This window comes from Flavobacterium beibuense F44-8 (assembly GCF_000769915.1).
In the GTDB taxonomy this organism is placed as follows: domain Bacteria; phylum Bacteroidota; class Bacteroidia; order Flavobacteriales; family Flavobacteriaceae; genus Flavobacterium; species Flavobacterium beibuense.
Genome location: NZ_JRLV01000001.1, coordinates 287,436 through 399,459 on the forward strand (window position 1 = coordinate 287,436; position 112,024 = coordinate 399,459).

124 protein-coding genes and 1 other RNA gene (1 of these 125 running past the window's edge) are annotated in these 112,024 nt (G+C 37.5%); 50 read left to right on the forward strand and 75 right to left on the reverse strand.

What is annotated here, in order from left to right; all coding sequences use genetic code 11:
• The 18 genes in view from Q763_RS01380 to Q763_RS01465 are tightly spaced (at most 59 nt apart) and all read right to left on the reverse strand, a layout consistent with a single transcriptional unit that may run on beyond the window.
• On the reverse strand, positions 1 to 738 hold the start of the coding sequence (locus Q763_RS01380; protein WP_035130272.1) for a zincin-like metallopeptidase domain-containing protein. 1,551 nt of this gene lie to the left of the window's left edge; the window shows 738 of its 2,289 coding nt (coding positions 1-738); its start codon is at positions 736 to 738; its stop codon lies beyond the left edge, outside the window.
• 2 nt (positions 739 to 740) lie between these two features.
• Positions 741 to 1,199, reverse strand: a complete 459-nt coding sequence (locus Q763_RS01385) for a hypothetical protein (RefSeq protein ID WP_035130273.1) — start codon at positions 1,197 to 1,199, stop codon at positions 741 to 743.
• A 3-nt stretch (positions 1,200 to 1,202) separates the two neighbouring features.
• On the reverse strand, positions 1,203 to 1,682 hold the full coding sequence (locus Q763_RS01390) for a M23 family metallopeptidase (protein WP_052123180.1): 480 nt from the start codon (positions 1,680 to 1,682) through the stop codon (positions 1,203 to 1,205).
• On the reverse strand, positions 1,655 to 2,212 hold the full coding sequence (locus Q763_RS01395; RefSeq protein WP_035130274.1) for a hypothetical protein: 558 nt from the start codon (positions 2,210 to 2,212) through the stop codon (positions 1,655 to 1,657). The genes Q763_RS01390 and Q763_RS01395 overlap by 28 nt, the downstream gene beginning before the upstream one ends.
• Position 2,213: 1 nt before the next feature.
• Positions 2,214 to 2,465 carry a hypothetical protein gene (locus tag Q763_RS01400; protein ID WP_035130276.1) on the reverse strand — a complete coding sequence of 84 codons (252 nt, stop codon included), beginning with the start codon at positions 2,463 to 2,465 and terminating at the stop codon, positions 2,214 to 2,216.
• Entirely contained in the window at positions 2,465 to 3,844 is a 1,380-nt protein-coding gene (locus tag Q763_RS01405) for a hypothetical protein (protein ID WP_035130277.1), read from the reverse strand. Before Q763_RS01405 ends, Q763_RS01400 begins: the two co-directional genes overlap by 1 nt.
• 57 nt (positions 3,845 to 3,901) lie before the next feature.
• On the reverse strand, positions 3,902 to 4,375 hold the full coding sequence (locus tag Q763_RS01410; protein ID WP_052123181.1) for a hypothetical protein: 474 nt from the start codon (positions 4,373 to 4,375) through the stop codon (positions 3,902 to 3,904).
• Complete coding sequence (locus Q763_RS01415) at positions 4,375 to 4,830, reverse strand: hypothetical protein (RefSeq protein WP_035130278.1); 456 nt, start codon at positions 4,828 to 4,830, stop codon at positions 4,375 to 4,377. Before Q763_RS01415 ends, Q763_RS01410 begins: the two co-directional genes overlap by 1 nt.
• Before the next feature lie 11 nt (positions 4,831 to 4,841).
• Positions 4,842 to 5,267, reverse strand: coding sequence for a hypothetical protein (locus tag Q763_RS01420; protein ID WP_035130281.1), 426 nt, complete (start codon positions 5,265 to 5,267; stop codon positions 4,842 to 4,844).
• 3 nt (positions 5,268 to 5,270) lie between these two features.
• Entirely contained in the window at positions 5,271 to 5,759 is a 489-nt protein-coding gene (locus tag Q763_RS01425) for a hypothetical protein (RefSeq protein WP_035130284.1), read from the reverse strand.
• A gap of 15 nt (positions 5,760 to 5,774) precedes the next feature.
• Complete coding sequence (locus Q763_RS01430; protein ID WP_035130287.1) at positions 5,775 to 5,996, reverse strand: hypothetical protein; 222 nt, start codon at positions 5,994 to 5,996, stop codon at positions 5,775 to 5,777.
• A gap of 1 nt (position 5,997) precedes the next feature.
• Positions 5,998 to 6,795 (reverse strand): hypothetical protein, encoded by a 798-nt coding sequence (locus tag Q763_RS01435; protein WP_035130290.1) that lies wholly within the window; start codon positions 6,793 to 6,795, stop codon positions 5,998 to 6,000.
• A 3-nt stretch (positions 6,796 to 6,798) separates the two neighbouring features.
• Positions 6,799 to 7,086 carry a hypothetical protein gene (locus Q763_RS01440; protein WP_035130293.1) on the reverse strand — a complete coding sequence of 96 codons (288 nt, stop codon included), beginning with the start codon at positions 7,084 to 7,086 and terminating at the stop codon, positions 6,799 to 6,801.
• Between the two features lies 1 nt (position 7,087).
• Positions 7,088 to 7,477, reverse strand: coding sequence for a hypothetical protein (locus Q763_RS01445; RefSeq protein ID WP_157499262.1), 390 nt, complete (start codon positions 7,475 to 7,477; stop codon positions 7,088 to 7,090).
• 55 nt (positions 7,478 to 7,532) lie between these two features.
• On the reverse strand, positions 7,533 to 8,105 hold the full coding sequence (locus Q763_RS01450; RefSeq protein ID WP_035130312.1) for a hypothetical protein: 573 nt from the start codon (positions 8,103 to 8,105) through the stop codon (positions 7,533 to 7,535).
• Positions 8,106 to 8,164: 59 nt separating this feature from the next.
• On the reverse strand, positions 8,165 to 8,719 hold the full coding sequence (locus tag Q763_RS01455) for a hypothetical protein (protein ID WP_035130315.1): 555 nt from the start codon (positions 8,717 to 8,719) through the stop codon (positions 8,165 to 8,167).
• 23 nt (positions 8,720 to 8,742) lie between these two features.
• Positions 8,743 to 9,753 (reverse strand): hypothetical protein, encoded by a 1,011-nt coding sequence (locus tag Q763_RS01460; RefSeq protein ID WP_035130318.1) that lies wholly within the window; start codon positions 9,751 to 9,753, stop codon positions 8,743 to 8,745.
• Positions 9,753 to 11,228 carry a hypothetical protein gene (locus tag Q763_RS01465; protein WP_035130321.1) on the reverse strand — a complete coding sequence of 492 codons (1,476 nt, stop codon included), beginning with the start codon at positions 11,226 to 11,228 and terminating at the stop codon, positions 9,753 to 9,755. The genes Q763_RS01460 and Q763_RS01465 overlap by 1 nt, the downstream gene beginning before the upstream one ends.
• 281 nt (positions 11,229 to 11,509) lie before the next feature.
• Here Q763_RS01465 and Q763_RS01470 point away from each other — a divergent pair, with 281 nt between their 5' ends.
• Positions 11,510 to 12,442 carry a hypothetical protein gene (locus tag Q763_RS01470; protein WP_035130324.1) on the forward strand — a complete coding sequence of 311 codons (933 nt, stop codon included), beginning with the start codon at positions 11,510 to 11,512 and terminating at the stop codon, positions 12,440 to 12,442.
• A 229-nt stretch (positions 12,443 to 12,671) separates the two neighbouring features.
• Here Q763_RS01470 and Q763_RS01475 read toward each other — a convergent pair whose 3' ends face one another.
• The 8 genes from Q763_RS01475 to Q763_RS01510 all read right to left on the reverse strand — a co-directional run bounded on the left by Q763_RS01475 (position 12,672) and on the right by Q763_RS01510 (position 16,474).
• Positions 12,672 to 12,863 carry a hypothetical protein gene (locus tag Q763_RS01475; protein WP_035130327.1) on the reverse strand — a complete coding sequence of 64 codons (192 nt, stop codon included), beginning with the start codon at positions 12,861 to 12,863 and terminating at the stop codon, positions 12,672 to 12,674.
• 5 nt (positions 12,864 to 12,868) lie between these two features.
• Complete coding sequence (locus tag Q763_RS01480) at positions 12,869 to 13,108, reverse strand: hypothetical protein (protein WP_035130330.1); 240 nt, start codon at positions 13,106 to 13,108, stop codon at positions 12,869 to 12,871.
• A gap of 25 nt (positions 13,109 to 13,133) precedes the next feature.
• On the reverse strand, positions 13,134 to 13,475 hold the full coding sequence (locus Q763_RS01485; RefSeq protein WP_035130333.1) for a hypothetical protein: 342 nt from the start codon (positions 13,473 to 13,475) through the stop codon (positions 13,134 to 13,136).
• Positions 13,472 to 13,702 (reverse strand): hypothetical protein, encoded by a 231-nt coding sequence (locus Q763_RS01490; protein ID WP_035130336.1) that lies wholly within the window; start codon positions 13,700 to 13,702, stop codon positions 13,472 to 13,474. Before Q763_RS01490 ends, Q763_RS01485 begins: the two co-directional genes overlap by 4 nt.
• 3 nt (positions 13,703 to 13,705) lie before the next feature.
• A complete protein-coding gene (locus Q763_RS01495) occupies positions 13,706 to 15,415 on the reverse strand; it encodes a hypothetical protein (protein ID WP_035130339.1) in 1,710 nt (569 codons plus the stop codon).
• An 86-nt stretch (positions 15,416 to 15,501) separates the two neighbouring features.
• Positions 15,502 to 15,813 carry a hypothetical protein gene (locus Q763_RS01500; RefSeq protein ID WP_035130342.1) on the reverse strand — a complete coding sequence of 104 codons (312 nt, stop codon included), beginning with the start codon at positions 15,811 to 15,813 and terminating at the stop codon, positions 15,502 to 15,504.
• Between the two features lie 179 nt (positions 15,814 to 15,992).
• On the reverse strand, positions 15,993 to 16,205 hold the full coding sequence (locus Q763_RS01505; protein ID WP_035130345.1) for a hypothetical protein: 213 nt from the start codon (positions 16,203 to 16,205) through the stop codon (positions 15,993 to 15,995).
• Positions 16,206 to 16,276: 71 nt separating this feature from the next.
• Positions 16,277 to 16,474, reverse strand: a complete 198-nt coding sequence (locus Q763_RS01510) for a hypothetical protein (protein WP_035130348.1) — start codon at positions 16,472 to 16,474, stop codon at positions 16,277 to 16,279.
• A gap of 99 nt (positions 16,475 to 16,573) precedes the next feature.
• Between Q763_RS01510 and Q763_RS01515 the strand changes: the two genes are divergently transcribed.
• From Q763_RS01515 to Q763_RS01525, 3 genes are all read left to right on the forward strand, one after another.
• Positions 16,574 to 16,972: a helix-turn-helix transcriptional regulator gene (locus Q763_RS01515; RefSeq protein ID WP_035130351.1), complete on the forward strand. Its 399-nt coding sequence runs from the start codon at positions 16,574 to 16,576 to the stop codon at positions 16,970 to 16,972.
• Between the two features lie 57 nt (positions 16,973 to 17,029).
• Positions 17,030 to 17,416 carry a hypothetical protein gene (locus Q763_RS01520; RefSeq protein ID WP_035130353.1) on the forward strand — a complete coding sequence of 129 codons (387 nt, stop codon included), beginning with the start codon at positions 17,030 to 17,032 and terminating at the stop codon, positions 17,414 to 17,416.
• Positions 17,417 to 18,092: 676 nt separating this feature from the next.
• The gene (locus Q763_RS01525) at positions 18,093 to 21,161 is read left to right on the forward strand and encodes a T9SS type A sorting domain-containing protein (RefSeq protein WP_084595990.1); all 3,069 of its coding nucleotides are present in this window, start codon (positions 18,093 to 18,095) and stop codon (positions 21,159 to 21,161) included.
• Between the two features lie 109 nt (positions 21,162 to 21,270).
• Here Q763_RS01525 and Q763_RS01530 read toward each other — a convergent pair whose 3' ends face one another.
• On the reverse strand, positions 21,271 to 21,525 hold the full coding sequence (locus tag Q763_RS01530) for a hypothetical protein (RefSeq protein WP_157499264.1): 255 nt from the start codon (positions 21,523 to 21,525) through the stop codon (positions 21,271 to 21,273).
• 200 nt (positions 21,526 to 21,725) lie between these two features.
• Here Q763_RS01530 and Q763_RS01535 point away from each other — a divergent pair, with 200 nt between their 5' ends.
• Together Q763_RS01535 and Q763_RS01540 are read left to right on the forward strand one after the other, a co-directional pair.
• On the forward strand, positions 21,726 to 22,016 hold the full coding sequence (locus Q763_RS01535) for a hypothetical protein (RefSeq protein ID WP_157499266.1): 291 nt from the start codon (positions 21,726 to 21,728) through the stop codon (positions 22,014 to 22,016).
• Between the two features lie 52 nt (positions 22,017 to 22,068).
• On the forward strand, positions 22,069 to 22,716 hold the full coding sequence (locus Q763_RS01540; protein WP_035130362.1) for a hypothetical protein: 648 nt from the start codon (positions 22,069 to 22,071) through the stop codon (positions 22,714 to 22,716).
• Here the strand turns inward: Q763_RS01540 and Q763_RS01545 are convergent.
• Positions 22,677 to 23,621, reverse strand: coding sequence for a 1-phosphofructokinase family hexose kinase (locus Q763_RS01545; RefSeq protein WP_035130365.1), 945 nt, complete (start codon positions 23,619 to 23,621; stop codon positions 22,677 to 22,679). The two genes, Q763_RS01540 and Q763_RS01545, sit on opposite strands and share 40 nt — an antisense overlap.
• A 111-nt stretch (positions 23,622 to 23,732) precedes the next feature.
• Positions 23,733 to 24,032, reverse strand: coding sequence for a hypothetical protein (locus tag Q763_RS01550; protein ID WP_035130368.1), 300 nt, complete (start codon positions 24,030 to 24,032; stop codon positions 23,733 to 23,735).
• Between the two features lie 428 nt (positions 24,033 to 24,460).
• On the opposite strand from Q763_RS01550, the gene Q763_RS01555 reads away from it, so the two are divergent.
• The 6 genes from Q763_RS01555 (at position 24,461) to Q763_RS01580 (ending at position 28,301) form a co-directional block, all read left to right on the forward strand.
• Positions 24,461 to 24,760, forward strand: a complete 300-nt coding sequence (locus Q763_RS01555; RefSeq protein ID WP_035130371.1) for a hypothetical protein — start codon at positions 24,461 to 24,463, stop codon at positions 24,758 to 24,760.
• 220 nt (positions 24,761 to 24,980) lie between these two features.
• Positions 24,981 to 25,268 (forward strand): DUF493 family protein, encoded by a 288-nt coding sequence (locus Q763_RS01560; protein WP_035130375.1) that lies wholly within the window; start codon positions 24,981 to 24,983, stop codon positions 25,266 to 25,268.
• Between the two features lie 11 nt (positions 25,269 to 25,279).
• Positions 25,280 to 25,972, forward strand: coding sequence for a DUF4290 domain-containing protein (locus tag Q763_RS01565; protein ID WP_035130379.1), 693 nt, complete (start codon positions 25,280 to 25,282; stop codon positions 25,970 to 25,972).
• A 24-nt stretch (positions 25,973 to 25,996) separates the two neighbouring features.
• On the forward strand, positions 25,997 to 27,307 hold the full coding sequence (murA, locus tag Q763_RS01570) for a UDP-N-acetylglucosamine 1-carboxyvinyltransferase (protein WP_035130382.1): 1,311 nt from the start codon (positions 25,997 to 25,999) through the stop codon (positions 27,305 to 27,307).
• 77 nt (positions 27,308 to 27,384) lie between these two features.
• Positions 27,385 to 27,744 (forward strand): hypothetical protein, encoded by a 360-nt coding sequence (locus Q763_RS01575; protein WP_035130385.1) that lies wholly within the window; start codon positions 27,385 to 27,387, stop codon positions 27,742 to 27,744.
• Positions 27,745 to 27,830: 86 nt separating this feature from the next.
• The gene (locus Q763_RS01580; protein WP_052123183.1) at positions 27,831 to 28,301 is read left to right on the forward strand and encodes a hypothetical protein; all 471 of its coding nucleotides are present in this window, start codon (positions 27,831 to 27,833) and stop codon (positions 28,299 to 28,301) included.
• Positions 28,302 to 28,370: 69 nt separating this feature from the next.
• Here Q763_RS01580 and Q763_RS01585 read toward each other — a convergent pair whose 3' ends face one another.
• A complete protein-coding gene (locus Q763_RS01585; protein ID WP_035130388.1) occupies positions 28,371 to 30,848 on the reverse strand; it encodes a DUF5686 and carboxypeptidase regulatory-like domain-containing protein in 2,478 nt (825 codons plus the stop codon).
• Between the two features lie 200 nt (positions 30,849 to 31,048).
• Between Q763_RS01585 and Q763_RS01590 the strand changes: the two genes are divergently transcribed.
• Positions 31,049 to 31,312 carry a hypothetical protein gene (locus Q763_RS01590; RefSeq protein ID WP_157499268.1) on the forward strand — a complete coding sequence of 88 codons (264 nt, stop codon included), beginning with the start codon at positions 31,049 to 31,051 and terminating at the stop codon, positions 31,310 to 31,312.
• Here Q763_RS01590 and Q763_RS01595 read toward each other — a convergent pair whose 3' ends face one another.
• From Q763_RS01595 to Q763_RS01605, 3 genes are all read right to left on the reverse strand, one after another.
• Complete coding sequence (locus Q763_RS01595) at positions 31,313 to 33,790, reverse strand: DUF5686 and carboxypeptidase regulatory-like domain-containing protein (RefSeq protein WP_035130393.1); 2,478 nt, start codon at positions 33,788 to 33,790, stop codon at positions 31,313 to 31,315.
• Between the two features lie 3 nt (positions 33,791 to 33,793).
• Positions 33,794 to 34,210: a type II 3-dehydroquinate dehydratase gene (gene aroQ, locus Q763_RS01600; protein WP_035130673.1), complete on the reverse strand. Its 417-nt coding sequence runs from the start codon at positions 34,208 to 34,210 to the stop codon at positions 33,794 to 33,796.
• A gap of 130 nt (positions 34,211 to 34,340) precedes the next feature.
• Complete coding sequence (locus tag Q763_RS01605; protein WP_035130675.1) at positions 34,341 to 34,895, reverse strand: porin family protein; 555 nt, start codon at positions 34,893 to 34,895, stop codon at positions 34,341 to 34,343.
• A 291-nt stretch (positions 34,896 to 35,186) separates the two neighbouring features.
• Here Q763_RS01605 and Q763_RS01610 point away from each other — a divergent pair, with 291 nt between their 5' ends.
• A complete protein-coding gene (locus Q763_RS01610; protein WP_035130396.1) occupies positions 35,187 to 35,795 on the forward strand; it encodes a porin family protein in 609 nt (202 codons plus the stop codon).
• 207 nt (positions 35,796 to 36,002) lie between these two features.
• Positions 36,003 to 36,602 (forward strand): porin family protein, encoded by a 600-nt coding sequence (locus Q763_RS01615; protein WP_035130406.1) that lies wholly within the window; start codon positions 36,003 to 36,005, stop codon positions 36,600 to 36,602.
• 80 nt (positions 36,603 to 36,682) lie between these two features.
• Here the strand turns inward: Q763_RS01615 and Q763_RS01620 are convergent, their stop codons facing one another.
• Positions 36,683 to 37,297: a porin family protein gene (locus Q763_RS01620; protein ID WP_035130677.1), complete on the reverse strand. Its 615-nt coding sequence runs from the start codon at positions 37,295 to 37,297 to the stop codon at positions 36,683 to 36,685.
• A gap of 93 nt (positions 37,298 to 37,390) precedes the next feature.
• Between Q763_RS01620 and xerD the strand changes: the two genes are divergently transcribed.
• The 7 genes from xerD (at position 37,391) to Q763_RS01655 (ending at position 46,987) form a co-directional block, all read left to right on the forward strand.
• Positions 37,391 to 38,290, forward strand: coding sequence for a site-specific tyrosine recombinase XerD (xerD, locus tag Q763_RS01625; RefSeq protein WP_035130407.1), 900 nt, complete (start codon positions 37,391 to 37,393; stop codon positions 38,288 to 38,290).
• Between the two features lie 92 nt (positions 38,291 to 38,382).
• Complete coding sequence (locus Q763_RS01630) at positions 38,383 to 39,888, forward strand: sensor histidine kinase (protein ID WP_035130408.1); 1,506 nt, start codon at positions 38,383 to 38,385, stop codon at positions 39,886 to 39,888.
• On the forward strand, positions 39,878 to 40,270 hold the full coding sequence (locus Q763_RS01635) for a response regulator (protein ID WP_035130409.1): 393 nt from the start codon (positions 39,878 to 39,880) through the stop codon (positions 40,268 to 40,270). Before Q763_RS01630 ends, Q763_RS01635 begins: the two co-directional genes overlap by 11 nt.
• A 119-nt stretch (positions 40,271 to 40,389) precedes the next feature.
• Positions 40,390 to 40,986 (forward strand): TetR/AcrR family transcriptional regulator, encoded by a 597-nt coding sequence (locus Q763_RS01640; protein ID WP_035130410.1) that lies wholly within the window; start codon positions 40,390 to 40,392, stop codon positions 40,984 to 40,986.
• Positions 40,987 to 41,179: 193 nt separating this feature from the next.
• Positions 41,180 to 42,316 carry an efflux RND transporter periplasmic adaptor subunit gene (locus tag Q763_RS01645; protein ID WP_035130413.1) on the forward strand — a complete coding sequence of 379 codons (1,137 nt, stop codon included), beginning with the start codon at positions 41,180 to 41,182 and terminating at the stop codon, positions 42,314 to 42,316.
• A gap of 31 nt (positions 42,317 to 42,347) precedes the next feature.
• Positions 42,348 to 45,533 carry an efflux RND transporter permease subunit gene (locus Q763_RS01650; RefSeq protein ID WP_035130415.1) on the forward strand — a complete coding sequence of 1,062 codons (3,186 nt, stop codon included), beginning with the start codon at positions 42,348 to 42,350 and terminating at the stop codon, positions 45,531 to 45,533.
• 44 nt (positions 45,534 to 45,577) lie between these two features.
• Positions 45,578 to 46,987 carry a TolC family protein gene (locus tag Q763_RS01655; protein WP_035130416.1) on the forward strand — a complete coding sequence of 470 codons (1,410 nt, stop codon included), beginning with the start codon at positions 45,578 to 45,580 and terminating at the stop codon, positions 46,985 to 46,987.
• Between the two features lie 84 nt (positions 46,988 to 47,071).
• On the opposite strand, the gene rny is transcribed toward Q763_RS01655, so the two are convergent.
• The 4 genes from rny to Q763_RS01670 all read right to left on the reverse strand — a co-directional run bounded on the left by rny (position 47,072) and on the right by Q763_RS01670 (position 49,450).
• Positions 47,072 to 48,637, reverse strand: coding sequence for a ribonuclease Y (rny, locus tag Q763_RS01660; protein WP_035130419.1), 1,566 nt, complete (start codon positions 48,635 to 48,637; stop codon positions 47,072 to 47,074).
• 56 nt (positions 48,638 to 48,693) lie between these two features.
• A non-coding RNA gene (gene ssrS / locus Q763_RS17660) (6S RNA) lies at positions 48,694 to 48,800 on the reverse strand.
• A gap of 56 nt (positions 48,801 to 48,856) precedes the next feature.
• Positions 48,857 to 49,153, reverse strand: coding sequence for a cell division protein ZapA (locus tag Q763_RS01665; RefSeq protein ID WP_035130422.1), 297 nt, complete (start codon positions 49,151 to 49,153; stop codon positions 48,857 to 48,859).
• 6 nt (positions 49,154 to 49,159) lie between these two features.
• Positions 49,160 to 49,450, reverse strand: coding sequence for a hypothetical protein (locus Q763_RS01670; RefSeq protein WP_035130434.1), 291 nt, complete (start codon positions 49,448 to 49,450; stop codon positions 49,160 to 49,162).
• 181 nt (positions 49,451 to 49,631) lie between these two features.
• Here Q763_RS01670 and Q763_RS01675 point away from each other — a divergent pair, with 181 nt between their 5' ends.
• The 3 genes from Q763_RS01675 to Q763_RS01685 all read left to right on the forward strand — a co-directional run bounded on the left by Q763_RS01675 (position 49,632) and on the right by Q763_RS01685 (position 54,619).
• Positions 49,632 to 51,350, forward strand: a complete 1,719-nt coding sequence (locus Q763_RS01675) for a M23 family metallopeptidase (RefSeq protein WP_035130441.1) — start codon at positions 49,632 to 49,634, stop codon at positions 51,348 to 51,350.
• A 13-nt stretch (positions 51,351 to 51,363) separates the two neighbouring features.
• Complete coding sequence (locus Q763_RS01680; protein ID WP_035130678.1) at positions 51,364 to 53,823, forward strand: TonB-dependent receptor; 2,460 nt, start codon at positions 51,364 to 51,366, stop codon at positions 53,821 to 53,823.
• 67 nt (positions 53,824 to 53,890) lie between these two features.
• The gene (locus tag Q763_RS01685) at positions 53,891 to 54,619 is read left to right on the forward strand and encodes a hypothetical protein (protein WP_035130444.1); all 729 of its coding nucleotides are present in this window, start codon (positions 53,891 to 53,893) and stop codon (positions 54,617 to 54,619) included.
• Here Q763_RS01685 and Q763_RS01690 read toward each other — a convergent pair.
• The 6 genes from Q763_RS01690 to Q763_RS01715 form a co-directional block, all read right to left on the reverse strand.
• Positions 54,616 to 55,314 (reverse strand): DUF2971 domain-containing protein, encoded by a 699-nt coding sequence (locus Q763_RS01690; protein WP_035130446.1) that lies wholly within the window; start codon positions 55,312 to 55,314, stop codon positions 54,616 to 54,618. The genes Q763_RS01685 and Q763_RS01690 overlap by 4 nt on opposite strands.
• Before the next feature lie 71 nt (positions 55,315 to 55,385).
• Positions 55,386 to 56,009, reverse strand: coding sequence for an HAD family hydrolase (locus tag Q763_RS01695; RefSeq protein ID WP_035130448.1), 624 nt, complete (start codon positions 56,007 to 56,009; stop codon positions 55,386 to 55,388).
• Between the two features lie 90 nt (positions 56,010 to 56,099).
• Positions 56,100 to 57,929, reverse strand: coding sequence for an ABC transporter ATP-binding protein (locus tag Q763_RS01700; RefSeq protein ID WP_035130451.1), 1,830 nt, complete (start codon positions 57,927 to 57,929; stop codon positions 56,100 to 56,102).
• A gap of 3 nt (positions 57,930 to 57,932) precedes the next feature.
• Positions 57,933 to 59,660, reverse strand: a complete 1,728-nt coding sequence (locus Q763_RS01705) for a phospho-sugar mutase (RefSeq protein WP_035130453.1) — start codon at positions 59,658 to 59,660, stop codon at positions 57,933 to 57,935.
• Positions 59,661 to 59,705: 45 nt separating this feature from the next.
• A complete protein-coding gene (locus Q763_RS01710) occupies positions 59,706 to 60,656 on the reverse strand; it encodes a glycosyltransferase family 2 protein (RefSeq protein WP_035130455.1) in 951 nt (316 codons plus the stop codon).
• Between the two features lie 4 nt (positions 60,657 to 60,660).
• Entirely contained in the window at positions 60,661 to 61,191 is a 531-nt protein-coding gene (locus Q763_RS01715) for a DUF4199 domain-containing protein (protein WP_035130457.1), read from the reverse strand.
• 253 nt (positions 61,192 to 61,444) lie between these two features.
• Here Q763_RS01715 and Q763_RS01720 point away from each other — a divergent pair, with 253 nt between their 5' ends.
• The 3 genes from Q763_RS01720 (at position 61,445) to Q763_RS01730 (ending at position 63,604) form a co-directional block, all read left to right on the forward strand.
• Positions 61,445 to 61,696: a type B 50S ribosomal protein L31 gene (locus Q763_RS01720; RefSeq protein ID WP_035130459.1), complete on the forward strand. Its 252-nt coding sequence runs from the start codon at positions 61,445 to 61,447 to the stop codon at positions 61,694 to 61,696.
• A gap of 161 nt (positions 61,697 to 61,857) precedes the next feature.
• Positions 61,858 to 63,033, forward strand: coding sequence for a GlmU family protein (locus Q763_RS01725; protein WP_035130680.1), 1,176 nt, complete (start codon positions 61,858 to 61,860; stop codon positions 63,031 to 63,033).
• Between the two features lie 10 nt (positions 63,034 to 63,043).
• Positions 63,044 to 63,604 carry a thermonuclease family protein gene (locus Q763_RS01730; protein WP_198133426.1) on the forward strand — a complete coding sequence of 187 codons (561 nt, stop codon included), beginning with the start codon at positions 63,044 to 63,046 and terminating at the stop codon, positions 63,602 to 63,604.
• A 77-nt stretch (positions 63,605 to 63,681) separates the two neighbouring features.
• On the opposite strand, the gene Q763_RS01735 is transcribed toward Q763_RS01730, so the two are convergent.
• The 4 genes from Q763_RS01735 to Q763_RS01750 all read right to left on the reverse strand — a co-directional run bounded on the left by Q763_RS01735 (position 63,682) and on the right by Q763_RS01750 (position 67,840).
• Positions 63,682 to 64,119, reverse strand: coding sequence for a PepSY-like domain-containing protein (locus Q763_RS01735; protein WP_035130463.1), 438 nt, complete (start codon positions 64,117 to 64,119; stop codon positions 63,682 to 63,684).
• Between the two features lie 69 nt (positions 64,120 to 64,188).
• Positions 64,189 to 65,454, reverse strand: coding sequence for a sensor histidine kinase (locus Q763_RS01740; RefSeq protein ID WP_035130466.1), 1,266 nt, complete (start codon positions 65,452 to 65,454; stop codon positions 64,189 to 64,191).
• On the reverse strand, positions 65,455 to 66,126 hold the full coding sequence (locus tag Q763_RS01745) for a response regulator transcription factor (protein WP_035130468.1): 672 nt from the start codon (positions 66,124 to 66,126) through the stop codon (positions 65,455 to 65,457).
• 103 nt (positions 66,127 to 66,229) lie between these two features.
• Positions 66,230 to 67,840, reverse strand: a complete 1,611-nt coding sequence (locus tag Q763_RS01750; protein ID WP_035130470.1) for an ABC transporter substrate-binding protein — start codon at positions 67,838 to 67,840, stop codon at positions 66,230 to 66,232.
• Positions 67,841 to 67,927: 87 nt separating this feature from the next.
• Between Q763_RS01750 and mtaB the strand changes: the two genes are divergently transcribed.
• Positions 67,928 to 69,283 (forward strand): tRNA (N(6)-L-threonylcarbamoyladenosine(37)-C(2))-methylthiotransferase MtaB, encoded by a 1,356-nt coding sequence (gene mtaB, locus Q763_RS01755; protein WP_035130478.1) that lies wholly within the window; start codon positions 67,928 to 67,930, stop codon positions 69,281 to 69,283.
• Positions 69,284 to 69,334: 51 nt separating this feature from the next.
• Here the strand turns inward: mtaB and Q763_RS01760 are convergent, their stop codons facing one another.
• From Q763_RS01760 to Q763_RS01780, 5 genes are read right to left on the reverse strand one after another with little or no spacing between them, the layout of a single operon-like run.
• Entirely contained in the window at positions 69,335 to 69,868 is a 534-nt protein-coding gene (locus tag Q763_RS01760; protein ID WP_035130481.1) for a DMP19 family protein, read from the reverse strand.
• Positions 69,869 to 69,907: 39 nt separating this feature from the next.
• On the reverse strand, positions 69,908 to 70,543 hold the full coding sequence (locus tag Q763_RS01765; RefSeq protein WP_035130484.1) for a class I SAM-dependent methyltransferase: 636 nt from the start codon (positions 70,541 to 70,543) through the stop codon (positions 69,908 to 69,910).
• Between the two features lie 6 nt (positions 70,544 to 70,549).
• Complete coding sequence (locus Q763_RS01770) at positions 70,550 to 71,269, reverse strand: 3-ketoacyl-ACP reductase (RefSeq protein ID WP_035130487.1); 720 nt, start codon at positions 71,267 to 71,269, stop codon at positions 70,550 to 70,552.
• 16 nt (positions 71,270 to 71,285) lie between these two features.
• Entirely contained in the window at positions 71,286 to 71,573 is a 288-nt protein-coding gene (locus tag Q763_RS01775) for a GNAT family N-acetyltransferase (RefSeq protein WP_035130490.1), read from the reverse strand.
• Positions 71,574 to 71,578: 5 nt separating this feature from the next.
• Entirely contained in the window at positions 71,579 to 72,301 is a 723-nt protein-coding gene (locus tag Q763_RS01780) for a pirin family protein (protein WP_035130494.1), read from the reverse strand.
• A 118-nt stretch (positions 72,302 to 72,419) separates the two neighbouring features.
• Here Q763_RS01780 and Q763_RS01785 point away from each other — a divergent pair, with 118 nt between their 5' ends.
• A complete protein-coding gene (locus Q763_RS01785) occupies positions 72,420 to 73,088 on the forward strand; it encodes an alpha/beta hydrolase (RefSeq protein ID WP_035130498.1) in 669 nt (222 codons plus the stop codon).
• Between the two features lie 48 nt (positions 73,089 to 73,136).
• The gene (locus Q763_RS01790) at positions 73,137 to 74,042 is read left to right on the forward strand and encodes a lytic transglycosylase domain-containing protein (protein WP_157499270.1); all 906 of its coding nucleotides are present in this window, start codon (positions 73,137 to 73,139) and stop codon (positions 74,040 to 74,042) included.
• Positions 74,043 to 74,069: 27 nt separating this feature from the next.
• Here Q763_RS01790 and Q763_RS01795 read toward each other — a convergent pair whose 3' ends face one another.
• The 3 genes from Q763_RS01795 to Q763_RS01805 form a co-directional block, all read right to left on the reverse strand.
• Positions 74,070 to 74,768: a TlpA family protein disulfide reductase gene (locus Q763_RS01795; RefSeq protein WP_035130501.1), complete on the reverse strand. Its 699-nt coding sequence runs from the start codon at positions 74,766 to 74,768 to the stop codon at positions 74,070 to 74,072.
• 120 nt (positions 74,769 to 74,888) lie between these two features.
• On the reverse strand, positions 74,889 to 75,350 hold the full coding sequence (locus Q763_RS01800; RefSeq protein ID WP_035130504.1) for a GyrI-like domain-containing protein: 462 nt from the start codon (positions 75,348 to 75,350) through the stop codon (positions 74,889 to 74,891).
• Positions 75,351 to 75,442: 92 nt separating this feature from the next.
• Positions 75,443 to 75,982: a hypothetical protein gene (locus Q763_RS01805; protein WP_035130507.1), complete on the reverse strand. Its 540-nt coding sequence runs from the start codon at positions 75,980 to 75,982 to the stop codon at positions 75,443 to 75,445.
• A 169-nt stretch (positions 75,983 to 76,151) separates the two neighbouring features.
• On the opposite strand from Q763_RS01805, the gene rpmH reads away from it, so the two are divergent.
• The 3 genes from rpmH to Q763_RS01815 all read left to right on the forward strand — a co-directional run bounded on the left by rpmH (position 76,152) and on the right by Q763_RS01815 (position 81,542).
• A complete protein-coding gene (gene rpmH, locus Q763_RS17665) occupies positions 76,152 to 76,313 on the forward strand; it encodes a 50S ribosomal protein L34 (RefSeq protein ID WP_026979292.1) in 162 nt (53 codons plus the stop codon).
• A 172-nt stretch (positions 76,314 to 76,485) separates the two neighbouring features.
• Positions 76,486 to 79,338 (forward strand): carbamoyl-phosphate synthase large subunit, encoded by a 2,853-nt coding sequence (gene carB, locus Q763_RS01810; RefSeq protein ID WP_035130510.1) that lies wholly within the window; start codon positions 76,486 to 76,488, stop codon positions 79,336 to 79,338.
• Between the two features lie 161 nt (positions 79,339 to 79,499).
• Positions 79,500 to 81,542, forward strand: coding sequence for a CotH kinase family protein (locus Q763_RS01815; protein ID WP_035130512.1), 2,043 nt, complete (start codon positions 79,500 to 79,502; stop codon positions 81,540 to 81,542).
• A gap of 62 nt (positions 81,543 to 81,604) precedes the next feature.
• Here Q763_RS01815 and Q763_RS01820 read toward each other — a convergent pair whose 3' ends face one another.
• Positions 81,605 to 82,153 (reverse strand): hypothetical protein, encoded by a 549-nt coding sequence (locus Q763_RS01820; RefSeq protein ID WP_035130515.1) that lies wholly within the window; start codon positions 82,151 to 82,153, stop codon positions 81,605 to 81,607.
• Between the two features lie 153 nt (positions 82,154 to 82,306).
• Between Q763_RS01820 and Q763_RS01825 the strand changes: the two genes are divergently transcribed.
• Entirely contained in the window at positions 82,307 to 83,278 is a 972-nt protein-coding gene (locus Q763_RS01825) for an ion channel (RefSeq protein ID WP_052123185.1), read from the forward strand.
• Positions 83,279 to 83,424: 146 nt separating this feature from the next.
• The gene (locus tag Q763_RS17315; RefSeq protein WP_052123186.1) at positions 83,425 to 84,006 is read left to right on the forward strand and encodes a T9SS type A sorting domain-containing protein; all 582 of its coding nucleotides are present in this window, start codon (positions 83,425 to 83,427) and stop codon (positions 84,004 to 84,006) included.
• A 94-nt stretch (positions 84,007 to 84,100) separates the two neighbouring features.
• Here the strand turns inward: Q763_RS17315 and Q763_RS01835 are convergent, their stop codons facing one another.
• The 5 genes from Q763_RS01835 to rmuC all read right to left on the reverse strand — a co-directional run bounded on the left by Q763_RS01835 (position 84,101) and on the right by rmuC (position 90,482).
• Entirely contained in the window at positions 84,101 to 86,119 is a 2,019-nt protein-coding gene (locus Q763_RS01835; RefSeq protein WP_052123187.1) for an FG-GAP-like repeat-containing protein, read from the reverse strand.
• Positions 86,120 to 86,154: 35 nt separating this feature from the next.
• Positions 86,155 to 87,246: a hypothetical protein gene (locus Q763_RS01840; protein ID WP_035130518.1), complete on the reverse strand. Its 1,092-nt coding sequence runs from the start codon at positions 87,244 to 87,246 to the stop codon at positions 86,155 to 86,157.
• A gap of 110 nt (positions 87,247 to 87,356) precedes the next feature.
• On the reverse strand, positions 87,357 to 88,454 hold the full coding sequence (locus Q763_RS01845; protein WP_035130534.1) for a hypothetical protein: 1,098 nt from the start codon (positions 88,452 to 88,454) through the stop codon (positions 87,357 to 87,359).
• Between the two features lie 62 nt (positions 88,455 to 88,516).
• Positions 88,517 to 89,062 (reverse strand): acyl-CoA thioesterase, encoded by a 546-nt coding sequence (locus Q763_RS01850; RefSeq protein WP_035130536.1) that lies wholly within the window; start codon positions 89,060 to 89,062, stop codon positions 88,517 to 88,519.
• A 16-nt stretch (positions 89,063 to 89,078) separates the two neighbouring features.
• The gene (rmuC, locus tag Q763_RS01855) at positions 89,079 to 90,482 is read right to left on the reverse strand and encodes a DNA recombination protein RmuC (RefSeq protein WP_035130539.1); all 1,404 of its coding nucleotides are present in this window, start codon (positions 90,480 to 90,482) and stop codon (positions 89,079 to 89,081) included.
• Positions 90,483 to 90,577: 95 nt separating this feature from the next.
• Between rmuC and Q763_RS01860 the strand changes: the two genes are divergently transcribed.
• Complete coding sequence (locus tag Q763_RS01860; protein WP_035130541.1) at positions 90,578 to 91,231, forward strand: hypothetical protein; 654 nt, start codon at positions 90,578 to 90,580, stop codon at positions 91,229 to 91,231.
• 238 nt (positions 91,232 to 91,469) lie between these two features.
• A complete protein-coding gene (locus tag Q763_RS01865; protein ID WP_157499272.1) occupies positions 91,470 to 92,102 on the forward strand; it encodes a hypothetical protein in 633 nt (210 codons plus the stop codon).
• Here Q763_RS01865 and Q763_RS01870 read toward each other — a convergent pair.
• A complete protein-coding gene (locus tag Q763_RS01870) occupies positions 92,099 to 92,668 on the reverse strand; it encodes an anthranilate synthase component II (protein ID WP_035130545.1) in 570 nt (189 codons plus the stop codon). The genes Q763_RS01865 and Q763_RS01870 overlap by 4 nt on opposite strands.
• A 283-nt stretch (positions 92,669 to 92,951) precedes the next feature.
• On the opposite strand from Q763_RS01870, the gene epsC reads away from it, so the two are divergent.
• Together epsC and cysK are read left to right on the forward strand one after the other, a co-directional pair.
• Positions 92,952 to 93,767: a serine O-acetyltransferase EpsC gene (epsC, locus tag Q763_RS01875; protein ID WP_035130547.1), complete on the forward strand. Its 816-nt coding sequence runs from the start codon at positions 92,952 to 92,954 to the stop codon at positions 93,765 to 93,767.
• 12 nt (positions 93,768 to 93,779) lie between these two features.
• Positions 93,780 to 94,688, forward strand: coding sequence for a cysteine synthase A (cysK, locus tag Q763_RS01880; RefSeq protein ID WP_035130550.1), 909 nt, complete (start codon positions 93,780 to 93,782; stop codon positions 94,686 to 94,688).
• Positions 94,689 to 94,771: 83 nt separating this feature from the next.
• On the opposite strand, the gene Q763_RS01885 is transcribed toward cysK, so the two are convergent.
• The 3 genes from Q763_RS01885 to Q763_RS01895 are packed head-to-tail and all read right to left on the reverse strand — an operon-like array spanning position 94,772 to position 96,478.
• Positions 94,772 to 95,341, reverse strand: a complete 570-nt coding sequence (locus tag Q763_RS01885; protein WP_035130553.1) for a YceI family protein — start codon at positions 95,339 to 95,341, stop codon at positions 94,772 to 94,774.
• Between the two features lie 27 nt (positions 95,342 to 95,368).
• Positions 95,369 to 96,001 carry an NAD(P)H-dependent oxidoreductase gene (locus Q763_RS01890; RefSeq protein WP_035130556.1) on the reverse strand — a complete coding sequence of 211 codons (633 nt, stop codon included), beginning with the start codon at positions 95,999 to 96,001 and terminating at the stop codon, positions 95,369 to 95,371.
• Positions 96,002 to 96,022: 21 nt separating this feature from the next.
• Positions 96,023 to 96,478, reverse strand: a complete 456-nt coding sequence (locus tag Q763_RS01895; RefSeq protein ID WP_035130560.1) for a MarR family winged helix-turn-helix transcriptional regulator — start codon at positions 96,476 to 96,478, stop codon at positions 96,023 to 96,025.
• A 141-nt stretch (positions 96,479 to 96,619) separates the two neighbouring features.
• Here Q763_RS01895 and Q763_RS01900 point away from each other — a divergent pair, with 141 nt between their 5' ends.
• The 3 genes from Q763_RS01900 to Q763_RS01910 are packed head-to-tail and all read left to right on the forward strand — an operon-like array spanning position 96,620 to position 98,160.
• Positions 96,620 to 97,189 (forward strand): TlpA disulfide reductase family protein, encoded by a 570-nt coding sequence (locus tag Q763_RS01900; RefSeq protein WP_035130563.1) that lies wholly within the window; start codon positions 96,620 to 96,622, stop codon positions 97,187 to 97,189.
• A 13-nt stretch (positions 97,190 to 97,202) separates the two neighbouring features.
• Positions 97,203 to 97,823 (forward strand): thioredoxin family protein, encoded by a 621-nt coding sequence (locus Q763_RS01905; protein WP_035130566.1) that lies wholly within the window; start codon positions 97,203 to 97,205, stop codon positions 97,821 to 97,823.
• A 22-nt stretch (positions 97,824 to 97,845) separates the two neighbouring features.
• A complete protein-coding gene (locus Q763_RS01910) occupies positions 97,846 to 98,160 on the forward strand; it encodes a rhodanese-like domain-containing protein (RefSeq protein WP_035130569.1) in 315 nt (104 codons plus the stop codon).
• 31 nt (positions 98,161 to 98,191) lie between these two features.
• Here Q763_RS01910 and Q763_RS01915 read toward each other — a convergent pair whose 3' ends face one another.
• The gene (locus tag Q763_RS01915) at positions 98,192 to 98,623 is read right to left on the reverse strand and encodes a response regulator (RefSeq protein WP_035130572.1); all 432 of its coding nucleotides are present in this window, start codon (positions 98,621 to 98,623) and stop codon (positions 98,192 to 98,194) included.
• 176 nt (positions 98,624 to 98,799) lie between these two features.
• On the opposite strand from Q763_RS01915, the gene Q763_RS01920 reads away from it, so the two are divergent.
• From Q763_RS01920 to Q763_RS01930, 3 genes are read left to right on the forward strand one after another with little or no spacing between them, the layout of a single operon-like run.
• The gene (locus Q763_RS01920; RefSeq protein WP_035130575.1) at positions 98,800 to 99,318 is read left to right on the forward strand and encodes a thioredoxin family protein; all 519 of its coding nucleotides are present in this window, start codon (positions 98,800 to 98,802) and stop codon (positions 99,316 to 99,318) included.
• A 37-nt stretch (positions 99,319 to 99,355) separates the two neighbouring features.
• Positions 99,356 to 100,198, forward strand: a complete 843-nt coding sequence (locus Q763_RS01925; protein ID WP_052123188.1) for a GNAT family N-acetyltransferase — start codon at positions 99,356 to 99,358, stop codon at positions 100,196 to 100,198.
• Positions 100,199 to 100,225: 27 nt separating this feature from the next.
• Positions 100,226 to 100,612: a rhodanese-like domain-containing protein gene (locus Q763_RS01930; RefSeq protein ID WP_035130577.1), complete on the forward strand. Its 387-nt coding sequence runs from the start codon at positions 100,226 to 100,228 to the stop codon at positions 100,610 to 100,612.
• Here Q763_RS01930 and Q763_RS01935 read toward each other — a convergent pair whose 3' ends face one another.
• The 8 genes from Q763_RS01935 to Q763_RS01970 form a co-directional block, all read right to left on the reverse strand.
• Positions 100,613 to 101,035, reverse strand: coding sequence for a DUF3995 domain-containing protein (locus Q763_RS01935; protein ID WP_035130579.1), 423 nt, complete (start codon positions 101,033 to 101,035; stop codon positions 100,613 to 100,615).
• A 72-nt stretch (positions 101,036 to 101,107) separates the two neighbouring features.
• Positions 101,108 to 101,383, reverse strand: a complete 276-nt coding sequence (locus Q763_RS01940; protein WP_035130581.1) for a GNAT family N-acetyltransferase — start codon at positions 101,381 to 101,383, stop codon at positions 101,108 to 101,110.
• A gap of 4 nt (positions 101,384 to 101,387) precedes the next feature.
• On the reverse strand, positions 101,388 to 102,284 hold the full coding sequence (locus Q763_RS01945) for a pirin family protein (protein WP_035130582.1): 897 nt from the start codon (positions 102,282 to 102,284) through the stop codon (positions 101,388 to 101,390).
• A gap of 57 nt (positions 102,285 to 102,341) precedes the next feature.
• Positions 102,342 to 102,701 carry a cupin domain-containing protein gene (locus tag Q763_RS01950; protein WP_035130584.1) on the reverse strand — a complete coding sequence of 120 codons (360 nt, stop codon included), beginning with the start codon at positions 102,699 to 102,701 and terminating at the stop codon, positions 102,342 to 102,344.
• Complete coding sequence (locus Q763_RS01955; protein ID WP_035130587.1) at positions 102,701 to 103,327, reverse strand: alpha/beta hydrolase; 627 nt, start codon at positions 103,325 to 103,327, stop codon at positions 102,701 to 102,703. The genes Q763_RS01950 and Q763_RS01955 overlap by 1 nt, the downstream gene beginning before the upstream one ends.
• Positions 103,328 to 103,338: 11 nt before the next feature.
• Positions 103,339 to 104,277: a ring-cleaving dioxygenase gene (locus Q763_RS01960; RefSeq protein ID WP_035130588.1), complete on the reverse strand. Its 939-nt coding sequence runs from the start codon at positions 104,275 to 104,277 to the stop codon at positions 103,339 to 103,341.
• Between the two features lie 46 nt (positions 104,278 to 104,323).
• Positions 104,324 to 104,665: a response regulator gene (locus Q763_RS01965; protein WP_052123189.1), complete on the reverse strand. Its 342-nt coding sequence runs from the start codon at positions 104,663 to 104,665 to the stop codon at positions 104,324 to 104,326.
• Between the two features lie 133 nt (positions 104,666 to 104,798).
• Positions 104,799 to 105,494 (reverse strand): sterol desaturase family protein, encoded by a 696-nt coding sequence (locus Q763_RS01970; protein WP_052123190.1) that lies wholly within the window; start codon positions 105,492 to 105,494, stop codon positions 104,799 to 104,801.
• 234 nt (positions 105,495 to 105,728) lie between these two features.
• On the opposite strand from Q763_RS01970, the gene Q763_RS01975 reads away from it, so the two are divergent.
• From Q763_RS01975 to Q763_RS01990, 4 genes are all read left to right on the forward strand, one after another.
• A complete protein-coding gene (locus tag Q763_RS01975; RefSeq protein ID WP_035130590.1) occupies positions 105,729 to 107,564 on the forward strand; it encodes a cytochrome-c peroxidase in 1,836 nt (611 codons plus the stop codon).
• Positions 107,565 to 107,733: 169 nt separating this feature from the next.
• Positions 107,734 to 110,277 (forward strand): alkaline phosphatase PhoX, encoded by a 2,544-nt coding sequence (locus Q763_RS01980; protein ID WP_052123191.1) that lies wholly within the window; start codon positions 107,734 to 107,736, stop codon positions 110,275 to 110,277.
• A gap of 67 nt (positions 110,278 to 110,344) precedes the next feature.
• A complete protein-coding gene (locus Q763_RS01985) occupies positions 110,345 to 111,253 on the forward strand; it encodes a leucine-rich repeat domain-containing protein (RefSeq protein WP_198133428.1) in 909 nt (302 codons plus the stop codon).
• Positions 111,254 to 111,378: 125 nt separating this feature from the next.
• A complete protein-coding gene (locus Q763_RS01990) occupies positions 111,379 to 111,915 on the forward strand; it encodes a hypothetical protein (RefSeq protein WP_157499274.1) in 537 nt (178 codons plus the stop codon).
• The last annotated feature ends 109 nt before the right edge of the window (positions 111,916 to 112,024 follow it).

Below are 112,024 nucleotides of genomic sequence, written 5' to 3' on the forward strand. Positions count from 1 at the left end.
AACCTTATAATATTTTAGGATTGGCAGTTTATTATTATTTGCAATCTGCTGGGGAGAAAGCCCTGCTTTAAATTCAGGAATATTACTTCTGTTTTCTTCAAGTAAAGCAATGAATTTTTTTAGGTTGTAACTCCCTATATCTACTTTCGTTGTAGGGTTGTAGTACTTATACAGTTCTGTAAAATACACAACAGGAATCCCTATACTTCCTTTTTTAAGTTTACCTCCTAATTCTTCAATTTGTTTAAATGTTAGGTAAAACGGGTTTTTTAATGGCTCAAAATCAGTAAGAAGATAACGGTTAATACCTCTGTACATTTTCTTTGAAACGAAATTAAAAGGTAATAGGTAGCCTTTACCGTATACTTTAGCATCCCATTTTTGTACATACCTTGGGGTATTTGCTTCCCGTATTTTTTCTATCATTCTATCGGTAATCATCTGATAAATTTCATCAGGTGAAACAGCTTTACCTAAACCAATACTTTCATTATCCGAATCCTGTTCACAGTCTAAACACTTTAAAAAGCTTTCCGGCACTGTATCTATAGCCGGAATAGTATTTTTCCTAAATCTGAAAACAGTATCATCCGGGTTACTTTCAAGTACATTTGTTAATCTTGCAGCTAACTTAAATTGTTCCTGTTCTACAGCTGCATTAATAAGGGTTTTTATTTCTTCCCTTTTAATATCTTTACGCCTCCCTATGAGGCCATTAAATTTTTTTACTACTCCCATAATTAGCCCTCTATGTAATATTCTTTTCCTAATATGTCAACTACGACAACAAATGTTAGTTGTTCCACTGAAAAGCTTTCAATACTTAATGCATTTTGAATTACAATGTTTGATGAAATCTGAAAGGGAACGTTTTTTAATTCAAATGAGTTGAAAGCCGGTATGTTTACCATGTTCAGGTTTAGTGTGGCCATTCCTAAAAAGTGACCGTTACGGTAAGCTAAAACCCTTTTAAAACTGGCAGTACTTCCGGCATTTAAAGAAAATGCTTCAGTAGTTGGGTTTTCAATAGTTAGGTCAAGGTTAAAAGTAAAGTAGTCTACCCCAATCTTTACATTTCTTAGCCCTGAAGGTTGGATTTTCATTTGATTAAAAATTTCCTTCAGCTTTTGAACTTTCCTGTAACTGGCATAAGCAATACCGCCAATAATAAGACCGGCAATAACAATAGTTTTTTTCATTACTTAAAATAAGTCGGTTGGGTCAATTAATTGATTTAAACTGTTCCTTACTTCGATATGAACATGATTAGTCATTGCAGCCCCATGTTTTGCACTGATATTTTGTGCTACCCCTATTTTATTACCGGCAGTAACTACTGAAGGGATTGCAACTGTAGGAGACATATAAAACATTTTAACCTTATATTTTTCGTTCACAATTTCAACCCCGGTATAACTTAAATCACTTGCGTAAGGGTAAGCTATTCGTGTTACCTTTCCAGTTATAGGTGAATATATATCCTCACCCGGAGTGGCTATAATGTCAATGCCTTGATGTGTATGTGTTCCCCTTCGTGCGCCAAAAGAGCCACACCCCAGCGGATCGCATCCTCTTATTTTTTGTTTTTTCGTAATTGCAGCTAAAGCCTTGTTAGTGTTTGACATAAGAATAAGTATTAAAGTAGCTGCAACGCCTATGTAAATAATTTTTTTGGCAGCCATGATTTTAGTTTAGTTAGTAAATAGTTAATTAGGAACAATGCAGAAACCCATCCGAAATAAGCACTATACTTGTAGAAAATAGGAATTATGTAAACAGGTACTTCCGTTACTACTTCTTTTTTTTCCTGTTTGAACTCCTGTTGGTGCTGTTCGATATTTTCACTTTTAGTAGCCGCTATTTGGGCTAAGACTTCTAACGTTTTGTTATGCTCGTTGTAAAGAAGTTGATACCTATTGTTTCCGGATTCAATTTCTCTGTTAATACTGTTAAGCATTTCCCTTATTCGGGAATTGCAAATGCTATCACAGTCAGAACTACCGGTTTTTACATCAGGAAGATAGAAAGAGGTTCTGTCTTTTATTTCTCCGTTAATCTCTGTAAGCTTTTTAAAAACCTGTTTAAGACTGTCAATGTTAACAGTAGATGTGTTTTGTTTTAGAAGCTTTTGATTACGGCATCCTGAAGCCGAAAAAAGTAAAAAAAGGATAATTAAAAAGCTTACTGGCCAAGTGTGTTTTTTTGTTTTCATGTTATGCTGCTTTACAATGTTGGCACTTATTTTTCCATCCCTGTAATTCAAGGCGTAAGGATGATATTTCGGTTTTCATTTCAGTGTGCCTTTGGTTTGTATCCTGTACAAATGTGGCATAGGCTTTTTGCAATTCCTGTATTGCTGTGCTTTCTGTTATTTGTACTTGTGCTTTACGTGATGACCATGCTACATAAACACTTACAAGTGTAGTACTGCCAAAAAATAAATTTAATAAGTGAGAAATATCCATTATGGTTGTGTTGGTGTTAAGTAGTATTGTGGTTCTATTCCAATCCATATTCCGTCAAATGCTGTTTTACGATAGAGTACGGGAGTAGATACATTAGGGCAAAACACTTCAAAACCCTCAAAAGCATTCGGGTAAAGTGTATTTAATTCTTCAGCGGTTTGAAGCTTAACAATGTTGTTATTTTGGATTTTAGCTGTTATAGATATAATTCTGTACTCCGTTCCGTCATGGATAACTTCAATAGTAGTTCCCGGAACAAGTATTATGGAATCCTTTCCGTTTATAGTTCCGTTATTTGTTACTGATAAGGTAACATTGCCGTTTCCTGAAACTTTAACAATAAAAACTTTGCCTTTAAACGATGCTGCTCCACTTAGCTGTATATTGTGGCCATCGTCCGGGAATAGTTCAATGTAATAGTCTTTAGAGCCTACACCGCTTGCACCATTATATAACTTTTTGACATAGCCCCATTGACCGCGAACAAAACCGGCATCGGGTATTGTTCTATCATACTGTACCATCCATTCGTTATTGTCAAGCTGATACTGAAAGAACCTTCTTATCTCGGTATGGTCATTGTAAAAACTAATACCAGCATCCAAATAGCCATTTTGACCTACACCAACTTGCAGTTTTGCAAGAATTGGATTTGAATTATTACTGACATAAAATACCGGCGAATTTTGATTAGTTCCGTACATATTGAAAATGACACCCGGACTCATAAAAGAGTAAGCATTGGCTGTTAATGCACCGTTTTCCTGTAGTGTATCCATCCATGATGGTGTTCCCATGTCAGGAAGTTGGCCAACTCTTAATTTCTTATCAGAAGTAACTAATAGTATATCTTTCGGCTGTATTTCATCATCTGGGTTAACAGCGGGTACATTTAAAGAAACATCAAGTTTTTTTCTAACGCTGTCGTAACCCATAAGGTCATAATCTTCAGTATTAATTTTCGGAAGGAAGTAAACCGGGATTGTTTCGTTAAAAAGAAAGTACTCACCTGTCAGCTCGACGGGTTGGCCGTCTATTGTAAGATATATTTTTGTATCAAGACCTGTATCGTTAAACTCATCATCAAATATTTGTACCATTGACCTATCCTCATATCCCGGAAATGGTACTTCAGTATACAAATCCATGTTTCCGGTTTCTTCAACTTCATCGAAAAAGAAAGGGATAAATTCAGCTGTTGGAACGCCATCAAGATTAAATTCTGAAAGATTATTTAATGAGAATGATTTGCCGCCCATGTCAACAGTTCTATCAACATTTGAGGCGTTATCTTCAATTCCAAACTTACCGCCAGTACCTTCGTTGTTTCCTTTATTAAGTAAAAATGCGTCAACCCCTGTTCCTATTTTTCCGCTCATTTCTTTTATAGATTTTATAGCCGATAATAATGGCCATGATTAAGGCTAAAAAAAAGATTAACCTTTTGTTGCTACTTTTTTTTTAAGTGATATTCCAAGAATTGCGATAGCATCCTGATAATCGGATTCCGTTATTAAGGCTGCGTACTGGTTTCCATTTTCTACTGCTGCAATGATTTTGCATAGTGCAATAAGGGTTTCCTGACTTAGTTCGATTGCAATTGTTGGTGAAATCCCTAATGTTTTTGCAACCGTTGCAACGTAACCGGCAGTATCGTTTTCAAAAGCTGGTGATAGCACACTGATAAGTCCGGTAACAGTATTATTGCCTTTGTTTACCTTGCTAATAATGTTTCGCATCATAGCCCTGATACCGTAACGTAACTCGGTAAACTGTTCAAATTTTCCGTCGGTATTTTGTGAGTTAGGTACTTTACCCTGCCAGTTCTCATTTGTCAGGATGATGTTACCCGGGTTATTGTTTCTTAAACCTCGGGGATAATCTTTATTATTTAAAAAGCTTTTTGCCATTATACAGTTACTATTTTTGCTTTGGGTTTTGGTAATGCTTTAGGCTTTGGTTTAACCGTTGCAACGGTTTTACTTTTAGCGGTTTGTTTCTTTTTGTCCTTATTACCTATAACTATAGCGGCTATAGCTGCTACTGCTAACGTTCCTACTGTAAAATATAAGACTGTCTTATTTGACTTTGGCCGTGTTACTGTTATTACCGATTCATCTATTGGATATAAAGGAATTGCTATAGGTATATTTTTAGCTAAAAAAAACTGTTCCTTGTAACCTGGGCTTGTTATTTTAATTTTGGAATTTTCATTATCAGCGAAAAAAACAAAGCTTCCGGTATCTTCAGTACTAAGTATGTTAGCTATTTGCTGACCATCACTGTTTATCTCGGCTATTATTGCTTGTTGGTAAATTGGGTAGCCATCATCACCGACAACTTTCCCCGTAATTTTATAAGGCATAACTTTTGTTTTTAGGTTAATTGCGGATATTTCAGTTTAAGCTTATTGTATTCGCTCGTGGTTAGCTCGCTTTTAAGCCACACCGGTAATGGTTCTAAAGGGAGTGGATTCCACGGCGTTAAATTGATTTGATTACCTAAATACTTGTTATAGCTTTGTTTTCCGAATTTTTTAATTACTTGGTCGAACATGATTGCATTTACATTTTTTAATGCAAGTAATATGGCCTCTTCATCAGTACCGCTTTCTTTCATAGCATTGTATAAACTATCTGCTACGACTGAAGGGTTTACCTGAATACAGTTCTGACCGTTGCCAGTGGGGTCACATTCTCCACCTGAATTATCGGTTTTTTTCCTTAATACAAAATATAGTATCGTGCCGGCTGCTATTACGCCGGTTGTGGCTATGATTATTTTTTTTGTTTTTGCATCCATAGGTTAAAGTATTCCGGGTAAGATGAAGTTTATCTGTGTCCTATCGTAAGAGCTTGTAAATTGGTTGTTAAGCCACTCTGTTAATGTCATATCACTACCAATTGCCGGCGAACGTTTTCCGAAGGCATTAAACACCTCTACATAACCATTGTAATTAAGCCCTGCTAATGTTTCTAATACAGTATCAAGATTGGCACCCCAACCGTGCATAGCTTGATAAAGTGCTTCAGCTTTGGCTTTGGCTTGGTCTTTAGTAATGTTAGATTTTGGGTATTTTGAGTTTGTGGCCATGCTCACAAATCGGTTTTTATACATCCTGTAGGCTATATAACCACCAATACTTAAAACCGCCACTATAGCTGTTATTTTTGCGACCTTTAATGTTGTATCTATAGCACCGCCTATGGCTTGTTGCCCGGCGGGAGACGAAGCAAGTGCAAGAGCCGCCGGGTTTGATAAGCCTTTTTGTTGTGTGTTTTCTTTAACTGCCATTAATTGATTTTGGTTTTAGAACATTGATTTAAGCAAATTCCAGTTTTTTTTAAGTGCTTCCCTTGCTTTTGGGTTAATCATTATTTGTTCGATTCGTTCTTGGTCTTCCATATCAAGGCGGGAGAAATCCTGAAGGATTTTCTTTTTTTTCTGAAGGTCAAAGACATTTCCGGCCTTTACTTCAAAGTTTAGATTCACTTCTCCACTCATATTTTCGGTATTATTAGTATTTGACATTTTAAGTTTGTATTAGATTGTTTGTTTGTAATAGTTTTAATAGTTCAATTGAAAAGGGTTCGTTTTTAGTCATACCCGTGAGTACAGCTTCTAAGTAGTACACTATACCGTCACTTTGGTTTTTTAAGGCTTCTATCAGGTGTTTTTTTGCATCTGATAGGGTTTCGGTTGTTTCAGTGTCAGAAGAGCCGTTAAGGCCGCCCTGTGCGCTTTTTGACTGTGACAACATGCCCATTACAGTTGGGAGTGCGCCAAGAAGTTCAGAAACAAGTTCTTTATTCCCATTAGCTTTGTTGTCGGAAAAATCACGCTGCATTATTTCTTTTTCAAGACTTGCAACCTCTTTTTTTAAGTTTTCGTTTTCTAATTTTAGCCTATCGTTTTCAGTAGTTACCTTTGGGTAATCCTGATAGCGATAAGCCATGTCAAGGCCATTCATCCCGGCCATAAGTCCAAAAATGGGGTTTTGGCCGGATGATGGCTGGTTCAGGGCAGGAGAGTTTGAAACTACAGGAGTAGCTTCATAAGAGTGTTCACCTTTGGGGCGAAGCGATAATTTAACCGGTTGGCCATCATCTTTAAATGACGTACCGTTTTTTCTTCGAGGATTGATAGCGATTTCAGTATGACCTTCTTCAACTATTTTATTGAAGTATTTTTCTACGCTCCCGGCTTCTTCAACCATTTGCGATGCCATTCTGTTTGTACATACTGTTTTGTATGTTTCTCTGTTAGTAATGGTAACGGCAAAATATTGGTCGTTTTTTAGTTTTTGAATTATGGTTTCGAGTTGCTTCATCTCTTAACATGCTTGCGGGTTATAAACTCTGTAATCTAAAATGGCATATTTGCTATTACCATTGAATTTGATTTCAATGGTAAGGTTGCAGGCTGTACCATCACCGGGAAGGTTATAAGACATTGGAACACCTATTTCCGGGTTAAAAGCCGGTACAGGGCGAGGTACATCATTAACAACAACTGTTATTGGTTCAGAACCATAGTTAGATATTGTTAAGCTTGTAACATTCTTTAATTCCGTTTTATAATCACTTCCTATATTTCGTGAGATAAGGCCTGTTTTTTCCATTTTAGCATTGTTGAGTTAAGTCGTTTTCGTAAATTAATACTAACTGACATTTAAAATCTGATTCAAAGGGCTGGTCGCTATTTACTTCAAAATCATACATTTTTTTACCTGTTTCAAAGTATAGCGGTTTGCATCCCTCTTTATATCCGGCCTCTCTACTTCTGTAGTTTCTTATATCAGCAGGTGCAGACACTATTTCACCGTTTTGATTAGTGATTTTTGCTGTTACAAAACCGGGGTTTGTTGCATCATTGGTATAAATTACGCAACCTATTACGAGTCCTGCCATTGGTTGAAAGCTTACAGAGCCAAATTGACTGCCGTTTGCAATGGTCAGGTTTACGACTTCTTCTTGTTTTTTTAACATGACTTTTTGAATAACAAAAGCCAAAAGCCGCAGCTTTTGGCTTTTTAATTAACAAACATTAAACTAACCCAAACTATGGTTATGATTTTGTGGCATCGGAGAAATCAAATCCATCCAGTTCAACTTTAACAGCCATACCAGCGGCAGCTGCACCAGCTGTTAAAACCTGAATGTCAAAAGGCACACCCGGACGGATAAGGAAAGGAATTACAGGCATAAACTCAACATCTTCAGATAAAGAATAGTCATTCTTTGTATATGCACTTATCGGGTTGTTGAAAAGGTCTCCCGAGCCTTCCTGTGTGATTTTAATCTCACCGTTTTTAAATGGGGCAGGGGCTTCATTTTTATAAGTTGCACTTAACAGGGTTACGGCATCTGTAGTATCGAATTGTAAACGTACACCGGTCACCAAGAAACTACGTCCTTCGTTAAGCATATTACCGTTATCAAAGTTCGTACGGCCTATAGCTTTTTTTGTTCCTGATTCGATTAACCTACCGTCCGAGGTGATGTCGTTTGTTCCGGTAATGGCAGCGGTAAAATAGGTCTTTCTTTTAACCTTTTTACCTGTTGGGCTTAAAGCAACGCCATTACCTTTTTCAATACTTGGTAATAGGCCGATTATTTCTGGAAATGATAAATGTTTCATTGTATTGTTTTTAGAATTTTTACTTGATTTTTTTAAATTTTGATCGTTTGATTTATGAGTTAGGCACTTGCAGGGGTAGCCCAAATATCTTGTGAGTTCCAAATTTCACCACCGGCCAAACCAATACCGTTATCAACTCTTTCATTCTCTAAAGCTATATCTGTTTTTACATAGCGAGGGGAGAAGGAAGGCGCGTTATACATAAGGCCTTTAGTTTCGTTGCAAGGGCAACCTAAGCCGGCAATTTGAGCCACTACTTTTTGGGATTTTGTTGTGGCTGAAACTTCAGGTGTAACACCAGCGCGAGAGGCTAATGTTTTAACTACTTCTAATCCCTGTACTACAGTGATACCGATACATAAACCTTTTACAAGTGTTGCAGTAAGGTCTTTTCCGTCAATGAATACAGCAGCTGTACCAGCAGCGGCGGACATTGCTCCGCGCTTAATTAAAGCTGTGTTTTCCTGTTTTTTGGCGGCGGCGGCATCTTCAGTAGCTTTGTTTTCGTGAATTAACCCGAAAATCCCACGGGAAGCAGCACCACCGGCAAGGACACCACCAGTTAATACTATGGTGTCTTTCACTTTGTTTCCTGATGGTTTTTTTAGTTCCATGTAATTATGATTGTTTTAAATTTTTACTTGTTTTTAGTAGCCTTCTTTGCAATCGGTTTCTTTTTTTCCTTCTTTTTGGAAGCCGCTTTTGTAGCGGCCGCAGCAAGGGCAAGAAGTATTAAGCCGCCAACTACTATTTTTGTTGTTCTTGAATTTTTAGAGTTGTTAGGGGTGTTTTCAGGAACATCTGTTATAATCTCTACGTCTAATACTTCGTCATCTTTTCCAGTAGTATCGTTTGTTCCTTCTTTAGTCGGAATACCTCCCGTGTTAATTGGCACTTTAGGTATGGTGATTACTCCACCCGGAAAGGTTGGCAAGGTGATAACACCGCCCGGGTTAGTTGGTAGCTTAGAAGGACTTATAACATAATTTTGGCTAATAACCGTTGTGATTGGTGTCTGGCTAAAAAGAGGCTGGAAATTATAATTGTTAATAGCAAAATTGACCTCTTTAATTGCAAGTGTAGTCGAACCTTTTACCTTTTCTAATCCCTTTACAGCCGCATTGTGTACAACCTCTAAAACAGTATAGATATAGGCGTTTCGCTGCTCCATTGCGTTTGCTGATAGTCCAACCGTTGTAGTTGCGTTGTAGTGGTCTTGTATAGCATCTATCTTATTTAAAACAGCGTTTATGCCTACGAGTACAGATTTAAGGTCTTTTAACTGTAGAGCTGCATCCACTTCGTCCAGTAATTTTTCAGCAAAAGGGTCAAATATTAAAACCCATTTGTTTAATATTTGCTGTTCAGAAGCGGTAATGTCGACCGTTGGTAATAATATACTTCCGTTAAGTCCGGAATCTACAAGAGAAGTGTCGATTTGGTCTGCAACCCAATTAAAGCCCGCTTGCACATCATCGGCCAACCAAGCTAAAAGGAAACTTCCTTTTAATTTATGGTACATCTTATCACCTACCTTTCTAATAACACCACCGAGCCATTTACCTACTCTGATTTTTTTTCCGAAAATACGAAGGCCTAAACCCGGTATTTGTTCCGGGCTGTAAAAGCCCTGTTTTACTAAATTCATTACTTTTTGCTTTTAGAAGTTGTTTCTGTTGATGGTTCGGGTTCGTCGTCTGTTTTTTCTTTGGGTTTAGCAGGCTTATCTTTCATTTCAGAAAACAGTATTGCAGCTCCGGCACTGAATATCAGAAAGCCAGCAATACCACTACCTACACCGGCTTTCATCACATTGTTACCCTGATTGTATGGAACTCCCGTTGACGGGTCAACATTATTTCCCGGGTTATCGTTGTTGTTGCCGGTATTATTGTTTGTAAAAGAGGCTACAACTGATGTTATTCCCTGAAGGAATTGCCCTAAATCAAAACTTTCCTGTGAGTGGTTAGCCGAGATATATTCTGTAACAACAAACTGCTTTACTTCTGTGGTGTTAGCCTTCGGGGTTAGCTTTATTACCTTTAAAGGTTGAACCTGGGTTATATCACTAAGAACATCAAAAGAGATAGGAATATCAAAGGTGTTGTTAGGCACACTGTCTGTAGTTGTTGAAATATCAAAGTAGTACCTTAACCATTGCTGGAAACCATTGTAAACAATATTATGGTAGTAGATACCTAAATCCTTATAAGCGTTTACAGCTGCACGTGAGCAACTTGATTTCCAACCACCGGCCGCTTTTAGTTCCGAATGGCTTTTTATCTGAAGGGAAATCCTGAAAAGAGCATTTACATTATCCAAAAGAGCATCGTCGCCGTATCTTACAGACATATTCGCTTTGTAAAACATATCATCAAAAGCCATTGCAACGTTAGCAAGCGTTTGGTTAAAGTGGTTCATGTTTAGAGAACCTCCAATACATGAAAAATTCCATGAGCCGGAGAAAAGTCCTTTAATATCGTTGAGAGATACACCCGCAACGAGCGGTTTATCCATAACACCTTTCATACCCGGGTGCGCGCCGTTTAAGCCGTAATGTTCCATATCCATAAATAAATCACTGTTTTGTATATATGCTGATTCCTGAAGCGTTGCAACTGTTCCGTCAATTACATAGTAACCTTCTTTTAGCTTGCTGTTTTTTTGGTTTTTAGGTACAACTATATACACATGCGTCCATAAGTCAGGTAAGAAACCGGGTTGTTTTATTCGCCTTATATAGTGCTTAATGCCGAGGTTGGTAAGAATACAGCTTGCAACGATTGAATAACTTTTACAGTCTATCCCATCAAATCGGCTAAGCCATGAACATGAAGGGCTTCGGAGATATTGGATAGCCTTATCTGCCTTGTACTGGAAATGGTCATAGCACCATTTATGTATTTCGTTGCAGGTTCGTTGCAACGGTTTATTGCTGAAGTGTTCAGCAACCTTTGACATTTGACTGTAATACTTTTTAACCATAACTGCCATTTCATCTACTGAAAAATCAGTTGTACCTTTACCAAGAAAAGTGGCTTTGCAGTTGGTTTTTGGTATTAGCTTATCAAACTCGTAACCGGGTTTAACCTCTCTATGTAGTAAGTAATCAAAATCGTTCATTGGTTGCTGAATCACATTGCAAAGATGCGAATAGAGCTTTTTTAAATGTTTGATTTTGCCTTGTTTATGCTGGTTTTGACAATCTTTGGAAACCTTTGAGAACCTTTGCAACGGTTAGTTGCAATAGTGGAAACAATGAAAGCTATTAGTGCATCTAAATTATTTTATTTATCTGGGAAGCAGAGTGAAAATATTAAAATTAAAAGAAGAAAATTATACTCTTTTATTATACTGTTAAATAAAACTTATATTTTAGCCAAATAAAACCATAACCTTATAAAATGAATTTTGAAGCAGTAAAAGATTGGATTTTTAAATATGTTCTTATTTTATCATTATTTCTGGGGATTTTACTCTTATATATCTCAGAATTATTTCAAACAGGTTCAATATTTAAGACCGTAAGCAGCTCAGCTGCTGGCATAATATTATCAGGTGGAGTATTCGCAGCAATTGTAAAATCGAAGCAATATAGTACTATCTTTGGCGATTTGTTGAGAGACATTGTTTTCTCAAATGAACATCTTGACAAAAGGAAGGACTTAGAAGAGATTTGGGAGAAAGTATCTCAAGCATTATGCAGGCAGAAATTTAAAGAAATTAGTGTTAGCCTCCACGATAATGTTAAAAACAGTTATTTGCCAATTAATCATGAATATTATTATAAAGACCATAATATCGATATAATAATTGAACGTGATGAGGAAAATCCTGGGTACGTATATGTTACTGAAACCCTAGTTACAAAAATAATTTCAGAAGATACAAGTAAGAAATATTATAAATTTAGTGGTAAAGTACCTTTGGTGCCAAGTGAAAGAGATTTGACATTTTATGAATTGAACGATTTGAAAGTTAATGGCAAGAAAATTGATTGTAAAGAAATATTAAAGTGTACAAAAAACTCTACAAGTTTGCAATTTTCATTAGAATATGAATGCAGTGGTGAAACTTCATATGAAATACGAAAATCAGAAAAAAAGCGTTATAATTTGAAAGCGAATCCCTATAAAGGACAAAATGCAATTTGGTTATATGAAAATTTTTCCGTAGATTTAAGTTATCCTAAAGATATGGATTTAGAGTTTTTAAACGTAGGAGTTCTTAATTCTTGGGAGATTTCTGCAAGGCACAGCAAGACAAATAACAGGATAAAAGCTACATATAATGGTTTGATATTTAAGAATCAGGGGTTTTTAGTTATATTTAAGTAAAATAATATTTGTAAATAATTTTTAATCAATATATTTGAGCCAAGATTTCACATAATTACATCTTACAAACTTTTAAATTATGACACACTTAACATCACATCAGGTAGGAGAAATTGTTTATGGTTAACCATAAACAATTAAAAAAGAAATTATTTAAACATTATAAAGAAAACCACTCAATGAGTGGTTTTTGCTTTAAGATGATATGTTGTAATCTTTTAATATTAAGTCATATCTTTAATTTCCACATTACACACAGTGCAGCACCAATAATGATACACATCAATGATGCAATAACCATTAAATAGCCACCTGCTATGTATGAGGCAGTAACTACTATTCCAAGAGCGAAAACCGTTGCAATGGCCTTTGCGATTACAAAGGCTTTCGCTTTTATTATTGTTTTTATTAGTGTTATCATAGATTTTATTTTTTATAACCTTTAGGCAAACCGTATGTTTCTACAAACTCCATAAACTCGCAATTCCAAATATTTTGGACGTTTACGGGCTTATCTGAAGGTAATTTTCGATTATCAGCTATTATGGTATTAATCCCATCACGTATTTGCCTTTCAGTCATACCACTTGCAACGTAAAGGGCTGTCAACTTCTTTTTATTTACAGAGAATGGTAATTGTTGTAGTTCAATTTCTTGTGTGTTCATATCGGTTAACCGGTTTAGTTGGTGATTAAATATTCTTTAGTTGGTTATCAATTATAGTTTTGTATTTTTCTGCTACATGATTTTCGTAAGGGGAGCGGTTCTGACCTGACCACATAAAACATTTCAGTAGTGTAGCGGCTTCAGATACCTTTAGGTTAACTGTAAATTTTTCCTGAACCCCTTCAACCTTTTTCCTGAATGTTAACCATAACCTGAAGCTTATATCTATTGTAGAGATTACATTTAGGAAATCCTCTATTTCAAGGCCTTTAACGGTAGATGTTAAAGCATCTGAATAAAGTAATACCTGTTCCTGCATCACTTTTATTTCGTCCTGTTTTACTTTAGTTAGATTAATATTTTTCATCCTTTGTACTCTGCTATTAGTTGTTTGGTTTTGTTGTCGTAGAATTGCAGTACTTGGGCAATTCTTGCGTAAGTACTGTTTTGTAGCCGTCTTAACATTCCGTCAATAATTGTTTTTTCAGGTTTGTTTTTCTCTTTTTCAAGGCTGTACCAAGTGATGTTTTTTTCTCCCGGCTTGGTAAGTATTACAAGCTTTATACGGGCGGTGTTTTTGTCGAAAATTGGCATAGGTTATGGTTTAAATGTTAATTCAAGATTTTTAAGAGTCTCCGGTAATTTTGCGTAAAACTGTGCTGGTAGATTATTCTGTACATAGTCTATCAAGTCCGGGAGAGCTATTTTGTTTTTTAGAAATCTCTTAATCTGATTTTCGTATTTTTTAGCGTGGTTGATGTCCTGTAGTCTTAAAGCGGCTTTACGTTCCATCTGTCTTTTTTTAACCGGTGCGCTTTCCATGTATTTTAAATGGTTTTTCCATGCTTTTTTAGTGTATTCAAATCCGATTTCCTTATTCGTTTTGCGGGTTATATCAAAGTAATTTGAAGGGTAAAGAGGCGTTACACCTGTACGCATGAACCATTTTCGGGCGTGTTCAAGTCTCCATCTTATTTCCTGAATTGAATCGAATACACTGGCTTTGTTGAATGGTAGCCCATTGTAAGTGCGGAATTTATTTTGCATCCAATGGTTTAAGGCATTTTTCCAGCATCCGGGATATATAGTAGCATCCCTGTACAGCTTTGTAGCAGTTTTAAACAAATCCTGAATGAATAATTCAATATATTCTTCGTTGGTAAGTGTCCCGGAAAAAGCTTCTTTCTGTAGAATCCTTATGTCAATAGGGATATAGTTGTTATAATCACCATCCGATAGGCCTAACGCCAGTTCATGGCGGTGGATAATGCGCTCTCGTAGTTTATCACTTAAAGTTTTTTCTTTTTTAACATCTTGCGTCGCGCCGCCCACCGGTGAATTTTCTACATTGCCCCCAGTGTTCTTGTAAAAAACGGTCTTGTAGTGAAAAGAGCCTGTGACCGGAGGGAACTCCTTATCACCAAAGGAGTGCGTAGCATCCTTACTTTTCTTATATTCATCTTTATATGCTCCTGTAGTTTCATTGGTATCAGGAAACTTTTTCCCTTCTTGGGGGGTAACAGGTTGATTTTCAGTAGAGGCGTATTTGTTAGTTTGAAGGTCGAAAATTGCTATGATTTCAGGATTTAAAACCACTTTTACACCTTTTGTATGGCCTTCAAAACGTGAATTAACGAACACTCCTGCCTCTTCTAATCTCCTTCTATGGTTACGTACCGTTTTAGAGCAAATAGCTAAGCTATGAACGTTATTTCGCTTCAGGTTGGTAAGGAAGTAAGCATTAACATCTAAATCCTGAATAGGGCGAAGGGTGCGAACGCCTAAGCCCATATATTCCCTGTTACGCTTCATTAATTGTGAATTGTACACGTGTAGCATATTTTGAAAAATCTGCTCTGTAGAGTATTTTACAGTTTGTATACGCCTTTTTAAAAGTAGCTTTTGCAGTTCGGCCGGTTGTTTTTCAATCTCTTTGTTATATTCCCGATCTGATAGGTTTTTATATCGTTTAGGAAAGAATTGTATAAATACAGCCTTATCTTCTGTTAGTTTCTCGTATTCTTTGAGTTGCAACAGTTCTTTAACCTTATCATTATGGCTTTTTATAGCTTTATTTTCCTCGTGTGTACGGGTATTATATTCTGCAATAAAAGCCCGGTAGTTATCCATTGTTTTAGAAAATGCTTCGTCAGTAAAAGCAGGGTAAACAGCTTTTATGCAGTTATCAGCTGCAATATTCCTCGCTACTTCCTTTATGCTTTGTTTTTCTTCTTTTTGTTGGGGAGTACCAGCACCAAAAAGGTTAATTGCTAATTCTCCAAACTTTAAAGTTTCCTTACTTCTCATTACTCTTTTTTTTAACCTGTCCGCTGCGGGTACATATAGCACCCGCGAGCATCAAGGGAATTGAGCGTATTTTGCTCCCAGTGCTGTTATTTCTTAATGTTTGGTGATGTCTCTGTAAGCTTGATTTTTATAAATCGGTTTTCGGGATTTACATTGATGAAAACCGGCTTTATATCATCGCTTTTAAAGCAGTCAAGTGCTTTTCTGTAGTTCGTGTTTTCGCTGTCCGAAAACATAATGTGCAGCGTGGTTGTTTTATCTTCCTGCATATGGCCGGTTATTACGCCGGCCACACAGGATAAACCTGTAAGAAGTAGTACAGGTTTTTGTAATAGAGTAGGAATCTTTTCCAGTACCGGGAAACTTCCCAATACTTGGTTAAAGTGACTATTTTCCATAATTAAAATGTTTGGTTCAGGGTCTTTTGCAACGGTTCGTTGCAACGGTGGTATTATTAGTGTGTTATTTCTTTTGAGTTATAATATTTTTCTTTAGTTTTGTTCTAGTCCATAGGTGGCCGCCGCAAACGGCCGTTATGGTTCAGGGCAGGCGAGGGTGGTACCTCGCCTGATTTTTTTTATACAGGGGTTAATGAATTAGCAAATTTTTTTGCCTTCCTGTCGGTTAATATCTTCAAAGCCATTTCTTTATATTCTTGTATTAGGTTGTCCATATTCTCGTTAACCTTCTTAGTTTTTTCCTTTTTGGTCATACCCAACATTAAGAATAGCCTGTTTTTCTCCTCTTCCGGGAGAGCCTGAATAACGTTGTATGCAGTTTCGGCTTTCAATTGGTTTATAACTTGTTTTCTTACTAAAAATGTTAAAGTGGCATGGTTTTTATTCTACACCGTTGCAACGGTTATGCAAGGGGAGAATTAGAATAAGATTTTACAAATAGGATATTTAATATTGTTGATTCACTAAGGTTAAACTCGTCCATAAGTATGGGGTAAGTTTCCCTACAGGTCATTATTGCTTTAAGGTCTTCATATCTACTCAATATTTTTTTATTGCGGCTCAATTTCCTTTCGTTTACTCTTTCTTTTGTCGTTGCCATATTACCTTAATTATTAAATGTCTATATTTATAAAGACAAAGTTATAGGTATTTGTTGTAAATAACAAAAAATATCTATCACAATGATAGAAATATTTTAATGAAAAACTATATAGGTTTAAATATCAAGTATTTATGTGATAAAAATTTTTTATCACAAAGGGAGTTTGGTGCTATATTTAATATAACCCAAGCTGTGGTTAATGCTTATATAAAAGGTAAATCAAACCCTCAAATTGATACTATCCAAAAAATATGTACTCACTTTGAGTTAATGATTGATGATTTTATAAATAAAGATTTAAACGCCGCACAATACACTCAAAAAGAAGTACCCGCCCAAAAGCAGCACGTTAGTGCTACAAACGAACAGAACACACCTTACAACCACGAAAAAGATGCTTTAATAGCTGCGCTGAGAGAAACTATCGATACCCAAAGAGAACTGATAGCAACCTTGCGCAGTCGGCTTGACAATACTCAGACGAAAGCGTCATAGTTATCGAATGGAAGGTGTTTAAGAATTAAGGATATTACTAACCTTTAATAAACACATATGGATTATAAAAATTTTACTAATTATCTCTCTGAAAGATTAGTTGTTAGTCGTGAAATTTTTTCTCTAGATTTAGAGAAAGAAAAACTTATTTCAGACTTAGGTTTGAAAATCTATAAACCCCATGAACTTAATACTCATTATATTAATGGATATTACTATTCAGAGAACGAAAGTGAAAGATGGAAATCAATAACTTTAAAGATTCCTTCAGGTATTTTAGATGAAGTTTTAGCATGTGTAAAGGATTATTTAAACAAAAATAATATAGAATATTCTGACAAAGATGATGAAGGTTTATTTGCCGTTGATGTTGAGGGATTTAATTGTCTTTTGGGTAAAAAGGCAGAAGGTTTTTATGAGATTCAAATAGCTTTACGAAACTGAGTTTAATGTTGTTGTAAGTGAATACAAAACTGAATACGATTAACAAAATTTATATATAACAAAGCCAGTAAAACCGCTTGTTTTTATTGCGTTTTCGGGAGAATTAAAATTCATAACCCTGAGGTCACGGGTTCAACTCCCGTCTTCGCTACTAAAAGTAGCAATAGGCTGTAAGTGTTTCACTTGCAGCCTTTTTTATTTTTTGTCTTTTTTCAGAATAGAAAAATAGTCGATTTTATCGATGTTTTTTTGTTTTCTCTACTTCTCAATTTGACTTTATGATCTGCTTTTTTATTTGTTTACTCCAGACTATTCTTTTTTAGTCATAATTATTTAATTGAAAGATATATGATAATCAAAAGAATAATTTTTTCACTTTTAAATCTGTTATCGTCGCAATTATTGTGGTATTTAAAATGTGAATATATGGCTTTTTTTAAGATTTATTAGTTGTTATATAAATTATAATTCTACTTTTTAAATTAAATTTTGGTTTTATTTCTTAAATATTATGTAAAAAAATAACACTGTGAGGTAACTTTGTTAGTGAGTTAACAAATAAAAAATTCTTACAAGATTTAACAGATTAAACTGGTTATATTTGTTAAACTCCTGCTTTTTGTGGGATATACATTGAAATTACGCTAATTAATTTAATCAACTAAATTTTGTTTCTATGAAGTTAAAATTACCACGTTTTCTATTTACGTTGGTTCCTTTAATGTCGCTTGGTGTGGCTGCTCAGGAATACGTACACCTGGATGTAACGTCCGGGTACAATCATGATGTTGTGGCAAATGGTTCTGCCACTTCTATGGCATCTACGACTATCGAGGTGGACAACGATAGTTATGCTTTTTTAAGTACTGATTTCCTTTCTCCGGGGGGTAACTCATATGCGAGTGCGCTACCGGCTACAGGTTTAATTAATTCGGCCGCTACTACCGGCTTAAGTTATCAAATGGCTCCGTTTGATGAGAATAATACTATGCGTATACCAACTACTGCTACGAGTTTAACTGCAGTGTTTTCAAATCAGGTAATGGCTAGCCAGGTTTTCCTTCTGGCTACTTCGGGTAGTGGTAGTGCAACAGTTACGATAACTGTAAACTTTACAGACGATACTTCACAGGCGGCAACCGGTGTTGCTATACCGGATTGGTATAATGGTACATCGCAGCCCACTGCTGCTTCTGGTTTTGGTCGTATAAACCGTAATACAGATGGTATTGATACACCATTCGGTAATCCAAGGTTATACCAATTAACTGTAAATATTGATGAGGCTAACCAAGGTAAACTAATAGAGAGCATTGAGGTTACTAAAACATCTACTGCTGCAGGTGTGGTAAATGTTATGGGCTTTAGTGCTAATGCAATACCTACTTGTCCTGCTCCGCTAGGTATTACTGCTGTATCTACAGTAGATAGTGGTACCGTTTCATGGTCTGACGCTCCGGTTATTCCAACAGGAGGGTATGACTACTACATGTCTACATCGCCGGATGCACCAACAGCTGAAACTGTTGTTACAAATGTAGCCAATACTGTTAATGAGGTTACTTTTAGCGACCTTACAGTAGGTACTACTTACTATGTATGGATTAGATCTAACTGTGGTACTGAAGAAGGTAACTGGGTTATGACTAGCTTTACTACAGGTCAAATGTCTGTTACTTATACAGAAGGTGATGGTAGTACTTTGTATAATACTAATGTAAGTGCTAACTCTACTACTACCTGTCCTACAACCGTGTCTGTAGATGTTCCTGCAGGATATCAGGTAGCATCTGTAGATGTTGCCTATTCAATGACTGCTATAAGTAATGCGTGGATATCTGAGCAGCGCTCTCTTCTTTACTGTACAACAACAGCTATGGGGGAAACAGCTGTAACATCTGGGCCGGCATTAAACTCTCAGGGTACAGCCACTTATAGCCGTACAGGTCTTGGTATTGCTGACGGTGCAACAGGTACTGTAGAATTTGAATTGAGGGCATGGAGAACATTTGGAGGCACGGATTGTGGTACTAGCTACAATAAAGTTGACAACAATACTCTAGTTGTTACTATAACTTATGAGCCTTTTGTTTGTGAATTAGAGGCTCCTGAAGCTGATGATCAAATCGCTTGTGGAGGTATAGGTTTTACAGTTTCTGATTTTGTTGTTACAGGAGCCGGTAACGTAGATTTTTATTTCTATGATACTATTGATGCTCCGGAACCTTTAGATCCGGAAACTCTTGTTGAAGAATCAGGTACTTATTATGTTTCTCAATATATAGGAGAATGTGAGAGTGACAGAACAGCATTTGAGGTTACTCTTAACTCAGTTCCTGCACCAACTGCAGATGCTGAACAGGAAGTTTGCCCTGGATCATTAATTTCTTCTTTAACAGCTCAGGCAGATGAAGGTGGTGTTTTATTATGGTTTACATCTCAAGATGCTCCTGCTCCTGTAGGTACGAATACTGAACTTGAAGAAGGTGCTTCTTACTGGGTAACACAACAAATTTCAGGTTGTCGTAGCCCGAGAGTAGAGGTTGTTGTTTCTTTCTCTGATGTGCCGCTTCCGGTTGCTGAAGACCAAGAGGTATGTGAAGGTGCTACAGTTACAGATTTATATGCTGATGCTCTTGAAGGTGCTGAACTACACTGGTATGCTACTGCTGATGCAGAGTTTGCATTAGGTCAAAATACTGCTTTAGTAGAAGGTTCTTACTTTGTTTCTCAAACTCCGGAAGATTGTGGAGAAAGTGACAGGGTAGAAGTTGTTGTGTCGTTTACAGAAATCCCTGTTCCAACAGCTCCTGTAAACCAATCACTTTGTGAAGGTGCTACAGTGGGTGACTTAATGGCTACAGGTGTAGAAGGTGCTTCATTAAACTGGTATGCTACTGCTGATGCTCCAACTCCGTTAGCTGATGAAACAGTTGTTGAGGCTGGTTCTTACTTTGTATCTCTTGTTCTTGAAGGATGTGGAGAAAGTGACAGAGTTGAGGTTGTTGTTGACTTTAACGAAATTGCGGCTCCGGCTACAGAGACTAACCAGTATTTTTGTGGTAGTGTAACTGTTGATGAGCTTTTTGCAGAGGGTATGGCAGGTGCTACAGTACAATGGTATGAGAGTGAAGAGGCTACTGAGCCAATCGCTGCCGGTACAACACTTGAGCCTGGAACTTATTTTGCAAGACAGGTTGTGGCTGCAGGATGTGTAAGTGCTGCAAATGATACTCATGTGTTTGTTAATGCAATTCCTGATGCTCCTACAGGAGATGATTATCAGGAGTTTGAAACGGGTGCTACACTTGAGTCGCTAGACTTTACAGTGGCTGAAAATGCAACTGTGACTTACTATGTAATGAACGGATCTGAAGAGCTTGTGGAAGTAGAAGCAGGTACTGAATTAATGGATGATACGGTTTACTATGTAACTCAAACTGTTGAAGGTTGTGAGAGTGAGCCGCTTGCTATAGAGGCTGCAGAAATTCTTGGTGTTGCTACTTTTGAGTCTGCCGGACTTAAAGTGTTCCCTAACCCGGTAGAAAGTATTTTAACGGTTACCGGTAACGTTACAATTTCTCAATTAACTGTGACTAACCTTTTAGGTCAAAAAGTTATGGAAGTTAATGTAAACGGAACAAATGCCGAGCTTAATGTTTCTTCATTACCACAAGGTACTTATGTGCTACAGGTAACAGGAGATACTGGGGCTTCTTACACTACTAAGATCATCAGAAAATAATATTCTTTAAAACTGATATAAAAAAAGGGCGCTTATTAAGCGCCCTTTTTGTTTTGTAAAGCCCTATAATACTAATTGGTTAAAATTGCATACAGGGCTTTTGCGGTATCTAACGTATAACTTTTAGCTCGGTATTGTAAGTGTGCTGCTGTATGTCTTCATTTTTTACTGGTTCACTGTATTTAATTTTAAACATAGAGCGTATTATGGCAACGGCACTAATAAGGCTTATTAAGAACACCGTGAGGTGCAGCATTTTAAATATTAGGTAATTTGGTTCTCCTGACTTGGCGAATTCTAAGGAAAGGTTATATCCTGAAATTGCCATTAGTACAGCTGTAGGTATTAGCAATATCAACTTCATAACAATAGTTTTTTTGATTTGTATACTGCAATTTCGCTTTTATAAATCATAATTTTCGCTAACCATTTACTAATTAATACTTAAAGTTTTTGTTGTAATGGGTTAGTTAACAATAAGGTAAATTTATATGTAACGTATAGTGGTAATAATGTAAAATCTGTTACGTTTGTATTAATGTGTATGTGCTACCAAAAGATGTAGTGAAGAAATTTGTAATTTTAGGGAAGGATATGAAGCTGAACGAATACAAACAACTAACTGAAGAAAAGCAGTATGATATACTTTGGGATAAAGGTGTTTTAATAGATGCCTGTATGCAGGGAAAAGTAAAAAAACTGCTTTATGCCATAGACAATTTTTTTGTTGAACTGTGGTGTGATATTTTTTCTAATAAAGTGCTGTGGAAACTAAGTTTTAAGCAGGGTAGGCTTTTGGAAAAATATCTTGATAAATACCCTTTTGAATTTAATGATAATATAGAAAAGGAATAAGTTTCTTGTATTGCATTTTTTTTAACGGTATACTATTTGCTTAATAATGAGTATGAATTTATTATATGTTATTAAGCGTGTTAAGCCTTCGTTTAAGGAAATAAGGAAAGAAGCAGATGTACTAAGGCTTTCTTCTCCCTGGTATTCGCCGGAAAAACATTCAAGGGTTTACGCAAAGAAAATCCGGAATAAATATACTTCGATAGGGGTGGTAGCTTCACTTCCCGGAATCATACCGGGGTTGGGTACAGCAGCTCAGGTAGCTGTAGAGGCGGGCTCTGTATCTACAGATGTTTTATTTATGCTGAGGTGGATGGCTAACGTTTGCTATGCTGTAGCCTATATTCATGGTAGTGATATAGAGGAAAATTTTGATTTGGAATTTACTATTGTCTTGGGGTTATGGTCGGGTGTTATTTCTGAAGAGGAAATAAAACAGGTGAGACAGGCTGAACTTACTGTTGCTCATTTTGATAACCACATGTCTCAAAGAATTAAAAACCGTATGAATCAAAAAATAGGTACAGAGCTGGTAGCTAAATACGGGCCTAAATATGCAGGTACGTCAATGGGTAAGCTAATTCCCTTCGGAATAGGAGCTGCAATTGGCGGTGCTTTTAATTACACCACCATGCAGCGATTTAATACTATAGTATATAATTATTTTACAGGTACAGCTTTATCTGTTAGCCAGTTATAAAGTCGTTTAGCATCTTCGGTTTTAAATAGCCCTGTTCCCGGGTTCATGGTAGCGGCAGTACCACAGGCAACTCCCATGCATGCCATTTGTGTAGCAGTTCCGTTTTGTGCAATTATAGAAACCATACCGGCAACCATACTGTCTCCGGCTCCCACTGTACTCAGTTTTCTAACCGAAGGGGCAGGCACATGTAAACATTCGTCTTTAGTAACCATATAAGCTCCCTGTGGTCCCATAGAAACTACTATCATTTCGGCTTTTCCTTCCTCAATAAGTTTTTTGGCTGCATCATCGGCGCTTTCGTTATCTAGGTTTTCAATGCCTGTAAGGCGGCTCAATTCGCCTAAGTTTGGTTTTAAAAGGTAAACACCTTCTTTAAGTATTTCGGTTAAAGCATCTCCCGATGTATCGGCAACTACCTTAGCATTGTTCTCTTTGGCAATTGCGGTTATTTTTCTTAGTATATCAGGATTGGTTTCAGGAGGTAAGCTTCCGCTTATTACAACTATTTCGGGAAACGGACTGTAGTTGGCTATTGTTTCAAAAATGTTGTTAATTTCTTGCTGAGTTAGCGGTTCTCCCGGCATCCCAAAACGGTACTGTTCGTTGCTGTTGGTATCTACAACCGTAAAGTTTTCACGGGTTTCTCCTTTTGTTTTTACCGGTAGTATGTCTACATGCTCTTTGGTAAGTAGGTTTTCAAGCAGTTCACCTGTACGTCCGCCAGACGTAAATAATGCGGTTGAGTTGATATCAAGGCGTACCAGCCCGCGTGACACGTTTATACCTCCGCCTCCCGGTTCGTATTTTGGAGGGGCACAACGCAGCTTTTTTTCGGGTTTAATATTTTGTACCTCACTGCTTTTATCTACAGTAGGGTTTAGGGTAATAGTAAGTACTTTCATCAAGGTATAGCTTATTATTTTAGATAAGGGCTAAATTACCAAAATGATTATTTAATGCAAGTGATTGCAGTAATTTGTAATAATAAAAAAATGGAAGGTGTGTGGGAAGGGTTATCTTAGAAAACGTTCTAAGATGGTGTACTCGTTACTTAGCTCTATGTAGTAACAGTCTTGTGGAATCTCAACATCAAATTTTGAGATTTGCTTATCAGTGAAGCCTCTTTGTTTTAGTTCTTCATGGGTGTGCAGTAAAACGGGTTCGTCGCCTACATAGTATAGGTTGGCGTCATTTCGGCTAATTTCTTTAACCTTACCGGATATACCATAGTCCATAGAATTATAAAACAAATCTTTTTCAAGCTCTTCCTCAGATAGCTCATTAATCCACGCTTTAAGGTCTTTTAGCTTCATACGCTGTGTAATTTTTAAGCTTAGCCGTGGGGGACTAAAGTTTGTTTGTAAACATTAAAGTTCGGGGTAAAACTATTAAAAATTTGTTAATTTTTTATTAATTAAAGCAAATTTTATGTGATTAAATTTACTATGGGGTTATGAAATTATACTTCTAAAAGTTAAATTAATGATATTATTGCTTGTTTTGAGGAGTTTTTGATGTGATTTTGGCAGGTATTTGGATGATTTTCTTTGTAAACGGTAAGTTGTGTAATTCAGGTGAATAGCTGCTGTATTTTTAGTGTTTTCATAATAAAGGCTGTATTTTACTAAAGAATTAAGGCAATTAAGATAAGGTTAAATAAGGCTTATTATTCAATAAACCTTTTGCTTAAGCGTTATATTAGTACACAAAATACTAAGCCTTTAAAAGTAAGGGATATTAAATGAGGAAATTAGATGTTAAACACACAGCATACCATGTTTTGGTTGCTGTTTATTTTTTATGGGTAATAGTAATAGGCATACTGGTAGCTATGGCTATGTATAACTACATTAATACTCTGGATGCAGGGCTTAACCAGGTATTTTTTAAATGGATAATTTATAACTTTCTAACAGGTACTATGTTGTTTGTGGTAATAAGGATGTTTAAGCAAAACAAAAAGCTTAATAGGGTTGTACTGTATAGTTATACTTTTATGCTGGGAGTATCGGTTACTACATTGCTGATGATAAGGGGATAACAAAAAACCGCCACATTTAATGCAGCGGTTTTTAACCAAATAAACAATCTAAAATAACCTAACCTTTTTATGAAGATTTTATTATTAGATGCAAATAATGTAAAAAGGTTGCTTTGGAAAAGAAAATATTTGTGTACTTTGTAATTCGATGATCCTGTAGCCGATTTTTAATGAAGTTACAGGGCTATAATGTATATTTGCGTTTATTTTTTAATGAAGAATGGATAAGAAAAGCGAAGAATTTTATAAAAGACTTAAAGAAGAACTTGAAAATACTACGGCTAAATGGCCAACAGAATATTTATTTAAGTTTATAGTGCCGTCTCAACCTCAAAAAATAGAGGAAATTGAAAAGGCTTTTGACCAAATGGGAGCTGTTATAGAAACAAACCAGTCCAAAACAGGTAAATATACCAGCGTTTCTATAAATGTAAGAATGAAAGACTCCCAGTCGGTTATAGATAAATACATTGAAATGTCGTCTATAGAAGGCATCATTTCACTATAAAAACACACAACATGGAATACAATCCTGATAACGCCATAAACGCCTTGGAATATAATTCTGAAAGGCCTAAACTGATTATTCCCGAATACGGAAGACACCTTCAGAAGCTTATAGAACAGGCAGTGGAATTAGAAGACAGGGACGAGCGCAACAAAGCCGCAAAATATATTATTTCGGTAATGGGAAGCCTTAACCCGCACCTTAGAGATGTGCCCGATTTTCAGCACAAGCTTTGGGACCAGATTTTTATAATGTCTGATTTTAAACTTGATGTTGATTCGCCATACCCAATACCGTCTAAAGAGATGCTGGAGCAAAAGCCGGAAAGGCTGGCTTATCCCCAAAATTTCCCTAAATACCGTTTTTATGGTAACAATATTACCAATATGATTGAGGTAGCTAACAAGTGGGAAGACGGAGAGCTTAAAACAGCCCTTATCATGGTGATTGCAAATCATATGAAAAAATCATACCTGAGCTGGAATAAAGATACCGTGAAGGATGAGGTGATTTTTGAACACCTACTTGAATTGTCGGGAGGAAAAATAAACCTTCTTAAAACAGATGAGGAGCTTTCCAATTCTACCGACCTGATGAGGGTGAATAAAAAGAACAGCAATAAAACCCAATATACCAGCAACAGTAAGCAAAAAGGGCACCGAAGCAATAATAGTAAGAACCAAAATAATAAGAACAGAAAATAACCTCAAAAACCTCTAAAACGCCGCATGGGAACATTTAAAATTGAAGGTGGAATACAATTAAAAGGTGAAATAACCCCTCAGGGAGCCAAAAACGAAGCATTACAAATATTATGTGCAGTGCTTTTAACCCCCGAAAAAGTTACTATAACCAATATCCCCGATATTATTGACGTTAACAAGCTAATTAAGCTGTTAGGGAATTTAGGCGTAAAAATAGAAAAGCTGGCACATGGTGCTTATACTTTTCAGGCAGATGAGGTTAACTTAGCTTATCTTGAATCAGAAGGCTTTAAGGAAGAAGGTAAATCGTTAAGAGGATCTATAATGATTGTTGGTCCGTTATTAGCCCGTTTCGGTAAAGGATATATTCCAAAACCCGGAGGTGATAAAATAGGACGCAGAAGACTTGATACTCACTTTGAAGGATTTATCAATCTTGGTGCTAAGTTTCGTTACAACAGAGAAGATTATTTTTATGGTGTAGAGGCCGACAGGCTTAAAGGTACCTATATGCTTCTTGATGAGGCATCGGTTACCGGTACTGCAAACATTATTATGGCTGCTGTACTTGCCGAAGGTAAAACCACAATATATAACGCAGCCTGCGAACCATACCTGCAACAGCTTTGTAAAATGCTAAACAGTATGGGAGCTAAAATTACCGGGGTAGGATCTAACCTTATCGAAATAGAAGGCGTAGAAAAACTGGGCGGATGTGAGCACAGAATCTTACCTGATATGATTGAGATAGGTAGCTGGATTGGTCTTGCTGCTATGACCCGAAGCGAAATCACTATTAAGGATGTAAGCTGGGATAACCTTGGTGTAATTCCTAATACCTTCAGGAAACTGGGTATTACTCTTGAGCGTAGAGGTGACGATATTTACATTCCTGCTCACGAAGACGGTTATGAAATTCAAAACTATATTGACGGATCTATACTTACCATTGCAGATGCTCCGTGGCCTGGTTTCACGCCCGATTTGTTGAGCATTGTACTTGTAGTAGCTACACAGGCAAGAGGTAGTGTTTTAGTTCATCAGAAAATGTTTGAAAGCCGCCTGTTCTTTGTAGACAGACTGATAGATATGGGGGCTAAAATCATTCTTTGTGATCCGCACAGGGCTACGGTCATCGGGCATGATTTTAAATCACAGCTTAAAGGTATCATGATGTCATCTCCTGATATCAGGGCGGGTATCTCGTTGCTTATTGCGGCACTGTCTGCAAAAGGTACAAGTACTATACAGAACATTGACCAGATAGATCGTGGTTATGAAAGAATAGACGAAAGATTACGTGCTCTTGGGGCTAAAATTACCAGAGAGGATTAATTTTTACTACAATATCATTTAAAAGGCTGAATAACTTCAGCCTTTTTTTGTTAAATTTGGTAACAACGTTTTTATCAATGATTAAACGTATCACATATGGTGTAATTTTTGGCTCTGTGCTTATTATTACCGGAGTGGTATTTTTATGTGCTTTTATAGTTTTACCCGATGCCCCACAAGAGGCTTTGGTTGAAAAAGAGTCCATATTGTTTTGCGGAACACCAAATACGCCACAGAAGTCGGCTAAAGGAAGGGAAATTATGAATTCCAATTGTGCAGCCTATCATAAAGCAGATATTGACTTGGGCAACGGAACACTTAGAGGGATTGATAAAAACTACAATGCAGCGTTTTTAATGGATTACATCAATAATGAGGATTCTCTCATTAAGGCTAATAATAGTGTTGTAAAGCAACTTCATGAAAAGTATGGATAAAACGATTACAAACACAAAAACGAATTCACTAAAGAGGAAATAGAAAGCCTGATTTCTTATTTAGCGCCTTACCAAAACAACTTAAAATGAACAGTAAGTTATTATTTTACGAGAAACAACAGTTTAGGCAATGGTGGCTTTGGCTACTGCTTGCCGTAATAAATGTTTTTATGGTGTATCCGCTTATTGTAAATATAGCTACTGTAAGGATGCCGGCAATGGCAGGAGAAACAATTTTGTTGTTGGTTACTTTTTGGCTATGGCGTTTAGCATTGGTCACAAAAATTGATGAAAAAGGAATCTCTATAAAATTTGAAGGCTTTCACAGGGATTTTAAATTTTACGATTGGAAAAATATCGACTACTGCGAAATAAAAAAATACAATCCCATTATGGACTATGGCGGATGGGGGATAAGAATAGGAGCTTATAATGTATCGGGCAATACCGGAGTTTTAATATATTTTAAAGATGGAAAAAAACTTATGCTGGGTACAAATAAAGAAGACGAATTATTTGCTGCATTAAATCAAATAGAATCAAAAAATCCCTCCTGAAAAGAGAGGGATTTTTTTTGTAAAACTGATTGGTTGGATTGATGACTGAACCCTTTATCGGGTTTATGTTTATTGAATAATATCAAGGAATTTTAAACCGAACATTACTCCGTCTGTTACATAGCCACTACCTTGGTATGACCTAACATAGTCTATTCTAAACATTCTGAATTTACCAATACCTACGTTATCAAACCCGGCAGTAAACTCATGGTAAGGAGTGTAGTTTGGTGTAGCAATACCGTGATAGCCTACAACAAGATTCCACTGTAGCTTGTTCAGTAAAGGAACTTTATTCATAAGGTAGCCTTTAAAGTTGTGCTCAATATGACTTTCAAAATACGAATCGTTTGTGCTGTGAGAGTAGTATGATAATATATTAAACGCATTAGTATTACTGTTACCCGAATTTACGTGTGTTTGATTGCCGTTAAAGTGTTTGTAATCCATAAACGCAATGTTATCTGCATTGAAGAATTTACCTGCTTTAAGGTTGATACCAAAATCCCCTTTGTTGCCTAGTGTAGTATTGTAATACGTTCTTGCTGCAATAAAGTCGTATTCATATTTGCTGTCGCTGGCTGCAAAAGCCTTGGTGTACTGTACAGCAATAGTAGGGTAATTGGCAGTACTCACATTAAGTTTACCATCAGGTCTTGTAATGTATTTTTGACCAAAACGGATAGTAGCAGCTATGTCGGCTTTCATTAAGTTATGAGTGTCAAATGCAGGGGTGGTATAATCGTTTGAAGCCTGCGGATTGTTTGATGTATAATCATGATCGTTTTTAATAAGTACGTAATCGGTATTATTAAAGAGTTGCTTACGTCTTACGTACTGAATATTTGCTCCCATATTAAGACCTGTAAATATCTCCCTGCCATAGCTTAGTTTGGCAAAGGTTTTGTCGTAAAGCTTCATGTAGTTGTCTTTAAACAGTAAAGAGCTTATCATGTTCATAGCCGGAGATATAGGTTCGCTTGCATTAAACTGTTCTACAATGCTGCCCCCTGTAAGGTAGAAAGTACCTACTTTACCAAAACGATGTGTAAACCATCCGTTTACTCGTAAACGATCTTCGGCTACACCATAATTAAAGTTAGCGCCAAAAGAGGTGTATTTCTTTTCGTCAGCATCATAATGCCTAAAGGAAAGCCCGGTATTAAAAGTCCATCCCTGTACAGTATTGAATATAGGTACTTTTAAAATACCGTCGTACGAATAGCGGTTGTGTTTTTTAGAGTTCCTGTAGCTATAGCCGCTAATGATGTCAAAAGGGCGGAATTTATTGTACTTCCTGTCTAATGAATCAAGATATTCGGGAGAGTTGGTAACAGTATTGATACTGTCTTTTTTAAAATAATCTTTTACTTCTTCTTCGGTTAAAGGGATAGGTCTTGCAGTTTGCCAGTATAGTGAGTCTTTTTTGTTTGAATCTTCTTCTATATACACAATTTCTTTCCCGAAGGTTTTTTTATCAAAATGGTCGTGGAAAACATAATTGCTGTAAACATGGGTAAATGTACCGGAGAACGTCATTCCTAATAATCCGGCTTTGAAATCAAATATTTGGGAGTTTTTTGCCCAAATCCTGCTACTGGTATTAAAACTGAAGTTTTGTTTTAAATTCAGGTTTTCCAGTATTGGCTGTTGCATTCTGTAACCTTTAATGTCAAAGTCTACGGCATATATTGCCCAGGTTTCGTTTACAATGTAAATGTAGCCCTCAAAAACAGGTTCTTTGTCGCGTTTTGGAGTTACCTGTATTTTGTTTATCAGGTTATTATTATCGTCAAAAAAGCTACCTTCCAGCTTAAACTTGTAGTAGTTAAAAGCATTGTTTGCTAAAGGAGAAATCATTTTCAGGTCAAACTCCACATAATTGTTGTAAAAGTTATAGTAGGTGCCTAACGCAGTATTATAGCTAAAGCCGTTATCGTCTCCGCTTATTTTTGAGGCGATAATTCTTTCCTTTAGGTTGTTAGGCTGTTCGAAAGTAATTTTAGATACGGTTTCCGAAAGGTATAATACCCCCGCTCCGGTAGAGTCTAACATTTCTCCTTCCATTTCCTCTTTTACTTTTATTCCCATAATCTTATCCGGAACATCTTTTATCCGGAAGATACCTTTAGAGTAAAAGTCGGCTTCAAAGCGTCCTGCTTTTTCTGAGTTTTCTTTTTTGTGTGCTATAGCTTCCCTTATAATTCTGTTGGCAGGATTATCGGTATTGTTTATAACCACTTCATTAAGAGTGTAGGTTTCGTCCTGTAAAGTTATGTTTAACGTATAGGGAAGTGACGTAACGTTTACTGTTTCTTTTCTGGTTTTAAACCCTATTGACTGAAATACCAGTGTATAGTTTCCGGTTTTTTTAATGCTTAGTTCGTATAATCCGTTTTCGTTTGCCGAGGTATTATTATAAGTGTTTTCAATGCCTATGCTGGCAAAAGGTACGGGTTCGCCATTGGCAGATGTTATTTTTCCTTTTATCTGGGCAAAGGAAGCTGTTGCAAACAGTAGTAGTAAATAAGTGATTGCTTTATGCATTGTTTAAAGGTTAAGGTATAATAATAGATTATTGGTTTTATTAGTAGACGTTTTAAAACTAAAAATGGTTGTATGAAAATTCTTTTTTTTATGATTAAGACCTGGAGAAGTATATTTTGTTACACTTTGAGCGTGCTTTATAACGGATGATTATTGAGGTACATTGTGTATCTTTGAGCTTTATTTTTACTCCCTGTGCCATGAAAAAGATTAAAGAAGCAGAGCTGCGCAAAGACAGTTCGGTTAATAAAATTCAGTTTGATAAAGAATGGTTTTATGTGGTGCACGATATGGAAGACTATCTTGATGAAGATTTGACCGGAGTGGAAACTGTTACACTACCCATATCGATTGACGGAGTGAAGTTCAATATGAAGTGTTCTACGCTGGAAGATATTGAACGCTTTAGGCAAAAAGAACCTCTTGAAGATTTTAGAAACAGTGTTTTTAGGAATAAAAAGTAACTATTCCAAAATATCGAGGAAGGTTAGCCCAAAAATAACCCCATCACTCATTTGTTTACCGTCATACGAACGAATATAATCGATCCTTAAAAAACGGAAACGATCCCAGCCCAGATTATCAAGCCCTATGGTAAATTCCATATATGGTTTTTGGTTAGGTACACCAAGCACATGGTATCCTGTAACCAGATAATAGTTTAATTTATTAAATAGCGGAACCTTATTGGCTAAATAACCCTTAAAGTTATATTCGGCATGAGCTTCAAAATACTTATCGTTAGTACTATGTGTATAATAAGGCAGGAAGTTAAATACATTTAAGTAACGTTCTGATTTGCCTACATGGGTTTGGTTGCCGTTAAAATGCCTGTAATCAGTAAATGCTATGCTGTCACTATTAAAAAACTGACCTGTACGTATGCTTATGCCTAAATCGCCAACATTACCTATGGTAGCATCATAAGTTATTTTTGCCGAGAGGTGATCAAAATTGTAGTTGTCTATACTGGAAGCAAATCCTTTTTCGTATTTTAAAAGTACCCTTGGATATTTGGTGCCTAGGTTTATTTTTTCGTGAGGTCTCAGCATGTATTTCTGCCCAAAGGTAAACCGGGCAGAAACAGATGTTTTTATCATGTTGTGCTTCTCGAAAGCAGGGGTGTCATAAGCTTCGGGGTCAAGCGGATTATTTGACGTATATGGTTTTTTGGCATTTTTAATGGTGGAGAAATTAGTGTTGTTGAATAACGAACGCTTACGGTTGTATTCTACCGATCCGAAAAACTCAATACCATTTACAAGTTCTTCCTCATAACTAAACTTAATGAAGTTTACATCATACAGTTTCATGTAATTATCCCTAAAAAATAAGGTGCTTACACTGTTTACCATTCTGTTAATAGGGTTTTCGGGGTTAAACTGTTCTATGCTACTTCCTCCGCTTAGGGTTACTATAGGGTTGCTAATATTATTAAACTTATGACTGATGAATGCATTTGCCCTAAAGCGTTTTTCGGCAAAACCATAGTTTAGGTTGGTCCCATAAGTAGTATAGGCTTTGGTCTCAGGGTTTGTTTTAGTAAAAGTAAATGTAGGAGCTAAGTGGTAAGCCTGTACGGTATTGAATCCTAACTTTCTGGCAAGACCCGAAAATGTAATTTTCCAGTTCTCATCGGTATTGTAATACGTATAACCTATAGGAAGTGAAAACAGTAAGAACTTGTTTTTTTTACGGTCCTGTAGTTCAATATATTCCGGACTCTCCTTTAACTTTTCAAGACTGTCTTTTTTAATGTAGTCTTCTTTTTCTTCCTGTGTTAACGGGATTGGTCTGGTTTTGTTCCAGTAGCTATTGGGTTTGTTGTTAGCATCCTCGTTAAAGTCCAGTACTTTATTGGTTAACGGATTGCTTTTGAAATCAATATCAAAATTAATATTACTGTACACGGCACTAAACCTACCCGATAGGCCTACATCAAAAATTTCGGCATTAAAATCAATACTCTGTACGTTTTTAACCCATGTGTCTTTTTGACTGTTGTAACCAAAGTTTTGATTTATGGTAAGTATGTCAACCAGTGGTTGGTCTATAAGTAATCCTTTTATACTAAGGTTAACTGCATATAGTTCCCAACTCTCGTTTACAATGTATATATAACCATACATGGTGGGTTCACTATCCCTTTTTGGGGTTACTTTGATTTTATTGATTAAGTGACCACTCTTATCGTTAAAGGTGTTTTCCAGTTTGTACCTGTAATAATTAAAAGCATTGTTTGCTAAAGGAGAAATAACACTGGTTTCAAAAGGTAGGTAATTTTCATAAAAATCAAACTCGGCAGCATAGGCATTGTTATAACTCATGCCGTTATCGTCTCCGCTTACTTTAGAGGCGTTAATAACTTCATTTATATTGTAGGGACGTTTGTATCGTATTCTGGAAACAGTTTCCGATAGGTATAATACGCCACTACGCGTAGAGTCCAGCGTACCGCTAAAGTTTCCTACTTCCTGTCCCAGTATTTCTTCAGGTACATCATTTATTCTTATTATTCCTCGGGAATAGAAGTCGGCTTCATAAAAAGCGGTTTTTTGCGTATTGATTTTTTTATGTTCAATAGCATTTTTTATAATAGCATTAGCCTGATCTTCCCTGCTTTCAATTACTACTTCTTTTAGTAAGTATTCTGTGGGGTTAAGGCTTGTATTGAGGTCAAACGGAAACTCATTTATGGTAATTGTTGTCTCTTTAGTTTGATAACCAAGGGAACGGAATATAAATGTATAAGAGCCTTTTTCGGTAATTGGTAAGTAAAACTCGCCATTTTCGTTTGATGAGGTTCCATACTGACTGTTTTTGACCGTTATAGAGGCATAGGGAATTGCTTCGCCCGACTGTGATGAAGTTAGCCTGCCCCTTATTTGCGCAATGCTAAGGGAGCTATATAAAAATAATATCAGTAGCAGGCATTTTTTCATACATTAAGGTAGTAAGGACTGTAAAGCCAAATCATAGCTTTTTAACCCAAAACCTATAATCACACCGGCTGATACCGGAGATATGTAGGATTGATGCCTGAAAGTTTCCCGTGAAAATGTATTTGAAATATGTACCTCTATAACAGGTGTGGTAACTGCTTTAATAGCATCGCCTATACCAATAGATGTATGGGTGTAAGCCCCGGCATTTATAACAATACCGTCATAATCAAATCCGGTTTCCTGTATTTTAGAGATGATTTCCCCTTCAATATTACTTTGGTAATAGCTTAATTCCATTTGAGGGAAACGATGCTTTAGTGTTTCAAAATAATCGTCAAAACTCCTGCTGCCATATACATCAGGTTCGCGCTTTCCAAGCAGGTTAAGGTTAGGTCCGTTTATTATTATAACTTTCATTTCAGTCTTTTTGTAAAAGTAGAAAATAGCCAGTAAGAATGCATAATACGTAAGAAAAAATTTAACATTTAAAGGCATAAAAAAGCCGGATACAAAAATGCATCCGGCCCCGAATTATAATTACCTGATTTTAGAAATAATATCCTACTGATAGTTGGAACACGCCGTTTTTAATATCAGCGTCACCACTGTCGTTTACATTGTTTAAGCCAATGTTGTAACGAGCCTGTGCAAATAGTCCCATAATAATTTTTAGCTCTACACCTCCAGATGCAGCAAGATCAAAACTTTTAGTTTCAAAAGCATCTTTAGCATCGTTTACAAGGAAAGAGAACTGTGGTCCAGCCATAAGGCTTAATTTACCAGGTACAACATAAAATTTGGCAAGTACCGGTACCGAGATATAATCTAAGTTAATGTCTTCGGCTACGCCTCCAATGCCTTCAGCTTCATATTTTGCTTTACCTCCCTGAGAAGAGAAAAGTCCTTCTGCCTGTACAGAGAACATAGGTACAAGATTAAGTTCTAGTGCTAAACCGGCGTGAAAGCTTGTTATACCATCACTGTTAATGTCCCCCTGAAAGTTAGAGAAGTTGGCTCCGGCTTTTATACCAAGGTCAATACCCTGAGCATTCATGGCAAAACTTCCGGCAAGTGCAGCAATTAAAAAAAGGAATTTTTTCATAGTATTATATTTAAGTTGGTTACTCCACATTGTTGTGGCTTGTTTTCAAACAAATTTATATAATAACTTTTGAGAAAAATAGTACTAAAGTCAACATTTATGACAGTTTTAGGTTAAAAGTTTCTTAAAGGTGAATTATTTAATTTTCTGTTTTTAACTTTAAATTAACAGTTTTAGTATTTAATTATTTAAATAAATGACGGTAAATGATAAAATAATATTTAAGTAGGGGTAATTTTCTTATTAAAAAAATTATATATTTGGCGGGTAACAATTAAAACTAACAAACCAATGAAAAAAATTTTATTATCAGCTGCAGCCATAATGGCTTTCGGTTTTGCTTCACAGGCGCAGGATATTAAGTTTGGCGCTAAAGCAGGTGTTAACTTTTCAACATTATCTGGGGCAGACGGAGATGTTTCTTCAAGAACAGGTTTTCATATTGGAGCTGTAGCTGAAGTTAAGCTTACAGAACAGTTTTCTATCCAGCCTGAGATTTTATACTCAATGCAAGGAGCTGATCAGGAAGCGACTGAAGAGTTTATGGGTGTAACTTATAACTATGAGTCAAGCTTAAAATTAGGTTATATTAATGTTCCGGTTATGGCTAAGTACTATCTTATGGAAGGCTTAAGTATTGAAGCTGGTCCTCAGGTAGGTTTCCTTTTAAGTGCTAAAGAAGAGTATAACGTTGAAGGAGAATCAGGAGAAGAAGATGTTAAAGACAGCGTTAGCAGTATTGATTTTGGTTTAGCTGGAGGTGTATCTTATGATTTGCCAGTTGGACTTTTCTTTAATGCCAGATATTATGCAGGTCTTTCAAATGTTTATGACGGAGATCTTGATGGTATTGAGTATCAAAATGGTGTTTTCTCACTTTCTGTAGGATATAAATTTTAATTAAGTTTAGAATACACATACCAAATCTTAATGACCACCCTTTTTGGGAGGTTTTTGTTTTTTATAAAAACAATATTTTTAAGTTATTAAATAGTTATTTTGTTTTATTATGTTGATTTTCAATACCTTTTTTTATCTAAAAAACCTTACATTTTATTGTTACTCTTTCTATAATTTTGATCTCGTAACAATTAAATTCAAAAAACGATGAAAAAAGTATTATTATCATTAGCAGCAGTTTTTGCTTTTGGTTTAGCTAACGCTCAGGAGACAGAGAGCAATGGTTTTGCTAAAGGAGATGTTTTTCTTTCGGGTACAGTAGGTTTCTCTTCAGAGACTACAGGTGATGCAAAAATAACAGGACTTAACATTGCTCCAAGCGCAGGTTATTTTGTTAGTGAAAACATTGCTATAGGGCTTACTTTAGGGTATAATTCTCTTAAAAATGAAATGCCATCTAATCCGGTTACATCTGAATCAAAATATACTTCATTTGGAGTAGGGGCTTTTGGTAGATATTATTTTACCCCAGCCAATAGCTTTTCTTTGTTTGGTCAGCTTGGAGTAGGGTATGAAAACGGTAAATTAGAGCAAAATTCTAATGAAAGTAAAACAGATAGTTTTAATATAGGTGTAGCGCCGGGTATTAACTATTTTGTGTCAGAACATTTTGCACTTGAGGCTACTTTTGGTATTCTTGGCTACTCAACTTCAAAACCTGATTTTGATGGTGCTGACTCTACAAACAGTTTTGATTTTGGTTTAAATTTAGACAACATCAACTTTGGTATTGTTTACAAATTCTAATTGTTTTAGTTATGTAATAAAGAACGCCTCCTGTTACTACGGGAGGCGTTCTTGTTTTTATATGTGGTGGGGAGTGGGGTTTAGAATTTATATCCTACACCAATTTGGAATACAGAGTTTTTAACGTCTCTGTTGTTTACAATATCAGTAAAGCCCTGTGTATATCTACCTGTGGCAAATAGCCCCATAGGAGTTTCAAAAGTTACACCTGCAGCTACACCAAAATCAAAGTCTTCAGCTTCATCAAGATTAAGGTCTCCGTCGTCTGCATTCGCATTAGCATCAATTTCTTCATTTACCTTAAATCCAAATTGCGGTCCCGCTTCAATACTCAGTCCGTCTAAAATGTACACTTTAGCCAGTACCGGTACGTTAATGTAGTCAAGTTGGTATTCTACCTTGCCTTCACCACCAAAAATGCCGCCATCCACATCACTCTCAAATCCCTGTCCTGAATAAAGAGCCTCAGCCTGTAGTGAGAACATCTCTGTTAATGGAAATTCAGCCAGTAAACCAACATGGAAACTGGTTCTTGAGTCGGGACTGTCAAAATCATCTCCGGAAACTGTAGCAAAGTTAACACCACCTTTTATACCAAAACTTGGTGTAAGTGCATCGCTGCTTTGCGCATTTGCCGTTGTAATCGCTCCAATCATTAAAATCCCTGCCGAAAATAATTTAATTAGTCTTTTCATCTTTTTCATAATTTTTGTTTTGCATCTCAAAATTATATTATTAATCTTGGGCTAATTATCAAGGAATTCTTAATTCACATAACTTTAACCTGTATGAAAAGTTGGACTAAATTTATAACAGACTATAAATCGTACCTCAAAATAGAGCGTGGTTTATCTTTAAATTCGGTTGAGAATTATTCCTTAGATATCAATAGGTTAGTGAGGTATTTAGAGGGTACAGCACAGGATGTTTCACCATTAAAAATTACCGAAGAAACCATACAGGATTTTATCTATAAAATGGCCGAAGAACTTAATCCAAGATCAAGAGCCAGACTTATTTCCGGACTCAAAAGTTTTTTTAATTATCTGGTTTTTGAAGACTACAGGAAAGATAGCCCTATGGAGCTTATTGAGGTGCCTAAAGTAGGAAGAAAGCTGCCCGATACCCTTTCTACAGATGAAATTGATGACTTAATTGGAGCTATAGATTTAAGTAGTAATGAAGGGGAGCGTAACAGGGCAATGCTGGAAACGCTTTACAGTTGCGGGCTAAGGGTTTCAGAATTAGTAGGTCTTAAAATTTCAGATTTATTTTTTGATGAGGGGTTTATTAAAATTACGGGTAAGGGTAATAAGCAACGTTTTGTGCCTATTGGTAACAGTACTCAAAAATACATTAACCTGTATAGAGACAGTATGAGAAATAAACTGGAAGTTAAAAAAGGACATGAGGATACTCTTTTTCTTAACAGGCGAGGTAGCGGGTTAACCCGAGCTATGGTGTTTACCATTATAAGGAGGCTGGCCGAAGCTATTGGACTAAACAAAACTATAAGCCCCCATACCTTTAGGCATTCGTTTGCTACACACCTTTTGGAAAATGGTGCCGACCTGCGTTCCATACAACTCATGATGGGGCATGAATCCATCACCACAACTGAGGTTTACATGCATTTGGACAGGAAATTCCTGAACAAAATTTTAAATACTTACCATCCAAGAAAATAAAAAATTGCATAACTCTTAAAATTTCACTAAGTTTCATTCGGATTAATTGTACCTGCTATCGTAGGGCAACGTACAATTTTCAGAAAAGATATATGACTGTTTCCCAACATAGCCAAAAAATAGACGGCCTTTATAAAAAATTACTTAATCAACTACCTGATATGATTTTCTATATATCATGGGATGAGGTGAATGGTTATATGGTACTTTTTTTAAGTGAGGCTGTTAATGATGTTTTTGAATACACCGTTGACGAGCTGATGGCAAATCCCCGAATGTTTTATGATGACAGAATATTAGAACAGGATAGAGATGTGTTTCTTGAAGGACTGGACTATTCACGTAGAAACCTGATAAACTGGAATCAGGAATTCAGAGTCCAATTACCAAAAAGAGGCTTACGCTGGGTAAGACTTAATGCAAAACCAGAGAAACAGGAAGACGGTAGTATTCACTTTTACGGAAGAATTGGTGATATTACCGAGCAAAAGGAGCAGGAACACCAGTTACAGGTTTCAGAAGAACGCTATAAGTTTGCACTTAAGGCAGCATCTGAAGGGATTTGGGACTGGGATATGCAAACCAATATGGTATATTTTTCGGCTCAGTCTATGAAAATTATAGGTAAAGAAGAGAAGGAAGCTATTATACCTTTAAGAGACTGGCAGGAACGTATGCATGTTGAAGATATAAGAGAACATGCCCTGGCAAAAGAGAAACATCTTATTGGCGAAACACCTTCGTTTGAAAATATTTACCGTATAAAAACAGATGAGGGTAAATATAAATGGGTATTGAGCCGAGGTAGGGTAGTACAGTTTGATAATGAAGGTACACCAATACGATCTATAGGTACCCATAAAGATATCACCCAGCTAAAAGAAAAGGAGATTGAGCTTGGAAATACTATTGATATTGTAGGTGAACAAAACAACAGACTTGTTAACTTTGCACATATAGTGTCACACAATCTTAGGTCGCATGCCGGTAATCTTAAAATGCTTATAGATGTGTTTAAGAATGCTGATCAGGAAGAAAGGGAGGAAATGCTTGAACATCTTGAAGCTATTTCAAACGGACTTTATGTTACCATAGGGCACTTAAAAGAACTTGTAGAAATACAATTTGAGGTAAAAAACGTAAAAGAAAGGTTAAACCTGCGTCATTACCTAAAGAACATTTTGAACATATTGCATAACGAAATAAAAAAACATGGTGTAAATGTAGAGGTTAATATCCCGCTGGATGTTATGGTAACTTATAATCCGGCGTATCTTGAAAGTATATTGCTTAATTTTACCACAAATGCCATAAAGTATTCGAGCCCCGAAAGGTCTCCTATTATTATGTATGACTTTGAGATAAAAGACGGTAAAAAAGTACTTTCCATTACCGATAACGGTTTGGGTATTGATCTTAAAAAGCACAAAAATTCTTTATTTGGTATGTATAAAACATTTCATAAAAACCAAAACTCTAGGGGTATTGGACTGTTTATTACAAAAAACCAGATAGAAGCCATGGGCGGAAGCGTAGAGGTTTACAGTGAAGTGAATAAAGGAACTACGTTTAAAATTTATTTTAAAGATGAAGATTAGGAGTTTATATGTTATAGATGACGATAAAATTTATCATTTTTTGCTCAAGAACCTTCTTAAGCAGAATAAGATTGATGTAAAGTCTTCTTTTTTTCAAAACGGACAGGATGCCATAGATTTTATGAGCTCCCGTACCGATGTTGACGATTTACCTGATTTAATACTGCTGGACGTTAATATGCCTATTATGAACGGATGGCAGTTTTTGGAAGAATATATTAAGGTTAAAGATAACTTTGATAAACTGCCAAAGGCTATTTATATGATAAGCTCATCTAATAATGAGGTTGATATTAATAAGGCAAGAGAATTTACAGGGGTCGTAAAAGATTATTTTTTAAAACCAATTTGTAAGGAAGACTTAGATAAAATCTTTATTTAAGTCATAAATAAATTTTGTTTATTACAACTATAAGAAAAAACAATAATCAAAAGTATTGCTATAATTTATAATAGTCATACTTTTGCTTAACACTGTTAAGTAATTTAAAAGCTTTAAAAATGGGGAGCAAAGAACGCATATTGAGACAGAAGGAGGAGACCCGTGCTAACATACTTACAGCAGCCAGAGAGATTGTGAAAGATGAAGGGTGGCAGGGACTAAGTATGCGAAAAATTGCTGACAAAATTGAGTATACTGCGCCCATTATTTATGAGTACTTTGCAAATAAAGAAGCTATACTGCAGGAGTTAACCTGTAAAGGCTTTACCATATTGATTAAGGACTTAGAGGCTGCCAAAGCAGATTCAGATGATCCGGCAATTCAGTTAGAAGGCATGTGGCTGGCCTACTGGAATTTCGCCCTTAAGAATAAAGAAATGTATCAGTTGATGTATGGGGTAGAGATGACATGTTGTGCCCAGCGAACTACCGAATCAGATACGCCTTACCAGTTAATAAGTGGCTGTATTGCAAAACTGATGAAGGTTGAAAAGCCCGATGCTCATGTTATAAAGCAGAAGTACTTTACTTTTTTCTCTGTTATTCATGGATTAATATCCATTAATATAGTAGGTAACGGACTTTCTGATGACATCAATAAGCAAATTCTTAAAGATGCTATTACAGGTATCATACGTTATATAGAAGAGGAGTAATCCTTTTTTTTGATCACTTACTTAACACTGTTAAATAGTTTATAACCGTAAAAACAATAAGCCTTACACCTTTTTTTATCATTTACTTAACACCATTAAATAATTTAACTAATGTAGACAAACAGTAATCATTCGTTCAATCATCAATTTTTTTATCTAACAATTTAACACCATTAAATAATTTAATGCTATTATGAAAAGAATTTCATTACTCTTAGTTCTTGCAGCAGCTTTATTTTTATACGGCTGCTCCGGCAACACTGCCACAGCTCCTGCAGCACAGGAGATTGCGGTACCTGTTTTAGCTGTAAGCAAAGGACAAGCCACTACATATCAGGAATATCCGGTAAAGGTTGAAGGACGCGTAAATGTCGAGATACGCCCGCAGGTAGACGGATATCTGGAGAAACTTTATGTAGATGAAGGCGCTTTTGTTAAGGCAGGACAGCCTATTTTTAAAATAGACGACCACCGTTACAGGGAACAGCTTAATAGTGCTGTAGGTAACTTAAATGCTGCCGATGCTGCACTTTTAAATGCACAGCTTGAGGTAGAGAAGTTAACACCTCTTGTAAATGAAAAGGTAGTTTCAGACTATCAGTTAAAAACAGCCAAAGCTTCGCTTAAAATGGCAGAAGCCAATAAAAAACAGGCTGAAGCAGCAGTGGCATCTGCACAAATAAACTTAGGCTATACGCTTATCACTGCTCCGGTAGACGGTTATATTACCAGATTACCTAAAAAACAGGGAAGCCTTGTTTCGGCAACCGACCCTCAACCTTTAACAACCCTATCTGACATTGCTGTGGTTCACGCTTATTTCTCGCTTGGAGAATCAGAGTTCTTAAGCTTTAGAAACAGATATGAAGGAAACACCCTTAATGAAAAAATTAAAAACCTTCCTCCGGTATCATTGGTTTTAGCTAATAATACGGTTTATGAAACACAGGGTAAAATTGATATGGTAGACGGGCAGTTTGATAACACAACAGGTGCTATCACCTTAAGAGCCAGTTTTGCTAATGCTAAAGGTTTACTCCGTTCGGGTAACACAGGTAGGGTACGTTTAGGTATAGATCACAGTGATGTTATACTTATACCACAGGCTACTACTGTTGAGGTACAGGACAGGATATTTGTATTCACTGTAGACAAAGACAACAAAGTGGCTAAAAAACCTATTACGATATTAGGTAAAAGCGGTACTGATTACTTGGTAAGTGAAGGACTTCAGTCGGGCGACAGAATTGTATTTAAAGGCTTTGAAAACCTTCAGGAGGGTGCCGTTGTAACTCCGCAAAAAGCAGAAACCGAAGTAGCTTCTAAATAATTTATAACCAACAATTTAATTTTAGAACATAATGTTTAAAAAATTTATAGACCGGCCGGTTTTGGCTACGGTCATATCCATCCTATTGGTAATTGTAGGGGTATTGGGACTCTTTAAATTACCATTACAGCAGTTCCCTGATATTGCGCCACCGGCGGTTCAGGTTACAGCGCTGTACCCAGGGGCAAATGCCGAAACGGTACTTCGTTCGGTAGCCCCGTCACTGGAAGAGTCTATTAATGGTGTGGAGAACATGATCTATATGAGCTCTACAGCCAGTAACGATGGTTCCCTTGTTATTACAGTATACTTTAAACTGGGTACAGACCCAGATCAGGCTGCTGTAAACGTACAGAATAGGGTGGCTCAGGCTACAAGCCAGTTACCTGCCGAGGTTATACAGGCAGGGGTTACCACAGCCAAGCAGCAAAACAGCCTTATTATGGTGGCTGCACTATACTCTGAAGACGAAAAAACATACGATCAGACATTTCTTACCAATTATGCCCAAATCAATATTATCCCTGAGATAAAAAGGATACCGGGGGTAGGTCAGGCAGCAATTTTTGGTGGTAATAAAGATTATTCGATGAGGGTATGGCTTAATCCGTCCCAAATGACATCTTATAACATTACTCCACAAGAGGTAATGGCTGCCATTCAGGATAAAAACCTTGAGGCTGCTCCGGGTAAATTTGGTGAAAACAGTGCCGAATCGTTTGAATATGTAATTAAGTACAAAGGAAAGCTTAACAAGCCGGAAGATTATCAGGATATAATAATCCGTACCAATCCTGACGGATCTATACTTCGATTAAAAGATGTGGCTAAGGTAGAGTTCGGGTCTTATACCTATGGTAACTTTACAAGGATTAATGGTAAACCGGGTACTAACATTATGGTTATCCAGTTGCCGGGTTCTAATGCTAACGATATTCAGATAGCGATTAATGACCTGTTGGTTAAAGCCGAAAAAAGCTTTCCTAAAGGTATTAAAAGGGTAGGTATATATAATACCAAAGTAATGCTTGATGCTTCTATATCTCAGGTGAAATCTACCCTTATTGAGGCATTCTTACTGGTGTTTATTGTGGTATATATTTTCCTTCAGGATTTCAGGTCCACATTAATTCCGGCAATAGCCGTACCGGTAGCGATTATGGGTACCTTCTTCTTTATGAATATGTTTGGGTTCTCTATAAACCTGTTAACGCTGTTTGCACTTGTTCTGGCCATTGGTATTGTGGTGGATGACGCCATTGTGGTCGTCGAGGCAGTACACTCCAAAATGGAGCAGGGTATGGACCCCAAAAGGGCTACAACATCTGCCATGAGTGAAATTACAGGCGCTATTATTTCTATTACATTGGTAATGTCGGCAGTGTTCCTTCCGGTTGGTTTTATGGAAGGCTCTACTGGGGTGTTCTACAGGCAGTTTGCTTTTACATTGGCTATTGCAATTGTAATATCGGCTGTTAATGCACTTACGCTGAGTCCTGCACTGGCAGCACTTTTCCTAAAGGATAACCACAGCCATCATCAAAACGGACACGAGAAAACAAGCTTTAAGCAACGTTTCTTTGCAGGATTCAATAATGGTTTTGAAAAAGTGACCAATCGTTACTTAGGTAGTTTACGTTTTCTTATCCGTCACAAGTGGTTAAGTCTTGGCGGACTTGGAGCTGTAATACTGGCTACCGTATGGATGGTGAATACTACACCTTCAGGATTTATTCCGTCGGAAGATCAGGGATTTATAGCGGTATCGGTATCCATGCCGGCAGGTACATCATTGGAGCGTACGGTTAAAACACTTGAAGAGGCAGAGAGCATAATCCGGACTGTGGAAGCCAACAGGGAAATCGACGGACTTTCAGGCTTTAATATGCTTACGCAGTCGTCAAGCCCATCATTTGGTGTGCTGTTTCTTAACCTTAAACCTTTAAAAGAAAGGGGAGCGATTAGTGATATAAACGATATTATGAATGAGGTAAGAGGGAAACTTTCTGCTATAAAAGGAGCTAACTTCTTTGTATTTACTTTCCCAACCGTACCGGGATTCAGTAATATTGACGGACTTGATTTTGTACTTCAGGATCGTAGCGGAGGCAAACTGGATAAGTTTAGCCAGGTAGGTAACCAGTTTATTGGTGAGCTAATGAAGCGTCCTGAAATTGCTGTAGCATTTACACCGTTTAGGGCCGATTATCCGCAATATGAAATGGAAGTGGATGATGTTAAGGCCGAACAGCTTGGTGTAAGTGTTAAGGATTTACTGCAAACCGTACAGGCTTATTATGGTAGCGCGCAGGTGTCAGACTTTAACCGATTTGGTAAATACTACCGTGTAATGGTACAGGCAGATAAGGATAGCCGTGCCACAGCACAGTCTCTTGATGCCGTGTTTGTAAAAAACAGAAACGGCGAAATGGTTCCGGTTAATACACTTGTAAAACTGGAAAGGGTTTATGGTCCTGAAAATGCTTCAAGATACAACCTGTTCAACTCTATTGGTGTAAATGCAATACCTGCACCGGGCGTAAGTTCGGGTGATGCCATTAAGGCTGTGGAAGAAGTGGCTGCTCAATACCTGCCACAGGGATACTCGTATGAGTTCTCGGGGATGACAAGAGAGGAAATCATATCAGGAGGGCAATCAACAGTAATATTTCTGTTGAGCTTACTGTTTATTTACTTCCTGCTTGCAGCGCAGTATGAAAGTTACATACTTCCGCTAGCGGTTATCCTATCAATCCCTACCGGTATATTCGGTGTATTTGCAGCGATAGGGCTTACAGGGATTTCAAATAACATTTATGTACAGGTAGCACTGGTAATGCTTATAGGTCTTTTGGCTAAAAATGCCATCCTTATTGTTGAGTTTGCCGTACAGCGAAGAAGGGCAGGGAAATCATTACTGTCGGCTTCCATAGAAGCGGCTAAGCTAAGGTTAAGGCCTATTATCATGACCTCATTTGCATTTATTGTAGGGCTTATACCTATGATGTTTGCCGTAGGGCCATCTGCACAGGGTAACCACTCTATCAGTATTGGTGCTGCCGGAGGTATGCTTTCGGGAGTAATACTGGGTCTGTTTATCATTCCTGTTCTCTTTATAGTGTTCCAGTACCTACAGGAAAAAATATCAGGTAAACCACACCTTAAACCGGTTAAACATGAGCATCCGGCAACGGCTGAACTTGAACTGATGAATTAAATTTTTAAGGCTCTCCGAAAGGAGAGCCATTCTAATCGATAACAATGAAAAATTTAAATATATATATAGTATTCACGGCCTTTTTGGTACTTACGGGGTGTAAGGTTTCTAAAGATGTGGAGGTGCAGCCTGAGTTGCCCGAAGCCTATAGAAATGCTGTTGTAACAGCAGATACCTTAACGATTGCCGATGTTGAATGGAAAACGTTTTTCCCGGATGCTGCATTGCAGGATTTAATAGGTAAGGCTATATCTGGAAATTATGATTTACAGATTGCCATTAAAAATATTGAAGCCTCACATCAGTTGCTAAAACAGGCTAAATGGGGTAATGTACCTCAGGCTAACCTGTATGTGAATGCCAATACAACAATCCCGTCTGAAAACAGTTTAAACGGACTTAGTGCCAAAAACTTTTTGGGTACCAGTCATGTTGAAGATTATAACGCGGGGATAAACCTTTCGTGGGAGGCTGACATCTGGAGAAAAATTAACAGCAGGAAAAAAGAGGCACTGGCGCAATACCTGAAAACTGAAGAGGCTAAAAAAGCGGTGCAAACCGAACTGGTTACCGGTGTGGCAAAAGGTTATTATAACTTGCTAATGCTGGATGCACAGTTAAGTGTTGCTAAAAAGAATCTTGAATTAAGTGAGAATACGTTACGTATGGTTAGCATGCAGTTTGATGCAGGTCAGGTAACATCACTTGCTGTAGAGCAGGCTAATGCACAAAAGCTTACAGCTGCCAGAATTGTGCCTATGCTTGAAAAACAGATAGCGATTCAGGAAAATGCGTTAAGTATACTTACAGGTGAGCTTCCGGGAGAGATTGCAAGGATAACTTCTTTAGATTTAGAGCCTGTTTATGAAAATATAAGTACGGGACTTCCTGCTGCTATTGTAAGCAGAAGACCTGATGTGAAAATGTTTGAGTACGATCTTGCAGCTGCCAATGCAAGGGTAGGAGTAACCAAAGCTCAAATGTATCCGGCTATTAATATTACTGCTGCGGGAGGATTGAACTCCTTCAAATCCAATAACTGGTTTAATATGCCATCGTCATTATTTGGTATGGTAGCGGGCGGATTAGTTCAGCCATTACTTAACAGCAGAAGGCTGAGGACTGAATATGAAGTGGCAAAAATAGAACGCGAAAAAGCGGTTCTGTCCTTTAGGCAAGGGGTACTTGTTGCGGTAGGTGAAGTGTCTGACGCGTTGGTACAAATCGAGAAGCTTAAGGATGAGCAGGATTTTGCACAACAACGTGTGGAAAGCCTGCAAAAAGCAACTACGAATGCTGATAAACTATTTAATAGAGGTATGGCCACTTATTTAGAAGTGATTACCGCACAAAGTAATGTGCTTCAAAGTGAGCTTGATCTTGCAACCCTGAAGAGAGACCAGCTTAATGCAGTGACCGATTTGTACCGTGCACTGGGAGGCGGCTGGAAATGATGGTGTTTATTGTTTGTTTTATTTAAAAAGAAAAAGCTGCCGAAAGGCAGCTTTTTTGTTGTTTATTTATATGGTTCGGCTAAATTATTTAGCGATATTAACCGCTCTTGTTTCACGGATAACCGTAATTTTTACCTGTCCCGGGTAAGTCATTTCTGTCTGGATTTTGTGTGAAATCTCAAAAGATAAGTTAGCAGCCATTTCATCGCTTACTTTTTCACTTTCTACAATTACACGAAGCTCTCTACCTGCCTGGATAGCGTAAGCACTCTTAACACCACCAAATCCGTAAGCGATATCCTCAAGGTCTTTAAGACGCTGAATGTAAGAGTCAAGAACCTGTCTTCTTGCGCCCGGTCTTGCACCAGATATAGCATCACAAACCTGTACGATAGGAGAAAGTAACGATTTCATTTCGATTTCGTCGTGGTGAGCACCAATAGCGTTGCAAACCTCTTCTTTCTCACCATACTTCTCTGCCCACTGCATACCAAGTAATGCGTGCGGAAGATCACTTTCTGTATCCGGCACTTTACCTATATCGTGAAGTAAACCGGCTCTTTTTGCAAGCTTAACGTTAAGTCCAAGTTCTGCAGCCATAAGACCGCAAAGTTTAGCCACCTCACGCGAGTGTTGTAATAAGTTTTGTCCGTAAGAAGAACGGTACTTCATTCTACCAACAATTTTGATAAGCTCTGGGTGTAATCCGTGAATGCCAAGGTCAATAACAGTACGTTTACCTACTTCAATAATTTCGTCTTCAATTTGTTTAGCTGTTTTAGCCACAACCTCTTCAATACGTGCAGGGTGAATCCTACCGTCTGTAACCAGTTTGTGTAACGCTAAACGCGCAACTTCCCTTCTAACAGGGTCAAAGCATGAAAGGATGATAGCCTCCGGAGTATCGTCCACAATAATTTCAACTCCTGTAGCAGCTTCAAGGGCACGGATATTTCTACCCTCACGACCGATGATTCTACCTTTCACATCATCAGATTCAATGTTGAATACAGATACACAGTTTTCCACTGCTTCTTCTGTACCTACACGCTGAATAGTGTTAATGATAATCTTTTTAGCTTCCTGATGCGCTGTAAGCTTAGCCTCTTCGATAGTGTCCTGAATGTGGGACATAGCGGTAGTTTTGGCTTCAGCTTTAAGGCTTTCCACAAGTTGGTTTTTAGCTTCTTCGGCAGATAGTCCTGATATAACCTCAAGTTGTTCTACCTGGCTTTTGTGTAGCTTGTCTATTTCCTGTTGTTTCTTGTCAAGGAAATCTATACGGTTATCGTAATCGGCAACCTTTTTATCAAGTTCGTCGTTAAGCTTTTTGTTTTTAGCAAGCTCATTTGAAACCTGAGATTCTTTATCACGTGTTCTTTTTTCTGCCTCGGCAATTTTTTTGTCTTTGCCAAGTATTACCTGTTCATGTTCGGCTTTAAGCTCAAGGAATTTTTCCTTAGCCTGAAGTAATTTATCCTTTTTAATGGCTTCGGCATCTGTCTTGGCATCCTTCAATATTGATGCCGCCTCCTTCTTCGCATTCTTGATTAGGGTGGATACGTTTTTCTTCTCAAGAATCTTCGCGATCCCGAATCCGATCCCTAAACCGGCGAAACTGCCAATAATTATAAATAGTGTCGAGTCCATAGTTTGTTTTTATGTAAGTATATATATAAAAAAAGCCTACATCAGGAAGATTGTATAAACTCGTGAATGACAAGTTTTGAGCTAACTCGCTGTTCAAGGATCTGCTCGGGGCAGCATGCTTTAGTAACGATGATTCACCCATTTTAATTTGTTAGTGTTGAGTTTATCAAATATGTGCTAATGTAGGCAGTATTTTTGACGTATTTTTAAGAACGTATTTTATTTATCATCGAGAAGATTACCCAATTTTTCATCCATTAACTGGAGTTTTTCAAAAGCATCTTTGACATCGGTAAACTTGTCTATCTGCTTTTGTTCTATTTGTGCGGCAAACTGTAAGGCGCACATTGCCAGTACATCCTGCTTGTCTCTCACGGCATAACTCTCTTCAAACTGCTTGATCATGGCATCAATTTTTTTAGAGGCGCTTCTCAGTCCCTCTTCCTGCGACGGTGTTACTGTTAACGGGTACACCCTGTCGGCAATTGATATCTTTATTTTAAGTTTATCATCCATTTCATGCTAGTCAGAAAGTTGAGCTATGCAATAATCAATCTCGCGGATTAATGAATTTATTTTGAGTTTTGTTTCTCGTTTATTATCGTCACTGCCCAGTAATGAATTAGCTGTTTTTAAGGTCTCAATGTGTTTTTCCAATGAGGCAATCTGTTCAGCCTGACTGTGGATTACCGAAGCCGATTGGGCTATTTTGTCCCTTAACTCCTGATTTTGCTGCTCAAGCACGGCCTGTTTTTGGACCAGCTTATTTAGCTTATTTTCAAGAGAATCAACTATTTCGGATAGTCCGTTCATTACAGTCAATTTTCATTACATTATTCTACAAAGTTAATATTACTTTAATTAGAAACAATAGTTTGTTATAAAAAATGTTGAATTGTGTTAAGATTGTATGTAATAATTTGCTATGTAAACAGTTATAACAAACACGGGGCGTTAAGCTTTTTTTAAGACGCTTTTTTCATATTTTAGCCTTATGAGAATTTTCTTTTTACTACTACTTTCAACTACAGCACTGTTTGCCCAGGAAAATTATCCGGAAAATTATTTCCGTTCCCCAATGGATTTGCCGTTGCACCCTTCGGGGACTTTTGGAGAGTTAAGGCGTAATCACTTTCATGCCGGAATAGACTACCGTACCCAACAGAGGGAAGGATTACCTGTATATGCGGCTGCCGATGGTTATGTATCACGGATAAAAGTGTCCAGTTACGGGTATGGTACAGCTTTGTATATAGATCACCCAAACGGATATACCACGCTTTACGGGCACCTTAGTAAATACGCACCTGAAATTGAGGCCTATGTTAGAGAAAAGCAGTATGAAAAGAAAAGCTTTGATATAGAACTGTTTCCTAAACCGGGTGAGCTACCTGTTACAAAAGGAGAGCTTGTTGCCCTTTCGGGTAATACAGGAGGATCGGGTGGACCTCACCTTCATTTTGAGTACAGGGATACTAAAACCGAAGAGATTATTAATCCGTTATTCTTTGGTCTTAATAAAATAATGAAGGATGGGCAAAAGCCTACTGTTTATGGTGTTATGGCTTATGCTTTAGAAGATAAGGCAGTGGTGAACGAGTCGGAAAAACCGGTTGCCCTGAATCTTAAACTTTTAAAGGACGGGACTTACCTTACAGATAAAATTTATGCCCGCGGTGTTATGGGGTTCTCCATAAATGCTACCGATAAGAGTACGGGGAGTCTTGGTAATAACGGGGTTTTTAAAATAGAGACTTTTATAAACGGAAACCGTGAGTTTAAGGTGGTTTTTGATCAGTTTGCTTTTGATGAGAGCAGGTATATCAATAATTTTATTGATTATCAAAAATACAATGCTACCAAACAACGTTACCAAAAACTCTTTATCAATACACCTTATACGCTTGGCGTGATTAGGGATAATACGACCAATGGTAAAATTGATATTAAGGAAGGCGAAACAATAAACTACCGCATTGAGGTTTCTGATTTTCACGGAAACAAACGTATAGTAAACGGAAGTATAGAGTATAGCGACAAACCGGCGACTATAACCCAGCCTAAAAAAGTTACGCCTTATTTTGTAAAGGCAGCAAATGATAACAGTTATACGAAAGATGGTGTTTCGGTATTTATACCGGCACATGCACTGTATGAAGATTTTTACATGGATTTTGATGTGAAAGATTCCATACTTTACCTGCATGATGATTCGGTGCCTGTACATGGCAATATAACAGTTTCGTTTGACGTTAGCTATTTGTCTCCCGAAGTGCTGCAAAAAACATTTATAGCAGGGGTAGATGGTAAAAGGCTATTGTATAACAATAGTTACATGGAGAATGGCAGGCTTACGGCTAAGGTAAGATACCTGGGGCAGTTTAAACTGGCACAGGACGATACAGCTCCTAAAATTTACAGTGCAAGCTTTGCCGAAGGAAAATGGTTAAGCAGTAAAGATACTTTTAGCCTTAAAATAAGTGACGACCTTGCAGGTATAGCCACATTTGATGCATGGCTGAATGGTAAGTGGATATTAATGCATTATGATTACAAGACCCGAATAATATTTCATAATTTTAGCGACGGAATTGTGGACGAAGGGCGTAACGATTTGAAAGTTACGGTTACAGATAATGTAGGAAATTCTACTACCTTTGAGACGCATTTTTTCAGAACACAAAAAACAACATCTGTTGAAAAAGATAAATAAGTTATTTACACTGATGCTTTTTATGCTCAGTGCTGTGGCTTTTGCCCAACAAAAGCCGATACTATACGGAATTCTCTTAGACGAAAACAGGCAGCCTATTGAAGGAGTTAATGTTTATTATGCCGATATTGAAGGTACGGTAAGAACAGTATCTGACGCTAATGGTGTTTATAAAATTTTAATTCCTATTGACAGGGAAGTTGTAGTTTGGTTTGAACATACCAGCTTTAAGCTGTCATCGCTTGATATTGAAATGGCGGCTAACGATACTGCCGAAATGAATTTTATACTGCTTACAGGTCATACTGAGCTGGATAATGTAGTTATTGATAAAAATACTGAAGAAGACCGTATTGAAGGGATTATTAAAGTATCTCCGGCAACCATACGTAAGTTACCTTCGGCATCCGGAGGGGTAGAGGAGTTTATAAAAATTGTAAGCGGTAATTCCAATAACGAACTTAGTACTCAATATGCGGTTAGGGGTGGTAACTACGACGAAAACCTGGTATATGTAGAAGATATTGAGATATACCGCCCATTTCTAATCCGTTCAGGGCAGCAGGAGGGTTTAAGTTTTACCAACTCCAGTATGGTGAAAGACCTGAGTTTCTCGGCAGGTGGTTTTCAGGCAAAATATGGTGATAAATTATCTTCTGTACTTGATATATCCTATAGAAGACCGGAAGAATTCGGGGCACAGGTCGAGGCAAGTTTCCTTGGTGGTAGCCTTACACTGGAAAGTGCTTCTAAAAATAAAAAATGGAGTGGTATTATAGGCGGACGGTACAGGGATAACAGTCTTTTGGTTAACAGTCAGCAAACAGAGACAAACTATAAACCTACTTTTGCCGATGTGCAAACTATGGTAAACTTTAAACCTAATGAAAAATGGGAGATAAGTTTCCTGGGTAATATTTCCGAAAACAAATACCATTATCAGCCGTTATACAGGCAAACCAACTTTGGTACTATTGATGAGCCTATTGCTCTTCAGATTTTTTATGACGGACAGGAAAAAGACGAGTACAAAACTTACTTTGGAGCAATAAAGTCAACTTATAAAGTATCTGATGATTTTACCCTTAAGGTTATAGGCTCCCTATACCATACACAGGAACAGGAACATTTTGATATTTTGGCACAGTATGCCCTAGGTGAGGTTGATACCAATATAGGGTCGGAAACCTTTGGTGATGTGCGTTTTGCAAGGGCTGTAGGTTCTCAGTTAAACCATGCCCGTAACAATCTGGATGCGTTAATTGCTAATCTTGAAGTTAAAGGGTATCACAATATTAAAAAGAATAAAATAGAATGGGGTGTTAAATATACACGAGAAGACATACGCGACCGTTTATTGGAGTGGGAGGTTATCGATTCTGCCGGATTCTCACTTAATCCGCCTGTTATTGATCTTCCTGTAAACGATCAGCCTTATAACCCTTATACAGGTCCGCTTGTGCCTTATAACAGTGTTAGGGCGCTAAACTTTACTCAAATCAACAGGATTTCGGGTTATGCACAGTGGAGCAGAAGAGCTAAAATAGGCGAAAGCGAAATATGGATGAATGCGGGGGTAAGGACACATCAGTGGCAGGTTACCCAAAGAGATGCCGAAGACGGCGATAGCCAGATAGTAATCAGTCCGCGTGCACAGTTTACTTTAAAACCTAACTGGGAAATGGATATGCTTTTCCGTGTTTCGGGAGGTTTTTATTATCAGCCACCGTTTTACAGGGAGTTGAGGGGAAGTGACGGTGCTGTAAACCCTGATGTGAAAGCACAGCATTCCATACATTTTGTGGTAGGTAACGATTATAGCTTTAAAACAGATAAGGGTAAGAAATTCAAATTGGTATCTGAAGCCTATTATAAAAAATTGGACGATGTAAATACCTATACTATTGAAAATGTTAGGATTCGTTACCGTGCCAATAATGATGCGGTGGCTTATGCTTACGGACTTGATATGAGACTTAACGGGGAGCTTGTACCGGGAACTGAATCGTGGCTGAGCTTTGGCTACATGAGAACAGAAGAGAATATTAACGATAGGGGGTATATTGCCCGTCCTACAGACCAGCGACTTAAGTTTGGTATTCTTTTCCAGGATTATGTACCTACGATTCCTAACCTTAAAATGTATCTTAACCTTGTATATAATACAGGACTACCAGGTGGTTCGCCATCGTATGCCGACTCTTATGTGTATCAGTCACGACTTAACGATTACCGCCGTGCCGATGCAGGTTTTGCTTATGTATTTACAGATGGTACAGAGCAGTTTGAGGACGGACACTGGCTGTCGGTATTTAAGGAGTTGTCATTAGGTCTTGAAATATTTAATCTTTTCAATAACCAAAATGCTATTACCAATACATGGGTAAGGGATGTGTATACTAAAAGCCAGTATGGTATCCCTAATTATTTAACATCTCGTGTATTTAGCCTTAAGCTTACCGCAAGAATTTAATTTTTTGAAACATTTTCTTTATTTTTGATAGAGTATTCAATACCCGATACCTAATATGTTGTGACGAATGAAAAAAGCTGTAACTGTTATATTGGCTCTTTCAACTCTTATTGCGGCTTATAGCTGTAAACAGGAAGAAGAGAAGCCAAAAGTGAAATACATGGAACCTACAGAGGTGAAAAAGCCGGAAAAGAAAGATTCTTCCCAAATTAAGGTTGCCGATTTGCCGGTCCATATGGAAGGAACAAAATATCTTATACATCCGGTAGGGGATATGCGTATTTACGATAACAGCGCTTACAAAACCTATGGTAGCAGGATGAACGATAATGTGAGTTATGCTATTTCTAACTACAACCGTTTTGAGCTTACAGGTTATTTTGAAAATCTGAAGTTTCAGCATATAGATTCTACAGCTCTTTATCCGCTTACTGATAAACAGGTACAGATACAAACAGCAACCTACCTTAATACCATTGCCGAAAGAACCAAAAAGCAATTATTGGTTTACACGTTGGTAGACAGTGATACCAATCAGGATGGTAAGATTGATGCAAACGATATCAGGTCACTATATATTAGCGATATAAGCGGAGCCAACTTTACAAAGCTTTCGCAGGATATGCAGGAGCTTATTGACTGGAATATTGTTGAGGTTCAAAACAGGATATACTTCCGTACTATTGAGGATATCAATAAAAACGGTGCTTTTGATAAAAACGATAAGGTGCACTATCAGTTTTGTAACCTGATAGCAGACGAGTGGGTAGTGGAATCTTACGAGCCTGTAAACTAAATAAGGATATCGCTTTCTAAATCGGATTTTTCGATTTCGAAATTAAAGCCCAATTGTTCCATTAGCTGAAAAACAAGATTTTTATACCAGTTTTCTGATTTTGGGTGGATGTATATTTTCTCAATGAGTTTATTGATGTCGATATTGATTTTTACTCCTTCATTAATATTGAGGTTGTGCTTTGCAAGGTTTGATATTATTCTTACCTCCTTTTCGTACTGAAAGCTTTTTCTTTTAAAAAGGAAAGGGAAGAAGTTGTTATCAAAAGGGATGTGTTCCTTTTTATAGTCTATATATTTTACTTCACCAATATGCTGCTCATAACGCCCTTCGGGGATTAAGGCTTCCTGTAATCTTTTTACGGTAGACTGTATGGCAAGACCTTCGCTGTTTTGAGTAAATATCTGCCACATGGCATACGATTCATACTCGTTAATATGCCAACTGCTAATTACTACATTTTTTCGATGGCTCTTGTAATAATCCATAAACTTTGGGTTGTTTTCAGATATCTTTTTAAGCTCTTCATACGTAGGTTCGCTAAACGTACCCTCATACTGGTCTTCAAACTTATCTGATCGCGACATAAATAACTGACGGCATAGTAGTAAATCCAGAAACTTAGAAAGATCAAGGTATTTCCATACAATGGTATCTGTTTCCGGTAGCGTTATCTGTTCGTTAGAAACATACATAGGGGAGATGTTATTTGAACTTAAAGTTACGAATGTTTCTGTTACCCCGGTTAAAATACTGTTATTAGTTTTTAACCTTTCAGGAAAATAGGTTTCAGTTCCTTAAAGTGTGATATGGCATAAGTAGCTGAGTCCAGCGGATGCCAATTGAACCTGTTGTATAAAACAGTATCTATGCCAAGATCTTTTGCGGCCTGTATTTCTGAGTTTGGATCATCACCAACTACAAGTACTTCTTCCGGTTTATAGTTGTAACGCTTTAAGATATCTGCAAAAACCTCTTTTTTGCTGGTAAGTACTGGGTTAACCACATGGATCTCTTTAAAGTCATTTTCAATACCCATTTGAGTGATTTTTGCTCTTTGCATTTTTTGAAAACCGGTAGTAACTAAAAAACGTTCGGCATCAATAGTTTTGATTTCAGGGTAATCTTCAAAAGGTGCTATGGGTTCATCGTACCCCAAATTTTCCTGAAGATTTATAGCCTGAGCGGTAAGATCTTCACTAAGTCCGAATTCTTTTGCCACGAGCCTGAAAGGAGTACGCATGGTTTCCTTTTTTATAGCTTCTATATCCTCATTATGTTTTGCTGTTTCAATAATAAGATCGAAAAGGGGGGCAAATAGTTTTTCTCCTATAGCGTGAACAGGGTATAAAGTATTATCAAGATCGTAAATTATAGCTTTTTTTGGCATGGCAATTTTTATGTAAAATTATTTCATAATAAGAAGAGCTGCAATAGTGCAGCTCTTCTTAACGTATTATTATCATATATCGTTTTAGTGTTAGTCAAACGACTGCATAGCTACCAGTTTTCTATAAGTACCGTCTTTAGCCATAAGCTCATCATGAGTTCCCTGTTCCACAATGCGGCCTTTTCTCATTACCACAATATTGTCTGCTTTCTGAATGGTTGAAAGCCTGTGAGCAATAACTACCGATGTGCGGTTTTGCATCATGTTTTCAAGAGCCTGTTGCACCAGTCTTTCGCTTTCGGTATCCAGAGCCGATGTTGCCTCATCCAGAATCATAATAGGAGGATTTTTAAGTACGGCACGGGCAATACTTAAACGCTGTTTCTGTCCGCCCGAAAGCTTATTCCCGCTATCACCTATGTTAGTGTCAATACCTTTTGGTAAATCTTTTACAAACTCGTAGGCATTAGCTATTTTAAGGGCAGCTATTACTTCTTCTTCTGTAGCATCAGGTTTACCCAGCATTATGTTGTTACGTATAGTGTCGTTAAACAGAATGCTGTCTTGTGTAACAAGACCCATTAGTCCGCGAAGGGAATGAAGGCTGAAATCTTTTACATCGATACCATCTATTTTTACACTACCTTCCTGTACATCATAAAAACGGGTAAGCAGGTTAGCAATGGTACTCTTACCACTACCGGACTGCCCTACAAGGGCAACTGTTTTTCCTTTTGGTACGGTTAAGGAGAATTCCTTAAGTACATTTTGATCTTCATACCTAAAGTTAATGTTTTCTATAGCAATTTCTTTTTCAAAAGTGTTTTTCTCAATAGCTCCCTGTTTGCTAACAATAGGGTTTTCCTGTTCCAGTATTTCCATAACACGTTCAGCAGCTGCATTACCTTTCTTAACATTATAAGAAGCTCTTGATATGGCTTTTGCAGGAGTAAGAATGTTATATGCAAGACCTATATAGGCTAGGAATTTTGCTCCGGAAAGTGTCCCTTCTACTAAAACCATGTGCCCTCCATACCATAATATTATGGCAATTACTACAATTCCTAAAAACTCGCTGGCAGGGGATGCTAAGCTTTGTCTGTTCAGGATTTTGTTTGATAAGTCAAAAAAACGTGTTGTAGATTCACTAAACTTATTATCAAAATATTTTTCGGCATTAAAGCCTTTTATAACTTTTAATCCACCTAATGTTTCTTCAAGTATTGAGATAAAATATCCCTGTTCTGTTTGGGCTCTGTCTGACTGTTTTTTTAGTGATTTACCCAGAAGAGAAATTAACCATCCTGAAATTGGTATGAAAACAAATACAAACAGTGTAAGGTTTACACTGATGGCAAACATGAAACAGATAGTGATAATTATTGTAAGCGGTTCACGTACTATTAGTTCCAGTATGGAAAGGAATGAGTGCTGTATTTCAAGTACATCCGACGAAATACGTGACATGATATCTCCTTTTCTTTTTTCGGAGAAAAATGAAATAGGTAGCGCAACTGTTTTTCTGTAAATTTCGTTACGCATATCCTTAAGTGCACCATTTCTCAGAAAGGTAATAAAGTACATCGCCCAATAGTTACAAAAGTTCTTTAAAAGAAATAAAACTATAATGAGAACTATCATTATGGAGAGCGTGTATTGTGAACCATACTCTTCAGAAGTGGTCTTTATATAGAAAGCCATATAGTTTTCAAGAAAAGAGCCTAGTTCTGAAAGCCCTGTATACACAGGTTTAGTAACTACAGCTTTTTTCTCTTCGTCAAAGAGTACGGTAATCATAGGTATAAATGCTATGAAAGACATGGCACTAAATAGCGCATACCATATATTGAAAAATATATTTAGGTATGCATACCTTTTGTAGGGTTTCGCAAAGCGAAATATTTTTTTAAAATAATCCATTTATTATATCAAATTCATCTCTTCAATAATATTCCTGATTTTATGATCAAGAATTGTTTCCACCTCACGTGCATTTTCTACCTTATCAAGTGTGTCGTTTACACTGAAGTAGAATTTAATTTTAGGTTCGGTTCCGCTTGGTCTTGCACAAATTTTTGTGCCGTCTTCAAGGTAATATATCAACACATTAGATTTTGGCAAAGTTAGCGCTTCTTCTTCATCTGTAAACAGGTTTTTTGATGTAGAGGCCTGATAATCTTCAACCATAACCACACGCTCTCCGTTTATTTCTTTTAACGGACTCTCACGCAGGTCAATCATCATCTGTTTTATTTCCTGAGCACCATCCATACCTTTTTTGGTAAGCGATATGAGGTACTCTTTATAGAAGCCGTATTTAGTGTATAGTTTTAGTAATTCCTGATACAACGAACTTGCATTGGCTTTTGCCTGCGCTGCTATTTCGCATAATAAAAGGGTAGAGGTGACGGCGTCTTTATCGCGTACAAAATCGCCCACCATATAACCGAAGCTTTCTTCACCGCCACCTATAAACTGTAGCTCTGGGAAGTCAACAATCATTTTAGCGATCCATTTAAAGCCGGTAAGACCCACTTTACACTGTACACCATAATCGGTAGCCAGTTCCATTAGCATAGGCGTAGATACTATGGTCGAACCTATAAACTGGTTTCCGGTAAGTTTACCCTGCTTTTTCCATTCTTCCAAAAGGAAGTGTGTCATCAGCATCATGGTTTGGTTACCGTTAAGCAGTGTCATAATACCTTCGCTGTTTCTTACAGCAACACCCAGGCGGTCACTGTCGGGGTCTGTACCTACAACAATATCGGCGTTAGTTTGGTTAGCCAGTTCAATAGCCATTGCAAGGGCTTCCGGCTCTTCCGGGTTTGGCGATTTTACTGTTGGGAAATTTCCATCCGGCACAGCTTGCTCGTTTACAATGTGTACGTTGCTGTATCCGGCATCTTCAAGTAAGTCAGGGATAAGCTTAACCGATGTTCCGTGAAGCGGAGTGAAAACCACTTTAAGCGCATCTTTTGCTTCCTGCGGCGTATTGAAGGTAGCAGCTCCTAATGAAGCACCAAGGAAAGCCTTGTCTACATCGTTGTCAATATATTCAATCAGGTTTTCGTTAGCGTTAAAGTTTATCTGGTTGTACTCTAAAGCTTCGATAATATTGATTATTTCTCCGTCCTGTGGCGGTACAAGCTGTCCGCCATCCTGCCAGTATACTTTGTAACCGTTATATTCCGGTGGGTTGTGTGATGCAGTAAGTACAATACCTGCATGGCAGCTAAGGTATCTTACGGCAAAAGAAAGTTCTGGCGTTGGTCTCAGGTCGGTAAATAAAAATACCTTAATACCGTTAGCCGAAAAAACATCGGCAACTACTTTGGCAAGTGTGTTACTGTTGTTACGGCAATCGTAAGCAATAGCTACTTTAATCTCTTCGCCGGTAAAAACCTTTTTAAGGTAATTGCTAAGTCCCTGTGTTGCTTTACCAAGTGTATATTTATTGATACGGTTAGTTCCCGGTCCCATAATACCGCGCATCCCTCCGGTTCCAAACTCAAGGTTTTTGTAAAAGCTGTCTTCCAGTTCTTTTGGTGACGATGTCATCATTTCTTTTACAGCTTCCTGTGTCTGGTTGTCAAAAAGGGGCGATAGCCATACATTTACCTTATCCAGTATCTCTTTTTTGATGTCCATAATTTTATATTATTTGGAAAAAGACATATTTGTGAAATATGCCTTTTATAAAACTTCGCTTATTTTATAGCGCTCTTCGTTGTTTTTTGTTCTCAGTATTATCTCTCCTAAAAATCCGGCAAGGAAAAGCTGAGTACCTATAACCATAGTCGCTAATGCTATGTAGAACCACGGATTGCTGGTTACCAGTATAGTTGGTTCGTTATTGTATAGTTTATAAAGTTTAATTACACCTATATATAATGCCGAAAGAAAACCTATAATAAACATAAGTACTCCCATGGCTCCAAAAAGGTGCATTGGTCTTTTACCGAAACGGGATAGGAACCAAATGGTAATCAAATCAAGGAAACCGTTTATAAAGCGGCTCATTCCGAATTTTGATGTTCCGTATTTTCTAGCCTGGTGTATTACTACTTTTTCGCCTATGTTACCAAACCCTGCATTTTTTGCCAGTACCGGTATATAGCGGTGCATTTCGCCCGATACCTCTACATTTTTTACAACTACATTTTTGTAAGCTTTTAGTCCGCAGTTGAAATCGTTAAGTTTTACCCCCGATGTTTTTCTGGCAGCCCAGTTAAACAGTTTGGAAGGCAGGTTTTTTGCGATAACTGAATCGTAACGCTTTTTTTTCCAACCCGAAACCAAATCGTAATCCTGTGCTGTAATCATATTATACAGTTCCGGTATTTCGTCAGGGCTATCCTGTAAATCGGCATCCATAGTAATAATTACGTCTCCCTGCGCTTTAGCAAACCCGGCATGCAGTGCCTGAGACTTACCATAATTACGCAAAAAACGTATACCTTTTATGTTAGGGTTTTGTTCCGCCAGTTGTTGTATGCTGTTCCAGGAACCATCGGTACTGCCGTCATCAATAAAAATGACTTCATAGCTGTAATTGTTAGCCGTCATTACGTTAACAATCCACTGGTGTAATTCCTGTAAGGACTCCTCTTCATTAAGGAGTGGTATAACTATGGATATATTCATTAATTTATTGCTCGTGTGTTGGATTTTTTTTGAATGCAGCGGCACATATAAGGCCAACAACAGAATAACCAAGTATTGAAATTGCCAGACCTTTTAGTTGTGAGGCGACTCCAAAACTATCAGCTTTTTCCATTTCGTCAACCATTTTCTTTATATCCTCTGTGCTACTTCCGAAACTTTGAAGAGTTTTTGCTGTTGATTCAATAATAAGATCCATTACAGTTGTTTTTGCAGAAGGATCAATTACATTAAATAATAGTATAACAAATAATGTAGAGCCTAATGAGCCTATTACTATAGTTAAAAAATATGCTGTAAAGGCTTCCTTAAAACTTATAAAACCTTTTAATGCAGCTTTTGCTTTTGCTATAGCTATAATCCCAAGAACAATAAAAAGCATCATTTTAATAATATTAATCCATGGATTAACAAAAAGATTTATATCAACTGTATATTGAATCGTTATTAGTGCTATTAAAAGTATTCCCAGAATAATACCGAAGTTTACGCCATTCTTTTTTATTGCTTCTGTCATTGCTGTTGTTTTTTGATTTGGTTTATTTAATCTACAAATATACTAATTACTGTATAATGAGTAGCGAAAAACAAAAAGTGTTACAGTCAAAAAAAATAATTGTAATGATTTGTTTTTTAAAAAATAATTGTACTTTTGCGCTCTGAATTGAAAAGATTTAAAAACTAAAAAGCTGTGAGGCGTTTACACCTTTCCTGAAAGAAGGGAAGCCGCGAAATAGTTTTGCAGCCAGAACAATACAAAATTTACAAAGATGAAAAAAGGTATTCACCCAGAGAATTACAGATTAGTAGCATTCAAAGATATGTCTAACGACGATATTTTTATCACTAAATCTACAGCAGATACAAAAGAAACAATTGAAGTGGACGGAGTTGAATATCCGGTAGTGAAAATGGAGATCTCTAGAACTTCACACCCTTTCTACACTGGTAAATCTAAACTTATCGATACTGCAGGACGTATTGATAAATTCAAAACTAAATACGCTAAATTCAAAAAATAATTTTTGGATTTATCTATCATACAGAAAAGCCTTCCGTTTACGGGAGGCTTTTTTATTTATAAGCATTACAATTACTACAGCCTGCCAGTTAAGAAACTTTTTTATTGAAAAGATTTGATGTAAATTCGTGCTGTTGCTTTTTAATGCTAAACACCACAGTAATGAATTATATATTATTTGACGGAACGGTGCGCAACGCCCTGTTACCTTTTACCTTTACCAGGCCGGTGGCCGATATTCGTGTAGGGATACTTACCATACGCGAAAAATGGGAAAAATACCTGGGCTATACCACAACTACGCTTACCGAAGAATACCTTATGGATAAATATCCTATGGTAGAGATGGAGGAGAATATAATGATCAATGCGTCATTCCTGCCTAACGAGGTACTTGCCGAAATGGTACAGAGCCTTGAGGAAAATCAGGCTATATTTTATGGAGACGAGATAATTGCCTTTTATACTAAAGATACTCAGGAAGAAGTGGATTTTGACAGCTATGAGGCTATTGAGTATACTGAGGACTGCCTGCGTGTTGAAAACCCGTGGGATATATTTAAAAATAATGATGCAGCCATAAGGGAAGATTTTGAACTTCTTACCGCCGATAGGGTTTCTCAGCCTATACCGTCGAGCGTTAATGTTATTGCTGCCGAAAATATATTTATTGAGGAAGGTGCCAAGCTGGAGTTTGTAACCCTTAATGCCTCAACCGGACCTATATACATAGGTAAGGATACCGAGATTATGGAGAACTCTGTAATCCGTGGGCCGTTTGCGCTTTGCGAAGGAGCACAGGTAAAACTGGCTACTAAAGTGTATGGTGCTACAACGGTTGGACCTCATTCCAGAATTGGCGGAGAGGTTAATAATTCGGTACTGTTTGGTTATTCTAATAAAGGGCATGATGGTTTCTTAGGGAACTCAGTTCTTGGTGAATGGTGTAACATTGGTGCCGATACCAATAACTCCAACCTTAAAAATAATTATGAGGAAGTAAAACTATGGAGCTATGAGAAGGAAGGTTTTGTGAAAACAGGACTTCAGTTTTGCGGACTTATGATGGGTGACCACAGTAAATGCGGAATCAATACCATGTTTAATACGGGTACGGTAGTAGGGGTGAGTGCTAATATTTTTGGCAGCGGATTCCCTCGTAATTTTGTGCCGAGTTTCTCATGGGGTGGTGCATCAGGTTTTACCACATACATTACCAAAAAAGCTTTTGAAACGGCCCGTATAGTAATGTCAAGGCGCCATGTGGAGTTTACTCCGGAAGATGCTGCGATATTGGAGCATGTTTTTGAGGAAACCAAAAAGTGGAGAAAAGAATAATTGTACTGATTTGAATAAACGTAATAAAAAATCAAAATATAGTATAGGAAGCCTGCTGTTACTGCTGGCTTTCTTTTTTTATTTTGTATTCGTAAAAAACGGTAGTTTACCTGACTTAGAGTCAAAACCTAAAACAGAAAAGGAAGCACCGTTATCCCAATTTACAGGTAAGGTTGTTAGTGTAAGCGATGGTGATACTTTTAAGGTGCTGTATAACGGTAAAAAAGTGAAAGTTCGCCTGTTGGATATTGACTGCCCCGAGACCAAACAGATTTTTGGCAGTGACGCAAAAGATTTTGCTAACAACTTGTGTTATGGCAAAATGGTTACTGTTGATCCAATAGGAGGTAAGGATCAGTATGGTCGTATATTAGGATATGTATATGTCGATGATACCATTAATGTAAATGCCCTGTTGGTAAAAAAAGGTTTGGCGTGGAGGTATAAGTATTCCGATAACGAGGAGTTTAAGGAGTTGGAAAATCAGGCTCGTATACAATATAAAGGGTTGTGGGCTCAAAAAGATCCTATTGCTCCGTGGGAATGGAGAAAGCTCCATAACAGGAAATAAAAAAAGGCTGCCCGTTGGCAGCCTTTTTTGTAAAAAGAATATCAAGAATAATCGGGGTACTCATACCCGATTTGTTTTTAGTCGTCCAGTCTTAAAAATTTACCGCTGTTGTCAAACTCCAGTTCAAGGTCGTTTAAAAGTTCTACTTCATAACCCCAGCGTTTTTTTTCAGCTTTTTCAACCCCTTGTCCTTTATAGTTTTTATGAATGTATTCCATAATTACTTTTGGTAAAACGGTGTCAGGTAATGCGTAGCCGTTTCCGTCTATTTCCTTGCAGTTACCTTTTGCGTCAAATTCCATTTCGACACCGCCTGTCATTACCACCTCATATTCGGTTTCTCTTATGTCTTTGTCTTCTATTATATAAGACGGAGCCTGATTAGGGAAGTTTTGGGAAATAAAGGTTTTTGCCGCAGGAGGTAAGTCGTTAAGGGTTATTTTTCGTTCCTGTCCAAAAGCAGTAACAGTAAAAAGAATAATTAATAATGTCGAAAGTCTCAAAAGTGTTTCCATAACTATATGTTTTTATTTTATAGTACAAGTTTATAATCCGAATCTGGAAACAATTGGGAAACTAAACTTTTAAGGGAAAATAATCCTGAAAATATGTTTTTGGTTGTATTCGTACTCCACCTTAAGGTTGTAGTTTGAAGCGATAGACTGCACAATGGCAAGTCCCAGCCCCGTAGATTGTTCGTTTAGTGTGCTACGGAAGAAACGGTCAAAAATTTTGTTTTTATCAAGTGGTGTTTCTCCGGTATTTAGGAATGTAAGCCTGTTTTTATCTGTAATAATTTCAAGGCTGCCACCTGCTTTGGTGTGTATAATGGCATTTTTAAGCAGGTTGTTTACCAGTGTTACTGCCAGTCCCTTATTCATGGTAAAGTTGAGTTGAGCAACATTTATGGCGTTAACCGTTACTTCCTTATAATCGGCAAAGTCTCTAAACTCTTCGGTAAGTTCATTTATCAAAGTATTAAAGTCAATGTTTTCTTCTTCCTCAAACTGCCTGTTCTCAATTTTAGAAAGCATGAGTAACGATTTGTTAAGGCGAACCAGTCGGTTTAGGGTATCATTTATTTTAGAGATTTCAATAAGCTGTTCTTCACTCAGGTTATTGTTTTCTACTAATAGTTCGAGCTTGTTGAGACTTATGGCAAGCGGGGTTTGAAGTTCATGAGAGGCATTTTCTATAAACTGCTTCTGACTGCTGTATACCGTTTCGTTTTGTTGCAGTACCTTTTCCAGTTCCTGTCCCAGTACTTTAAATTCGGAAACAGGGGAGGTAGGAGCTTCAAACTTTACGCCCGATCCCAGTTTGAAACCTTTAAGCCTGTCCAGCATTACATAAAAGGACTTCCATACTTTTCGCAGTATAAAATGGTTTAGTAACGCAATACTCACAACCAACATAATGTATAACGCAATCAGGGCTGTCATTAAGTCTTCAAGTAGTTCGTCTTCCTCTACCATAGAGGCACGTATGGTTAACTTATACGGATTGCCGTGCCTGTCGTTAAATACGGTTTTCAGGAGGCGAACAGGTTCTTCATCATCGTCATACTCCATGTACTCGAAATCAGAAGAGAACTTATCTGAAAAATCATAAAGCGGACCTTTAGGTAACGGTTCTACCTTAAACTGGTTAATACCATATTCTCTTATATTTAATATGTCATCGTTAGCGTATGATTCTCTTATTATAAGGATTTTGGAGTTTTTGAGTCCGTCATCAATATTGTCATACACCTCGTCCAGTATAACCACATAGTAGAGGCTCGCCCATAGGGCTATAACAGCCAGTAGAGCGATAATAAGATAGCGTAATGTATAATAACGGAGTTTCATTTATATCATTTTATAACCTATCCCGTAAACCGACTGTATATCGGCTTCGGCATTGTTGTCCTTTAGTTTTTTACGGAGGTTTTTAATTTGTGAATACACAAAATCCAGATTATCGGCCTGATCGGTATAATCACCCCAAACCGATTCGGCAAGTGCAGTTTTATTGATAAGTCGGTTAGGGTTTATCATAAAATAGTAAAGCACATCATATTCCTTTCGGTTAAGTGTGATGGAGTTACCGTTTATAAATACTTCACGGTGTTCGGGGTCTATTTTAATATTGCTCCACTCAATAGCGTTATTGCCGTTGTGACTTTTTCGTCTCACTGCCGATTTGATTCTGGCATGTAGTTCAGCAAGGTGAAAAGGTTTTGCAAGATAATCGTCGGCACCAAGGTCAAGGCCTTTAACTTTATCGTCTACGGCATCTTTTGCCGAAATAATTATCACGGCATCACGGCGTTTCATGTCCTTTAGTTCCTTAACCAGGCTAAGGCCACTTCCGTTAGGCAGCATTATATCTACCAGTATGCAGTCGTAATCGTATCCGCCTATTTTTTCCATTCCGGATATGTAGTCGTAGGCAGTTTCTACAATGTATTTTTCTTTTTCAAGTGATTGGGTTATGGTGTCCCTAAGATTGGCTTCGTCTTCTATTATTAGAATCTTCATTCTGTCATTCAATTAGGTATATCAAATATACGTATTTGGAATTCCAACATAATTCCAAATTTGGAAAGAATTGGGAATTTTGGGCAGAATGCAGATAACAACCTTATTCTTTTTGGGCTTTTTTTACCCTTTTTAGCGTAAGCAGGTTTAACGGGTTAATGCCCAGTCCGCTTACATCTTTTCCGGTAAAACGGGAAGCCTTGTCATAAAACAATGCTATTACAGGAGCCTCTTCCATAACAATTGCATCCAGTTGTTTGTAAATTCCCTGACGTTCCTTATCATCGGTAATCAGGAATGTTTGCTCATACAGCCTGTCGAATTCCTCGTTTTTAAAGTGGGTGTAGTTTGGTCCGCCCGGAGAGAAGTTTTTACTGTAAAACAGGGAAAGGTAGTTTTCGGCATCCGGATAATCGGCAATCCAACTCGCTTTAAAAAATGATGTCTTTCCGGTAGAAATAGCCTGTGTTAAGGTTGATGGCGGATTCACATCTACTTCTACATTAAGTCCTATTTTTTGCCATTCGCGTTGAAGGTATTCGGTTATATCAAGGTATGAGGCACTGGTACTGATTTGTATTTTAGGATTATTGTCGCCTGTATCAGCCTTGTAGGAAGCTACAAGTTCTTTAGCTTTTACAGGGTTGTAATCATACCCTTTGCAGCCGTAACCACCCAGCCCGGTTGGTATCATTCCGTTAACGGCAGGGGTACCCATTCCGTTTCTGAGATACATTATCATTTTTGCCCGGTCAAAACCATAATTAAGTGCCTGTCTTATCCTTTTATCCTTTACGGCAGCATCGGTTCCGTCCATCCTGAAACCCATGTATTCAGTATTAAGGTAAGGTCCGGTAATCATGTTTACCTTGTCAGTATATTTCAGTTGTAATTGCCCCTTTGGTGTAAGTATCTCATCTTTATAGGATGGGTCAAGCCCCGATACAAAATCCAGTTTTCCCTGTGCAAATTGCAGGAAACCACTTTGTTTATCGGGTAAAAAGGTAATAGCTACCGCTTCAAGGTAAGGCAGGGAGTTACCCTGTTCGTCCTTTTCATAGTATAACGGGTTCTTACGAAGTACCAGTTTTATATTCTCTTCCCATATTTTAAACTGAAAAGGCCCTGTACCGATAGGGTTTGCCCTGAAATCATAGCCCTGTTTTTCAAAAGCCTCATGAGGTACTACCGATGCGTATTTCATGGTGAGTAATCCTAAAAAAGCGGGGAAGGTTTTGTTGAGTTGTATTTGGAAAACCGAATCGTTTACGGCATGGAATGTTTCTACGTTTTGTAATATCCATCTGCCTGGTGCGGCAACATTTTCGTCTAGTAATCGGTTAAGGCTATAAGTGAAGTCGGCTGCTTTTACGGTGCGGGTACTGTCACTGCCAAACAAATCGCTTTTATGAAAGTATACATCATTTCGCAGGGTAAAGGTATAGGTCTTTCCGTCTGGAGATATTTTCCATTTTTTAGCGATGTCCGGTTTAATATTCAGGCTATCGTCAAGTTGTACCAGTCCGGTAAACACCTGGTTACAAACCCAAATGGATGGTCTTATGCGAGAGAAAGCCGGATCGAGCGAGTTTACGGCAGCATTTTCGTTATACCTGAAAACAAGATGATCGCGGTTTTGGCTTTTGTCGCCGGAGCAGGATGTAAAAAGGAGAAATAAGCAACAAATTGATATATAGGTTATTATTGATTTCATCAAGTCGATTTTTGTATGTAAATTTGCAACCTCTTTTTTGTAGAGGTAAATATAATTAAAGTTACTGCTTTACAAGAAGCTTATACAATGGAAAACAGGAAAAAAGTCGCTTTTTATACTTTAGGATGTAAGCTGAATTTTTCAGAGACATCTACTATTGCCCGCAACTTTCAGGATGAAGGATTTGATCGTGTTGAGTTTGAGGATGTGGCAGATATATATGTTATCAATACCTGCTCGGTTACCGAAAATGCCGATAAACAGTTCAAACAGATAGTAAAGAAGGCGATAAAGAAGAATGAGAAGGCTTTTGTGGCAGCTGTAGGCTGTTATGCACAGCTTAAACCTGAAGAGCTTGCCGCAGTAGACGGGGTTGACCTTGTTCTTGGTGCAACAGAGAAGTTTAAGATTACCGACTATATAAACGACCTTTCCAAAAATGATATTGGCGAGGTGCATTCCTGTGAAATATCGGAAGCCGATTTTTATGTAGGTAGTTATTCTATAGGCGATCGTACCCGTGCCTTTTTAAAGGTGCAGGATGGTTGTGATTATAAGTGTACTTACTGTACCATTCCGTTAGCAAGGGGGATTTCTCGCAGTGATACTCTTGAAAACGTACTTAAAAATGCCAAAGAAATATCTCAACAAAATATTAAGGAAATCGTACTTACCGGTGTAAACATAGGTGATTACGGTAAAGGGGAATTTGGCAACAAAAAGCACGAACATACTTTTTACGAACTGGTACAGGCTTTAGATAATGTTGAAGGTATTGAGCGTTTAAGAATTTCGTCTATCGAGCCAAACCTGCTTAAAAACGAAACGATTGAATTTGTGTCACAAAGCCGTACGTTTGTGCCGCACTTCCATATACCGCTACAATCGGGCAGTGATGATATTCTTAAACTGATGAGAAGACGTTACCTGCGCCATGTGTATACTGAGCGTGTTGCAAAAATTATGGAAGTAATGCCGCATGCCTGTATTGGGGTTGATGTTATTGTAGGTTTCCCTGGTGAGACCGACGAACATTTCCTTGAAACCTATAACTTTCTTAACGAGCTGGATATTTCATACCTGCACGTATTTACTTATTCTGAAAGGGATAATACTCCGGCAGCCGAAATGGATGGGGTAGTACCAATGAATGTAAGAAGCAAACGAAGCAAAATGCTAAGGGGGCTTTCGGTTAAAAAGCGTCGTGCGTTTTATGAAAGCCAGATTGGTACAACAAGAACCGTACTTTTTGAAGGGGAGAACAAGGAAGGGTATATTCACGGATTTACCGAGAACTATGTAAAGGTTAAAACACCTTGGAACCCCGAACTGGTTAATACGCTACACGAAATAAAACTTACCAAAATTGATGAGGACGGAATTGTAAGGATGGAGTTTGTAAACCAGCCTGTTGAGAGTATTTCCATTTCAGGAGAATTATAAAATTCAATATCTATATAAATAAAAAGCCTTGCTGATAAGCAAGGTTTTTTATTATCGCTCTATTTTTCTGCCAATAAACTTTTCCAGTTCGGCATACATATCTTCTATAGAAAGTACTTTTAGATCCGGGTGGTTTCTTAGCCACTGCGCATTAAGCGCTACAAGGGCTTCCGGTATTTCAAAATAAGTATCGTCGTCTATTTTCTGTTTTACAGGACTTTTACCAAACTCCTGATTCATGAAACCGTCAAACTCTTTACGGGTAAGGGAGTCAATTTTTTCGGTTTGCATCCTGAAGTAATCCAGGTGTGCCTGCGAACCTACTTTTTCAAAGCCTTCTTCAAGTATTTCGTTAAGGTCATCTGTCCACTGTGAGTGGTAAACAAACTTAGCAAAACCATCGGTGTTTATGTTTGAAGTATAGTAATCAAGGTAATAGCTTATAAGGGAATCAGGGTGTATGTCTTCGTCTGAAACCCCTTCTTCACGAAGCAGGTTGATTACGGCAATGTTAGAGTTTAATATGGCGTTAGTATCCTCACTGTTAAAAGCGCTTTCGGAAACAATTATTTTATCAAATTTCATAAGTGTCTATGTGTTATTTACTGCAAAAGTAACAATTAGTTATAACTCCAGTGTTATGAGTCTTTTTTCTATGATTAACTTTTTGAACTGCAGTTTTTCCCTAATCCACTCCAAAGCGTTACTATGGTACATAAAAACATGAGTATGATCGTTTTTGTAATACCAGTTGCCAAAATCCCTTGCCTCATCAAACAGGTCGGTCATCAGATAGAGTTTTCCGCTAGGGAGTAGCAGGCTTTTAAGAAGTTCAAACTCTTTGAGCGGTTCTTTAAAATGCTCGGCTACTTCGGTGCAGGTTATATAGTCGTATTGTTTTTGGAGTAGTGCAGGGTTGTTATGGAAAAACAGGTCGTATTGTTCTATAGTATATCCGTTATCCTGTAAAACCTTAACGATGGGCGACCCGGTGCCTGATCCAAAATCGAGTCCGCTGTGTTGGGGAGTAAAATCCCTTAGTACAGCATTGGTAGCAGGGCTAACAAAGTTTTGGTAACCTGTATCTTCGGGGTTGTTATTGTGGTGTTTGTAATGTGCTTCTTCCTGCTCTGTAGTTAAATAATTCTTTGGGTGCAGAAAAACAGAAAGGCAAAGGGAGCATTGTAAAAACTCCCTTTGCCCATGTGTATAAAAGCTTTTAGATGAACCGTTGCATAACGGGCAGTAAAGGCTTTCCATATATTGTTAAGGATTAGTAGACCAAATTCCGCTTTCCTTGATAAATACCCTACGGTTTAGCTTAAGCTGAGCAACAATTAACTCGGCAATATCTTCTGCCTGCATTACTTTTTCAGGGTTACCGTCGGTAAGGTTCAGGTTAATGGCCATATCAGTAGCAACAGTACTTGGAGTAAGTGCTGTTACCCTAATGTTGTGTTTACGTACTTCCTGCATAAGGGATTCAGTAAGTCCCATAACGGCAAACTTAGAAGCACTGTAGGCACTTGTTATAGCAGCGCCTTTTAGCCCGGCAGTAGAGGAGATGTTAATAATGTCTCCGCCCTGTTGTTCAATCATACCAGGTAGTACTGCTCTTGTAGCATAATAGATACCGAAAAGATTTACTTTAATGATATTCTCAAAATCTTCAGGAGCCAGGTCAAGGAACTTTCCAAACTTACCTATACCGGCATTATTTATTAAAATATCTATCGATTTGAATTCACCCAGTACAGTATTTACCGCTTGGTTAACCGATTCGATATCAGAAATATCAGCAGTAACAACAACAGTTTTTACACCATAAGGCTCAATTTCTTTAGCTACCTGCTCTAAGTCGGTTTTAGTGCGGGCCAATAAGGCTACATTTACACCTTCGGCAGCCAGAGCAAGTGCTACGGCTTTGCCAATACCTTTCCCTGCACCTGTAATAAGCGCATTCTTTTCTTTTAAGTTTTGCATTATATTATTTAATAGATGTTTAGATCCTTATTCCGGGAGGAAGCATTTCCTTATACCCTGGGTTTTTTTTGAAAAAAGCAGCAATTTTTGGATATGTTGGTACTACCCTCAACCTTTTTTCTTCAGCAATCGCTAAGATTTCTTTTAAAAAATCCGAAACAATCTCATCATCTTCATCAATTCCTTCAGGCACATTTATTTTTGTAAGGAAAATTTTTCGCTCCTGTCTGGAATATTCAACTGACATCATGGTGTCGTTTACAGTTGTTTCAAATTGTCTTGAGAATTCATTGTCTTTAATTTCCATGGCTTTTAGTTAAACTTCATGGGAACCTCGATTACCAGTATCTTGGACTGCTTGTTTGTTTTTATTTCAAAGTTTTCAAACTCTACAATACCATAGGCATCACGTTCCCTGATGGTTTCATTATTAATTTCAACCTCTCCTTCTATAAGGAAAAGATATACTCCGTTTTCGGGGATTTTCAAATCATAAGTAATAGTTGTACCGGCCTCAAAAATGCCTAGGCTCAAAAATGCCTGTTGGTAAATCCATAGTGCATTTCCGTCGTTTTTATCTTCAGGCGACACCACTGTAATAAATGAATTTTTACTTGCTTCGAGGTCAAACCCCTTTTGGTCATAGCGGGGGGTGACATTATCTTTTTCGGGAAAAATCCATAATTGCAGTGTTTTTGCTTCTTCAGTCTCACTGGCATTCATTTCGCTATGCTGTATGCCCGTCCCTGCGCTCATAACCTGCACTTCGCCAAATCTCACGGTTTCCTGATTACCCATACTGTCCCTATGGGTAAGCCCACCTTCAAGCGGAATAGTAATAATTTCCATATTGTCATGAGGATGGGTGCCAAATCCGGTGCCGCCTGCAATGGTATCATCGTTTAATACGCGTAACATACCAAACTGAACCATGTCAGGATTATAATAGTTACCAAAAGAAAAAGAGAAGTTGGCTTTTAGCCAGCCATGATTAGCGGTTCCTCTTTTGTTTCTCGGAAAAAGTCTATGCCTCATAAATTATTGATAAATTAAAACGGTGTGTATTCCGGTGAATGGATAAAAACTTTAATTTTATACAAATTTCGTAATAAAATTTGATAAACGGGGCTATTTTAGCGTTAAAACTCAACAAATGGACAAGATTCCTGTATATTTTATGCCCGGACTGGCTGCTAGTTCAAGGATTTTTGAAAACATAAAACTACCTGAAGACAGGTTTGAAATGTATTATTTAGAATGGATTATGCCCGAACCACATGAACCGCTTACTGATTATGCTAAAAGAGTGGCTGCCAATATAAAACATGAAAATCCGGTGTTGGTAGGGGTGTCATTTGGCGGAATACTGGTTCAGGAAATTTCCAGAATTATTAATGTAAGAAAAGTGATTATTGTATCGAGCGTTAGGTCGAGCCTTCAGTTTCCGAGACGAATGCGCTTTGCTAAAATGACAAGGGCTTATCGTGTATTCCCTACCACACTTATGCAAAAGGTAGACTGGTTAGCGAAGGCTTCCTTTGGAAATAATATGATTACCAGAAAACTTAATTTATATGAAAAATATATGTCGTTTAGGGATAAGAAATATCTCGATTGGGCGTTTGAAACTGTAATAACATGGAGCAGGACAGAGATAGATGAAAAGGTAGTGCATATACACGGTACTGCCGATGAGGTTTTCCCTGCCCGATATATTCATAATTTTATCCCCGTTAAAGGCGGTACACATATTATGATTGTAAATAAGTATAAGTGGCTTAATGAGAACCTGCCCCGCCTCATTGAAGGAGAAAAGGAATGATTTTTGTAATTTTACCTAATAATTAAAAACAATATAAAACTAACTAAAATGGACTGGATGAAGAAAGCCGGAGTTGTAGCTTCGGTTATAGTAGTGGGAGGGGCGGCAATACATACCGCAACAGATAGTAAGACGGAAAAATCAGTACCGCAGGAAGCTGCTACTGAGTTTGTATATCCTTTTCCGGCTCAGGCCGATTTTGCCGGTGAAGCAGTGCCTTTAAATATTATTGATGTTCATGAAAGACTGGACAGGGAGCTTATGGTTAATGCTAATCTTCATGCTTCTACCCAGTTGGTTATTAAAAGAGCTCACAGGGCTTTCCCTGTTATTGAGCCTATATTAAAAAAATATGGTGTGCCGGACGATTTTAAATATCTGGCGGTAATTGAAAGCGGACTGGTAAATGCAGTTTCTCCTGCAGGAGCGAGGGGGGTGTGGCAGTTTATGCCGGCTACAGGGCGTGAGTATGATTTGGAAATTAACGATTATGTAGATGAGCGTTATCACCTTGAGAAATCAACCGAAGCGGCCTGTAGATACTTGGTTTCTGCAAAAGCCAGACTAGGTTCATGGACACTTGCTGCGGCATCCTACAATGGTGGTGTTGCCGGTGTGACCAGACAAATCGATTTTCAGCAGGCAGATAATTACTATGACTTGTTACTTACAGAAGAAACATCACGTTATGTTTTTAGGATACTGGCGCTAAAAGAAATTATGAGCGATCCGTTAAAATATAACTTCAGGTTATTGCCAAGTGATATGTATCCGGTAATTCCGGTAAGGCAGGTAGAGGTAACGTCTTCAATTCCTGATTTGGCTGTTTTTGCTAAAGAGCAGGGTATTAACTATAAAGTGCTTAAACTGCATAACCCGTGGATGCGAGACAGGAAACTCGATGTAAAAAGCGGGAAAAAATATATTGTAGATATTCCTACCGAAGGGTATTAAAAGAAAAGGCGCCAATGGCGCCTTTTTTTATTTTCCTGCAAGTGATTCTTTTTTAAGTTCTTTGCCCATTATTATAGTTGATAATCCGTCAAGGTAAGCGTTGTAGTTTAGTGCGTAGGCTTTCCTGTAAGTAGTTCTTTTAGGGGATAGCTTAATGCCGCAACGCCTTATGTCTACAATTTTTTTAGTGTCGTCAAGATAAAAACTGGTAGGGAAACCCAAGGTGTGCTTTATGGATGCAATGGCCGACTCGTCGTGTTTGTATGTCTCATGGGCATAGCAAACGATAACATTATGGCTAAACTTGCGGGCAACTTTTTTCATGTCGCGCCTTTTGTTCCAAAAAACGACCACAAACTGTACATCCCGCCCGTATTTTTTTGCCAGTTTGTTTAAAGCAGGAATTTCTCCGGGGCTTGTAACACACCATGAAGCATAGGTTATTAATACAATAGGCTTCTTGATTTTGTTTAGTTTTAGTTTTCCGCCACGCACTTTTTTGAAAACAAACTCGTCAAACCGTGTGCCTACAAGTCTGTTTTCTACCAGTGAATCAAAAAGGAATTTTCCCTTTTCAAAATCACCTTTGCGGTAGGCTAGCGCACTTTCTCTTTTGTACTTTTTAAGGTCTATTTTGATGGCATCAGAAAAATAGAGACTATCGCTCTGGCTGTGTAACAGGAGCGGGAAAAGTATGATTACTGCAAGTAGTAATATTCTTTTCATAAGCTTTAACTATTTTATTGTATAAAAATAGTTAAAATTTACCTAAAAACATATTTTGTTAACGAGAATATGCGAACGGCAAAAAAAACCGTTTAAGAGCAGTCTCAAACCTTTTTCACCCTATTTTAAAGATAAGTAAATATCTATTTCAGCATTATTCCAGTCGGCAGCTTTAGTTCCGTAAACCTCAAAGTCGAAACCATAAGCCCTGTCGCTGTCGTCTTTTTTCCATATTTCCCTCCAGGTGTCGGCTACACAATTGGGCATTTGTCCTTTTGCGGTAACTCTTTCGTAGTTTTGGGAAGGGATGGTGATGGTGTCAACCCCGCTTGGAATTTCGATATCCTCTGGAACGCGGTATCCTATAAAGTATGCATAGGGATTAGTGTGGTCACCTTCGTAGTCAAAATATACTGCATAAACATCGTTGCTAAGTTTTTGTGGTAGTTTGTTACCTATAAAGCTTCCGCCGAAGTGTTGCCACAGTGCGGCACAGTCTTCCATGGCTTTGTTGTTTTCGTTTGTGGTTTTAAAGCCGAGCTTCAGCCCTGCCAGTTTAAATGATGTGTTTTTGATTTCCATTTTTGATTGATGATATTATTTGATTGTAAAAATAATGTATTGAAATAAAAAAACCACCCGAAAGGGTGGTTTTAATATTATGGGTGTAGATTTTAATATCTTCTCATTTGTTGTACCGGTCCGCGCTTCATTTGCTGTTTCATCATGGTGATTTGATCTTTCAGCATGCCTTGCTTGTCCAGTTTTTTAGCTTCAGCCAAAAGTTTTTCGGCTTCCATTTTTCTGTTTTTACTCATAGCTATCCCGGCAAGGTTAAGTTTTGCCATGGCAAGATCCTGATCCATGCTAAGTCCAAGCTCAACAGCTTTTTTAAGGTACTTCTCGGCAGCGTTAAGGTTTGTTTGCGAAACCATAAGTCCGTTAAGGTAGTTGTAGTATCCCTGTTGTTTTCTTACTAAAGATGCTTCAGGGTTCTTTATTTTATCCAGCCATTTTTTAGCTCCGTCAAAATCCTGCTTTCTAAGTTTAAGGAAAGCTAAAATTATTATTTCGTTTTTGAAGTATAATAACACAAAAATCAACGAAAGTAAAATAAGGAAAATACCGTTACCTATATTCTTTTCGGTGAACTGCCATACAGCAGTAAAAATTAACAGGGCTGTAATTACCAGCTTAATGTTTTTGTTGAACATGATATTTTTTTAATTTTGTGACTGCAAAGGTAAGAAAATGAATTAAAAATAATTTTATAAAACTACTTGCAGGAAAAAAAAGTCTTCGTATATTTGCACGCGGTTTTAGGACATCAGATTTCTGAAAGCTCGAGAAGATATTTCAATAAAGATTTAAAGATACATTACAATGAGTAAGAGAACGTTTCAACCATCAAAGAGAAAAAGAAGAAATAAGCACGGTTTCATGGAAAGAATGGCTTCTGCCAACGGTAGAAAAGTGCTTGCTCGCAGAAGAGCTAAAGGAAGACATAAATTAACTGTGTCCAGCGAACCAAGACATAAAAAATAATGTTTGTATTTAGAACATATATAAAGGTGTTACTTTTTAAGGGTAACGCCTTTTTTTATGCCTAAGTAAAATTTTGCCCCCAAATGCAGGGGGATTTTTTTAAAATTTAAATAGTAACTTTGCAAAGTTTCTCAAGGAGAGAACTATAAACTACAACTACTTAATATATACAATGCCGAAAGACACTTCTATTAAATCAGTTTTAATTATAGGTTCGGGTCCAATCATCATCGGACAGGCCTGCGAATTTGACTATGCCGGATCACAGGCAGCACGATCTTTAAAGGAAGAAGGGATTGAGGTTATCCTGATTAACTCTAATCCCGCAACTATCATGACCGACCCATCTATGGCCGATCATGTGTACCTTAAGCCTCTTAACACTAAATCTATTATTGAAATTTTAAAGGCTCACCCGAATATCGATGCTGTATTGCCGACAATGGGAGGTCAAACAGCTCTTAACCTTTGTCTTGAGGCAGAGGAAAAAGGGATTTGGGAAGATTTTAATGTAAGGCTGATAGGTGTAGATATTAACGCAATCAACATTACAGAAGACAGGGAGCAGTTTAAACAGCTTCTTGAGAAAATTGAAATTCCTGCAGCTCCGGCTAAAATAGCCAACTCTTTCCTTAAAGGTAAAGAAATTGCACAGGAGTTTGGATTCCCGCTTGTAATTCGCCCTTCATTTACGCTGGGTGGTACAGGTGCAGCTTTTGTATATAAAGAAGAGGAGTTTGATGAACTGCTTACACGCGGTCTTGAAGCTTCTCCAATACACGAAGTACTTATTGATAAAGCACTTTTCGGATGGAAAGAATATGAGCTTGAGCTTCTTCGTGATAAAAATGACAATGTAGTTATCATCTGTTCTATTGAGAACATGGACCCAATGGGTATTCACACAGGAGACAGTATCACTGTTGCTCCGGCTATGACCCTTTCTGACAGTACTTATCAGAGAATGAGGGATATGGCTATCAAGATGATGAGAAGTATAGGTAACTTTGCGGGTGGTTGTAACGTGCAGTTTGCCGTGAGCCCTGATGAGAAAGAAGATATCGTGGCTATTGAGATTAACCCTCGTGTATCACGTTCATCTGCACTGGCTTCTAAAGCAACAGGTTACCCAATTGCAAAAATCGCTTCTAAACTGGCTTTAGGTTATCACCTTGACGAACTAATGAATCAGATTACCAAGTCAACTTCAGCTTACTTTGAGCCAACGCTTGACTACGTAATCGTAAAAATACCTCGTTGGAACTTTGATAAGTTTGACGGTGCTGACAGAAGACTTGGTCTTCAAATGAAATCAGTAGGTGAGGTAATGGGTATTGGCCGTTCATTCCAGGAAGCACTTCACAAAGCTACACAGTCTCTTGAAATTAAGAGAAACGGTCTTGGTGCCGACGGTAAAGGATACACTAACTACGAGCAGATTATAGATAAACTTACTCATGCCAGCTGGGATAGAGTATTCGTAATCTATGATGCTATCCAAATGGGTATTCCGTTAAGCCGAATCAATGAGATTACTAATATCGATATGTGGTTCCTTAAACAATATGAGGAGCTTTACATCCTGGAGAAAGAAATTTCTACCTATACTATAGATACGTTACCGAAAGAGCTTCTTCTTGAGGCGAAACAAAAAGGTTTTGCTGACAGACAAATTGCTCACATGATGGGTTGTCTTGAAAGTGAGGTTTACAACAAACGTAATGATATGGGAGTTAACCGTGTTTATAAACTGGTTGATACCTGTGCGGCAGAGTTTAAGGCAAGTACGCCTTATTACTACTCAACGTTTGAAGCTGAAATCCAAAAGGCAGACGGTACAAGATTTGTAGACAATGAAAGTGCTGTAACGGATAAGAAAAAGGTTATTGTACTTGGATCAGGACCTAACAGAATTGGTCAGGGTATTGAGTTTGACTACTCTTGTGTACACGGTGTACTTGCCGCTTCAGAGTGTGGTTATGAAACCATCATGATTAACTGTAACCCTGAAACGGTTTCTACCGACTTCGATACGGCTGATAAGCTTTACTTTGAACCGGTATTCTGGGAGCACATATATGACATCATCCGTCATGAAAAACCGGAAGGTGTAATAGTACAGCTAGGTGGGCAGACAGCTCTTAAGCTTGCTGAGAAATTAGACAGATATGGTATAAAAATATTAGGTACAAGCTACGAAGCACTTGACCTTGCTGAAGACAGAGGACGTTTCTCTGAACTACTTTCTGATCTTAAAATTCCATTCCCTAAGTTTGGTGTGGCAGAAAGCGCAGAAGAGGCTTCTAAACTTGCAGATACGCTTGACTTCCCGCTACTTGTAAGACCTTCTTACGTACTTGGTGGTCAGGGTATGAAAATCGTTATCAATAAAAAAGAGCTTGAAGAGCACGTTATCGACCTGCTTAAGAGTATCCCGGGTAACAAACTTTTGTTAGACCACTACCTTGATGGTGCTATCGAAGCAGAAGCCGATGCGATTTGTGATGGTGAAGATGTTTACATCATCGGTATCATGGAGCACATTGAGCCTTGTGGTGTACACTCTGGTGACAGTAACGCAACACTACCTCCTTTCAACCTTGGAGAGTTTGTAATGCAACAGATAAAAGACCATACTAAGAAAATTGCAGTAGCACTTAAAACAGTAGGTCTAATCAACATACAGTTTGCTATTAAAGATGATACGGTATACATTATCGAAGCAAACCCAAGAGCATCGAGAACGGTTCCGTTTATCGCAAAAGCTTACGGTGAGCCTTATGTAAACTATGCAACTAAAGTTATGCTTGGAGAGAAAAAAGTAAAAGACTTTACTTTCAACCCTCAGCTTAAAGGATATGCTATCAAACAACCGGTATTCTCTTTCAACAAGTTCCCTGGTGTAAACAAAAAACTTGGGCCTGAAATGAAGTCTACAGGTGAAAGCATCCTGTTCATTGAAGATCTTAAAGACGATCAGTTCTATGAACTGTACTCAAGAAGGAAAATGTACTTAAGCAGATAATTATTAGCTTAATATATAAAGAGCCCGCTTTTAGCGGGCTTTTTTTATTGAATGTCGCCTTTTTTACCATTGCTTTTTTGTAGAAATAATTCGAGTGTTTAATTGTGGTTAAGTTATTATGATATATTTGTTAAAAATACACGAAACCAACTAGTTAAAACATGAATTTAAAAATTACACTCAAGCATTTATTTGCTTTTGTGCTATTGCTGCCCGCAATAGCATTTGCCCAGGTTACTTTTACAGACAGTAACCTTCCTATCGTTATTATTAATACCGATATTAACCCCAACACCGGACAGCCGACAGACATACCGGATGAACCTAAAGTATGGGCCGATATGAAAATTATTTTTCATCCCGATGGTACCCGTAACTATATAACCGATCAGGATAATGCCGATTTTCTGGATTATGATGCCCGTATTAAAATTGAACTTCGCGGATCAACTTCTCAAAGTCTTCCTAAAAAGCAATACGGATGGACAACTTATGATGCCAATGGAGATAAACAGAATGTAAGTATACTGGGCATGCCTAGTGAAAACGATTGGATATTAAACGGACTGGCATTTGATGCTACCCTTATGAGGGATTACCTTGTATATAACCTATCCCGCCAAATGGGTCAGTATGCATCACGTACACAGTATTGTGAAGTGGTGATAAATGGTGATTACCGCGGTTTGTATGTGTTGCAGGAAAAACTGAAAGACGATTCCAAAAGGATTAATATTGAAGATATAAGTGAGGACGATATATCGGGCGTTAATCTAACAGGAGGTTATATTACCAAGGCTGATAAAACTACGGGGGGCGACCCTGTGGCGTGGGTGATGCAGTCGGACGCACAAAACACCGATTTTATCCATACGCTTCCTAAACCGGAAGATGTTACCGTAGAGCAGGATACCTATATACATTCGCAGTTCACGGCTCTGGAAACAGCAGCAAATAACAGTGATTCTGATTTCATTACCGGATACCCTTCAGTAATTGATGTGCCTACTTTTGTTGATTTTATGATATTGAACGAGCTTTCTTCAAATGTGGATGCTTACCAGATAAGTACCTATTTTCACAAGGACAGGGGAGGTAAGCTAAGGGCAGGACCTGTGTGGGATTTTAACCTGAGCTTTGGTCATGATGAGTTTGGAGACAGAAGCCATACTGATATTTGGCAGTTTGATAATGGTGATAATGAAGGTCCGCGTTTCTGGAAACAGTTATTTGCCAATACCGAGTTTAAATGTTACCTCTCTAAACGCTGGAACTCGCTTACCGCTACCGGTAATGTTTTAAATTATGATAATCTTAGTGATTACATAGATGAAACGGTAGACCTTATTAGCGAAGCAGCAGCTAGGGAACAGCAACGTTGGGGTACTGTGCCTAACCATGCGGCAGAGATTACTGCGCTTAAAGCTTTTATTGCCGAAAGGATTAACTGGATGACAGATCATGTAGGGACATTTACAGCCTGTAATGACCCTGATTTGCCACAGCTGGTTATAAACAGGATAAATTACCATCCGGGAGAGTCGGATGAATTTCCGGAGTCTGATGATCAGGAATTCATAGAGATTAAAAATGCGGGTAACGAAACTGTAAATCTTACAGGGGTGTATCTGCGTGAATTGGGTATTTCATATCAGTTCCCGGCAAATGCCACACTGGAAGCAGGGCAGGGGATATTTATCGCCAGTAATCCTGAAGTTTTTGAAGTAAGATATGGTTTTGCTCCTTATGGTAAGTTTGAGCGTAACCTGTCTAACAGTACGCAGCGACTGGTACTTGCCGATGGTTTTGGGAATGTTATTGACGATGTTGAATATGATGATGATAGTCCGTGGCCGGATGCCGATGGAAACGGAAGTTACCTACTGCTTACAGATACTTCGTTAGATAACAGTTTAGCGTCAAGCTGGACAGCAGTTGAGGAAAGCTCGCTTTCGGTTTCAGATTATGTTATGGCTTCGCAGCTTATATTGTACCCTAACCCGGTAAATAATGTACTTACTATCCAGGCAGCCGAAAATATTGATGCTGTTGCTGTTTATGATGTTTACGGCAAACAGATTAAAGCAATGAATACAAACGGTGTTAATGTAGAGGTAGATTTTAGCCAGTATCAGTCGGGCATCTATATTGTTACTATTACCACTGCTCATGGGGTAACCAGTAAAAAAGTGATTAAGAGATAATTTTATATGAGTGTCTTTAAAATAAAAATCCTGCTCTGGGCAGGATTTTTATTTTTTATAAACTAGTCTTCAACATCGTAGTAGTAAGCAAATGTGCCTTCTGTAATTGAAGTATGAACCACATCAGGAGTGGTGCTCCATAAATCTACCACATCTAGGTTAAAGGTGCCTTTAACGAATTTAGTTTCTGTATTTATTTCAGTAATTGTAACATTACCATTTTTAGTATGTTCATAGATATCTCCGTTAGAGTTATCTATCCATATAATAAATGTAGTACTGTTATTATAATCCTCATAAACAAAATCATAACTTCCAACATGTAAATCGGTTCTTTTAATATACATGTTTATTTCGTTAAAATAGTTGTCTGTTGGTCTTCCTTTTAATGTTATGAAGTCTTCATCCGGATAGTCAGTAAATATACTGGGAGTAGATTCATTAGTGCCGAAAGGATTGTACATGTCTTTAAGCTGTCCGTTAAATTTGGCTGTCATAGGAGCTCCCTGTTGTTCCTGGTCATTAACGTCTGATGAGCTATCGTCTCCCGAACAACCTACAAATAATGATGCAGTTAATAGCGTAAAAGCAAGTAATTTTAGTTTTTTCATGTTTGATGTGGTTTGGTTTATTATTCAAATATAAAATTTCATCTTAAAAAAATGTATTTTACCAGGATTTTTTTTACAATACTTTGTTGCTTAATGCTGTTTTTTTGATAAGTTATAAATTTTTATTTTTGATTAACCAATTATCTATGACAAGTGAATGTTTTTAAAGGAATAATAAATACAAAAGCGAAGACTGACAGCAATACCGGATTTAGCAGTAATCCTTCGTCTTATGGCGGACGCTTTATTAATAAAGACGGTACGGCTAATATTGAGAAAAGAGGTATCTCATTTTTAAACCGTATAAGTTGGTATCATATGATGCTTAACATGAGCGGCTGGAAGTTTATAGCAGTACTTTTTACTTTTTATGCAGGTATAAACTTTATATTCGCCAGTTTGTATTATATAATAGGGTTAGAGTACCTTGACGGAGTAGGGAATATAGGTAGTGAATGGGCTAAATTTGGTAAGGCTTATTTTTTTAGTGCGCAAACCTTTACTACTGTTGGGTATGGGCATATTAGTCCAAACGGATTTTTTACCAGTGCACTTGCTGCTACCGAGGCTTTAACCGGACTGCTTAGTTTTGCCATTGCTACTGGTTTGTTTTATGGACGCTTTAGTAGGCCAAAGGCTTTTTTAAGGTTTTCTCAAAATGCACTTATCGCTCCATATAAAAATATAAATGCCCTTATGGTAAGGCTGGCACCATTTAAGAATACTAATCTTATAGATGCTGAGGCCCGTATGACAATGGGTATGAGTGTTAATGAGAATGGTATTATGGTTACTAAGTTTTATACCCTTAATCTTGAATTACAAAAAATCAATTCGCTTACCTTAAGCTGGACACTGGTGCATCCTATAGATGAGAATAGTCCGTTTTATGGTTTTACAGAAAATGATTTTGCCGGTGCAGAAGGTGAAATTATAGTGTACATTAAGGCATTTGATGATTTGTTCAGTTCTACTGTGGCAACCACTACTTCTTATTTGTTTGATGAGATAGTGTATGGAGCTAAATTTGAGATTATGTACAACGAGAACGACGATAATACTACAACTGTACTTCATCTTGATAAGATCAATAAGTTTAATAAAATGGAATTAAACAAATACTAAGTCAAATTGGTTATTTACTAAGTCTTTTCTGTCGTATACTAAATAGGTAAAACGTTTTAGGTTTTTATAAAGTTACTTTGTAGTGGTAAATTAAGTTATAATATAAACTACAGCAAATCAAGTTTTAACAACCTAAAGCAAAACGTATGAAAAGAATTTTACTTTTATCAGCATTATTTGTAACTATTGGCCTTTCGGCACAAACTACACACCATATTGACAACTGGGCTATGGGGATTAGCAATCAGGATGCATCATTAACCATAGACGAGGGAGATACGGTAGAGTGGACATGGAGTGATGGCCTGCCACATACAGTTAGTTCTACAACCGGTAGTACAGAGACTTTTGACAGTGGTACCATTACAGGTGCCGGACAAACCTATAGCTATACTTTTACTGAAGTAGGATCTAATCCTTACCAGTGTAATGTTCACCCTGCCATGAACGGTACTATTGAGGTACAGCAAATTTTAGGAATTGATGACGTAAACAAAGTAACATTTGAATACTACCCAAACCCAACTACAGATATTTTGACTATTAATGCCGGTGATGTTATAGACAATATTAGTGTGTATGATATGAGTGGTAAGCTTGTAATGCAGTCTGACAATGCAGGTAATTCAAACAGCAAAATTTATATGCAAAACTATAATGCCGGTACTTATTTTGTTAAGGTTATGGTAGCCGGACAAACAAAAACCATATCGGTAGTTAAGCAATAATTAAAAACATCAGTTTTTAGCTAGATTAAAAAGTGTGTGTGAAAAAGCCTGTCTATATAGACAGGCTTTTCTTTTTATAGAAAATTAAAAGGGGTTATTCTTTAATGATTTTTGAAGTGTGGTATTTACCTGTGTTATCCTGAAGGATTACTGCATAAGTACCCTGAGCAAGTTCCTGAACCGAAATAGTGTTGTTAGTGATTTGACTGTCGCTTACAATTCTTCCGTTAACGGTATAGATAAGAGCTCTTGTTATTTCAATATTCTGACCTTCTACCTGTATGTAATCTTTAGCAGGGTTAGGGTATAGTTTAAACAGGTTGTTTTCAACATCAGATATGCTTAATACTGTTTCACCTTCGGTTACATGAGTAGTTTGATTTATCTGCGGATTGTTCACAATATCTACAACACCCGATGGCCATTTAATAACCAATTGATCTACCGTTTCGGTTAATCCTAGTCCGAAATGAACGTTTAACGAACTCATATACCTAAAACCGTCTCCGCTTCTTACATCACGTATTTGCTGTGTCCAGGTTCCGGTAGAAGCATGTATTTCAACTCGTGCTCCAATACCGTTTCGGTTACTGTCTACACCTTCAAGGGTGATTTTCATCCAGTTATTGTCGTTGCCGTTATTGTAATAAATTTTAGTTCCTGTAAATACATCAAGGAAGCCATCGTTATTTAGATCGCCAATAGGACCATGACCAAAATCAATCGTCATTGGTGTGAATGTCATATCACCATTGTTCATCATTATGGCATTACCACCACCAAAAACATCTACAAAACCGTCGTTGTTAAAATCGTGGGCTACATGCTCATTATTAATTCCTGTAAAGTCATCGTAGCCTGAACCTTCGGTGCCGTCTGTAAAGGTACCGTCGCCATTGTTCACCATAAATTTATGTCCGCCATTAGCAAAAGAACTTGCTCCTACAAGCGCATCCATATCTCCGTCATTATCATAATCAGCCCATGCAGATGACCACGTTTGGATCATGTCGGCCATGTTAGATTCATTAGTGTCAATACTGGCTACGATTGTAAACACTCCGTCACCATCATTACGATGAAGTTCATTCATTGCAGCCATACTGCCACCGCCGCGACATTTTGCTATAAATAAATCAGGGTCGTTATCGTTGTCATAATCTACCCAAATAGAACCGTAGTTTCCGCCATCAGGATAATCGCCTAATCCTCCCTGAATAAATTCGTATCCGTCTTCACCATTATTTAAAAAGTAAACATTGGGCTGTACATCGTGGCAAACAAAAGCATCCAGATTTCCGTCGTTGTTAATATCTACAAAGTTTGTTCTTTGTGAGAAAAGGAAAAATTCGGGATTACTTTCTATTTTTTCTGAAAAAGAAGTTCCTTCATTATCTGCCAGCATAATAGCTGCTCCCGATCCGTTACCGTAAAGAAGGTCATTGTAGCCGTTTCCGTCATAATCACCTGCTGCCATGCTCCATCCTGGCATAAATACTGTACTTGGTGCTGTTAATTGAGCTGAGGTAAATGTACCGTCTTCCATTTGATACAGTACATTTACAAAACCTTCTACGGGAGATACAATGTCATCAAGGTAATCACCGTTTAAATCTGCTACACAGTTTTTGTATGCTCCCGATAGGGTTACATCCTGTGGTGTAAACATAGGCGGGTTATATGGCATTTCGGTTAGTACAAAGCTAAAATCATCAGAGTTCCAGTTGTTTTCAAAAGCAAAAATAAAAGTTTCTCCTGCCATAGCACTGAAGGTTATGAATGAGGTAAAGTTTCCTCCGCTATCATCATCACCATCTATACAGGTTAGATTTTCGCAGTCACCTGAATAAAGCATTATACGTGTATCGGTATTTGTAACATCTTCTACATTAGTGGAAATACTAATGTTATGGTTCTCAGTTGCAGTATAGGAATACCATACGCCCATAGTTGCTATGGCGGTATCTATACAGTTTGGTGGGACTTCACTTCCGTCATTAAAAGAGACATTATACTGTCCTTCTGTAACACTTAGTGCTTCATCACAGCTTTGCTGTGCATACAGGCTACAGCAGCCTGTAAAAGCTAATAATAGAGTAGCAATTCTTTTCATAAGCTTAGTTTGGTTGTTGGTTTGTTTTTAAAATTTTAAGGGCATGGTTCTTCCATGCTGCTAATCCATTCGTCCATAAGTTCAAGCGCTTCTGTATGCTGTATCGTCCTTCCCAAAAGGGGCATTCTTTCGTTTTCCAGTACCGAGTTTAACCTGTAATACATTTCAGATCGTTGTGTACTGCCTCGTGATATGATATGAGTAAGGGAGTTGTTTATAAATTCCTGGGGCTCTATACATATTCCAAGGTTTGAAGGGGTAACAGTTTCGTTAAAGGCTAGCCTTATAGGGCGATAATCACAATGTGACCCTTCGCGGTGGCAATGGGCACAGTTAATGTCAAGATAAGAGCGAACTCTTAATTCCAAAGGCTGGGTTTTATCTGTCCAGTCTGTACTAGTAGTAATACCTGTTGGTAAATTATTTTCAAGATAACCCAGCTCAACCCATTTAGTTAACTGGTTTTTTGTTCCGTCACTATAATTAAACAGTTTATTTAAGTTTTGAGGCTTTGGTCCTATAGGTAGTGAATCCTGTTGTGATTTATGGCAGGTAAAACATTCAACTCTTGATGGTATACGGTAGTTTGTGGTTTTAGTTTCATCGCCCTGTTGCCAGGTGATATTGGTAAAGCTTCCGTTCATACTAAATGAGGCTTCTGTTTGCTCATCATTCCAAACATAATTAGCAAAAGTCCATTTGCCGTCTTTTTTTATCATTAGTCTGGTTTCTATAATTCGGGTGCTATTATCTGGCTGTACATTGTTGTAATAAAAATTCTTTATTAGCACAGCACCATCAGGGAAGTTTAATATATCGGTATCTGAAACATATGATGCCCTTACATTTTCCGGCATCCATACAAATCGTTTTTTTAAAGCGTAGTCTGTAAAAAGTGTGCTGTTAAGGTCGTAAGGAATTACCCCTTCAACAGGGATAAGGCTTTTCATTTCGCCTTCAAAAAAGTTATAATCCGATAGTTTAGGGTAGGGCACGGCATTAAGATCCATTACTACCTTAGAGGTGTTCGGTAATTCGGAATATTCACCCGAATCATCTTCTCCGCATGAGAAAAGTGTAACTATTGTGCTAAATAGCACAATAATATATAGGGTAAGGCTTTTCATATTATTATATAAGCAATTTTTATTTAAAAATAACAAATATATAATAAAACCTTAAATTTCAAACATTTAGAGTTAAAAAAGCGTTAAAATGATGTTTTTGTGTGATAAAATTACTCACATGGAGTTTCCATATCGTTTATCCAGGCATTAATCATTTGGACTGCATCATCGTCTTTAAGAGTACGTCCTATTTGCGGCATCATTTCAACCGGGTCAAGACTAGCCATTTTGAAAGGCAGAAGTGAATTTCTGGAGTCTCCGGCTTTTATGATATACTCCTGTCCGCCACTTGCAAAATCCAAAGGAGGAGTACATATCCCGAAGTTTTCTGAGGCATTACCTGCGCTGTAAGCTAAGTTCATAGGAGTGTAGCCACAATAGGTGTTAGGAGAGTGGCAATGGGCACAATTTATATCAAGATATGATCTAACTCTGTCTTCAAGAGGTTTGGTTTCATCATGCCAGTCTACTGTTGATACGATTTCTGAAGGCAGGTTACTACCGTCAAGATAACCTTCTTCAACCCATTTTTGCAGCTGATTGCTATTACCATCATTAAAGTTGAAGTTTTTGTTGAGGTTTTGAGGTTTTGGTCCAATTGGTGTGTTGGCTTCAAAAAGCTGGTGACATTTAAAACATTCCAGCTCAGAAGGGATTCTGTAATTGGTTTGTAACGTAACGCCGTCCTGCTCCCATGAAATAGGAACAATATTTCCGTTTAGGCTATAGGTAGCTTCTGTTTGTTCGTCATTCCATATATAATTAGCAAATATCCATCCGTCTTCTTTCTTAATCAGTACACGGGTTTCAATTATTTTGGTACTATTATCAGGTTGTACATTGTTGTAGTAAAAATTCTTTATAAGTACTGCGCCTGCAGGGAAGTTAAGTGTACTACCATCAGTATCATAAGTAGCGGTTACATTATCGGGCATCCATACAAAACGCTTTTTAAGAGCATAGTCTGTAAACAGCGAACTGTTAAGGTCGTATGGTAATACTCCTTTTACGGGTTGAAGGTTTTTCATCTCTCCTTCAAAGAAATTGTAATCAGATAATTTAGGATAAGGTACAGCTGTAATATCAAATACTACCGGTGATTCATCCGGTATCTCAGAATAGTTATCACTATCATCCGATCCACATGAAATAAAAAAACTAAATAATAAAGAAACTACAGCTAAATATAAAAAGTATTGTTTTTTCATTTGTTACATCCTAAAATTGTTGAAAAGATAACAAATATATATAAAACTTTAAAAAAACACCTTTACAGCGCAAGTTTAACATTATACTGATTTAATTCTTCAAGAGCTTCTGCAGAAGTGTGGTCAAAAGTTTCCCTGTGCAGGTTTCTTTCTTTTTTAAGCGCTATGCGTTTAACAGAGTTATAAAAACGCCTTACCTCTTCAAGGTCTGAAAGTATTAATGTAGGTACTTTTACATTTTTACCTTCATCATCTTTAGCTACCATGGTAAAGTAAGATGAGTTACAGTGTTTAACAACTCCGGTTTGTATGTTTTGTGCAGTTACCCTTATACCTACAACCATAGAACTGTTACCAACATAGTTTACCGATGCCTTCATGGTAACCAATTCGCCAATTTCGATTGGATTTAGAAAGTCTACCGTATCTACCGATGCAGTTACACAGTAGCGACCTGAATATTTAGAGGCACATGCAAAAGCAATCTGATCCATTAACATTAGTATGTATCCACCATGTATCTTTCCGCTAAAGTTAGAGTGTGAGGGTAACATCAGTTCTGATATAGTAACCTTAGAGGTGCTTACTTTTCTTGGCTTGGTATTCATAATAAAATGGTATTAGTTACAGGTTAGGCAGTTCGTTATTATCTTCTTCATCAATATCATTTTCATTTGAAGCGAGTAGTGCCCTGTTTACAATATTTTCAGGAAGCGCTTTTTTAGCTTTAGCTCCCATTTTTTTAAGTTTTTCAATACTGGTAATTATGTTTCCGCGACCGTTAACCAGTTTATTCATAGCACCTTCGTAAGCTTTTTTACCTTCGTCCATACGTTTGCCTACCATAATAAGGTCGCCCACAAAACCTTCAAATTTATCGTAAAGTGCTCCTGCCTGTCTTGCAATTTCGTAGGCATTTTCCTGTTGCTTTTGGTTAGTCCACATACTGTCTATAGTACGTAGGGTTGCCAGTAAGGTACTTGGAGTAACGATTACTATATTACGTTCAAAAGCCTTGTTATATAGAGTTGTGTCTTCATTAAGGGCTATAGCAAAAGCAGGTTCTATAGGGATGAAAAGCAATACAAAATCAGGGCTTTCCATTTTATAAATATCATGGTAGTTTTTATCACTTAACTGATCTACATGTCTTTTGATAGAACTTACGTGCTCTTTTAGATGAACAATTCTTAGAGTTTCATCTTCTTCATTTACATAACGCTCGTAAGCTACAAGTGAAACCTTAGAGTCAACAATCATTTTCTTACCATCCGGGAGATTTATCACCACATCTGGCTGAATTCGGTTTCCTTCCTCATTAACATGACTTTGCTGTACCTCGTACTCACGTCCTTTTTCAAGACCCGATTTTTCCAGTACGCGTTCCAGTATAAGTTCGCCCCAGTTACCCTGCATTTTAGAGTCACCTTTAAGTGCCTTGGTAAGGTTAAGGGTTTCACGGCTCATTTGCTCGTTCATTTCACGAAGCCCTAATATTTGTTGGCGCAGTGCAGCGTGGTAGTCAATACTTTCTTTATGGGTATCTTCAACCTTCTTTTCAAACAAATGGATTTTTTCCTGTAATGGGGAAAGTATATTTTTAAGGTTTTCCTTATTCTGTTCGGTAAATTTATTGGATTTTTCTTCCAGTATCTTATTGGCAAGATTCTCAAATTCTTGAGTGAATTTTTCCCTTAGCTCTTCGGTTTCCTTTCTTTGTTCGCGCATGCGTTCCATAAGGTTGTCAAAGTCGGTTTCCTTTTTGGTAAGCTGTACGGTAAGGGCGTCTTTTGCCGTTCTTAAATCGTCACGTTCGGTAATTATCTGGGTAATTTGTTTTTCTAAAACACCTTTTTCGTTTACGGCCTGCTGTTTAAGCTGTTCAATGGTAAGCATCAGGCTGTTGTTGCGTTCTTCGAGTACTTTTTTGTCTGAAGATGATTTCGAAGAAAATAAAATCCTTCCTAAGTAAATTCCTAAAGCTAAGGCAATAATAAAGGCGAATAGTAATGTAATAGTATCGGGCATTTGTAGTGTATTTGCTTAAGGGTAAAATTAAGGAAAATATTGCAAGGCACTGCACAAAAAAATACTGTTATATTTGTTTTTACAAACCAACAATAATGAGTGAAATAGTAACATTTAAAAAGTACCCTGACGTGGTTCAGGCTAATGAACTTAAAGAGTTTTTGCTGAAAAATAATATAGAGTGTTATCTGGCAGATAATGAACCCTCGGTAGATAGCTTTATAGTAGGCACTCCAATGACCGATTATGAAGTGAAAATTAAGCAGAAAGATTTTGAAAAGGCTACAGTACTGGTTGAAAAGAGATCTGCAGGGATGTTAAATAATATTGATCCTGATTATTATCTGTTCACATTTACCAATGAAGAATTGTATGATATTTTATTAAAACAGGATGAATGGAATGAGTTTGATTATTTGCTGGCTAAAAAGCTTTTAACCGAAAGGGGTAAAACTGTTGATGAGGATATGATAAGCAGCCTTAAAAAACAACGGATTGCTGATATTGCTAAAAAAGATCCCAATGAAAAGGTATGGATGGTAGCAGGTTATATTTTGAGCTTATTGGGAGGTTTTATAGGAATTATTATTGGGTATATGTTATGGAAATCTAAAAACTCACTTCCTGATGGTAAATCGGTATACAGCTATACTGAAAAAGGAAGAAGCCATGGTTTTACTATATTTTGTATAGGTATTATAGTTACGGTTATCTCTCTTTTATACCGATTTAATTTGTATACGTCTTAAAGTTCACTTTATTACTTGTTTAAGGAGTTATATTTTAGTACTATTTTAAATACAAAATAATTGTTAAAATTATTTTACAACCTTTTTGAGGATTTTAATTTTACGGAAATCCGCATATAGAAAGGTTTTGTTAAAACTTATCTATAAGTTTTCTTTAAATTATTGGTTATCTGATATGTAAATGAGGTTTTTAGGAGGTTTTTCCTATATTTGGAGAACCACCATCTATATAAACCAAATGAAAAGAACTTTTACTACTTTAAAGACTTTTCCTGATTTCGATCAGGCAAAAGAACTGAAGCGCTTTTTGTGCAAAAATGAAATCAGAAGCTTTTTAAACGACAATCACGACTCTCCTGTTGGTGATTTTGAGGTTAAGGTAATTACTACCGATCTTAAAAATGCCACAAGGTTACTGGAGGAAAAAACCAAGCAAATGGTAGGGGAGGTAGCAGGTGACTATTGTTTATACTCTTACTCAACTCCGCAGTTGTATGACATCCTGATTAATAAGGATGTTTGGAGTGACTTTGATTTTATGCTCGCGAAAAAGATACTTCATGAAAAAGGAATGCCCACTGATGCCGATACCCTGTATAGTATAAAACAGGAAAAAGCTAAAAACACAGCTAAGCCAAAAACGAACCAGATAGTACATATTCTTGCCGGATATGTTTTGGCACTTTTAGGAGGTGTAGCCGGTATAGTGATTGGCTTTTTGATGTGGAATTCCCAAAAGCAAATGCCCGGAGGTGTAAGTGTATTTAGTTACACAGACGTTGAAAGGAAACATGGTCGTATAATATTTGGATTAGGTATCCTGATATTTGCGATTATAATTAGCTTAAGGTTAAGGCAGATTCCTAATTAAATCTCTAACCAGTTTTTAAGTATTGTTTTCCCGTTAGGAGTCAGTACCGATTCAGGATGGAATTGCACGCCCCTCACGTCATACCCCTTGTGACGTAGTGACATTATTTGTCCGTTTTCATCCAGAGAAGTTATTTCCAGTGTTTCAGGAAAATCTTCTTTATCCACGCACCAGGAATGGTAGCGCCCCACACAAATTTTTTTATCAAGCCCTTTAAAAAGGGGTTCGTCTTCTGCTATAATAGTTATTGTAGTGGCTACGCCGTGGTATACCGTATCGAGGTTTATGAGCTTTCCGCCAAAAACTTCGCCAATAGCCTGTTGCCCTAAACAAACGCCCAGTATACTTTTAGAAGGAGCATATTTTTTTATGATATTTTCCAGTAATCCGGCATTTGCAGGGAGACCCGGACCGGGTGATAAAAGGATTTTATTAAAACCTTCAACATCTTCAATAAGGAGTTCATCGTTCCTTATAACGGTAACCTCACAATCCAAACTTTCCAGATAGTGTACCAGGTTATACGTAAAGCTGTCGTAGTTATCTATTACAAGTACTTTTTTCATATTTAATGCAGGTGTGCAAATGTATGAAAGTGAACCGAAAAAAAATAATCTTAAAAATCTACTAAATTGGTAGACTAATAAAAATATTTAATTATATTTGTTATGCACAAAAGAATATATGGCAGTTTTAACAAACAAGTGTACGGAGTGTATGTGTTTCCCTTTATACGGGGATGCATTAACTGTGCACGACAATTAGGTTCATTCCTAAACAGTAAACAGTTAAAGGCTCCTCGTTACCACGAGGAGCCTTTTTTATTTATAGCCTTTTAATAACTAATATATGAAGCATCCCGTTTATACCGCAAATTATTTGAAATCGGGGGTGTTGCCCGATAAACAGAAAACAGGGTACTGGACAGAAGAATTTTTTCAGTGGCTGTTTTGCATAGGGCCGCAGTTTACCGATTATGATTTCTTTTTAAATAAAGAAAAAGAGCTGGACGGAGTACTATCTGACCTGCTTTGCCTTTCGGGGCTGCAGGAAGAGAGAATACAACCGTTAATAAACTATCTTAAGGAAAAGGTGGTAGTGCTGCACCAAAAGATGGAAGATAGCCTTAAGGCAATTTTTGCTTTTGATCCCGCAGCCAAGTCAAGAACCGAAGTACTGGTATCTTATCCGGGTTTTTTTGCAATAGCGATTTATCGTGTTGCGCATGAGCTTTGGGTTAATGATGTGCCTGTGTTACCAAGGCTCATAAGTGAATATGTACATGGTAAAACAGGTATTGATATTCACCCGGGTGCAACGATAGGTGACCGTTTTTTTATAGATCATGGTACAGGTATCGTAATAGGAGAGACATCAGTAATAGGTAACGACGTAAAAATTTATCAGGGAGTAACACTTGGTGCGCTTAGTGTGCACAAGGAGGAAGCATCGGTAAAGCGACACCCTACAATAGGTGACAATGTTACCATTTATGCCAATGCCACTATTTTAGGAGGTAATACCGTAGTGGGTAACGATTCTGTAATAGGAGGTAACGTTTGGCTTACCCACTCAATACCGGCACATTCTCTGGTATATCATAAAAGTGAAATAACAATAAAATCTAAGGAAACATTTCCTGAACCATTAAATTTTGTAATATAAAAGAGCATAGATATGAAAGCAAATAATATTTTAGAAACTATAGGTAATACCCCTCACGTACAACTTAACAAGCTGTTTAAAGGCAAAAACGTATGGATTAAGCTTGAACGCAATAATCCGGGGAACAGTATTAAAGACAGGATTGCACTGGCAATGATTGAAGATGCCGAGGCTAAGGGGCTTTTAAAGCCGGATAGTGTTATTATTGAACCTACTTCGGGTAACACGGGTATCGGGCTGGCGTTTGTAGCGGCAGTAAAAGGATACAAGCTTATTCTTGTAATGCCTGAGTCGATGAGTGTGGAACGCAGGAAGCTAATGTCTATTTATGGTGCCGAGTTTGAACTTACTCCACGTGAAAAGGGTATGAAAGGGGCTATTGAAAAGGCAAGGGAATTAACAGAGTCTACGCCAAATGCGTGGTCGCCAAGTCAGTTTGATAATCAGGCGAATGTTGATATTCACCGCAAGACCACCGCTCAGGAAATCCTGGCTGATTTCCCTGAAGGAATTGACTACCTGATAACGGGCGTGGGTACAGGCGGACACATAACAGGTGTGGCTGATATTTTAAAACAGAAATTCCCTAATCTTAAAGTGTTTGCTGTTGAGCCGGAAGCCTCTCCGGTATTAAGTGGTGGTGACCCGGGACTTCATCCTTTACAGGGAATAGGGGCAGGGTTTGTGCCTTCTATTTACAGAAATGATCTTATTGACGGTGTAATTACAGTGGGGAAAGACGAGGCATTTGATTTTGCCCGAAACGTTGCAAAAACCGAAGGTATACTCTCAGGTATTTCTACAGGAGCATCATTAGCGGCTGTGAACAAAAAGCTGGCTGAAATTCCTGACGGGGCTACTGTACTTACCTTTAATTACGATACAGGAGAGCGTTACCTCTCTATTGAAGGATTGTTTTAAGAATTGCTAACATTAATTTTGGTTAAAAGAAAAGCCCCGATGGAAACCATCGGGGCTTTTTATTTCAATTTAAACTCTAATTATTAGAACTTAAGATTTACAGTAAGTTCAAATTCATCGTAAATCATGTTGTCACCAAGACCATCAAAAATACTTCCTGACTTGTACTCAATACCATACTTAGTTCTGTCTACATTAAACGCTGTAGTTGCAGAATTGTTGTTTACAGTTAAATCAAAAGTAACCGGTTTAGTGATGTTTTTAATAGTTAAATCAGCAGTTACAGTATAAACGTTACCTGATTTTACTTTAACAGATTTGAATACTAATTTTGAAGTAGCATGTTTGTCAGTACCAAAAAAGTCAGCAGCTTTTAAGTGACCTTCAAGTTTCTCTTTACCTTCACCTGCTTTAAGATCGGTAACAGTGATAGAAGTCATATCTACAGTAAAGTTACCACCTGTAAGTTTACCGTTTTTAAAATTAAGTACACCATCTTTAAAGTTGATAGTACCTTCGTGCTGACCTGTAACTTTTTTACCTACCCAGCTGATTTTACTTGATGAAGTGTTGATTTTCTTGTCCTGAGCAGATGCTGTTATGGTTCCAAGAGCTACTACCAGCGCAACTACGATTGTTTTGAAATTTTTCATTGTTTTAAATTAATTGAATTTAGAATATTAGATAGTGATAAATAATTCGTTTTGAGGTTTTCTAACCTTTTTAAAGTGCTGGAAACCGTCTTCTTCATGACGGTAACCTACTGCTGCAATAACAGCTGTGCTAAGACCAAGTTTGTCTAAGCCCAGTATCTCGTCAAATTGCTGAGCATTGAAACCTTCCATTGGAGTGGCATCTATTTTAAGTAACGCAGCAGTATTTATTAAAGTAGAAAGCGCAATGTAAGTCTGTTTTGCAGCCCATGTGTTTTTGCCTTCTTCTGTTTGGTTATTGATAAAACCATTAACCATATCTTCAAACGGTTTTAGGGAGTCTTTTTCAACTTCTCTTACTTTACTGATATTCTCAATATAGGCATCCACATGTTTTTCGTTTACGTTTTTCTCATAGGCAAAAACGAATAGCTGAGAAGATTCGGTAATACCATCCTGATTGTAACCGGCAGCTTTAAGTTTTTGACGTACTTCCGGATTTTCAATAATAAGTATTCTATACGGCTGTAATCCCATTGATGAAACACTTAGCTGTACAGCTTCTTTTAATGTTTCAAGATACTGAGCTGATACTTTTTTTGAAGGGTCGTATTTTTTTGTGGCATAACGCCAGTTTAAACTTTCAATATAATTTTCCATTATTTTTATATTCTAATTTGATTATGTTGTTCTGTATTTTTCTAATAATGTATTTAGTGTTTCCTGCTCTTCAGGAGTCAGGTTCTGAGCAAGCCTGTTTTCATGATTGTCTATAGTAGGATCCAGTTCTTTTAGTAAATCCAGTCCTTTTTGGGTTATAGCGACTTCCATTTTCCTTCTGTTATCAGGGCAAACTTCGCGTGTTACCAGTTCTTTTAGCAGTAACTTGTCTACCAGTCGGGTTGTATTGCTGGTTTTGGCAATCATACGCTCCTGTATGACACACATGTTTGCAGGTTTCCCTTTTTGTCCTCTTAGTATCCTTAAAACATTATATTGTTCAGGCGATAAATCATGAGCTTTAACAATTTCATTAAAGTTTTCACCTATTACGTTTTGGGTATACATAATATTCAGAATAATCTTCTTAGGAAGACTCATGGGTACAGTTGCTTTAATAACTTCTTCTATCTTCATAATTGTATCTACAATATTTGTATGTACAAATTTACTATATTTTATATTTGTATATACAAATGTTGTGTTAAAAATTTGTTAATGGTAGATGAATAGTCTTTTTTCCCTTAATTTTATTGACCTTAACGTAAATTGACCTTAATGAAAAAAATGCTATTAGCAGGGTTTGCGGCAATATTTTTGTTGTATTCCTGTAATGAAAATAAAGAAAAAGAGGGTGGAGAGGAAGTAAAGGAGGTTGTAGAAGCAAAAATGCCAACTCCCATGCATGTTTATACTAAGGATAGTGTTATCGTAAATGCGTATAAATATGACGGACTGGAATACTTTCTTACCAAAAGTAACGATACTACTTATGTGGTTAATTTTTGGGCTACCTGGTGTGTACCCTGTGTAGAGGAATTACCTTATTTTGAACAACTAAACGAAAAGTATAAAAACGATAAGGTAAAAGTACTGTTGGTTAGCTTGGATATGCATAAGTCGGTTGAGAGCAGGCTTATCCCTTTCATTAAAAATAAAAAGCTTCAAAGCGATGTGGTTATGCTTCGTGATCCTGATGCAGATACCTGGATAAGAAAAATAGATACCACATGGAGCGGGGCATTACCGGCAACCATTATATACAATAAAGATAAGCGTAAGTTTTACGAACAGTCGTTTACTTATAGTGAGCTGGAAAAAGAATTAAATAATTTTATCAAACCATAGTAAATAATAAATCATGAAAGCAATAAAATTTTTAGGCGCATTTGCCATAATAGGGGTACTGTTTGCCTTTACAGTTAGTAAGTCGGCCGATGTTGTAAACGGATATAAAGTGGGCGATGTGGCAACCGATTTCAGTCTTAAAAACATTGATGGTAAAAAAGTATCACTAAAGGATTTTAAAGATGCTAAAGGTTACATCGTGGTGTTTACCTGTAATCACTGTCCTTATGCACAGGCGTATGAGGACAGAATTGTAGCGCTTGACAAGAAATACAAAAAACAGGGATATCCGGTAATTGCCATTAACCCTAATAATCCTGAGAAACTAAAAGACGATAGTTTTGAAAATATGCAGGTTAGAGCAAAAGAAAAAGGATTTACATTCCCATATCTTTTAGACGAAGGACAAAAAATATACCCGCAGTATGGTGCTACAAAAACACCACACGTTTATGTACTTCAAAAAACAGCTAAAGGTAATGTAGTTAAATACATAGGAGCTATAGATGATAACTATGAAGACGAGGCTGCAGTTACTAAAAAGTATGTTGAAGATGCAGTAAACTCACTTTTAAAAGGAAAAGAAGTTAGTGTAAAAGAAACTAAGGCTATTGGCTGTTCAATAAAAGCATAATACCTTTGCCAAAAATAACAGAATGAACTTATCACAACAGGAATGGTGGGACAAAGCACAGGAAGACGAAAATGCAGTTATTCTGGATGTCCGTACCGAAGATGAATGGAATCGGGGTATTATACCGGGAGCCATTAATATAGATATCTATAAAGGTCAGGGATTTATTTATGCCGTTGAGGAGCTTGATAAATCTAAAAACTACTATGTGTATTGTGCAGCCGGAGGGCGAAGTGCACAGGCCTGCAGTATTATGAATCAGTTGGGTTTTGAAACAGCCTATAACCTTATTGGGGGTATTACCCAGTGGGATGGTCCGGTAAATGAGCCTGAATAAAATAAAAAAGAGAGCCATTTGGCTCTCTTTTTTATTTTCCCGATGAGGTAAACGAGTTAATGTTTTCCCTCCAGTAATCAATAAGGTTTTTTATACGCTCCTTGTAGCTGTTATAGTCACTTCCCTTATGGATATAATCCTGAATTGAAAGTTTATTAGCCTGCCTTACAGATTGCTCGTCCTGAGCGTTAGAGATAAATACATAAGGTATATCTTTATCCATAAATATCTCTTCCTGTAGTATTAATTCTCTTAGCTCAAAACCGCCCAGTTTTGGCATATTAATATCAGAAATTACAATAAAAGGCTCTACTTCAGGTCTTCTTAAATAATCAAGAGCTTCTACACCGTCATGGAAAAATACCAGTTTGTTTTTATATCCAAGATCCCTGAATATCTCCTGTAAAATTTCCCTGTCGTCCTCATCATCCTCAATAATTAAAATATCCCTATGTTTTTTCATGATGGATTCTCGTTGCTGTTTTGGTTTGGTTTTTACTATGCATAGATAGTAATTATTAAAGGCTTTGGTGTTATAATATTAAGCATGTTTTTTATCATTCTGACGTTTGAGATATAAGTAATTACTTATATTTACTTAAATTGCACAGGCATACAACTTTGTAATCCAACTGAAAAATGAAAATAAAATCAATTTTACTTTGTCTCTTCCTATTAGGAAGTTTAACCGTGGTGCATGCTCAGGAGGATGCTTCTACGGTTTTACAAACGGCTTATACACAGGCTAAAAAAGAAAATAAAAAAGTGTTTGTAATATTCCATGCCTCTTGGTGCGGCTGGTGTAAAAAGATGGAAAAGAATATGGAGAGTCCGTCATGCAAAAAACTTTTTGATAATAATTATGTTACTACTTTCTTAACGGTACAAGAGTCACCAAAGAATAAGAATCTTGAAAATCCAGGTGCTGCAGATCTTTTGGCAAAATACAAAGCATCGGGTGTAGGTATACCGTTTTGGGTAATACTGGATACCGACGGAACTGTACTTGCTGATGCGTTTAACAGCAAAGGGGAGAACTTGGGTTGCCCGGCAACAGCTGAGGAAGTAGGGGAGTTTGTAAACAAACTTAAAAAAACGTCTAAGCTAACAAAAGCCCAACTTGACGTAATTTCACAGGTTTTTACTATTAAGAAATAACTGTTCCGTACTTCGGGACATAAAAAGATGTCCTACTATGGCCTTACTTTTTAAAACATTAGAAAGCACTGCAATACCTCAGTTACTGGAGGTGTTTAACAGTGCTTTTTCTGATTATGCCATCCCTATGAAACTGGATGAGGCTTTTTTTTGCCGTAAGCTACTTACCGAAGGTGTTTCATTATCACACTCGGCAGGGGTGTTTGATGGTGATAAACTGGTAGCTTTCATACTTCACGGTATGGATGAGTTTAACGGAAGCAAAAACGTGTTTAATGCCGCTACGGGGGTAATTCCTTCACACCGTGGGCAACGTTTGGTAGAACAGATGTATAACTACATACTCCCTATATTACATAAAGAGGGCTACAATCACCATCAGCTGGAAGTGCTTGAAGGTAATAATAAAGCCGAAAGGGCTTATGAAAAAGTAGGATTTCGCCGAACACGTTATGTAATAGGATATGAAGGTGTGGTTGAGGCTGTCCCGTTTTCAGATTTTGAGATAAGAGAGGTAGCCTATATCGACTGGAAATATGTACAGTCATTTTGGGATATAGAGCCTGCATGGCAAAACCATACTCCAACCATACAACGCGCTATGGACAGGCAAAAGGTAATAGCTGCCTTTGCAGATAGCCAAATGGTGGGATATCTTGTATATGATACCTTTAACGGAAGGACTAAACAATTTGCCGTTAAACAAAACCATAGAAGAAAAGGTATAGGTCGTGCCCTTATGGCTACAGCTTCTCAGGCTTTGGGTAAAGTAGCCTTAATTAATTATGATGATAACGATGAGGGGGCAAAGGCATTTTTTAAAGCTTTAGGGCTAAAACCTAATTACCGACTTATTAAAATGGTATATATTTACCCTTAAATTTGCATACACATTAAAATTTTAAGCATGAAAAAACTATTTTATATCACAGCACTATTAATTACACTTGTTTCCTGCCAGGCACAAAAGAAGGATGGAACTGAACTGGTTTCTCCTACAGAGTTTGCCCATAAGGTAGAAGCAGAAAAAGGTCAGCTTATTGATGTACGTACTCCGGGAGAATATAAGTCGGGGTATATAGACGGAGCTGTTAACATCCACCTGTATGATAAGGACTTTGAACAGCGTATTGATAAACTGGATAAGGAGGGAACGGTATATGTATACTGCAAAGCCGGAGGGCGTAGTGCCGAAGCAGTTGAAATTATGCACGAAAAAGGCTTTAAGCACATTGTAGAGCTTGATGGTGGTATGGATGCCTGGAATGAGGCGGGAGAGCCGGTAAAGAAATAATTAGCCTATAAGGAAAATAAGATAGCAGAAAAAAGCTATTGCCAAACATAAAGGTGAATAATAACGGGTATCATTCTTAGCAAAGAGGGTACCCTTTGTTTTTTTAAAGAAGCCTATATATTTAAAATCGCCAATAGCCCTTAATGAAAATATCATCCCGATTACCAGTGTTGCATATTTAAAAAAGGTCAAACTTACATAAGCTTTAAAAATATCAAGGTTACCTATCATTATAAAGGCAAATATACCCAGTCCGGCAGCAACGGCAAGTGTCATTAAAGGTCCGGGTTTAAAAGCTTTATTACCTCCTTCTATTACGGGGATTACTGCATTAGTACCACGGGTGCCTCCCATGGCCCAATACACATGTAAAAACGATAGGAATATAAATATGGAGGTATTTACTAAAACAGGAAAAATCATGACGGTTTAGTTTGGTTCCTATAAAGTTACCGCTTTTAAACCGTAATGATTTTAAATATTTAGAAAAATAAGTTATTGTGCTAAAACATCACGAATATCTTCGTGTTTGTCAAACATTTTTTTAGCAAAAGGGCACAACGGGATTATTTTGCTATTGTTGTTTCTTGCAAATGCTATAGCCTCATCAAGTAGTTTTTTACCTATACCTTTAAAGTCAGGATTACCTACGGTGTGTTCGATAATAAATTTATCTCCTGCCCATACATAGGTCATTATACCAGCCTGTACATCGCCTTCTATAGCTTTAAAGTGGCCTTTTTTGCCATCATCATAATGTTTTATTTCCATGGGGTTAGTGTTTTGGTTTAAAGTTAGTGTTTTGTGGAGGCAGGGGAACAAAACCCGTTTCTCCTTCTATTTTAGGGAAGGTTTGATCCAGCCATCTTTGTTTAGCATCTTCAATAAGTTCGTATGATGTCGCTACAAAGTTCCAGTATATATGCCTTGGCTCAGGAAAAGGTTCTCCGCCAAAAATATACACGGTACTGTTTTCATTAATGGTGAATTCACAAAGTGAGGCTTCTTTAGCTACCAATAACTGTTTTGGTTCAAAGGTATTTTCGTCACTTTCTATGCTTCCTTCAAGTATATATAGTCCGCTCTCGCCATAAAGGTTTTTACCTATGCTAAGCTTTTGTTTCGTTTTGCTTTTAATTTCTATGAAGTACAGTTTGCTGTAAACCGGTACGGGTGATTTTTTACCGAAAGCCTCTCCGGCAATAAGTTTGAAGTCAACGCCATTCTCCTGCCATGTAGGGAGCTGGTCTTCTTCCACATGTACGAAAGACGGATCCATTTGTTCAAACTCCTTTGGCAATGCTACCCAAATTTGTAATCCGTGAAGGCTCTTGTCAGAATGCCTCAGGTAATCAGGGGTACGTTCAGAGTGTACTATCCCTTTTCCGGCGGTCATCCAGTTTACCTGTCCGGGTTTTATTTCTACTTCAGATCCCAAAGTGTCCTTGTGCATAATACTGCCTTCAAACAGGTAGGTTAGGGTAGAAAGCCCAATGTGCGGATGCGGACCCACATCCATATTTTCGTTATCCTTAAGCGCAACAGGCCCCATGTGATCTATAAAGGCAAACGGTCCTACTGTCCTTTTATCCTTAAAAGGTAAAAGCCTTCCTACCAAAAAGTTGCCTATGTCACTGGGACGTTCTTCTATAATGAGGTTAATGTTTGACATGATCAAGATTTTAAAAGGTTTAAATTACGAATAATAGCCTTACAAAAACCAATTATATTATTCTAATGTAATAAACAGTGATGAGCGTACTTCGTTTGTGATATTGCGGGTTTTATGTCCCTTGCCTTCTGTGTCTTCCACTAACAGGATATCCCCGCCTTTAAAGTATCTTTTTTCGCCCAATGAGGTCTCTATTTCAATCACCCCATCCATAAGAATAATATACTGCCTGTTTGGGGCATTATGGAAATCATAATCGTAGGTTGGTGCAACCTTCCTAAACTGAATCGTACCTGCCTTTTGTGCTTCCGAAAGGAAACCTATTTCTCCGGCATCGTTTAAAGTAACGGAGACAGACTCAAAATGACTGTCTCCGTTAGCATCAGTGTGTATTCGTGTTATGTTAAAATCTTCCATCAGGCAAAATTCATGTTAAGCCATTCGGTAGTAAGTTCAATGTCATTTTGGGTAAGGTTATGTCCTGTAAGCAAATCATGATGCTCTACAGTAAAACCTAACTCTTTTAATTTGTCCAGATACTCTACCGTTTCGTTTGGATTAATGGTAGGGTCTAACCTTCCCGAACTGAAAAACACAGGTACACCGGTATCGGTGCCAATGGATTTTACTTCTTTAAACGGCTGCATGGGTCTGTATAAAATTGCTCCTGCCAAAAACTCAGGGTACTTAATTAATGTTGATCCTGCAATATTGGCTCCGTTAGAGTAGCCTAAAGCAATAAGTTTGGTAATATCAAAGCCTTCCTTATCAGCTATCGACTCTATAAAAGATACCATTTCATCGGTACGAAAATCAAGGTCTTTTTCATCAAATACTCCCATGCCAAGGCGTTTAAAAAAGCGCGGCATGCCGTGTTCGTTTACATTCCCTCTAAGGCTAAGAATATTAAAGCGGTCACCAAAGTCTTTAGCCAAAGGGATAAGGTCTTTCTCGTTGCCACCGGTGCCGTGCAGCAGCAACAGAGTATAGGCTGCTGCATTTCCGGATGACTGATATATATATTTTAACGGTTCAAATTTCATTTTAAAAAGTATTAGTTAATAGGTGCTAAATGAGCTTCAAGTTCACTTCTGCGTGATTCATATTGTTCAGGTAACTTAAGGCCTTTACCTAAGTCTTCAAGTTTTTCATCTACTGTAAAGCCAGGGTTATCGGTAGCAATTTCAAACAGCACTCCGCCCGGTTCTCTAAAGTATAAAGAGTGGAAGTAGTTACGATCTATTTGCGGGGTGATATTAAGCCCGGCAGCAAATACTTTCTCCCTGAATTTCATTAAGGTTTCATCGTCTTTTACCCTAAAGGCAACATGGTGAACAGTACCGTTTGCCACATGCCCGCGTTTTTCTTCTTTCAGTTCAACAATGTCAACTATAGCGGCGTTTTCAACAGCATCGGTAACAAAACGGTAACGATTAACATCCTGACCTACCAATTTATAACCAAATATTTCGGTCAATACGGCTGCTGTGCCTGTCATGTTATTTAAGGTAAGTGTCACGTTGTGGAACCCTCTGGTAGCAATGTCTGCTTTAACCTCGTCGGTTTCCCAGGGTTTGCGATTATCTGAAGTGGCCGATTCTATAAGTTCCAGTTTTAATCCGTCAGGATCAAGGAAAGTTAAATACCTTTCCCCAAACCTTTCGGCAGGTTTGTTATAAATTACATTGTATTTTTCAAAGCGTTCTACCCATTTTTCAAGGCTGCCTTTAGGAATGGAGTAACCAATTTCGGTTGCCATACCCGAACCTCTGCGTCCCTGTGGTATACCTGCTCCCCATGGGAAGAAGGTTAGTATAGTACCGGCACTGCCTATTTCGTCTCCAAAATAAAAGTGGTAAGTACCGGGATCATCAAAGTTTACAGTTTTTTTGATGAAACGTAAACCAAGAACTTTAGAATAAAAGTCAAAATTACGTTTGGCGTCTCCTGCTATCGCAGTGATATGATGTAAGCCTAATATTTTATTTTCCATGATATGCGTTTTTAATTGTTATGTAAAATTACGATTGGTTTAAAAGTTATGCATTGAACTGGGACAAGAAGTTAATTATCTCAGGGTCATTGTTTAAAGCCGCCTGGATTTCATTATATAATAATCCGCTGCCCCCGCCGTAATGCTGAATGATTTTTGTTTTAGGGTTGTGTTGTGCAAAAAATGACCTTAGTGAAACTTCGGTTTGTTCGTCAATTCCGCATCCTAAAAGAACAAGGCAAATACTGTTGTTTTTAAATAAAGCTATGGCCTCGTTATCATCGGTAGTTCCTAACCCGGTCCATAATTCATTTTTATTAATGAGCCTTACAACCGTTTCCATAATCTCAGGATGTTTTCCTATGTATAATATGTTTATCGTTTCCATTGTAATGCTGCTTTGATTTTACATTACAAAGTTCCGTTAAACAACTACCCTGTGCATTGAACTGGGACAAGAAAGTATATAAATGCAAAAGGCAGCCATTTGGCTGCCTTTTGTATAATGTTGTATGCAATAATTATTTTCGGTCGTCTATAAACTCACCTGATTTGGTCGCTTCTTTTTCCTGATTGATAAAGTTAGGCATGGTGCCAAAAATATAATCCCAAAGCGGGGAAGATACTCCAAAAGCTTTGTCAGGCTGCCTGTAGTGGTGTACGGCATGGTGATGCCATAAGGTTTTAAGGAAGTTATTAGGTACCGTAAAAATATGCACGCTGTAATGGATACATAAATAAATGGTATACCCCATAAGGAAACCGGCAAGGAATCCAAAAACATAATCGCCCATCATGGCTCTGTATACAAGGAAGAAAAAGGTAGCCAGTACAAGTGCTATAATAGGTGGCATGGCAAGCCTCTGCTTGTCTTTAGGGTAGTCATGGTGTACCCCGTGTACTTTATAACTAAAGCTTTCGGTAGTAACTTCATGGTCATGATCTCCTTCCTTAATATGATACAGGTAACGGTGTACTATATATTCTATAAAAGTAAAAACAAACATCCCGGCAAAGAACAGTAATATGATTTGCGGAGTGGTAAACCCTTTTTCAATTATGCCATAATATATTAGTAAAGCCGATATAACTGTAAAAATGGTAAGTGGCATGGCAATGTGAGTACGGGTCAGTTTTTCCAGTACCGGGTTTTTAAATAGCGTGGCACTGCCTTTATGTTTTGGTCTTGGTCGTCTTATTTTGGTTGATTCAGACATGGTTTTGATTTTTTTGATGGATTGATGATAAATGAACTTTGAACCCACAAGTTACTAAATTTATCAATTTGTTTTATCCTTAAAAAGCTAAAAAAGCCCCTGTTTGTAAACAGTTATCTGTTGAAAACCTATGTATCTATTGTTGTTTTATTTTAATCATTTCTTAATGTGGCGGTAATGTGTATAGGTGTTGGGCTAAGTAAGTTTGCTTTTTGAATAAAGTATTTTTAAGAGATGATAGGTTCCTATAAAAAAATTGTTGCAGCTATAGTGGTACTGGCAGGTTCATTTACCATTATTTCATTTACCCGAAATACCAGCTCGGCACCTCCCGAGGTATTAAGCAATTATTTTTCACAGTTTAACCTTTCGTTAGAAAAGCTTGATAAAATCACTAATGATTTCAGGTACGGTAAAACCAGTCTGGATTCGGTACAGTTAGCTGTAAAAAACACCCGTTTATCCTACAAAAAGGTTGAGTTCTTTTTAGCCTTTTACTATGCCGAATATATAAAGAGCCACATTAACGGAGCACCGTTAATGCATATTGAAAAAGAAGGTACAATGCCAAAGGTTGTTAGTCCCGAAGGGTTACAGGTTTTGGACGAACTTGTTTTTTCTGATGAAGCAGAGGCTGAAAGAAACCAGATAGCATCGTTATCAAAAACCATAAGAATGAAATATGCTGTTTTATATAGCAGCATTACCGGTCAGGAATTCAATAATCAGTATAATGTTACTGCCATGAGGCAGCAGCTTATTAGGGATTTCAGTATGGGAGTAACTGGTTTTGATACTCCGGGGTCGTTAAACGGACTGGAAGAGGTAAAGTCTTCTTTTCAGGGTATGCTTACTTTTTTTAAAGATAACTACAATGGTAATACTTTAGCCAAAAATGAGGTGATAGACCTGTTTGAGGAGGCGATAGTTTATTTGAATAATCCGGTTTCTTTTGAGGATTTTGACAGGCTTACTTTCCTTAAATCATATGTAGATCCTTTGTATAAAAAACTGGGAGAGCTGGAAGGTGCTGTTAACCCTGATTACCTTAAATATACATCGGGCTGGAATCCTGAGAGTACTTCTATTTTCGCCGCCGATTTTTTAAACCCGTACTATTTTACCGAACTTAAAAAGGAAGATGATAGTAAAGAACTTAGGGAGCTGGGTAAAATATTGTTTTATGATCCTATAGTTAGTAACGAAGGAAAATTAAGCTGTGCAAGCTGCCATAATCCGGATAAGGGCTTTACCGATGGTGTTCCGAAATCACTGAGTAACATACAGGGGAAAACGGTTTTACGTAATGCTCCAACATTATTAAACGCAGTGTATGCCGATAGGTATTTTTATGACCTTAGGGCGTTTAGCCTGGAGCAGCAGGCAGAGCATGTTATTTTTAATCATGACGAATTCAATACGGCCTATAGTGATATTCTTAATAAGCTTAAAGCTGATAAGACTTATGCCGATAAGTTTAAAACTGTATTTGGTAAAAATGCTGTAACGAGAGAGAATTTCTCAAAGGCTTTGGTTTCTTATGTAATGTCATTACAGTCGTTTAGCAGTCCGTTTGATAAATACATAAGGGGAGAACAGGCAGATATACCTGCTGAGGTAAAAAGAGGTTTTAACCTGTTTGCCGGAAAAGCAAATTGCGCTACCTGTCACTTTATGCCAACCTTTAGCGGACTGGTGCCTCCTTTTTATAACGAGAACGAAAGCGAGATACTTGGGGTACTTGACGACCCTAAAAAAGCACCACGGCTGGATATGGATATGGGAAGGAACGATAACAAAATACAATCAGAGCAGGCTTGGATATTTGAGCGCTCGTTTAAAACCACAACCATAAGGAATATTGAGGTTACAGGACCTTATTTCCATAATGGCGCTTACAGTACTCTTGAGGAAGTTATCGACTTTTATGATAACGGTGGAGGAGAAGGAGTAGGGCTTGGAGTAAGCAATCAAACTCTTTCGCCCGATGCGTTAAATCTAACCGATGAAGAGAAAAGTGATCTTATTGCCTTCCTGAAATCACTTACTGATTTATCATCAGCCAAATAGATATGGTATAGTTTACATTAAGTAAACATAGCTCCTGTTTTTCGTTTTATAATTAATTGTTATTTAAACTAGGTAACACTAGTTTAAATAAACCTTAAAAGTGAATTGAGGTAAAGGAAACATGCTGGAAGTAGTTTTGTAGGGTAAAAACAAAAACTATATAAACAGCATGAAAAAAAGTTTACTTTCCCTTTGTTTACTGTTCTCTCTATGGAGCTTTGCAGTAATCAGCTTCAATGTAGAGTCTATCTCTGCGACAGCCCCGGCTTCTACACCCGAAGCTAAGGCAACTCCGGCTAAAAAAGAAGTTGCTGCTAAAAAATCTACAGCTGTAAAAGCTGCTGCTATGCTACCTCCTTTAACGCCTGCAAACTACCCTCTTTCTAAAGATTCAGAGTGGGCTTATTTTGACTTAGGTACAAGCCTTGATGAGACTACATGGACAGAAACTACGTATGATGTTTCTGCATGGGCTACAGGTCAGGGACCTCTTGGATATGGAGATGCTACTAAAACAGTGATCTCTTACGGTCCTGATTCAGGTAACAAATACATTACAAGCTACTTTGTGAGAGACTTAAATGTTACTCTTGCTGAAGTTGCTGATATGGTAGAATTTGGTATCAGAAGAGACGATGGTGTTATCGTATATGTTAACGGTGTTGAGGTAATAAGAGATAACATGCCTGCAGGTGATGTTAACTACCTTACTCATTCGTCAGGTATCGTTGATGGTGCCGATGAGAAGAGATTCCAGGTATTCCACCTTTCTAAAACTATTTTTAACGAAGGTGTGAACAGAATCGCTGTTGAAATGCACAACCGTGACGGACAGAGTTCTGACCTTGGTTTTGATATGTATATTAAAGACGCTCCGGCTGAATTTGTTTGTGAAGAAGGTCACATAGGTTGTTTTACTTCTATCGATCCAACTGCTCAAACTACAAACCTAATTATACCTACAGAGCACAAATTCCAGTTATTATTCAAACAGGGAGATGCTTATATGGATGGTTCAGGTAACGTACCGGGTAACCACGATTTTACAGGTTATATTGCTATTGAAGGTAGCAGTGAGCAAGGTTACCTTTCGGTAAACCACGAAAACAACCCTGGTGGTGTGTCTATCGTAGACATGCACCTTGATACTGATACTAACCTTTGGGTTATTGATAACTCTCAACCGGTTGAATTCCAAAATGACGACCTTGTAACTACTATCAGAAACTGTTCGGGTGGTGTTACTCCATGGGGAACTATCATAACTGCAGAAGAAAACACTTCCGGTGGTGATGCTAACTCTGACGGATACCAAGATGTGGGCTGGTTAGTAGAAATTGATCCTGTAACTGCAGCTGTAAAAGACTATGGTAACAATAAGCAGGAAAAACTTTGGGCTATGGGTAGAATGAACCATGAGAACGTTGTGGTTTCTGAAGACGGAACTACTGCTTATTATGGTGAAGACGGTGGTACAAACTGTGTTTACAAGTTTGTTGCCGATACTCCTGGTGATCTTACTTCGGGTACTGTATATGTACTTTCTTTAGATACAGCTCTTTCAAGTGACGAGCCTACTTCAAGTACTGCTACATGGATTGAAGTTGCTAATGAAACAGAGGAAGACAGAAATAACTTAACAGCAAATGCTGCTGCAGCAGGCGGAACAGCTTTCTCAGGTGTTGAAGACTGCGAAATAAGCCCTATAGACGGTAAAATTTATTTTACTGCAAAAGGTTTAGACCGTGTATATCGTTTTACAGATAACGGTGAGACTGTTTCTGATTTTGAAACTTTTGTAGGAGGTATGTCTTACGAAATCGAAACTGCTAACGGAGTTGTTACAGAACAATGGGGTGATGGTAACGATAACCTTACTTTTGATGATAAAGGTAACCTTTGGGTACTTCAGGATGGTGGATTAAACTACATTTGGGTAATCCGTCCTAACCACTCTCAGGGAGCTCCACAGGTGCTATTACACTCTTCTATGCCTGCAGGTTCTGAGCCAACAGGTTTAACATTTACCCCAGACTTCAAGTATGGTTTCTTCTCTGTACAGCACCCTAACGGTGGTAATACAGCTCAGGTTGATGCTACTTTTGGTGAGGTTAACCTTAATGCTTCTGCTTCTGTAGTTATAGCTAACAGATCTCAGCTAGGTATCCAGGCTCCTGTTGCAGATTTCTCTGCTAACGAAGTAACTGTTGAAGAAGGTGAGGTAGTAACCTTTACTGACCTTAGTACTAACAACCCAACTTCCTGGATGTGGACATTTGAAGGTGGTGAGCCTGCTACATCTACAGATGCTAACCCTGTAGTAACTTATGCTGAGGCCGGTACTTACAATGTAACTCTTGTATCTACTAACGTAGCCGGTGATAGTGAGGCAGAAGTTAAGCAGGAATATATTATTGTAGAAGAGGCTTTAGGTATAGATACTCCTAACCAACTTAAAGATATTGTTAGCCTTTATCCTAACCCAACAAAAGGTCAGGTTACTTTAGAGCTTAATGATGAAGCCGGTAAAAATGTACTTGTAGAAGTATATGATATGCTTGGAAGAAAAGTAGTGGTAAAAGAGACTCAGTCTCTTGGAGGAACTCAAAAAATCGACCTAAACCTTACTCAGCTAAATGGTGAGCAGGTATTTATCATCAATGTTAAAGTTGGTGAGAAAACAGGTACTTACAAAATGGTAAAAGTAAACTAATACTTTTTTCACAATATAATACAGGACCGGCAAAATGCTGCCGGTCCTTTTTTTCAGTTTTACACACATGAAAGGAAGATTTATAGCAACGTTACTTTTTATAGCAGGCAGTTTTGCAGCAAAAGCACAATATGCCGATCCTATTAACATACCGGTTTATTACAGCGTTAAAGAGGCTATGGCCGATAAAAAGGCCAAACAGTTAAACTTAAGGGACCAAAAACTATTTTATGTGCCAAAAGATTTAAGCAAACTAAAGCATTTAGAGTTTTTAAATCTTATGAGGAATAATTTAGAGTACTGGGATAAGGAGATTTTTACCCTTAAAGAATTGGAGGTGCTTAACTTTAAATTAAATGGTATAAAGTACGTGCCTGGAGATATTGCCAATCTTAAAAAGCTTATACGTGTTGATTTTTCAGATAACAGCATATCTTATCTTCCGCAGGAAATAAAAGCACTAACTAAACTGCAATACTTACATCTTTCGTTTAATTTACTTATCTCCATACCAGAGGGGATTGGGAATTGTAAAGATCTTGAGGTACTTGAGCTGGATAATAACCAGTTAAGTTACCTTCCTCAAAATATCACGAAACTTAAAAAACTGAAAAACCTACAGTTGGGATTTAATCAGTTTCATGAGTTTGACGGTAGCTGGCTAAATTTTCCTAATCTCGAGATACTAAATATGGAATCTAACAGTATTAGTTACCTTCCGGAACAGATAGAAAAACAAAAAAAGCTACGCACTTTAATGCTTACCAATAACAAACTGGAAGTATTGCCACAGGGTATTACCAACCTTAAAGAATTGAGGCTTTTATCGCTTGCTAACAACAAATTAAAAACATTACCGGAAGGCATTGAAAACCTAACGGAACTTAAAACACTTCTACTTAACGGTAATCCGATAAGTAATTCGGAAAAAGAAAGAATTAAAAAGGCATTACCGAACTGCAAAATCTATTTCTGATAGGTTATCTTAAATAGGTGTATACTATTTTACGTTAAAAAAGCGGCTTTTTACAGCCGCTTTTTTTGTTTTTATTGGTTACCTTTAATAAGGTTAACAGGTTGATAATTAAAATACTTTGGCTTATGAAGGTGAAAATACTATTTGTACCCCTTGTTTTTTTGCTGTTTGTATTTAATGCCCGTTCTCAGGAAGAAGAGGGTGGTGGCAGGTTTCAAAGGTTGGGCATTTCATTAAGTCATGCTAATATTTCCAGCGGTTTGAAGGATTCCGAAAATAAATGGATATCATTACCGGCATGGGGTATTGATTACGATTATTGGTTTAACGAAAAATGGGGGCTGGGTATGCATGTGGATATTATTGTAGAAAAATTTACAGTAGAAGAAAACCTTGGTAACGATAGTGCATTGGAAAGAAGTTTTCCCATAGCTCCGGCGATAATGGGGCTGCATAAGTTTGGTCGTCATCATACCCTTATGCTTGGAGTAGGGGCAGAATTTGCAAAAGAAGAAAACCTGTTTTTAAACAGATTAGGCTATGAATACGGACTCGAAGTTTCAGAGAAGTGGGAAGTAGGTTTTTCTCTTAATTATGATTTCAGGTGGAATGCTTACGATAGTTACATTTTTGGTATTGGCGTAAGCCGGGTTTTCAGGTAATAAAAATATACAGTTAATAAGGCAGCTTTTTGAGCTGCTTTTTTTGTTGTGTAACAAAAGCTACTGACGGGCTTATAACCATTTTGTTTTTTTGCATAAAAAAGAACAA

What these genes read in the sequence shown, in the direction of transcription:
- Q763_RS01895 (WP_035130560.1), bottom strand. Translation starts at nt 96,478, where the DNA reads ATGAAGATAGAAGAAGTTATTAAAGCAACTGTACCCATGAGTCTTCCT.
- Q763_RS01985 (WP_198133428.1), top strand. Translation starts at nt 110,345, where the DNA reads ATGAAAGGAAGATTTATAGCAACGTTACTTTTTATAGCAGGCAGTTTT.
- Q763_RS01920 (WP_035130575.1), top strand. Translation starts at nt 98,800, where the DNA reads ATGAAAATAAAATCAATTTTACTTTGTCTCTTCCTATTAGGAAGTTTA.
- xerD (WP_035130407.1), top strand. Translation starts at nt 37,391, where the DNA reads ATGAAAAGTTGGACTAAATTTATAACAGACTATAAATCGTACCTCAAA.
- Q763_RS01610 (WP_035130396.1), top strand. Translation starts at nt 35,187, where the DNA reads ATGAAAAAAATTTTATTATCAGCTGCAGCCATAATGGCTTTCGGTTTT.
- Q763_RS01945 (WP_035130582.1), bottom strand. Translation starts at nt 102,284, where the DNA reads ATGTCAAACATTAACCTCATTATAGAAGAACGTCCCAGTGACATAGGC.
- murA (WP_035130382.1), top strand. Translation starts at nt 25,997, where the DNA reads ATGGGAACATTTAAAATTGAAGGTGGAATACAATTAAAAGGTGAAATA.
- Q763_RS01725 (WP_035130680.1), top strand. Translation starts at nt 61,858, where the DNA reads ATGAATTATATATTATTTGACGGAACGGTGCGCAACGCCCTGTTACCT.
- Q763_RS01930 (WP_035130577.1), top strand. Translation starts at nt 100,226, where the DNA reads ATGAAAAAACTATTTTATATCACAGCACTATTAATTACACTTGTTTCC.
- Q763_RS01865 (WP_157499272.1), top strand. Translation starts at nt 91,470, where the DNA reads ATGAAAAGAACTTTTACTACTTTAAAGACTTTTCCTGATTTCGATCAG.
- Q763_RS01960 (WP_035130588.1), bottom strand. Translation starts at nt 104,277, where the DNA reads ATGGAAAATAAAATATTAGGCTTACATCATATCACTGCGATAGCAGGA.
- Q763_RS01595 (WP_035130393.1), bottom strand. Translation starts at nt 33,790, where the DNA reads ATGAAAAAATGCCTGCTACTGATATTATTTTTATATAGCTCCCTTAGC.
- Q763_RS01615 (WP_035130406.1), top strand. Translation starts at nt 36,003, where the DNA reads ATGAAAAAAGTATTATTATCATTAGCAGCAGTTTTTGCTTTTGGTTTA.
- Q763_RS01835 (WP_052123187.1), bottom strand. Translation starts at nt 86,119, where the DNA reads ATGAAAAGAATTGCTACTCTATTATTAGCTTTTACAGGCTGCTGTAGC.
- Q763_RS01390 (WP_052123180.1), bottom strand. Translation starts at nt 1,682, where the DNA reads ATGGCTGCCAAAAAAATTATTTACATAGGCGTTGCAGCTACTTTAATA.
- Q763_RS01590 (WP_157499268.1), top strand. Translation starts at nt 31,049, where the DNA reads ATGAAAAAGATTAAAGAAGCAGAGCTGCGCAAAGACAGTTCGGTTAAT.
- Q763_RS01785 (WP_035130498.1), top strand. Translation starts at nt 72,420, where the DNA reads ATGGACAAGATTCCTGTATATTTTATGCCCGGACTGGCTGCTAGTTCA.
- Q763_RS01760 (WP_035130481.1), bottom strand. Translation starts at nt 69,868, where the DNA reads ATGAAATTTGATAAAATAATTGTTTCCGAAAGCGCTTTTAACAGTGAG.
- Q763_RS01715 (WP_035130457.1), bottom strand. Translation starts at nt 61,191, where the DNA reads ATGACAGAAGCAATAAAAAAGAATGGCGTAAACTTCGGTATTATTCTG.
- Q763_RS01645 (WP_035130413.1), top strand. Translation starts at nt 41,180, where the DNA reads ATGAAAAGAATTTCATTACTCTTAGTTCTTGCAGCAGCTTTATTTTTA.
- Q763_RS01540 (WP_035130362.1), top strand. Translation starts at nt 22,069, where the DNA reads ATGAATTTATTATATGTTATTAAGCGTGTTAAGCCTTCGTTTAAGGAA.
- Q763_RS01700 (WP_035130451.1), bottom strand. Translation starts at nt 57,929, where the DNA reads ATGGATTATTTTAAAAAAATATTTCGCTTTGCGAAACCCTACAAAAGG.
- Q763_RS01500 (WP_035130342.1), bottom strand. Translation starts at nt 15,813, where the DNA reads ATGGAAAATAGTCACTTTAACCAAGTATTGGGAAGTTTCCCGGTACTG.
- Q763_RS01790 (WP_157499270.1), top strand. Translation starts at nt 73,137, where the DNA reads ATGGACTGGATGAAGAAAGCCGGAGTTGTAGCTTCGGTTATAGTAGTG.
- Q763_RS01800 (WP_035130504.1), bottom strand. Translation starts at nt 75,350, where the DNA reads ATGGAAATCAAAAACACATCATTTAAACTGGCAGGGCTGAAGCTCGGC.
- Q763_RS01990 (WP_157499274.1), top strand. Translation starts at nt 111,379, where the DNA reads ATGAAGGTGAAAATACTATTTGTACCCCTTGTTTTTTTGCTGTTTGTA.
- Q763_RS01955 (WP_035130587.1), bottom strand. Translation starts at nt 103,327, where the DNA reads ATGAAATTTGAACCGTTAAAATATATATATCAGTCATCCGGAAATGCA.
- Q763_RS01840 (WP_035130518.1), bottom strand. Translation starts at nt 87,246, where the DNA reads ATGAAAAGCCTTACCCTATATATTATTGTGCTATTTAGCACAATAGTT.
- Q763_RS01425 (WP_035130284.1), bottom strand. Translation starts at nt 5,759, where the DNA reads ATGGCAGTTAAAGAAAACACACAACAAAAAGGCTTATCAAACCCGGCG.
- Q763_RS01670 (WP_035130434.1), bottom strand. Translation starts at nt 49,450, where the DNA reads ATGAACGGACTATCCGAAATAGTTGATTCTCTTGAAAATAAGCTAAAT.
- Q763_RS01430 (WP_035130287.1), bottom strand. Translation starts at nt 5,996, where the DNA reads ATGTCAAATACTAATAATACCGAAAATATGAGTGGAGAAGTGAATCTA.
- cysK (WP_035130550.1), top strand. Translation starts at nt 93,780, where the DNA reads ATGAAAGCAAATAATATTTTAGAAACTATAGGTAATACCCCTCACGTA.
- Q763_RS01710 (WP_035130455.1), bottom strand. Translation starts at nt 60,656, where the DNA reads ATGAATATATCCATAGTTATACCACTCCTTAATGAAGAGGAGTCCTTA.
- Q763_RS01870 (WP_035130545.1), bottom strand. Translation starts at nt 92,668, where the DNA reads ATGAAAAAAGTACTTGTAATAGATAACTACGACAGCTTTACGTATAAC.
- Q763_RS01440 (WP_035130293.1), bottom strand. Translation starts at nt 7,086, where the DNA reads ATGGAAAAAACAGGCCTTATCTCACGAAATATAGGAAGTGATTATAAA.
- Q763_RS01490 (WP_035130336.1), bottom strand. Translation starts at nt 13,702, where the DNA reads ATGCCAATTTTCGACAAAAACACCGCCCGTATAAAGCTTGTAATACTT.
- Q763_RS01680 (WP_035130678.1), top strand. Translation starts at nt 51,364, where the DNA reads ATGCTTTTTATGCTCAGTGCTGTGGCTTTTGCCCAACAAAAGCCGATA.
- Q763_RS01605 (WP_035130675.1), bottom strand. Translation starts at nt 34,895, where the DNA reads ATGAAAAAATTCCTTTTTTTAATTGCTGCACTTGCCGGAAGTTTTGCC.
- Q763_RS01970 (WP_052123190.1), bottom strand. Translation starts at nt 105,494, where the DNA reads ATGTCTGAATCAACCAAAATAAGACGACCAAGACCAAAACATAAAGGC.
- Q763_RS01580 (WP_052123183.1), top strand. Translation starts at nt 27,831, where the DNA reads ATGAACAGTAAGTTATTATTTTACGAGAAACAACAGTTTAGGCAATGG.
- Q763_RS01520 (WP_035130353.1), top strand. Translation starts at nt 17,030, where the DNA reads ATGGATTATAAAAATTTTACTAATTATCTCTCTGAAAGATTAGTTGTT.
- Q763_RS01690 (WP_035130446.1), bottom strand. Translation starts at nt 55,314, where the DNA reads ATGTATGTTTCTAACGAACAGATAACGCTACCGGAAACAGATACCATT.
- Q763_RS01480 (WP_035130330.1), bottom strand. Translation starts at nt 13,108, where the DNA reads ATGAACACACAAGAAATTGAACTACAACAATTACCATTCTCTGTAAAT.
- Q763_RS01515 (WP_035130351.1), top strand. Translation starts at nt 16,574, where the DNA reads ATGAAAAACTATATAGGTTTAAATATCAAGTATTTATGTGATAAAAAT.
- rpmH (WP_026979292.1), top strand. Translation starts at nt 76,152, where the DNA reads ATGAGTAAGAGAACGTTTCAACCATCAAAGAGAAAAAGAAGAAATAAG.
- Q763_RS01495 (WP_035130339.1), bottom strand. Translation starts at nt 15,415, where the DNA reads ATGAGAAGTAAGGAAACTTTAAAGTTTGGAGAATTAGCAATTAACCTT.
- Q763_RS01950 (WP_035130584.1), bottom strand. Translation starts at nt 102,701, where the DNA reads ATGGAAGATTTTAACATAACACGAATACACACTGATGCTAACGGAGAC.
- Q763_RS01740 (WP_035130466.1), bottom strand. Translation starts at nt 65,454, where the DNA reads ATGAAACTCCGTTATTATACATTACGCTATCTTATTATCGCTCTACTG.
- Q763_RS01550 (WP_035130368.1), bottom strand. Translation starts at nt 24,032, where the DNA reads ATGAAGCTAAAAGACCTTAAAGCGTGGATTAATGAGCTATCTGAGGAA.
- Q763_RS01565 (WP_035130379.1), top strand. Translation starts at nt 25,280, where the DNA reads ATGGAATACAATCCTGATAACGCCATAAACGCCTTGGAATATAATTCT.
- mtaB (WP_035130478.1), top strand. Translation starts at nt 67,928, where the DNA reads ATGGAAAACAGGAAAAAAGTCGCTTTTTATACTTTAGGATGTAAGCTG.
- Q763_RS01575 (WP_035130385.1), top strand. Translation starts at nt 27,385, where the DNA reads ATGATTAAACGTATCACATATGGTGTAATTTTTGGCTCTGTGCTTATT.
- Q763_RS01735 (WP_035130463.1), bottom strand. Translation starts at nt 64,119, where the DNA reads ATGGAAACACTTTTGAGACTTTCGACATTATTAATTATTCTTTTTACT.
- Q763_RS01900 (WP_035130563.1), top strand. Translation starts at nt 96,620, where the DNA reads ATGAAAAAAATGCTATTAGCAGGGTTTGCGGCAATATTTTTGTTGTAT.
- Q763_RS01560 (WP_035130375.1), top strand. Translation starts at nt 24,981, where the DNA reads ATGGATAAGAAAAGCGAAGAATTTTATAAAAGACTTAAAGAAGAACTT.
- Q763_RS01385 (WP_035130273.1), bottom strand. Translation starts at nt 1,199, where the DNA reads ATGAAAAAAACTATTGTTATTGCCGGTCTTATTATTGGCGGTATTGCT.
- Q763_RS01640 (WP_035130410.1), top strand. Translation starts at nt 40,390, where the DNA reads ATGGGGAGCAAAGAACGCATATTGAGACAGAAGGAGGAGACCCGTGCT.
- Q763_RS01630 (WP_035130408.1), top strand. Translation starts at nt 38,383, where the DNA reads ATGACTGTTTCCCAACATAGCCAAAAAATAGACGGCCTTTATAAAAAA.
- Q763_RS01675 (WP_035130441.1), top strand. Translation starts at nt 49,632, where the DNA reads ATGAGAATTTTCTTTTTACTACTACTTTCAACTACAGCACTGTTTGCC.
- Q763_RS01415 (WP_035130278.1), bottom strand. Translation starts at nt 4,830, where the DNA reads ATGCCTTATAAAATTACGGGGAAAGTTGTCGGTGATGATGGCTACCCA.
- Q763_RS01470 (WP_035130324.1), top strand. Translation starts at nt 11,510, where the DNA reads ATGAATTTTGAAGCAGTAAAAGATTGGATTTTTAAATATGTTCTTATT.
- Q763_RS01965 (WP_052123189.1), bottom strand. Translation starts at nt 104,665, where the DNA reads ATGGAAACGATAAACATATTATACATAGGAAAACATCCTGAGATTATG.
- Q763_RS01705 (WP_035130453.1), bottom strand. Translation starts at nt 59,660, where the DNA reads ATGGACATCAAAAAAGAGATACTGGATAAGGTAAATGTATGGCTATCG.
- Q763_RS01795 (WP_035130501.1), bottom strand. Translation starts at nt 74,768, where the DNA reads ATGAAAAGAATATTACTACTTGCAGTAATCATACTTTTCCCGCTCCTG.
- epsC (WP_035130547.1), top strand. Translation starts at nt 92,952, where the DNA reads ATGAAGCATCCCGTTTATACCGCAAATTATTTGAAATCGGGGGTGTTG.
- Q763_RS01395 (WP_035130274.1), bottom strand. Translation starts at nt 2,212, where the DNA reads ATGAAAACAAAAAAACACACTTGGCCAGTAAGCTTTTTAATTATCCTT.
- Q763_RS01935 (WP_035130579.1), bottom strand. Translation starts at nt 101,035, where the DNA reads ATGATTTTTCCTGTTTTAGTAAATACCTCCATATTTATATTCCTATCG.
- Q763_RS01410 (WP_052123181.1), bottom strand. Translation starts at nt 4,375, where the DNA reads ATGGCAAAAAGCTTTTTAAATAATAAAGATTATCCCCGAGGTTTAAGA.
- Q763_RS01980 (WP_052123191.1), top strand. Translation starts at nt 107,734, where the DNA reads ATGAAAAAAAGTTTACTTTCCCTTTGTTTACTGTTCTCTCTATGGAGC.
- Q763_RS01525 (WP_084595990.1), top strand. Translation starts at nt 18,093, where the DNA reads ATGAAGTTAAAATTACCACGTTTTCTATTTACGTTGGTTCCTTTAATG.
- rny (WP_035130419.1), bottom strand. Translation starts at nt 48,637, where the DNA reads ATGGACTCGACACTATTTATAATTATTGGCAGTTTCGCCGGTTTAGGG.
- Q763_RS01775 (WP_035130490.1), bottom strand. Translation starts at nt 71,573, where the DNA reads ATGGAAATTAAAGACAATGAATTCTCAAGACAATTTGAAACAACTGTA.
- carB (WP_035130510.1), top strand. Translation starts at nt 76,486, where the DNA reads ATGCCGAAAGACACTTCTATTAAATCAGTTTTAATTATAGGTTCGGGT.
- Q763_RS01460 (WP_035130318.1), bottom strand. Translation starts at nt 9,753, where the DNA reads ATGAATTTAGTAAAACAGGGCTTTTACAGCCCGGAACAAATACCGGGT.
- Q763_RS01510 (WP_035130348.1), bottom strand. Translation starts at nt 16,474, where the DNA reads ATGGCAACGACAAAAGAAAGAGTAAACGAAAGGAAATTGAGCCGCAAT.
- Q763_RS01885 (WP_035130553.1), bottom strand. Translation starts at nt 95,341, where the DNA reads ATGAAAAATTTCAAAACAATCGTAGTTGCGCTGGTAGTAGCTCTTGGA.
- Q763_RS01940 (WP_035130581.1), bottom strand. Translation starts at nt 101,383, where the DNA reads ATGGAAATAAAACATTATGATGATGGCAAAAAAGGCCACTTTAAAGCT.
- rmuC (WP_035130539.1), bottom strand. Translation starts at nt 90,482, where the DNA reads ATGCCCGATACTATTACATTACTATTCGCCTTTATTATTGCCTTAGCT.
- Q763_RS01405 (WP_035130277.1), bottom strand. Translation starts at nt 3,844, where the DNA reads ATGAGCGGAAAAATAGGAACAGGGGTTGACGCATTTTTACTTAATAAA.
- Q763_RS01860 (WP_035130541.1), top strand. Translation starts at nt 90,578, where the DNA reads ATGAGTGAAATAGTAACATTTAAAAAGTACCCTGACGTGGTTCAGGCT.
- Q763_RS01635 (WP_035130409.1), top strand. Translation starts at nt 39,878, where the DNA reads ATGAAGATTAGGAGTTTATATGTTATAGATGACGATAAAATTTATCAT.
- Q763_RS01845 (WP_035130534.1), bottom strand. Translation starts at nt 88,454, where the DNA reads ATGAAAAAACAATACTTTTTATATTTAGCTGTAGTTTCTTTATTATTT.
- aroQ (WP_035130673.1), bottom strand. Translation starts at nt 34,210, where the DNA reads ATGAAAGTTATAATAATAAACGGACCTAACCTTAACCTGCTTGGAAAG.
- Q763_RS01485 (WP_035130333.1), bottom strand. Translation starts at nt 13,475, where the DNA reads ATGAAAAATATTAATCTAACTAAAGTAAAACAGGACGAAATAAAAGTG.
- Q763_RS01925 (WP_052123188.1), top strand. Translation starts at nt 99,356, where the DNA reads ATGGCCTTACTTTTTAAAACATTAGAAAGCACTGCAATACCTCAGTTA.
- Q763_RS01465 (WP_035130321.1), bottom strand. Translation starts at nt 11,228, where the DNA reads ATGAACGATTTTGATTACTTACTACATAGAGAGGTTAAACCCGGTTAC.
- Q763_RS01890 (WP_035130556.1), bottom strand. Translation starts at nt 96,001, where the DNA reads ATGGAAAATTATATTGAAAGTTTAAACTGGCGTTATGCCACAAAAAAA.
- Q763_RS01745 (WP_035130468.1), bottom strand. Translation starts at nt 66,126, where the DNA reads ATGAAGATTCTAATAATAGAAGACGAAGCCAATCTTAGGGACACCATA.
- Q763_RS01455 (WP_035130315.1), bottom strand. Translation starts at nt 8,719, where the DNA reads ATGGAACTAAAAAAACCATCAGGAAACAAAGTGAAAGACACCATAGTA.
- Q763_RS01975 (WP_035130590.1), top strand. Translation starts at nt 105,729, where the DNA reads ATGATAGGTTCCTATAAAAAAATTGTTGCAGCTATAGTGGTACTGGCA.
- Q763_RS01910 (WP_035130569.1), top strand. Translation starts at nt 97,846, where the DNA reads ATGAACTTATCACAACAGGAATGGTGGGACAAAGCACAGGAAGACGAA.
- Q763_RS01655 (WP_035130416.1), top strand. Translation starts at nt 45,578, where the DNA reads ATGAAAAATTTAAATATATATATAGTATTCACGGCCTTTTTGGTACTT.
- Q763_RS01400 (WP_035130276.1), bottom strand. Translation starts at nt 2,465, where the DNA reads ATGGATATTTCTCACTTATTAAATTTATTTTTTGGCAGTACTACACTT.
- Q763_RS17315 (WP_052123186.1), top strand. Translation starts at nt 83,425, where the DNA reads ATGAAAAGAATTTTACTTTTATCAGCATTATTTGTAACTATTGGCCTT.
- Q763_RS01820 (WP_035130515.1), bottom strand. Translation starts at nt 82,153, where the DNA reads ATGAAAAAACTAAAATTACTTGCTTTTACGCTATTAACTGCATCATTA.
- Q763_RS01665 (WP_035130422.1), bottom strand. Translation starts at nt 49,153, where the DNA reads ATGGATGATAAACTTAAAATAAAGATATCAATTGCCGACAGGGTGTAC.
- Q763_RS01435 (WP_035130290.1), bottom strand. Translation starts at nt 6,795, where the DNA reads ATGAAGCAACTCGAAACCATAATTCAAAAACTAAAAAACGACCAATAT.
- Q763_RS01850 (WP_035130536.1), bottom strand. Translation starts at nt 89,062, where the DNA reads ATGAATACCAAGCCAAGAAAAGTAAGCACCTCTAAGGTTACTATATCA.
- Q763_RS01720 (WP_035130459.1), top strand. Translation starts at nt 61,445, where the DNA reads ATGAAAAAAGGTATTCACCCAGAGAATTACAGATTAGTAGCATTCAAA.
- Q763_RS01915 (WP_035130572.1), bottom strand. Translation starts at nt 98,623, where the DNA reads ATGAAAAAACATAGGGATATTTTAATTATTGAGGATGATGAGGACGAC.
- Q763_RS01530 (WP_157499264.1), bottom strand. Translation starts at nt 21,525, where the DNA reads ATGAAGTTGATATTGCTAATACCTACAGCTGTACTAATGGCAATTTCA.
- Q763_RS01685 (WP_035130444.1), top strand. Translation starts at nt 53,891, where the DNA reads ATGAAAAAAGCTGTAACTGTTATATTGGCTCTTTCAACTCTTATTGCG.
- Q763_RS01780 (WP_035130494.1), bottom strand. Translation starts at nt 72,301, where the DNA reads ATGAGGCATAGACTTTTTCCGAGAAACAAAAGAGGAACCGCTAATCAT.
- Q763_RS01475 (WP_035130327.1), bottom strand. Translation starts at nt 12,863, where the DNA reads ATGATAACACTAATAAAAACAATAATAAAAGCGAAAGCCTTTGTAATC.
- Q763_RS01805 (WP_035130507.1), bottom strand. Translation starts at nt 75,982, where the DNA reads ATGTTCAACAAAAACATTAAGCTGGTAATTACAGCCCTGTTAATTTTT.
- Q763_RS01695 (WP_035130448.1), bottom strand. Translation starts at nt 56,009, where the DNA reads ATGCCAAAAAAAGCTATAATTTACGATCTTGATAATACTTTATACCCT.
- Q763_RS01585 (WP_035130388.1), bottom strand. Translation starts at nt 30,848, where the DNA reads ATGCATAAAGCAATCACTTATTTACTACTACTGTTTGCAACAGCTTCC.
- Q763_RS01545 (WP_035130365.1), bottom strand. Translation starts at nt 23,621, where the DNA reads ATGAAAGTACTTACTATTACCCTAAACCCTACTGTAGATAAAAGCAGT.
- Q763_RS01650 (WP_035130415.1), top strand. Translation starts at nt 42,348, where the DNA reads ATGTTTAAAAAATTTATAGACCGGCCGGTTTTGGCTACGGTCATATCC.
- Q763_RS01620 (WP_035130677.1), bottom strand. Translation starts at nt 37,297, where the DNA reads ATGAAAAGACTAATTAAATTATTTTCGGCAGGGATTTTAATGATTGGA.
- Q763_RS01750 (WP_035130470.1), bottom strand. Translation starts at nt 67,840, where the DNA reads ATGAAATCAATAATAACCTATATATCAATTTGTTGCTTATTTCTCCTT.
- Q763_RS01450 (WP_035130312.1), bottom strand. Translation starts at nt 8,105, where the DNA reads ATGAAACATTTATCATTTCCAGAAATAATCGGCCTATTACCAAGTATT.
- Q763_RS01765 (WP_035130484.1), bottom strand. Translation starts at nt 70,543, where the DNA reads ATGGAAAGCCTTTACTGCCCGTTATGCAACGGTTCATCTAAAAGCTTT.
- Q763_RS01815 (WP_035130512.1), top strand. Translation starts at nt 79,500, where the DNA reads ATGAATTTAAAAATTACACTCAAGCATTTATTTGCTTTTGTGCTATTG.
- Q763_RS01420 (WP_035130281.1), bottom strand. Translation starts at nt 5,267, where the DNA reads ATGGATGCAAAAACAAAAAAAATAATCATAGCCACAACCGGCGTAATA.
- Q763_RS01905 (WP_035130566.1), top strand. Translation starts at nt 97,203, where the DNA reads ATGAAAGCAATAAAATTTTTAGGCGCATTTGCCATAATAGGGGTACTG.
- Q763_RS01555 (WP_035130371.1), top strand. Translation starts at nt 24,461, where the DNA reads ATGAGGAAATTAGATGTTAAACACACAGCATACCATGTTTTGGTTGCT.